General features: G+C 56.0%; 111 protein-coding genes, 3 tRNA genes and 7 pseudogenes (2 of these 121 only partly in view). 49 read left to right on the top strand and 72 right to left on the bottom strand.

Translation table 11 applies throughout. The annotated features are described in order from the left end of the window. Nucleotides 1-26, bottom strand: the beginning of a protein-coding gene (locus CWM54_RS07315; protein WP_100696595.1) for a helix-turn-helix domain-containing protein. The gene continues 577 nt to the left of window position 1, outside the view; the window shows 26 of its 603 coding nt (coding positions 1-26); it begins with the start codon at nt 24-26; its stop codon lies off the left edge, out of view. 43 nt (nt 27-69) lie between these two features. Between CWM54_RS07315 and CWM54_RS07310 the strand changes: the two genes are divergently transcribed. The 5 genes and pseudogenes from CWM54_RS07310 (at nt 70) to CWM54_RS07290 (ending at nt 4,246) form a co-directional block, all read left to right on the top strand. After that, complete coding sequence (locus tag CWM54_RS07310) at nt 70-765, top strand: B3/4 domain-containing protein (RefSeq protein ID WP_012967971.1); 696 nt, start codon at nt 70-72, stop codon at nt 763-765. A 56-nt stretch (nt 766-821) separates the two neighbouring features. Next, nucleotides 822-1,268, top strand: a pseudogene (locus CWM54_RS07305) (dihydrodipicolinate synthase family protein); the annotation flags it as partial. A 227-nt stretch (nt 1,269-1,495) separates the two neighbouring features. Beyond that, entirely contained in the window at nt 1,496-1,858 is a 363-nt protein-coding gene (locus tag CWM54_RS07300) for a TonB family protein (RefSeq protein ID WP_038422683.1), read from the top strand. A gap of 178 nt (nt 1,859-2,036) precedes the next feature. Next, the gene (locus tag CWM54_RS07295; RefSeq protein WP_100680477.1) at nt 2,037-3,074 is read left to right on the top strand and encodes a S66 peptidase family protein; all 1,038 of its coding nucleotides are present in this window, start codon (nt 2,037-2,039) and stop codon (nt 3,072-3,074) included. A gap of 236 nt (nt 3,075-3,310) precedes the next feature. Next, the gene (locus CWM54_RS07290; RefSeq protein WP_100680476.1) at nt 3,311-4,246 is read left to right on the top strand and encodes an ATP-grasp fold amidoligase family protein; all 936 of its coding nucleotides are present in this window, start codon (nt 3,311-3,313) and stop codon (nt 4,244-4,246) included. On the opposite strand, the gene ccrB is transcribed toward CWM54_RS07290, so the two are convergent. Together ccrB and CWM54_RS07280 are read right to left on the bottom strand one after the other, a co-directional pair. After that, the gene (gene ccrB, locus CWM54_RS07285) at nt 4,243-5,304 is read right to left on the bottom strand and encodes a HAMP domain-containing histidine kinase CrrB (RefSeq protein WP_088717235.1); all 1,062 of its coding nucleotides are present in this window, start codon (nt 5,302-5,304) and stop codon (nt 4,243-4,245) included. The genes CWM54_RS07290 and ccrB overlap by 4 nt on opposite strands. Further along, a complete protein-coding gene (locus tag CWM54_RS07280) occupies nt 5,301-6,005 on the bottom strand; it encodes a response regulator (RefSeq protein WP_100680474.1) in 705 nt (234 codons plus the stop codon). Before CWM54_RS07280 ends, ccrB begins: the two co-directional genes overlap by 4 nt. Before the next feature lie 282 nt (nt 6,006-6,287). Between CWM54_RS07280 and CWM54_RS07275 the strand changes: the two genes are divergently transcribed. The 4 genes from CWM54_RS07275 to CWM54_RS07255 all read left to right on the top strand — a co-directional run bounded on the left by CWM54_RS07275 (nt 6,288) and on the right by CWM54_RS07255 (nt 11,557). Beyond that, entirely contained in the window at nt 6,288-6,677 is a 390-nt protein-coding gene (locus tag CWM54_RS07275; RefSeq protein WP_100680473.1) for a transporter, read from the top strand. Nucleotides 6,678-6,906: 229 nt separating this feature from the next. After that, nucleotides 6,907-7,791: an ABC transporter six-transmembrane domain-containing protein gene (locus CWM54_RS07265; RefSeq protein ID WP_100680580.1), complete on the top strand. Its 885-nt coding sequence runs from the start codon at nt 6,907-6,909 to the stop codon at nt 7,789-7,791. 37 nt (nt 7,792-7,828) lie between these two features. Then, nucleotides 7,829-10,945, top strand: coding sequence for a multidrug efflux RND transporter permease subunit KexD (gene kexD / locus CWM54_RS07260; protein ID WP_061154310.1), 3,117 nt, complete (start codon nt 7,829-7,831; stop codon nt 10,943-10,945). A gap of 75 nt (nt 10,946-11,020) precedes the next feature. After that, nucleotides 11,021-11,557 (top strand): GNAT family N-acetyltransferase, encoded by a 537-nt coding sequence (locus CWM54_RS07255; protein WP_004151178.1) that lies wholly within the window; start codon nt 11,021-11,023, stop codon nt 11,555-11,557. Nucleotides 11,558-11,685: 128 nt separating this feature from the next. On the opposite strand, the pseudogene CWM54_RS29230 reads toward CWM54_RS07255, so the two are convergent. The 4 genes and pseudogenes from CWM54_RS29230 to budA all read right to left on the bottom strand — a co-directional run bounded on the left by CWM54_RS29230 (nt 11,686) and on the right by budA (nt 15,987). Further along, a pseudogene (locus CWM54_RS29230) lies at nt 11,686-12,327 on the bottom strand (hypothetical protein). Nucleotides 12,328-12,724: 397 nt separating this feature from the next. Continuing rightward, nucleotides 12,725-13,495, bottom strand: a complete 771-nt coding sequence (locus CWM54_RS07245) for a (S)-acetoin forming diacetyl reductase (RefSeq protein WP_008804546.1) — start codon at nt 13,493-13,495, stop codon at nt 12,725-12,727. 23 nt (nt 13,496-13,518) lie between these two features. Next, on the bottom strand, nt 13,519-15,198 hold the full coding sequence (gene alsS, locus CWM54_RS07240) for an acetolactate synthase AlsS (RefSeq protein ID WP_100696593.1): 1,680 nt from the start codon (nt 15,196-15,198) through the stop codon (nt 13,519-13,521). Between the two features lie 9 nt (nt 15,199-15,207). Continuing rightward, entirely contained in the window at nt 15,208-15,987 is a 780-nt protein-coding gene (budA, locus tag CWM54_RS07235) for an acetolactate decarboxylase (RefSeq protein ID WP_008804548.1), read from the bottom strand. 106 nt (nt 15,988-16,093) lie between these two features. Here budA and CWM54_RS07230 point away from each other — a divergent pair, with 106 nt between their 5' ends. Beyond that, the gene (locus tag CWM54_RS07230) at nt 16,094-16,966 is read left to right on the top strand and encodes a LysR family transcriptional regulator (RefSeq protein ID WP_004145376.1); all 873 of its coding nucleotides are present in this window, start codon (nt 16,094-16,096) and stop codon (nt 16,964-16,966) included. 19 nt (nt 16,967-16,985) lie between these two features. Here the strand turns inward: CWM54_RS07230 and CWM54_RS07225 are convergent, their stop codons facing one another. From CWM54_RS07225 to CWM54_RS07200, 6 genes are read right to left on the bottom strand one after another with little or no spacing between them, the layout of a single operon-like run. Then, entirely contained in the window at nt 16,986-17,756 is a 771-nt protein-coding gene (locus CWM54_RS07225) for a 3-hydroxybutyrate dehydrogenase (protein ID WP_074385615.1), read from the bottom strand. A 23-nt stretch (nt 17,757-17,779) separates the two neighbouring features. Beyond that, entirely contained in the window at nt 17,780-19,174 is a 1,395-nt protein-coding gene (locus CWM54_RS07220; protein ID WP_206053107.1) for a GntP family permease, read from the bottom strand. 44 nt (nt 19,175-19,218) lie between these two features. Then, nucleotides 19,219-20,142 carry a 3-hydroxyacyl-CoA dehydrogenase family protein gene (locus CWM54_RS07215; protein WP_100696589.1) on the bottom strand — a complete coding sequence of 308 codons (924 nt, stop codon included), beginning with the start codon at nt 20,140-20,142 and terminating at the stop codon, nt 19,219-19,221. Between the two features lie 11 nt (nt 20,143-20,153). Next, nucleotides 20,154-21,335 carry an acetyl-CoA C-acetyltransferase gene (locus CWM54_RS07210; protein WP_100696587.1) on the bottom strand — a complete coding sequence of 394 codons (1,182 nt, stop codon included), beginning with the start codon at nt 21,333-21,335 and terminating at the stop codon, nt 20,154-20,156. 9 nt (nt 21,336-21,344) lie between these two features. Next, the gene (locus CWM54_RS07205) at nt 21,345-22,001 is read right to left on the bottom strand and encodes a CoA transferase subunit B (protein ID WP_012541466.1); all 657 of its coding nucleotides are present in this window, start codon (nt 21,999-22,001) and stop codon (nt 21,345-21,347) included. A 1-nt stretch (nt 22,002) separates the two neighbouring features. Next, nucleotides 22,003-22,710 (bottom strand): CoA transferase subunit A, encoded by a 708-nt coding sequence (locus tag CWM54_RS07200; RefSeq protein ID WP_061154317.1) that lies wholly within the window; start codon nt 22,708-22,710, stop codon nt 22,003-22,005. Between the two features lie 140 nt (nt 22,711-22,850). Here CWM54_RS07200 and CWM54_RS07195 point away from each other — a divergent pair, with 140 nt between their 5' ends. Then, nucleotides 22,851-23,741 carry a LysR family transcriptional regulator gene (locus CWM54_RS07195; protein ID WP_012541468.1) on the top strand — a complete coding sequence of 297 codons (891 nt, stop codon included), beginning with the start codon at nt 22,851-22,853 and terminating at the stop codon, nt 23,739-23,741. Between the two features lie 47 nt (nt 23,742-23,788). Here the strand turns inward: CWM54_RS07195 and CWM54_RS07190 are convergent, their stop codons facing one another. Continuing rightward, nucleotides 23,789-23,929 carry a hypothetical protein gene (locus tag CWM54_RS07190; RefSeq protein ID WP_002908189.1) on the bottom strand — a complete coding sequence of 47 codons (141 nt, stop codon included), beginning with the start codon at nt 23,927-23,929 and terminating at the stop codon, nt 23,789-23,791. Nucleotides 23,930-24,219: 290 nt separating this feature from the next. On the opposite strand from CWM54_RS07190, the gene CWM54_RS07185 reads away from it, so the two are divergent. Further along, nucleotides 24,220-25,128 (top strand): DUF535 family protein, encoded by a 909-nt coding sequence (locus tag CWM54_RS07185; protein ID WP_100696585.1) that lies wholly within the window; start codon nt 24,220-24,222, stop codon nt 25,126-25,128. Between the two features lie 82 nt (nt 25,129-25,210). Here CWM54_RS07185 and CWM54_RS07180 read toward each other — a convergent pair whose 3' ends face one another. Beyond that, nucleotides 25,211-26,428, bottom strand: a complete 1,218-nt coding sequence (locus tag CWM54_RS07180; RefSeq protein ID WP_100696583.1) for an MFS transporter — start codon at nt 26,426-26,428, stop codon at nt 25,211-25,213. Between the two features lie 205 nt (nt 26,429-26,633). Then, complete coding sequence (locus tag CWM54_RS07175) at nt 26,634-27,110, bottom strand: winged helix-turn-helix transcriptional regulator (RefSeq protein WP_061154321.1); 477 nt, start codon at nt 27,108-27,110, stop codon at nt 26,634-26,636. Between the two features lie 60 nt (nt 27,111-27,170). On the opposite strand from CWM54_RS07175, the gene CWM54_RS07170 reads away from it, so the two are divergent. From CWM54_RS07170 to chrA, 4 genes are all read left to right on the top strand, one after another. After that, complete coding sequence (locus CWM54_RS07170; protein WP_004175772.1) at nt 27,171-27,419, top strand: tautomerase family protein; 249 nt, start codon at nt 27,171-27,173, stop codon at nt 27,417-27,419. Between the two features lie 186 nt (nt 27,420-27,605). Beyond that, nucleotides 27,606-28,799 (top strand): MFS transporter, encoded by a 1,194-nt coding sequence (locus CWM54_RS07165; RefSeq protein WP_227521610.1) that lies wholly within the window; start codon nt 27,606-27,608, stop codon nt 28,797-28,799. 128 nt (nt 28,800-28,927) lie between these two features. Then, nucleotides 28,928-29,887 carry a chromate resistance protein ChrB domain-containing protein gene (locus CWM54_RS07160; protein ID WP_100696579.1) on the top strand — a complete coding sequence of 320 codons (960 nt, stop codon included), beginning with the start codon at nt 28,928-28,930 and terminating at the stop codon, nt 29,885-29,887. After that, a complete protein-coding gene (chrA, locus tag CWM54_RS07155) occupies nt 29,856-31,223 on the top strand; it encodes a chromate efflux transporter (RefSeq protein WP_100696577.1) in 1,368 nt (455 codons plus the stop codon). The genes CWM54_RS07160 and chrA overlap by 32 nt, the downstream gene beginning before the upstream one ends. Before the next feature lie 90 nt (nt 31,224-31,313). On the opposite strand, the gene CWM54_RS07150 is transcribed toward chrA, so the two are convergent. The 11 genes from CWM54_RS07150 to CWM54_RS07100 form a co-directional block, all read right to left on the bottom strand. Continuing rightward, the gene (locus tag CWM54_RS07150) at nt 31,314-31,613 is read right to left on the bottom strand and encodes a hypothetical protein (protein WP_227521609.1); all 300 of its coding nucleotides are present in this window, start codon (nt 31,611-31,613) and stop codon (nt 31,314-31,316) included. 32 nt (nt 31,614-31,645) lie between these two features. Continuing rightward, nucleotides 31,646-32,071 carry a hypothetical protein gene (locus CWM54_RS07145; RefSeq protein WP_100696575.1) on the bottom strand — a complete coding sequence of 142 codons (426 nt, stop codon included), beginning with the start codon at nt 32,069-32,071 and terminating at the stop codon, nt 31,646-31,648. Between the two features lies 1 nt (nt 32,072). Continuing rightward, nucleotides 32,073-32,549, bottom strand: a complete 477-nt coding sequence (locus tag CWM54_RS07140) for a hypothetical protein (protein WP_100696573.1) — start codon at nt 32,547-32,549, stop codon at nt 32,073-32,075. A 348-nt stretch (nt 32,550-32,897) separates the two neighbouring features. Further along, nucleotides 32,898-34,319 carry an FAD-binding oxidoreductase gene (locus tag CWM54_RS07135; protein ID WP_100696571.1) on the bottom strand — a complete coding sequence of 474 codons (1,422 nt, stop codon included), beginning with the start codon at nt 34,317-34,319 and terminating at the stop codon, nt 32,898-32,900. 26 nt (nt 34,320-34,345) lie between these two features. Continuing rightward, nucleotides 34,346-35,161, bottom strand: coding sequence for an ABC transporter permease (locus tag CWM54_RS07130; RefSeq protein ID WP_100696569.1), 816 nt, complete (start codon nt 35,159-35,161; stop codon nt 34,346-34,348). Between the two features lies 1 nt (nt 35,162). After that, nucleotides 35,163-35,993: an ABC transporter ATP-binding protein gene (locus CWM54_RS07125; protein WP_004175785.1), complete on the bottom strand. Its 831-nt coding sequence runs from the start codon at nt 35,991-35,993 to the stop codon at nt 35,163-35,165. Continuing rightward, nucleotides 35,990-36,973: an ABC transporter substrate-binding protein gene (locus CWM54_RS07120; protein ID WP_100680457.1), complete on the bottom strand. Its 984-nt coding sequence runs from the start codon at nt 36,971-36,973 to the stop codon at nt 35,990-35,992. Before CWM54_RS07120 ends, CWM54_RS07125 begins: the two co-directional genes overlap by 4 nt. Beyond that, complete coding sequence (locus CWM54_RS07115; RefSeq protein WP_100680456.1) at nt 36,973-37,854, bottom strand: creatininase family protein; 882 nt, start codon at nt 37,852-37,854, stop codon at nt 36,973-36,975. Before CWM54_RS07115 ends, CWM54_RS07120 begins: the two co-directional genes overlap by 1 nt. Continuing rightward, complete coding sequence (locus tag CWM54_RS07110; RefSeq protein WP_074385632.1) at nt 37,851-38,330, bottom strand: RidA family protein; 480 nt, start codon at nt 38,328-38,330, stop codon at nt 37,851-37,853. The genes CWM54_RS07115 and CWM54_RS07110 overlap by 4 nt, the downstream gene beginning before the upstream one ends. Then, nucleotides 38,320-39,603, bottom strand: a complete 1,284-nt coding sequence (locus CWM54_RS07105) for an amidohydrolase family protein (RefSeq protein WP_100696567.1) — start codon at nt 39,601-39,603, stop codon at nt 38,320-38,322. The genes CWM54_RS07110 and CWM54_RS07105 overlap by 11 nt, the downstream gene beginning before the upstream one ends. An 11-nt stretch (nt 39,604-39,614) precedes the next feature. After that, a complete protein-coding gene (locus CWM54_RS07100; protein ID WP_100696565.1) occupies nt 39,615-40,583 on the bottom strand; it encodes a PDR/VanB family oxidoreductase in 969 nt (322 codons plus the stop codon). A 208-nt stretch (nt 40,584-40,791) separates the two neighbouring features. Here CWM54_RS07100 and CWM54_RS07090 point away from each other — a divergent pair, with 208 nt between their 5' ends. The 5 genes from CWM54_RS07090 to CWM54_RS07065 all read left to right on the top strand — a co-directional run bounded on the left by CWM54_RS07090 (nt 40,792) and on the right by CWM54_RS07065 (nt 47,255). After that, a complete protein-coding gene (locus tag CWM54_RS07090; protein ID WP_061154336.1) occupies nt 40,792-41,691 on the top strand; it encodes a LysR family transcriptional regulator in 900 nt (299 codons plus the stop codon). A gap of 296 nt (nt 41,692-41,987) precedes the next feature. Further along, on the top strand, nt 41,988-42,977 hold the full coding sequence (locus tag CWM54_RS07085) for an ABC transporter substrate-binding protein (protein WP_022065085.1): 990 nt from the start codon (nt 41,988-41,990) through the stop codon (nt 42,975-42,977). Between the two features lie 11 nt (nt 42,978-42,988). Then, nucleotides 42,989-44,407, top strand: coding sequence for an amidohydrolase family protein (locus tag CWM54_RS07080; protein WP_100696563.1), 1,419 nt, complete (start codon nt 42,989-42,991; stop codon nt 44,405-44,407). Between the two features lie 20 nt (nt 44,408-44,427). Continuing rightward, complete coding sequence (locus tag CWM54_RS07075) at nt 44,428-45,417, top strand: isopenicillin N synthase family dioxygenase (protein WP_100696561.1); 990 nt, start codon at nt 44,428-44,430, stop codon at nt 45,415-45,417. 785 nt (nt 45,418-46,202) lie between these two features. After that, complete coding sequence (locus CWM54_RS07065; RefSeq protein WP_100696557.1) at nt 46,203-47,255, top strand: restriction endonuclease; 1,053 nt, start codon at nt 46,203-46,205, stop codon at nt 47,253-47,255. 299 nt (nt 47,256-47,554) lie between these two features. On the opposite strand, the gene CWM54_RS07060 is transcribed toward CWM54_RS07065, so the two are convergent. The 3 genes and pseudogenes from CWM54_RS07060 to CWM54_RS07050 form a co-directional block, all read right to left on the bottom strand. Further along, entirely contained in the window at nt 47,555-49,294 is a 1,740-nt protein-coding gene (locus CWM54_RS07060) for an ATP-binding protein (RefSeq protein WP_038422666.1), read from the bottom strand. Nucleotide 49,295: 1 nt separating this feature from the next. Beyond that, a complete protein-coding gene (locus tag CWM54_RS07055; protein ID WP_064170300.1) occupies nt 49,296-50,381 on the bottom strand; it encodes an SIR2 family protein in 1,086 nt (361 codons plus the stop codon). Between the two features lie 496 nt (nt 50,382-50,877). Then, nucleotides 50,878-51,814, bottom strand: a pseudogene (locus CWM54_RS07050) (LysR family transcriptional regulator). 120 nt (nt 51,815-51,934) lie between these two features. On the opposite strand from CWM54_RS07050, the gene CWM54_RS07045 reads away from it, so the two are divergent. The 4 genes and pseudogenes from CWM54_RS07045 to CWM54_RS28020 all read left to right on the top strand — a co-directional run bounded on the left by CWM54_RS07045 (nt 51,935) and on the right by CWM54_RS28020 (nt 55,506). After that, nucleotides 51,935-53,467, top strand: coding sequence for an MFS transporter (locus tag CWM54_RS07045; RefSeq protein ID WP_100696553.1), 1,533 nt, complete (start codon nt 51,935-51,937; stop codon nt 53,465-53,467). Nucleotides 53,468-53,610: 143 nt separating this feature from the next. Continuing rightward, nucleotides 53,611-53,724: pseudogene (locus CWM54_RS29225) on the top strand (LuxR family transcriptional regulator); the annotation flags it as partial. 681 nt (nt 53,725-54,405) lie between these two features. Next, nucleotides 54,406-54,661 (top strand): annotated as a pseudogene (locus tag CWM54_RS29220) (transcriptional regulator). Between the two features lie 155 nt (nt 54,662-54,816). Continuing rightward, nucleotides 54,817-55,506: a hypothetical protein gene (locus CWM54_RS28020; RefSeq protein ID WP_133123742.1), complete on the top strand. Its 690-nt coding sequence runs from the start codon at nt 54,817-54,819 to the stop codon at nt 55,504-55,506. 114 nt (nt 55,507-55,620) lie between these two features. Here CWM54_RS28020 and CWM54_RS07035 read toward each other — a convergent pair whose 3' ends face one another. Together CWM54_RS07035 and CWM54_RS07030 are read right to left on the bottom strand one after the other, a co-directional pair. Next, nucleotides 55,621-56,817: an MFS transporter gene (locus CWM54_RS07035; RefSeq protein ID WP_061154344.1), complete on the bottom strand. Its 1,197-nt coding sequence runs from the start codon at nt 56,815-56,817 to the stop codon at nt 55,621-55,623. Nucleotides 56,818-56,980: 163 nt separating this feature from the next. Then, the gene (locus tag CWM54_RS07030) at nt 56,981-58,111 is read right to left on the bottom strand and encodes an alpha/beta hydrolase (protein WP_100680444.1); all 1,131 of its coding nucleotides are present in this window, start codon (nt 58,109-58,111) and stop codon (nt 56,981-56,983) included. A 173-nt stretch (nt 58,112-58,284) separates the two neighbouring features. On the opposite strand from CWM54_RS07030, the gene CWM54_RS07025 reads away from it, so the two are divergent. Next, complete coding sequence (locus tag CWM54_RS07025) at nt 58,285-59,211, top strand: LysR family transcriptional regulator (RefSeq protein WP_100696551.1); 927 nt, start codon at nt 58,285-58,287, stop codon at nt 59,209-59,211. 245 nt (nt 59,212-59,456) lie between these two features. Here the strand turns inward: CWM54_RS07025 and CWM54_RS07020 are convergent, their stop codons facing one another. From CWM54_RS07020 to CWM54_RS06965, 12 genes are all read right to left on the bottom strand, one after another. Next, entirely contained in the window at nt 59,457-59,945 is a 489-nt protein-coding gene (locus CWM54_RS07020; RefSeq protein ID WP_100696549.1) for a DinB family protein, read from the bottom strand. Between the two features lie 117 nt (nt 59,946-60,062). Further along, a complete protein-coding gene (locus CWM54_RS07015; protein ID WP_100696547.1) occupies nt 60,063-60,581 on the bottom strand; it encodes an anti-virulence regulator CigR family protein in 519 nt (172 codons plus the stop codon). Nucleotides 60,582-60,958: 377 nt separating this feature from the next. After that, nucleotides 60,959-61,930 carry an ABC transporter ATP-binding protein gene (locus CWM54_RS07010; protein WP_100630600.1) on the bottom strand — a complete coding sequence of 324 codons (972 nt, stop codon included), beginning with the start codon at nt 61,928-61,930 and terminating at the stop codon, nt 60,959-60,961. Beyond that, nucleotides 61,927-62,907, bottom strand: a complete 981-nt coding sequence (locus CWM54_RS07005; protein ID WP_100696545.1) for an ABC transporter ATP-binding protein — start codon at nt 62,905-62,907, stop codon at nt 61,927-61,929. Before CWM54_RS07005 ends, CWM54_RS07010 begins: the two co-directional genes overlap by 4 nt. Further along, a complete protein-coding gene (opp4C, locus tag CWM54_RS07000; RefSeq protein WP_100696543.1) occupies nt 62,904-63,854 on the bottom strand; it encodes an oligopeptide ABC transporter permease in 951 nt (316 codons plus the stop codon). Before opp4C ends, CWM54_RS07005 begins: the two co-directional genes overlap by 4 nt. Next, nucleotides 63,851-64,810, bottom strand: a complete 960-nt coding sequence (locus CWM54_RS06995) for an ABC transporter permease (RefSeq protein WP_008804589.1) — start codon at nt 64,808-64,810, stop codon at nt 63,851-63,853. Before CWM54_RS06995 ends, opp4C begins: the two co-directional genes overlap by 4 nt. A 45-nt stretch (nt 64,811-64,855) precedes the next feature. After that, the gene (locus tag CWM54_RS06990) at nt 64,856-66,559 is read right to left on the bottom strand and encodes an ABC transporter substrate-binding protein (RefSeq protein WP_100696541.1); all 1,704 of its coding nucleotides are present in this window, start codon (nt 66,557-66,559) and stop codon (nt 64,856-64,858) included. 148 nt (nt 66,560-66,707) lie between these two features. Next, nucleotides 66,708-67,751, bottom strand: coding sequence for a methionine ABC transporter ATP-binding protein (locus CWM54_RS06985; RefSeq protein WP_032733145.1), 1,044 nt, complete (start codon nt 67,749-67,751; stop codon nt 66,708-66,710). 52 nt (nt 67,752-67,803) lie between these two features. Beyond that, on the bottom strand, nt 67,804-68,580 hold the full coding sequence (locus CWM54_RS06980; protein WP_100696539.1) for a MetQ/NlpA family ABC transporter substrate-binding protein: 777 nt from the start codon (nt 68,578-68,580) through the stop codon (nt 67,804-67,806). Between the two features lie 31 nt (nt 68,581-68,611). Continuing rightward, nucleotides 68,612-69,286, bottom strand: coding sequence for a methionine ABC transporter permease (locus CWM54_RS06975; RefSeq protein WP_008804593.1), 675 nt, complete (start codon nt 69,284-69,286; stop codon nt 68,612-68,614). A 1-nt stretch (nt 69,287) separates the two neighbouring features. After that, a complete protein-coding gene (locus CWM54_RS06970; protein ID WP_100696537.1) occupies nt 69,288-70,514 on the bottom strand; it encodes an SfnB family sulfur acquisition oxidoreductase in 1,227 nt (408 codons plus the stop codon). Between the two features lie 303 nt (nt 70,515-70,817). Beyond that, a complete protein-coding gene (locus CWM54_RS06965) occupies nt 70,818-71,201 on the bottom strand; it encodes a VOC family protein (RefSeq protein ID WP_061154353.1) in 384 nt (127 codons plus the stop codon). 90 nt (nt 71,202-71,291) lie between these two features. Here CWM54_RS06965 and CWM54_RS06960 point away from each other — a divergent pair, with 90 nt between their 5' ends. Continuing rightward, nucleotides 71,292-72,062 (top strand): DeoR/GlpR family DNA-binding transcription regulator, encoded by a 771-nt coding sequence (locus tag CWM54_RS06960; RefSeq protein WP_061154354.1) that lies wholly within the window; start codon nt 71,292-71,294, stop codon nt 72,060-72,062. 4 nt (nt 72,063-72,066) lie between these two features. On the opposite strand, the gene CWM54_RS06955 is transcribed toward CWM54_RS06960, so the two are convergent. Next, nucleotides 72,067-72,696, bottom strand: a complete 630-nt coding sequence (locus CWM54_RS06955) for a LysE family translocator (protein ID WP_100696535.1) — start codon at nt 72,694-72,696, stop codon at nt 72,067-72,069. 249 nt (nt 72,697-72,945) lie between these two features. On the opposite strand from CWM54_RS06955, the gene CWM54_RS06950 reads away from it, so the two are divergent. Then, a complete protein-coding gene (locus tag CWM54_RS06950; protein WP_008804599.1) occupies nt 72,946-73,581 on the top strand; it encodes a carbonic anhydrase in 636 nt (211 codons plus the stop codon). A 36-nt stretch (nt 73,582-73,617) separates the two neighbouring features. Here CWM54_RS06950 and CWM54_RS06945 read toward each other — a convergent pair whose 3' ends face one another. The 4 genes and pseudogenes from CWM54_RS06945 to CWM54_RS06930 all read right to left on the bottom strand — a co-directional run bounded on the left by CWM54_RS06945 (nt 73,618) and on the right by CWM54_RS06930 (nt 76,276). Next, nucleotides 73,618-74,634 (bottom strand): zinc-dependent alcohol dehydrogenase family protein, encoded by a 1,017-nt coding sequence (locus tag CWM54_RS06945; protein WP_206053108.1) that lies wholly within the window; start codon nt 74,632-74,634, stop codon nt 73,618-73,620. Nucleotides 74,635-74,786: 152 nt separating this feature from the next. Beyond that, entirely contained in the window at nt 74,787-74,996 is a 210-nt protein-coding gene (locus CWM54_RS06940; RefSeq protein WP_004202908.1) for a YdgH/BhsA/McbA-like domain containing protein, read from the bottom strand. An 84-nt stretch (nt 74,997-75,080) separates the two neighbouring features. Continuing rightward, nucleotides 75,081-75,796: pseudogene (locus tag CWM54_RS06935) on the bottom strand (hypothetical protein). Nucleotides 75,797-75,841: 45 nt separating this feature from the next. Continuing rightward, a complete protein-coding gene (locus tag CWM54_RS06930) occupies nt 75,842-76,276 on the bottom strand; it encodes a winged helix-turn-helix domain-containing protein (protein ID WP_074385653.1) in 435 nt (144 codons plus the stop codon). A gap of 401 nt (nt 76,277-76,677) precedes the next feature. Here CWM54_RS06930 and CWM54_RS28435 point away from each other — a divergent pair, with 401 nt between their 5' ends. Beyond that, nucleotides 76,678-76,827: a hypothetical protein gene (locus tag CWM54_RS28435; RefSeq protein WP_012541503.1), complete on the top strand. Its 150-nt coding sequence runs from the start codon at nt 76,678-76,680 to the stop codon at nt 76,825-76,827. Between the two features lie 71 nt (nt 76,828-76,898). On the opposite strand, the gene CWM54_RS06925 is transcribed toward CWM54_RS28435, so the two are convergent. Both CWM54_RS06925 and CWM54_RS06920 read right to left on the bottom strand, forming a co-directional pair. Further along, complete coding sequence (locus tag CWM54_RS06925) at nt 76,899-77,735, bottom strand: MBL fold metallo-hydrolase (protein ID WP_100696533.1); 837 nt, start codon at nt 77,733-77,735, stop codon at nt 76,899-76,901. A gap of 7 nt (nt 77,736-77,742) precedes the next feature. Then, complete coding sequence (locus tag CWM54_RS06920; RefSeq protein WP_100696531.1) at nt 77,743-78,258, bottom strand: DUF4286 family protein; 516 nt, start codon at nt 78,256-78,258, stop codon at nt 77,743-77,745. Nucleotides 78,259-78,414: 156 nt separating this feature from the next. Here CWM54_RS06920 and CWM54_RS06915 point away from each other — a divergent pair, with 156 nt between their 5' ends. Next, nucleotides 78,415-79,299: a LysR substrate-binding domain-containing protein gene (locus CWM54_RS06915; RefSeq protein WP_100696529.1), complete on the top strand. Its 885-nt coding sequence runs from the start codon at nt 78,415-78,417 to the stop codon at nt 79,297-79,299. Here the strand turns inward: CWM54_RS06915 and CWM54_RS06910 are convergent. Beyond that, a complete protein-coding gene (locus tag CWM54_RS06910) occupies nt 79,296-80,222 on the bottom strand; it encodes an AraC family transcriptional regulator (RefSeq protein ID WP_100696527.1) in 927 nt (308 codons plus the stop codon). The genes CWM54_RS06915 and CWM54_RS06910 overlap by 4 nt on opposite strands. A gap of 98 nt (nt 80,223-80,320) precedes the next feature. On the opposite strand from CWM54_RS06910, the gene CWM54_RS06905 reads away from it, so the two are divergent. From CWM54_RS06905 to CWM54_RS29055, 3 genes and pseudogenes are all read left to right on the top strand, one after another. Next, nucleotides 80,321-81,073: an SDR family oxidoreductase gene (locus CWM54_RS06905; protein ID WP_100696525.1), complete on the top strand. Its 753-nt coding sequence runs from the start codon at nt 80,321-80,323 to the stop codon at nt 81,071-81,073. 905 nt (nt 81,074-81,978) lie between these two features. Next, nucleotides 81,979-82,134: pseudogene (locus tag CWM54_RS28430) on the top strand (hypothetical protein); the annotation flags it as partial. Nucleotides 82,135-82,146: 12 nt separating this feature from the next. Further along, nucleotides 82,147-82,788: a hypothetical protein gene (locus CWM54_RS29055; protein WP_061154363.1), complete on the top strand. Its 642-nt coding sequence runs from the start codon at nt 82,147-82,149 to the stop codon at nt 82,786-82,788. Nucleotides 82,789-83,669: 881 nt separating this feature from the next. On the opposite strand, the gene CWM54_RS06880 is transcribed toward CWM54_RS29055, so the two are convergent. From CWM54_RS06880 to CWM54_RS06870, 3 genes are all read right to left on the bottom strand, one after another. Further along, a tRNA-Val gene (locus CWM54_RS06880) sits at nt 83,670-83,746 on the bottom strand. 4 nt (nt 83,747-83,750) lie between these two features. Continuing rightward, nucleotides 83,751-83,827, bottom strand: a tRNA-Val gene (locus CWM54_RS06875). 4 nt (nt 83,828-83,831) lie between these two features. Continuing rightward, a tRNA-Val gene (locus CWM54_RS06870) sits at nt 83,832-83,908 on the bottom strand. Between the two features lie 254 nt (nt 83,909-84,162). On the opposite strand from CWM54_RS06870, the gene CWM54_RS06865 reads away from it, so the two are divergent. Further along, entirely contained in the window at nt 84,163-84,741 is a 579-nt protein-coding gene (locus tag CWM54_RS06865; protein WP_100696523.1) for a TIGR00730 family Rossman fold protein, read from the top strand. A gap of 140 nt (nt 84,742-84,881) precedes the next feature. On the opposite strand, the gene asr is transcribed toward CWM54_RS06865, so the two are convergent. Continuing rightward, nucleotides 84,882-85,403, bottom strand: coding sequence for an acid resistance repetitive basic protein Asr (gene asr, locus CWM54_RS06860; RefSeq protein ID WP_100696521.1), 522 nt, complete (start codon nt 85,401-85,403; stop codon nt 84,882-84,884). 177 nt (nt 85,404-85,580) lie between these two features. Continuing rightward, entirely contained in the window at nt 85,581-86,954 is a 1,374-nt protein-coding gene (mdtK, locus tag CWM54_RS06855) for an MdtK family multidrug efflux MATE transporter (RefSeq protein WP_032730541.1), read from the bottom strand. Nucleotides 86,955-87,183: 229 nt separating this feature from the next. Between mdtK and CWM54_RS06850 the strand changes: the two genes are divergently transcribed. Continuing rightward, a complete protein-coding gene (locus CWM54_RS06850; RefSeq protein WP_061154366.1) occupies nt 87,184-87,819 on the top strand; it encodes a riboflavin synthase in 636 nt (211 codons plus the stop codon). Nucleotides 87,820-87,854: 35 nt separating this feature from the next. Here the strand turns inward: CWM54_RS06850 and cfa are convergent, their stop codons facing one another. Next, nucleotides 87,855-89,003, bottom strand: a complete 1,149-nt coding sequence (cfa, locus tag CWM54_RS06845) for a cyclopropane fatty acyl phospholipid synthase (protein WP_100680419.1) — start codon at nt 89,001-89,003, stop codon at nt 87,855-87,857. Nucleotides 89,004-89,296: 293 nt separating this feature from the next. Next, nucleotides 89,297-90,478, bottom strand: a complete 1,182-nt coding sequence (punC, locus tag CWM54_RS06840) for a purine nucleoside transporter PunC (protein WP_100696519.1) — start codon at nt 90,476-90,478, stop codon at nt 89,297-89,299. 112 nt (nt 90,479-90,590) lie between these two features. Here punC and punR point away from each other — a divergent pair, with 112 nt between their 5' ends. After that, the gene (gene punR / locus CWM54_RS06835; RefSeq protein WP_100696517.1) at nt 90,591-91,502 is read left to right on the top strand and encodes a DNA-binding transcriptional activator PunR; all 912 of its coding nucleotides are present in this window, start codon (nt 90,591-90,593) and stop codon (nt 91,500-91,502) included. Between the two features lie 18 nt (nt 91,503-91,520). Here punR and purR read toward each other — a convergent pair whose 3' ends face one another. Then, on the bottom strand, nt 91,521-92,546 hold the full coding sequence (purR, locus tag CWM54_RS06830) for an HTH-type transcriptional repressor PurR (protein ID WP_061154370.1): 1,026 nt from the start codon (nt 92,544-92,546) through the stop codon (nt 91,521-91,523). Nucleotides 92,547-92,838: 292 nt separating this feature from the next. Between purR and CWM54_RS06825 the strand changes: the two genes are divergently transcribed. Both CWM54_RS06825 and CWM54_RS06820 read left to right on the top strand, forming a co-directional pair. Next, nucleotides 92,839-92,931: a YnhF family membrane protein gene (locus tag CWM54_RS06825; protein ID WP_197667062.1), complete on the top strand. Its 93-nt coding sequence runs from the start codon at nt 92,839-92,841 to the stop codon at nt 92,929-92,931. A 167-nt stretch (nt 92,932-93,098) separates the two neighbouring features. Then, a complete protein-coding gene (locus CWM54_RS06820; protein ID WP_100680414.1) occupies nt 93,099-94,265 on the top strand; it encodes an MFS transporter in 1,167 nt (388 codons plus the stop codon). 62 nt (nt 94,266-94,327) lie between these two features. Here the strand turns inward: CWM54_RS06820 and sodB are convergent, their stop codons facing one another. Then, the gene (sodB, locus tag CWM54_RS06815; protein ID WP_069334633.1) at nt 94,328-94,909 is read right to left on the bottom strand and encodes a superoxide dismutase [Fe]; all 582 of its coding nucleotides are present in this window, start codon (nt 94,907-94,909) and stop codon (nt 94,328-94,330) included. 484 nt (nt 94,910-95,393) lie between these two features. Between sodB and CWM54_RS06810 the strand changes: the two genes are divergently transcribed. Continuing rightward, on the top strand, nt 95,394-95,879 hold the full coding sequence (locus CWM54_RS06810; RefSeq protein ID WP_061154372.1) for a helix-turn-helix domain-containing protein: 486 nt from the start codon (nt 95,394-95,396) through the stop codon (nt 95,877-95,879). Here the strand turns inward: CWM54_RS06810 and CWM54_RS06805 are convergent. Then, complete coding sequence (locus CWM54_RS06805; RefSeq protein WP_012968037.1) at nt 95,834-96,706, bottom strand: C40 family peptidase; 873 nt, start codon at nt 96,704-96,706, stop codon at nt 95,834-95,836. The genes CWM54_RS06810 and CWM54_RS06805 overlap by 46 nt on opposite strands. 340 nt (nt 96,707-97,046) lie before the next feature. On the opposite strand from CWM54_RS06805, the gene CWM54_RS06800 reads away from it, so the two are divergent. After that, on the top strand, nt 97,047-97,394 hold the full coding sequence (locus tag CWM54_RS06800) for a Grx4 family monothiol glutaredoxin (RefSeq protein ID WP_061154373.1): 348 nt from the start codon (nt 97,047-97,049) through the stop codon (nt 97,392-97,394). Nucleotides 97,395-97,441: 47 nt separating this feature from the next. Here CWM54_RS06800 and rnt read toward each other — a convergent pair whose 3' ends face one another. From rnt to CWM54_RS06780, 4 genes are all read right to left on the bottom strand, one after another. Beyond that, a complete protein-coding gene (gene rnt / locus CWM54_RS06795; protein ID WP_008804623.1) occupies nt 97,442-98,089 on the bottom strand; it encodes a ribonuclease T in 648 nt (215 codons plus the stop codon). A 137-nt stretch (nt 98,090-98,226) separates the two neighbouring features. After that, entirely contained in the window at nt 98,227-98,634 is a 408-nt protein-coding gene (gene gloA / locus CWM54_RS06790) for a lactoylglutathione lyase (RefSeq protein WP_002907764.1), read from the bottom strand. A gap of 78 nt (nt 98,635-98,712) precedes the next feature. Next, nucleotides 98,713-99,810: an alkene reductase gene (locus CWM54_RS06785; protein ID WP_061154374.1), complete on the bottom strand. Its 1,098-nt coding sequence runs from the start codon at nt 99,808-99,810 to the stop codon at nt 98,713-98,715. Nucleotides 99,811-99,863: 53 nt separating this feature from the next. Next, a complete protein-coding gene (locus CWM54_RS06780; protein WP_008804625.1) occupies nt 99,864-100,463 on the bottom strand; it encodes a TetR/AcrR family transcriptional regulator in 600 nt (199 codons plus the stop codon). Between the two features lie 139 nt (nt 100,464-100,602). Between CWM54_RS06780 and CWM54_RS06775 the strand changes: the two genes are divergently transcribed. From CWM54_RS06775 to sodC, 3 genes are all read left to right on the top strand, one after another. After that, nucleotides 100,603-100,845: a DUF1289 domain-containing protein gene (locus CWM54_RS06775; protein WP_162677415.1), complete on the top strand. Its 243-nt coding sequence runs from the start codon at nt 100,603-100,605 to the stop codon at nt 100,843-100,845. Nucleotides 100,846-100,893: 48 nt separating this feature from the next. Beyond that, on the top strand, nt 100,894-101,790 hold the full coding sequence (locus CWM54_RS06770; RefSeq protein ID WP_100696515.1) for an aldo/keto reductase: 897 nt from the start codon (nt 100,894-100,896) through the stop codon (nt 101,788-101,790). Nucleotides 101,791-101,859: 69 nt separating this feature from the next. Then, nucleotides 101,860-102,381, top strand: coding sequence for a superoxide dismutase [Cu-Zn] SodC (gene sodC / locus CWM54_RS06765; RefSeq protein WP_061154377.1), 522 nt, complete (start codon nt 101,860-101,862; stop codon nt 102,379-102,381). On the opposite strand, the gene CWM54_RS06760 is transcribed toward sodC, so the two are convergent. Genes CWM54_RS06760 through CWM54_RS06750 form a run of 3 tightly spaced genes read right to left on the bottom strand, consistent with a single transcriptional unit; the run spans nt 102,374 to nt 105,541 of the window. Then, on the bottom strand, nt 102,374-104,398 hold the full coding sequence (locus CWM54_RS06760; RefSeq protein WP_100680411.1) for an FUSC family protein: 2,025 nt from the start codon (nt 104,396-104,398) through the stop codon (nt 102,374-102,376). The genes sodC and CWM54_RS06760 overlap by 8 nt on opposite strands. Then, nucleotides 104,398-105,294 (bottom strand): HlyD family secretion protein, encoded by an 897-nt coding sequence (locus CWM54_RS06755; protein ID WP_061154379.1) that lies wholly within the window; start codon nt 105,292-105,294, stop codon nt 104,398-104,400. Before CWM54_RS06755 ends, CWM54_RS06760 begins: the two co-directional genes overlap by 1 nt. Before the next feature lie 10 nt (nt 105,295-105,304). Further along, nucleotides 105,305-105,541 (bottom strand): DUF1656 domain-containing protein, encoded by a 237-nt coding sequence (locus CWM54_RS06750; RefSeq protein ID WP_004143834.1) that lies wholly within the window; start codon nt 105,539-105,541, stop codon nt 105,305-105,307. Between the two features lie 172 nt (nt 105,542-105,713). Between CWM54_RS06750 and slyA the strand changes: the two genes are divergently transcribed. Further along, a complete protein-coding gene (gene slyA, locus CWM54_RS06745) occupies nt 105,714-106,154 on the top strand; it encodes a transcriptional regulator SlyA (RefSeq protein WP_008804631.1) in 441 nt (146 codons plus the stop codon). A gap of 36 nt (nt 106,155-106,190) precedes the next feature. Here the strand turns inward: slyA and CWM54_RS06740 are convergent, their stop codons facing one another. Next, the gene (locus CWM54_RS06740; RefSeq protein WP_061154380.1) at nt 106,191-107,552 is read right to left on the bottom strand and encodes a GGDEF domain-containing protein; all 1,362 of its coding nucleotides are present in this window, start codon (nt 107,550-107,552) and stop codon (nt 106,191-106,193) included. Nucleotides 107,553-107,771: 219 nt separating this feature from the next. Then, on the bottom strand, nt 107,772-108,239 hold the full coding sequence (gene slyB / locus CWM54_RS06735) for an outer membrane lipoprotein SlyB (protein ID WP_008804633.1): 468 nt from the start codon (nt 108,237-108,239) through the stop codon (nt 107,772-107,774). A gap of 268 nt (nt 108,240-108,507) precedes the next feature. On the opposite strand from slyB, the gene anmK reads away from it, so the two are divergent. The 5 genes from anmK (at nt 108,508) to pdxY (ending at nt 113,082) form a co-directional block, all read left to right on the top strand. Beyond that, nucleotides 108,508-109,632, top strand: a complete 1,125-nt coding sequence (gene anmK, locus CWM54_RS06730; RefSeq protein ID WP_061154381.1) for an anhydro-N-acetylmuramic acid kinase — start codon at nt 108,508-108,510, stop codon at nt 109,630-109,632. A 92-nt stretch (nt 109,633-109,724) separates the two neighbouring features. Beyond that, nucleotides 109,725-110,048 (top strand): C-type lysozyme inhibitor, encoded by a 324-nt coding sequence (gene mliC, locus CWM54_RS06725; RefSeq protein ID WP_061154382.1) that lies wholly within the window; start codon nt 109,725-109,727, stop codon nt 110,046-110,048. A gap of 57 nt (nt 110,049-110,105) precedes the next feature. Next, nucleotides 110,106-110,762, top strand: coding sequence for a pyridoxamine 5'-phosphate oxidase (gene pdxH, locus CWM54_RS06720; protein WP_032731006.1), 657 nt, complete (start codon nt 110,106-110,108; stop codon nt 110,760-110,762). A gap of 124 nt (nt 110,763-110,886) precedes the next feature. Beyond that, entirely contained in the window at nt 110,887-112,161 is a 1,275-nt protein-coding gene (gene tyrS, locus CWM54_RS06715) for a tyrosine--tRNA ligase (protein ID WP_012968045.1), read from the top strand. Nucleotides 112,162-112,221: 60 nt separating this feature from the next. Continuing rightward, nucleotides 112,222-113,082 (top strand): pyridoxal kinase PdxY, encoded by an 861-nt coding sequence (pdxY, locus tag CWM54_RS06710; RefSeq protein WP_074385669.1) that lies wholly within the window; start codon nt 112,222-112,224, stop codon nt 113,080-113,082. A gap of 42 nt (nt 113,083-113,124) precedes the next feature. Here pdxY and gstA read toward each other — a convergent pair whose 3' ends face one another. Beyond that, a protein-coding gene (gene gstA / locus CWM54_RS06705) for a glutathione transferase GstA (RefSeq protein ID WP_061154384.1) crosses the window boundary here: on the bottom strand, nt 113,125-113,613 show its 3' portion. The gene runs 117 nt beyond the window's last position; the window shows 489 of its 606 coding nt (coding positions 118-606); its start codon lies off the right edge, out of view; its stop codon occupies nt 113,125-113,127.

Here is a 113,613-nt window from a genome sequence, read left to right as displayed (position 1 = left end):
GTCATTAAATTGACTTTTTTGGTCATCGGTCATTATCATAGAATAAATTAGTCATTAAAGGATTATCACGTGTTAACCGTCTCTCCGTCAATTGCCCCTGAAATTTATCGTATTGCCCCAGGTTTTCGGGCACTCAGTATCTGCGTAAAAGCTGCGCCAGTGCTTCATCCCGACGCTGGAGAAATCGCGCTGCGGGAAGCCTGTGAAGCCGTTCTGGCCGGCGAACCGGAATGGGCGGGATCTCATCTGGCAGCCTGGGCCGACGTTTTTCAAAAGTTTGGTGCTAAACCTAAACGCACCCCTTGCTCAGCTGATGCGTTACGTAAGCGCGTATTACGTGACGGAACGATGCCCGCGCTCGATCCCATCGTTGATCTTTATAACGCCGTGAGTCTCCGCTACGCCGTACCGGTTGGTGGGGAGAATATCTCTGCCTATCAGGGTTCACCACGTCTGGCTGTGGCAAACGGAACAGAGCCTTTTGATACCGTCAAAGAGGGTGAAACGGCCGTTGAATATCCTTCACAAGGAGAGGTTATCTGGTGTGATGACACCGGCGTGACCTGCCGCCGCTGGAACTGGCGACAGGGAATCAGAACCCGTCTGGGCGTGGACGCTCAGCAAATGTGGTTCATTCTGGAAAGCCTGCCGCAGATGCCGCTGGAAAAACTGCACGAAGCCGGGAAGATGCTGACCGACGGCCTGGAAAAAATGATGCCCGGCCTGTGGTTTGACGTTGCTCTCATCGAAGAACAACAGCAGTAATATCCTTCAGGAGAAACAGGTATGTTTAGCGGTTATCGGCGTTTCCATTAACCCCAATAGCCGCCAGCGGCGTGGATGAAAAGGGGTTCAGCCATATGCTTTCCCGCCGTACAGATGCTCGGGTTGATTCTATGGGCATCCTGGGGTCAACCGCACGCTACGCCTATCTGACCCGGGAGCAGCGCAAGCGCGTAGCCACTCTGGCAAAACAGCATGCCGGGGACATCCCGGTTATGGTCTGTGTGGGATCGGTCCGTATCGACGCCATTCTACATCTGGCTGATGATGCCCAGGCAGCTGGCGCGAATGTCCTGTTACTCCCGGCGGTCAGCTACCAGTCACTCCGTGACGACGAAGTCTTCTCACGCTTCGAGACCGTTACCCGGCACCTGTCTGTACCAGTGTGTATCTCTGAAAATCCGGGCACGACGCATTTTACCTTTACGGACGAACTCCATGGTCGTCTCTCATCACTTAAGGATGTTAGATCGGTCATGTTCCCTGACGAGCTGACAGCTGGCAAAGGAATCATTGATACACTCGCTCAGCTCCCACTAGTCCTGATAGTGAAACGACCTTGGGAAAGGATGTGGTACGAAGCGCCTGGTAAGAAGGTCAAAGGGATTGCCGCTGAAGACGCGGTATTCACTGATCATTTCATCTGGTAGCCTGTCACTCGCACCGTTGGTAACGTGAAGATTCATGGTTAATTTTGGAGTTCGGACGATTTATGCAAGCTATCAGACTATTCACCCTGATTCTGCCATTGTTCCTGGCACTCTGCGCCGGTATACCGGCCAGCGCCAGCACACCTTCAGGCAGCATTTCCTCTGCAAATGCAGCAATTACCACTCATGATAAGAACGGAAACCTCCTGCCGAATGCTCTGCGGATTCAGTATGATGTTGATTCAGATGGCAGAGTTCAGAATGTTAAGATACTGGAATCGACAACGACTCCGGAGTTTGAACATAAAATCATCGAGAAAATGATGAGTAAATGGCGCTTTGAAAAGGGGAAACCGGGAATAGCTAAAAGAGTAGTCGTCATGATCCAACCCAAATCAGCCGGCGGTCCCGCGAATAAGCAGTAAGCACTTTTGAGGATTAGTTGCCTGACGCATCATCTACGCCGGTAAAGTCCCTTGGGTGCCATGAGCAGACCTTTTAAAGGCTCATAGAAAAAACAAGCGGAGTGTTCGCCTGTTAATTTTACATCCTGGCTTTAATTATGGATTATGGAATTCTATATGTTCTGAAAAGGATTTATCCATGAGTGTCCTCTTTCCACCCAGGCTGGCTCCAGGAGATGTTATTGGTGTAACCGCTCCCTCTTCTGGCGTACCTGAACATCTGCATCCCAGACTGGAACTCGCCATAAAAAACCTAAAGAAAAGAGGTTACCAGGTCCGCGAAGGACGCTGCTTACGCTCGCAGCACAAAAATAAAAGCGCCACTAAATTTTCTCGCGTTGAAGAATTAATGTCTTATCTTACTGACCCAGATATAAAAGCTGTTATGCCACCTTGGGGCGGTGATCTGGCGATGGAATTACTTGATTTGATTGATTTTGATCTGTTGTCCCGGTCTAAACCAAAATGGTTTGTGGGCTTTTCAGATCTTAGTACACTTCATTTCCCACTGACGACGATATCGGGCTGGGCTACTTTGCATGGGCCGAACCTCATGGATCTTGGCGCTCAAAAGTTAGATGCCACCACTCAGGCCGTATGGGAAATTCTGGAATCGAATCGGGGAACTGTAATCAAACAGTACTCTTCAACAGCATTTCAAGCGGATGAAAATCAATGGGGAACAGCGTCAGACGGAGGTTTCAATCTGACCCAAAAAACACAGTGGAAACGCCTTGATGGTGTTACATCTTCTCTGACATTTAGCGGGAAACTGATCGGCGGCTGCCTCGAAATAATATCCAGGTTAGCAGGTACACCATTCGGGAATGTGCCCTTGTTCAAGGCGAGCAATAGCCCTCAAGGAATAATCCTCTATTTTGAAAATGTGGAAATGGCTCCCTGTGAATTTACACGCGCATTATTTAGCTTACGATTACAGAGTTGGTTTGATAACTTAAATGGTGTTCTTATCGGCAGAAGTGCTGCACCCGACGTAAGCGACCCGACTAAACATAATTATCTGGATGCCCTTAAAGCCGCTTTTGAGAATATTGCCGTGCCCGTACTGTATGATGTTGATATTGGCCACATACCTCCTCAAATATCCCTGGTCAATGGAGCCGATGCGACGGTATTTTTCGCTGAAAATGGTAGCTGGGTAACTCAGCAGTTGTAGATAAGGCAGTATTAATCACAAAGGCGGGCCTTGCTGTTCTTTTGCACTGAAGATCCGCTCTTAGTTCAGAGCGGATCTTCAGTGCAGTTAACTTTTCCGATTCGTGCAAGGCGCGGACAATGGTCCGGATTAATTTCTGTTAATAAAGAAGCAAGTCGGTCCATATACTCTCCATAATTTGCAAAAAATAAATCAACAAACCTCTGTCAGAATTTCCTTTCTGAACAGGAGGTGTTATGAACAAAATAAACTATCAAATCAAATACATTGAATATTTATTGAGAAAATGCAGAACAATTTTGACTAATGACATTTCATTTCATGCAGACAGGTTAAGAGAAATATCTGGCACATATCCGGATTTACTCAACCCTGTAACGCTTAATGAGAAAATTTGCCATCGCATTTTATTTATCCACAACCCATTTTATACATTGCTTGCTGATAAACTTCTGGTCAGGGAGTATGTTGAGAAACGGACTAACTTAATTAAGCTTATTCCTTTAGTAGGTGTTTATAACAGAGTTGATGATATTGATTTCGACAAACTGCCCTCAAAATTTGTTTTGAAATGCAATCATGATAGTGGTAGCGCGGTCATATGCACGGACAAAACGAATATTGATCCCGCTAAGATTAAAAGCAAATTAAAACTATCTCTTAAAAAGAATATGTATTATACGACCCGAGAATGGCAGTATAAAAACATACCACCCGTGATCCTATGCGAAATGTATCTGGATCTATTTTCCAGTAAACACCGGAATATAACTCCGGAAATGATAAGAATACATTGCTTTCACGGTGTGGCATGTTTTATCGAGGCCGACTTTACTGACAGCGATGGAAACGAATTCATTAACGTTTATGACAGAGCGTGGAATTTACAACCCTTTCAGATGGAATACCCAAACACGCCATTGCCGGTTGATGAACCAGAATCATTTCATAAATCCGTTATTGCCGCCCAGGACTTAGCAAAAGAAATAGACTACTGCCGCGTCGATCTTATGCTAAAAGGAGATGATATCTATTTCAGCGAAATAACATTAAGTCCCAAAAGAGGCAAACTTAAAATCACCCCATCAATTTGGGACGCAAAACTCGGCAGTATGTGGGATCTGTCTGTTGCTAAAACAGGTTCGATCGAGCCTGTGTATTCATGCCCTTAAACAGGCCATGAGAGTTTGAAAAGTGAGCCATTTTCTGGTGTTAAACTATAGCTAACGTCTCCGCCGTGGGCGCACATAATGGCTTTAACTACCGACAACCCTAAACCACAGCCCTCTGGATTAATATTTTTGGCGTATTCTCCTCGTTGAAAAGGCTGGAATAAGGACTTCTGGAGTTCTTCAGGAATTCCAGGTCCTTTGTCCTGAACGATAATAAAATTATCGTTTCCTGTAATACCATTTTTTATTAAAAGCGTTTGTGATGTGGAATATTTCAAGGCATTATCAAAAAGAACGGTGAGGCACTGAATAATGCGTAAGGGATCGCAAACGCAATACTGATGGTTAATCTCAGTGACAATTTTGAAATGCTTTTTATCAAAGTCCGGCCAAAAGGTATCAAGCGCATTTGAAATCGTGGCCTTGAGATCGACTTCACTCAGCATCAAGGAGTATCCTGCTCCTCCTGACGAACTCACGACGCGGAGATCCTCAATTAAGTTGGTCAGACCTTCAGTTTGTTTAAGAAGGTTTCTGAATAACGACGGTTCTGGTTCGAAAACGCCGTCAACCAGTCCCTGAAGCCTCCCACGTAAGATAGTCACCGGCGTCCGGAGTTCATGAGCAATTGCAGCATTCCATAAATTTCGCTGCGCATCCAGCGTCTGTAACTTTTCAGCCATCTCATTAAAGTCATTGACGAGCCTATTCATCTCTCCCAACTTAGAACTGCTGTTAAATGCTCTGGCACTAAGGTTTCCCTGAGAGATTTGTTTCAGGCTGTATGCGACGTCATTCAGTGGGTTGAATATTCTTGCAGACAGCTTTACGGTAAAGAAAAGTGCAACGACCAGACTGGTAATGGACGCCATCAGAATCCACATCCAGTCAAGGAATGTCATAGCATCTTCACTACCTTCGTTCATTCCACCCGGCAGGTAATAAATCAGGAAACTATAAAATAAGTAGGAACCGAGTATTGCAATGGCAATAATAACAAACGTTAACAACAACATATATGTCAAAATCTGACGGCTCAGAATTGTTTCTTTGTTCATTTTTTGTCACCCAACCGGTAGCCTAATCCTCGGATGCTTTCCGGAATGCCCCTCAATCCGGCATGTTCAAGCTTTTTCCGAAGTTTACTCATATGACTGTCTACAGTACGATCCAGCGTGTCTCCCTCAGGTAAACACGCATCGAGTAACTCTTCACGTGAACAGACTTTTCTCGGGTTTCTCGCCAGATAGGTTAAAAGTTTAAACTCAGTGGTGGTTAGTACTGGCGTGGAAACCTCACCTTGTGCAGTGATTTCAACGTAAAACTCATCAGGATAAATCGTTAAAAAAGGCGTTCTTAAAGGCCGTGAATGTGTAGACTCTGCAACCGGTCTGGTTCTGCGAAGCACTGCTTCAACCCTGGCAATAACCTCAGATGGATTGAAGGGTTTTATCACATAGTCGTCAGCCCCGAGCCGTAGCCCCATCAGTTTATCAACGTCTTGATCCAGTGCTGTCACCATGATGACCGGTACATTCGTTTCCTTTCTTAACGTGGTGAGAACATTCCAGCCATCGTACACGGGCAGGTGGATGTCCAATAGCAGGAGATCAGGCTTGTTCAGACGGGTAAGATTGATTGCCTGCTCACCGTCTTCGGCTCTTAAGGTTTTCATACCTGCCTTACGTAAATAGCCTGTCAGTATGGCAGCGATGTCATCATCGTCTTCTGCGACGATAATCAGATTGTTGTTGTTCATATTTTCTTCCACAGTGCTGATGACAACATGCATTTTACCCTGAAAGCACTTTTATCGTCATGCTTAAAGCTCTTTAACTCAATTACAAACATTAATTTTCAATTTGATGTCTTTTGACAGGTACTTTTTGGAAAAGTTCATCAAGAAATTTTCTTAAAATTTTACCAGACTCACTCTCCATATTCACTACACATTTTATAAATAATTAATCAACATCGCTAAGTGATAATCTACAACCAGGTTAAGTGGTGCATGCAATATGTACTTTGTCTAAGGAGTTTTATGGTGCTGACTAAATGTTTTTTCCGGCGCGAGAATTTGATGGCCTCACTTTTATTTTGCATCGTTTCATATGGGTTGCTATCTACCTGGCTTTACCTTGTGCATTCAATTAATGAAAAAGTAGAATCCACATTACCCTCATCTTTACTGATTCGTGTTTTGATAATCATTACAGCATTATCATTTATTATTCAGAAAAAACCTGGAGTTTTTAAAAACTTCATTGCAATAACATTCGGTCTGGTTTTACTGTTTATACACACCATCATTGTATTACATCTGCTTTTGAATACTTTTCCAGATATCTATGATTTTGTTTTTTATTATGAATTTTTTTTAATGCTTTTCTTTTGCGGACTACCTTTATGTTTATGTATAAGAATGGTTTGATATTATGCAATGTCAATATGATACATAACCTCAGGAGTGAGTACACATATCCTCCATAAAACATCCATTCACGATTGACATCATCACGTTACACTTAGCACATGGATTTATGACTGCTCTGTTCTGCTGTCTCGTTTCACTTAGCTGACATAATAAACCAACTGCAGAACCCTTTACACACAGATGTTTAATATAATTTATCATGATTTATAAAGGCAACGACAAACCTATGGCCCCCGGGGTTGCTATCTCACTTAAGAGACTTGCCTGGCGGCACAGAAAGAAATTGTGCATTACTTTCATGCTGGTTATTGCTGAAAACGTTGCATTCCTGCTCTACCCCGTTCTGGCGGGCATGGCGATAAATGCCATCCTGGGCGGACAGACGTCACATGCGGCCCTTTATGGCCTGATGGTTCTGTTCATGTGGTGCATGGGAGCCGCCAGACGTAGTGTCGATACGCGAACGTTTGCACGTATCTACGCAAGTCTTGCTGTGACTGTAGTATTATCCCAGCGAAAATATTCACTTAATCACTCGACTATTGCTGCGAGAGTCACTCTGTCCCGTGAATTTGTAGATTTCTTCGAGTTGCACCTGCCCGTATTGATCACCTCGATCATTTCCCTTTTCGGCGCAGCAATTATGCTGTTATGGATTGAATTCTGGACAGGTATAGTCTGTTTGATCATCGTGGCAATACTGATGTGTTTTGTCTCAAGCTATGCCAGCAAAAATGAGTCATTCTACAGACGGCTGAATAATCGCCTTGAGAAAGAGGTCGATTATGTTAATAAGGCGTCTTTTGGTGCTCTTAAGCGACATTATGACACACTTGCCCGTCTGCGCGTGGTGTTATCCGACAGAGAGGCATGGGGATATTTATCAATAGGCCTTCTGGTTTCTGCTCTCTTTTCCATGACCATTATCAGGATGAGCATGGAATCCGGAATTAATGCCGGACATATTTATTCCGTCATGACCTATATGTGGATGTTTGCAACAAGCCTGGATGACGCACCACAACTTCTTGAGAAATTTTCCCAGCTCAGGGATATCGGTAAACGGGTTTCGACTGACGATGAGACCTCTTTATCAGGAAAACCATGCTGAACTTTTACCCTTTGTATGTTGACTGGAAGTACACCTGATGCCGCACTTTTTCATTGAGCGCCCCATCTTCGCATGGGTTATTGCCCTGTTTATTGTTCTGACGGGACTGTTGTCCATACCTCGTTTACCGGTTGCGCAATACCCTGAAGTTGCGCCACCCGGTATTATCATTTCAGTGAGTTACCCTGGAGCCAGCCCGGAAGTGATGAACACATCCGTCGTGTCTCTGATCGAGCGTGAAATTGCGAGTGTTGACAATTTACTCTATTTTGAATCTTCCAGTGACACGACAGGGATGGCGTCAATTACGGTAACTTTCAAACCCGGCACCGACATCAAACTCGCCCAGATGGATCTGCAAAACAAAATTAAAATTGTGGAATCTCGCCTGCCGCAGTCGGTAAGACAGAATGGGATAAATGTTGAGGCAGCTAATTCCGGTTTTTTAATGATGGTGGGGTTAAAATCGCCAAACGGAGACTATCAGGAAGCTGACTTAAGCGATTATTTTGCAAGGAATGTTACTGATGAACTCCGTCGCGTACCCGGTGTAGGTAAAGTCCAGCTTTTTGGCGGAGAAAAGGCACTCCGCATATGGCTGGATCCGATGAAATTACACAGCTATGGGCTCTCTGTTACGGATGTATTAAGCGCCATCAGTCAACAAAACGTGATTGTTTCACCGGGCAGAACCGGAGATGAACCCGCGACGAGCAGCCAAGAGGTGACCTATCCAATAACGGTAAAAGGGCAGCTCTCTTCGGTTGAAGAATTTCGCAATATCACGATTAAATCACAGGTCTCAGCCGCCCGGGTGACACTGGCAGACGTTGCCCGCGTGGAATCCGGGTTGCAAAGTTACGCATTTGGCATCCGTGAAAATGGCGTGCCTGCAACGGCAGCCGCCATTCAGTTGTCTCCTGGCGCAAATGCGATTAGTACTGCGTCGGGTATCCGCGCGCGGTTAACAGAACTGTCCGGTGTGCTTCCCGAGGGAATGACATTCACCGTGCCTTTCGATACGGCTCCATTTGTAAAGCTATCGATATTGAAGGTAGTTGAGACATTTGTTGAAGCCATGGTTCTGGTCTTTTTCGTGATGCTGCTTTTCCTTCACAAGATACGCTGTACGCTTATTCCTGCGATTGTGGCACCCGTGGCGCTGCTCGGCACATTTACCGTAATGCTATTAAGCGGTTATTCCATCAATATTTTAACCATGTTTGGAATGATACTGGCCATCGGGATTATTGTTGACGATGCTATTGTTGTGGTGGAGAACGTCGAACGACTGATGGAAGACAAAAAAATGTCTCCACAGGATGCAACGCGAGAAGCGATGCGTGAAATTACGCCGGCAATCATTGGTATTACGCTGGTGCTCACTGCGGTGTTTATACCAATGGCCTTTGCCAGCGGTTCTGTGGGTATTATTTATCGACAGTTCAGCATTTCGATGGCGATATCCATTTTACTGTCGGCATTCCTGGCGCTGACGTTAACGCCTGCGCTTTGTGCAACCCTGCTCAAACCACATGGTATTCATCAGGGTAAAAGCAGCGCATTTTCAGCGTGGTTTAACGCTTACTTTCATCGCCTGACTTCGTTTTACGCCACTGGTCTGGGAATTGTACTGAAGCGTACTGGCCGTATGATGATGATCTACGCTGCATTATGTTTGGCATTGTTTGCCGGGCTGTCCACCTTACCATCATCATTTTTACCCGATGAAGATCAGGGTTATTTTATGTCCTCAATCCAGCTTCCTTCTGATGCCACGATGCAGCGGACGCTTAAGGTCGTCGATACATTTGAAGAGGAGATCGCCCATCGGCAGGCGGTAGAAAGTAACATTATGATCCTGGGATTTGGTTTCTCAGGGTCAGGCCAAAATTCGGCCATGGCATTCACCACCCTCAAGGACTGGAAACAACGCAAAGGAACCACGGCACAGGAAGAAGCTGACCATATTCAGTCCCAAATGGCAAACGTGCCGGACGCCGTAACAATGAGTCTGCTGCCTCCGGCCATTTCTGATATGGGAACCTCATCCGGGTTCACTTATTATTTACAGGACAGAGGGGGGAAAGGCTATCAGGCACTCAAAAAGGCGGCCGATGAGCTTATTGTACAGGCAAATCATAATCCTCACCTTGCCGATGTCTATATTGATGGACTTGGTGAGGGAACAAGCCTTTCCCTGCATATCGACAGGGAAAAAGCGGAGGCCATGGGGGTGTCGTTTGATGAAATAAATCAAACCATTTCCGTTGCAGCAGGTTCCAATTATGTTAATGACTATACCAATAATGGTCGGGTTCAACAGGTTATCGTCCAGGCGGACGCGCCATACCGGATGCAGCCCGAACAACTTTTGGCTTTGTCTGTCAAAAACCGTCTGGGGCAGATGCTTCCGTTATCCACTTTTGTGACGCTTTCGTGGAATGTTGCACCGCAGCAACTGATACGCTATCAGGGATATCCTGCCATACGCATAACCGGCAGTGCCGCACAGGGAAAATCGTCAGGTACCGCAATGGAGGCAATGGACAATCTGGCTAAGCACTTACCACCGGGGTTCGCCGGGGAGTGGGCGGGAAGTTCGTTACAGGAAAAAGAGTCTGCATCACAGCTTCCGGGTCTTATTGTGCTCTCGGTACTGGTGGTATTCATGGTGCTGGCTGCTCTATACGAAAGCTGGTCCATTCCCTTCTCGGTCATGCTCGTTGTTCCTCTGGGGCTGCTCGGCGCTGTGCTGGCCGTATCCGTTACGAATATGACGAATGACGTCTTTTTCAAAGTGGGTCTGATAACCCTGATTGGACTTTCCGCCAAGAATGCGATTCTGATTATCGAGTTCGCGAGACAATTGATGAAAGAAGGAAAGAGCCTTATTGACGCGACATTGACGGCTGCAAAGTTACGCTTACGGCCAATTCTGATGACTTCTCTGGCTTTCACATTAGGTGTTGTTCCGCTGATGCTTGCCAGTGGAGCCAGCGACAGCACGCAGCATGCGATTGGTACCGGTGTATTCGGCGGGATGATTAGCGGAACGCTACTGGCCATTTTCTTTGTTCCGGTATTTTTCGTGACGATCACACGATTTACAGGCATGCGAAAATACAGACTGGGGAATAGCCGGAACGGCTAATCTCTGCCCTGTGTTCCGGCCAGTTTAAAGCAGACTTCTTGCTGAACTGGCTGGCATTACATTATCAAGGACATTATGACCATCATTACCACTCAAAGATTAATCATTCGCCATTTTAAGGAAGAGGATGCGGCAGCTCTTTTCGATTACCTCTCTTCACCACGTACTCCTTGCTTTAAGGATGAAAAGTTACATTCACTCGCTGAGGCAGAGGTCGACGTGGCTAAACGAGCCTCTGACCCAACACAGTTTGCCGTTTGTCTAAATGAAACCGATACGTTAATCGGACATCTTTTTGCGGACAATAGCAACGAGCCAGACAGCAATACCTGGTCAGTAGGCTGGCATTTTAATCAACGTTTTGAACATCAGGGATATGCAAGCGAGTCAGTTGCTGCACTGTTTGATTATTTATTTAAAGTAAAAGGCGCCAGACGTTTGTATGCCTGGGTGGAAGATTATAATTACTCCTCTCAAAAACTATGCGAGCGACTACTTATGCGACGTGAAGGATGTTTTAAAGAATTTGTCTCCTTTGAAAACGAGGAGGGTAAGGCAAGGTATGACGACACATACATCTATGCGTTACTGCATAAAGAATGGACGAAGTAGAGGACGAAGAAAAATGTCCGCTCCTCGCTCATGGCGGACCTTTGGCTCAGTTAACAGTTCGCGCCGTGCCAGAAGCGGATCTCGCTTACTGCCAGGTATCAGTATTTACGGGAAGCAGATCAGCCAGGCTAGGGATATCTATTATTGAGTATTGAACTGAAATCGTATGTCTTGGATTTAAAATCGTTTGCGGGTGGGATATAGGCATTGAGCTTTTTACTGATGCTTGATACTCTCAGAGCACAAGCAGCGACCCAACACCATACTATAAAAGCCACAATAACGACGTATAGAGATTTCAAAATCTCTATACCATCACTCTGTGAAGAACTTCTGTATATCTCAGCACCGATATATAATAGCAACGATATTAACACAAAAGGTATTATCCACTTATGGAATTTATGAGGGTATATATTCCCGTTAGTAATTGTGTACATGCCCTGATAACGCAAGACTGCCTTCAAGGACGGAATCAATGACTGTGCATAATCGGAACTCAAGCATATGATTTTATAAGATAAATGCCAATCTCTATGCAGTCCGAACGACTGTAGGCGGAACTGCTGTTCCGCCTTTGCTAACGGATCGGAGATGGGTACAGAAGAGGTTCTAAGCCATTCGACTGCTTTTATCTACTCGGAGGATGAGCGTGAAAAAAAGTCTCTGCGATGAAACTGAATATACTTTTTTGTAATCGCTCCAATGATAGTAAGAATGACTGCGGAAACCACTTGGTTACTAAATAGGTCCTTTATTACCGATATCATAGCTTTTCTCCTGCTTATCTAATTTCTAAAAGAGATAATATTTTATTTTTTAAAAGCTAAAAAATTTGGTTCCTCAATTTTATAGCAACTACAGTTCCTTTCAAAAGATCTCAGTCTAAAGAATACTACTTTCTCCGGCAGCAACTCCATTACCTGTGGTTTAACACGTAGCATAAAGTCATCAATGGAGCTATCCCGTTCCCGAACTTCCGCTCCTCGCTCAAATCAGACCTTCATCCCAGTCAGATTGCCCACGTCGTGCCAGAAGCGTAAGTAAGAACGCCAGAAGCCCGCAAATATTGATGCTTCGTTTCCCCGGGATGCTTACACTTACACTCAAACCAAAAAAAGCCCCTGCGCGAAAGCAGGGGCAAGCCATGTCAGAGCTTATTTTTTATTAGTTAAATACCATCCCGCCGTCGATCAGCAATGACTGACCGGTCATGTAATCAGAATCCGGGCTGGCAAGATAGGAGACGCAGGCGGCGACATCTTCCGGCTCGGACAGACGACCGAGAGTGATGCGTTTGGCGAACTCGGCGGTACCGTAGCCCAGCGGTTTACCGGCGGCTTCGGACACCTGGCGGTCAATTTCGGCCCACATTGGCGTTTTGACAATCCCCGGGCAGTAGCCGTTGACCGTGATGCCCAGCGGCGCGAGGTCGCGAGCGGCGGTCTGGGTTAAGCCGCGTACCGCGAATTTGCTGGAGCTATACACTGCCAGCTCCGGGTTGCCGACGTGGCCGGCCTGGGAACAGGCGTTGATGATTTTCCCGCCGTGCCCCTCTTTCTTAAAGGCCTCGACCGCCGCCTGGATGCCCCAGATCACCCCTTTGACGTTGATGTTGTAGACTTTGTCGACAATCTCCGGGGTGATGGACTCGATCGGCGTGGACGGCGCCACACCGGCGTTATTGACGATGACGTCGAAGCCGCCCAGCGTTTTGCGCGCCTGTTCGACGGCGGCAAACACCTGATCGCGGTCGGAGACATCCACTTTCACCGCCACGGCGTGTCCGCCGGCCTGGTTGATTTCGGAGGCGACCGCTTTGGCGGTGGCATCGTTATAATCGGCAATGGCCACGGCAAATCCATCCTTCACCAGACGAAGGGCGATAGCTTTACCAATCCCCTGGCCAGCGCCGGTAACAAGTGCGACTTTTTTCATTTTCCTTTCCTTATTGTGATGACTTACAGAATCTGACTCAGATGCAGCTGGCCCATCAGCAGCGGGTTATCGCGATAATCCACCGGGATGGCCACCACCGCCGGGCCGTCGACGTCCATCGCGGCGCGCAGGGTCGGCTCCAGCGCCTCGGCGCTTTCCACGGCAAACCCTTTGGCGCCGAAGGACTCGGCATAGGCTTTAAAATCTATCGGCCCGAACTCGACGCCGGACAGGCGCTGATATTTTTTCTCTTCCTGGATGGCCACCATGTTGTAGCCGTTATCGACCCAGATCAGGTGCAGCACGTTGGCTTTCAGGCGGACGGCGGTCTCCAGCTCCATGCTCGACTGCAGGAAGCCGCCGTCGCCGGAGACGGAGACCACTTTGCGCTCAGGATTGACCAGCCAGGCGCCGATGGCCCAGGGCAGGGCGACGCCCATGGTCTGCTGGCCGTTGGAGATCATCACCTGGCGGGCGCGGAAGCTGTACAGGTAGCGGGCGATCCAGATATGGAAGCTGCCCATGTCCACGGTCAGCGTGACGTCGCTGTTGACGATATCCTGCATGGCGCGAACGATGCGCAGCGGATGCAGGGCAAACTGATTCAGCTGCGCGCCGCGGCGGTCCAGCAGCTCGCGCTGGTGCTGGCGGTCGCGGAGGATCTCCGCCGCCTGCGGGGAGAGCACCAGCCGGTGATCGATATTTTGCGCCAGCTTGTTGAGGGTGCCGGCGATATCGCCCACCAGCTCGACATTCGGGGTATAGTTGCGCTCTTCATAGGCGGGCAGCACGTCGATATGCACCAGCGTCGCGTTGCCGCTGTTCCACATCGCCGGTTCATATTCCACCGGGCTGTAGCCTATGCAGATCACCAGGTCGGCGAGCTGCAGCAGACGGTCCCCGGCCTGGTTGTTAAACAGCCCGACCCGACCGGCGAAGCGAGAGAAGTTATCCTGATTCACCGCCCCGGCGGCCTGATAGGTGCTGGTGACCGGAATATGGCTGGCCTCCAGCAAACGGCGCAGCGCCGTACTGTTTTCCGGCTGGCTGGCCATCAGGCCGAGCAGGAAGATCGGGTTCTTCGCCTGAGCGATAAGCTTCGCCACCTGGTCGATGGCGTCATCCGGCGCGGCGCCCATCTGCGGTGCCCGGCTGGCTGGCAGCACTTTACCGCTGACCGGACCATCGACCACATCCTGCGGCAGGCTGACGAACGCGCTGCCCGGGCGACCCTGCTCGGCGGCACGGAAGGCGTTGGAGACCACTTCCGCCAGCGCATCCGGCGCCGTCACCTCGACGGCGTATTTGGTGACCGGGCTGAACATCGCCACCGTATCCATACTCTGATGGACCTGCTTCGCCTTATCGGCGCGTTTCACCGCGCCGCCCAGGGCCACCACCGGGTCACCTTCGCTGTTGGCGGTGGCCATGCCGGTGATCAGATTGGAACAACCCGGACCGGAGGTGACCAGCGCCACGCCCGCTTTGCCGGTAATGCGTCCGACCGCGGCGGCCATAAACGCGGCGTTGGCTTCGTGGCGTACCGGAATAATGCGAATCGAGGAATCCAGCAGTGAGTCGAACACCTTGTCGATTTTGGCGCCGGGGATGCCGAAGATCTGACGTACGCCCTGAGCTTCCAGTTGGCTGACGACGAGATCGGCGCCGTGCGCCCACTGGCGTACCGGATACTGTTTGTCCATGTGAACCCCTTAACTTTCTACGGAACGGATGGCGGCATCGAGATTATCGGGATGCAGATTGGCCTGCAGGAACGCGCTGTCGGCGGGCAGGTCGATCATCAGCTTGTGAATTTCGCCGAAGGTCAACACCCCGTGATCGAGCTGGTAATCCAGCAGGTGACCGCCGCCTTTGCGGTCATCGGTAATAAAGTGCTCGTGATACCCGGCGACGTTGATCCCCTGCATATGCTGCGGGGTACGGAAGCCGACCAGCACCCCTTCGCGCTGGTTAAAGCGGAACACCGGCTGATCGTCGAGGACGTCGGTCATCGCCCGGTACGGCGGCGTCTGGCGCGGCACGGTGCGGGTATGGGCATGGCGGAAATGGCCGTCGATGCGCAGGGCGCAGAACAGGTTGTCAGAGGGAATTTGCTGGTCAATAACGTCGTGCAGTTGCTGGCGGCTCACCGGATGGTCAAAGGTTTTCCGGTACTGCGGCTGGAACCAGGTCATCACCGCGAACGGCGTTTTCTGCTCCGGCTGGGCTTTGCGCGCGCTACCGTCGGCGCGCAGCTGATAAACCTGACTGCTGAAGGCGATCAGCTCCCCGTCCAGCTCATTAAAGGTACCGAGGCCGAAATCGCCGTGTTTCAGCAGGTCCGCGATGGTGGTGCTGCCTTCGTAAACCCCGCTCAGCAGGGCACTCATTAGCGATGTCTGATAGAGCACGCTCTCCGGATGCTGCGCGGAAAACGCCCGTAGGGTTTCGCACAGACTCTCTTCGCAGGTGCATTCAGCAGAGTGATTCATATACCACTTCCTCGTTCAACAAATATAAGAAAGGTTAAATAAATGTTGACCCGATTCAGCTCACAGTTCCAATATAGAAACCATGCTGGTTTGAGACGTTTTCGATATGGAACTTCGTTATCTTCGTTATTTTGTCGCCGTCGCCAGGACGCGGCACTTCACCCAGGCCGCCAAGGAGCTGGGTATTTCACAACCTCCGTTAAGTCAGCAAATTCAGCGGCTTGAGCGAGAGGTGGGGACCCCGCTGTTTCGGCGTTTAACCCGTGGGGTGGAGCTGACGGAAGCGGGAGAGTCGTTCTATGAGGATGCCCGCCAGATCCTCGCCATGAGCGATGCGGCGCTGGAGAAGGCCAAGGGCATTGCGCGCGGGATGAACGGCAGCCTGTCGCTAGGCATTACCAGTTCTGATGCTTTCCATCCGCAAATCTTCACGTTGCTGCATCGTTTTCAGCTCGACCACCCCGGGGTGACCCTGCACCAGATGGAAGACAATATGGCCAATCTGATGACCGCCCTGAGCGAGGCCGAGCTGGATATCGCCTTCGTCCGTCTGCCGTGCGAGAGCAGTAAAGCCTTTAATCTGCGGATTATTGATGAGGAGCCGATGGTCATCGCGTTGCCGCGCGATAACCCGCTGGCGACGCAGCCGACCCTGGCTCTGGAGCAGCTGCGCGACGTGGCGCCGATCCTCTTCCCGCGGGAGGTGGCCCCCGGTCTGTATGAGCTGGTGTACAACAGCTGCCTGCGCGCCGGAATCGACATGGAGCGTGCCTGGCAGTCGTCGCAGATTTCGTCGTCGCTGAGCATGGTCAATGCCGGGTTCGGCTTCGCGCTGGTCCCGCAGTCGATGACCTGCATTCAGCAGCCGAACGTCAGCTATCACCCGCTCAGCGGGGCGCCGCTGAAGACCGACATCGCCATCGCCTGGCGGCGCTTTGAGCGCTCGCGCACGGTGAAACGCTTTCTGGCGATGTTCTGATCTTTGCGGCGCCAGCGGCTTACTGCGCCACCCAGCCGCCATCCATGTTCCACGCGGCGCCGCGCACCTGGGCGGCGGCGTCGCTGCACAGAAACAGCGCCATTTCGCCCAGCTGCTGCGGGGTGACAAACTCCCCGGAGGGCTGTTTTTCCGCCAGCAACTGGGCGCTGGCCTGCTCCGGGTCGACCCCCTCGGCGATGCGCTTATCGATCTGCTGCTGCACCAGCGGGGTCAGCACCCAGCCCGGGCAGATGGCGTTGCAGGTGATGCCGCTGCGCGCGGTTTCCAGGGCCACGGTTTTGGTCAGCCCGACCACCGCGTGCTTGGCGGCGACGTAGGCCGATTTCTCTTTCGACGCCACCAGACCATGCACTGAGGCAATGTTGATGATGCGCCCCCAGTTGCGCTGGCGCATGCCCGGCAGCGCCAGGCGGGTGGTGTGGAAGACGCTGGAGAGGTTAATCGCGATAATATCGTTCCATTTGTCCACCGGAAACTGATCCACCGGGGCGACGTGCTGGATGCCGGCGTTATTGATCACGATATCGACGCCACCGAAGGTGCTTTCGGCATAGTGCATCATCGCCTCGATCTGCCCGACGTCGCGCAGGTCGGCGTCGTGATAGCCGGGGATCTTGCCAAGCGCGGCGACTTCAGCGCGGGCGTGGCTGCTGTCGCCGAAGCCATTGAGTACCACCTGCGCGCCCGCCTGAGCCAGCACTTTGGCGATCCCTAAACCGATGCCGCTGGTGGAGCCGGTGACCAGCGCCGTTTTACCGTGCAAATTCATTTTATTACTCCTTCAATCTGGTATCAGACAATGCCGGTCACATAGAACGTGGCAATGACAAACAGTACCGCGAGGCTTTTGATCACCGTGATGGCGAAAATGCCGCCGTAGGCCTGGCGATGGCTCAGGCCGGTGATCGCCAGCAGGGTGATCACCGCCCCGTTATGCGGCAGGGTGTCCATGCCGCCGCTGGCCATGGCGGCGACGCGGTGCAGGACCTCGAGCGGAATATTGGCGGCGTGGGCGGCGGCGACAAAGGTCTCGGACATCGCCGCCAGCGCGATGCTCATCCCCCCGGAGGCCGAGCCGGTGATCCCGGCCAGCACTGTGACGCTGATCGCCTCGTTTAACAGCGGATTGGGAATGGCCGCGAGGGCTTTCGACAGCACCAGGAAACCCGGCAGGGCGGCGATAACCGCGCCGAATCCGTACTCAGAGGCGGTGTTCATCGCCGCGAGAATAGCGCCGCCGACCGCCGTTCGGCTCCCCTCCGCCAGCCGGCCACGGATATTGCGATAGCCGCAGACCAGCACCAGCACAATGCCGGAGAGCAGCGCCGCCTGCACCGCCCAGATAGCGGTGATTTTCCCTACTTCGGTGACGACAGGCTTCGCCAGACCCGGCAGGGTGAGCTCATGGCTGGCGCCGTACCACTGCGGGATCCAGTGGGTAAACAGCAGATTCAGTACCCCCACTAACAGCAACGGGGCGATAGCGATCAGCGGATGCGGCAGATCGATGTCATCCGGAGTCTCCGGCTCATTTTGCAGGTCGGTCCCATAGCCTTCGCCGCGGGCCTGCGCTTTGCGGCGCTGACGCTCCAGCCACAGCAAACCGAAGATGATAATGAACAGCGAGCCGATAAGCCCCAGCCAGGGGGCCGCCCAGGCGTTGGTGCCGAAGAAGCTGGTAGGAATAATATTCTGGATCTGCGGCGTGCCGGGCAGGGCGTCCATAGTAAACGAGAATGCCCCGAGGGCGACGGTGGCCGGGATCAGCCGTTTGGGGATCCCGCTCTGGCGAAACAGTTCGGCGGCAAAGGGGTAGACGGCAAAGGCCACCACAAACAGCGACACCCCGCCGTAGGTCAGCAGGGCGCACACCAGCACGATCACCGGGATCGCGTGGCGGCGTCCGAGGATGCGGATGGCGGCGGCGACAATCGACCGCGAGAATCCCGACAGCTCAATCAGCTTGCCGAACATGGCGCCCAGCAGAAACACCGGGAAATAGAGCTTCACAAAGCCGACCATTTTTTCCATAAACAGGCCGGTAAAGGCCGGGCCGACCGCGCCCGGGTCGGTGACCAGCACCGCGCCGAGGGCGGCGATCGGCGCAAAGAGGATCACGCTGTATCCACGGTAGGCCGCCAGCATCAGTAACGCCAGTGCGGCCAGGGCAATTATCACACTCATCACGACGTCTCACTCTCATTGTTATTGTAGGGGTACAGAACGCGATACTAGGGCTTCAGGGCATAGCGAAGCTGATGTTCCCGGCGCGACTGGATGCGCTGTTGCCGCGCCTCATCCCAGCGGTAAAAGCCTTGCCCGCTGCGGGCGCCGGTGTTGCCTTGCGCCACCTTCTCCGCCACCAGCGACATCATCTCCGTCCCGCTGGCCAGCTCCGGTAGCAGGTGCTGGCAGATATCCTGGACCGTCGCCAGCCCGGTCATGTCCGCTGCCTCCAGCGGGCCGACCATCGCATAGCGGCGGCCCAGCGAGGCGCGCATCACCTGGTCCACCACCTCGGCAGAGGCAATGCCGCTGTGGACGATATGCAGTGCTTCGCGCAGCAGGGCGAACTGCAGCCGGTTGCCGACAAAGCCCGGCGCGGCGCGATTGAGCACCACCGCTTCCAGCGCGCAGGCGGCGCAAAAGTCGCTCACCTGGCGCGCCAGATGGGGCAGCGTGGCGCTCCCGGGCACCACTTCCACCAGCGGGATCAGGTGCGGCGGATGCCAGAAGTGGGCGATCAGCAGCCGTTCAGGGTGGCGCATGCCCTGCGCCAGCGAGTCCGGCGGCAGGCCGCTGGTGTTGCTGGCGATAATCGCCTCGTCGGCGATCAGCGTTTCCAGTTCGGCATACAGGGCGTGCTTCAGTGGTAGCCGCTCGGGGATCGCTTCTATCAGCAGCGTGGTATCGGCCAGGGCATTCAGCGCCGGGGTGGGGGTCAGACGGGCCAGCACAGCGTCGCGGTCGGCGGGATCCTGCTGGCCGCAGGCCTCCAGCTCGCGCAGGATGGCGCTGGCCACCGCCGGAACCTCGGCGAGACGCTGCGGATCGGTGTCATACAGGCGGACGGCGTGACCGTGACGGGCGAAATGACAGGCGATACCGACGCCCATCAGTCCCGCGCCGAGTACCGCCAGGCGTGGTGTAAACATAGTGGCTCCTGTTAACGTTGAAGGGTCATGGCGATGCCCTGGCCGCCGCCGACGCACAGGGTTGCCAGCCCTTTGCTGGCGCCCCGGCGCTGCATCTCATGCACCAGGCTGACGAGGATCCGGCAGCCGGAGGCGCCGATGGGATGGCCAAGGGCGATGGCGCCGCCGTTGACGTTGACCTTCTCGCTATCCCACTCAAGCAACTGACCGACGGCCAGCGCCTGGACGGCAAAAGCCTCGTTAGCTTCGATAAGATCCACCTCGTCCAGCGTCCAGCCGGCGCGCTGCAGCGCTTTGCGGCAGGCGCTCACCGGGCCGATGCCCATCACCGATGGGTCGACCCCGGCGACCGCCGAGCTGACGATGCGCGCCAGCACCGGTAGCCCGAGCGCGTGCGCTTTATCTACGCGCATCAGCAGGACCGCCGCGGCGCCGTCGTTCAGCGACGAGGCATTCCCGGCAGTGACGCTGCCGTCAGCGGGACGAAACGCCGGGCGCAGCTGGGCCAGCTGCTGCTCGCTGGTCTCCGGGCGTGGTTGCTCATCGTCAGTCACCATTCGCGGCGGCTTTTTGCCCTGCGGGACGCTGACCGGGACGATCTCCTCGCGAAAACGCCCGGCGGCGATGGCGGCCGCCGCTTTGCGCTGGGACCCGGCGGCAAAGGCATCCTGGCGCTCGCGGCTGATGTCGAAGGCATCGGCCAGATTCTCGGCGGTAATGCCCATGTGGTAGTCGTTAAAGGCGTCCCACAGGCCGTCCAGAATCATGCTGTCCTGCAGGCTGGCGTGGCCGAAACGCAGGCCATCGCGGGCGCCGTGCATCAGATAGGGGGCATTGCTCATGCTCTCCTGGCCGCCGGCGATGACGATCTCGGCGTCGCCGCAGCGGATCGCCTGCACCGCCTGCTGAACCGCTTTCAGCCCGGAGCCGCACACCAGATTGACGGTGACCGCCGGGGTGTCCACCGGCAGGCCGGCCCGCAGCGCGGTCTGCCGCGCCGGGTTCTGCCCGCAGCCGGCGGTGAGCACCTGGCCGAAAATCAGTTCGTCGACCGCCGCGGCGGGCAACGGGCAGCGTTCAAGCAGGCTGCGTACCACCGCGGCGCCGAGGTCGACGGCGGAAAGAGGGGCGAAGGCACCGCGAAAGCTGCCGACCGGGGTGCGTACTGCAGCAACAATGGCAATATCGGTCATGGTCTCTCCTTAGCTGAAGCGCATTTCGCGCACATCATCGGCCACGATCAGCCGTCCCGCCGTTTTACGCATCACCTCGTCGGGGCTCACCCCAGGGGCCACTTCGCGCAGGACAAACGCGCCGTCGACAATATCCAGCAGGGCCAGGTCAGTGAGCACCCGGCGAATACAGCCCACGCCGGTGAGCGGCAGAGTGCATTGCGGCAGCAGTTTGGATTCGCCGTTTTTTGAGGCGTGGGTCATCACCACGATGATATTCTGCGCGCCGGCCACCAGGTCCATGGCACCGCCCATCCCCTTGACCATTTTTCCTGGGATCATCCATGAGGCGATGTTGCCGGCGACGTCGACCTCAAAGGCGCCAAGAACGGTCAGGTCGACGTGACCGCCGCGGATCATGGCGAACGACTGAGCGGAGTCGAAGATGGCCGCCCCGGTTTGCGCGGTGACGGTCTGCTTGCCGGCGTTAATCATGTCGGCGTCGATCGTGGCTTCGTCGGGAAATTCGCCCATCCCCAACAGGCCGTTCTCCGACTGGAGCATCACCTCAATACCGGCGGGAATGTAATTGGCCACCAGCGTCGGGATACCGATCCCGAGGTTGACGTAGTCGCCGTCGCGCAGCTCCTGGGCGACGCGCATCGCCATTTGTTCACGGGTCAGCATCTCAGTGCCCTCCGGCGCGCAGGGTGCGCTGTTCAATACGTTTTTCAAATTGCCCGACGATCAGCCGGTCGACATAGATCCCCGGGGTGTGGATGGCGGAGGGCGGCAGTTCGCCCGGCGGCACAATCTCTTCCACCTCCACCACCGTAATACGCCCGGCGGTGGCCATCAGCGGGTTGAAATTCTGCGCGGTATGGCGATAAACCACATTGCCGTACCAGTCGGCTTTCCAGCCTTTGACCAGCGCGAAATCGCCGCGGATCGCCTCTTCAAGGATGTAGTGCCTGCCGTCGAACTGGCGAACCTCTTTGCCTTCGGCGACCGGGGTGCCATAGCCGGTGGCGGTGTAAAAACCGGGGATCCCGGCGCCGCCGGCGCGAATTTTTTCGGCCAGCGTTCCCTGCGGGGTGAGCTCAACCGCCAGCTCGCCGCTCAGCACCAGCTGTTCAAACAGCGCGTTTTCCCCGACGTAAGAGGCCACCACCTTGCTGACCTGGCGCGACGCCAGCAGCATGCCGAGACCGAAGCCGTCGACGCCGCAGTTATTGGAGACCACCGTCAGCCCCTGCACCTGGCGACGCTGCACCTCGGCGATCAAGTTCTCGGGAATGCCGCACAGGCCGAAGCCGCCGGCGAGCAGCGTCATGCCGTCCGTTAACCCTTCCAGCGCCGCTTCATAGCTGGCGACGCGTTTATCCAGTCCTGCCATCTTGTCTCTCCTGCCTTGCGATAGCCTTATCATTGGCGCTGGAGACTGATTTGATAATTTTGAATTTGTGACCCACTCATTTGGAATTTTAATTAATTTCCTGTTAACTAATTTTTTTCAATTAGTTAACAGGAAGAAAAATGAGAATGAGTGTCAAACAGTTACGCGCGTTTTTAGCGGTAGCTCACACTCTGAATTTCGCCCACGCCAGCGAAAGGCTCAATTTGTCGCAGCCAGCCCTCAGTTTGACCATCAAAGGGTTGGAGGAGGCGCTGGGCGGCGCGCTGCTGCAGCGCAGCACCCGCAAAGTGACCCTTACTCAGGAGGGGGAACTCTTTCTGCCGATGGCCCGTCAGTTGCTGGCCGACTGGGATAACGTCGAGGAGGCCATGCGTCAGAGCTTTACCCTGCAGCGGGGTAAAATTTCGGTGGCCGCGATGCCGTCGTTTGCCGCCAACGTCCTGCCGGAGGCGCTGAAGGCCTTTCGCGACCGCTATGCCGGCGTGAACGTCACGGTGCATGACGTGATTAATGAGCAGGTGATCGAGATGGTGCGCGAGGGGCGAGTGGAGATGGGCATTGCCTTCGAGCCATCGCCCACCCACAACCTGCTGTTTACTCCGCTGGCGGTGGACCGCTTCGTGGCGATCGTTCCCCGACAATCCCCGCTGGCGAAGAAAAAGCAGCTCACCTGGCAGGAGCTGTTGACCCTCGATTTTATTACCCTGCAGCGTCCCTCGGCGGTACGCTTGATGCTGGAGGAGGCGCTGGCGCGCAGCGGTCGCCAGCTGGACGTGGCGCTGGAGAGTCACCAGTTGGTGACGGTGGGAAGAATGGTGGCCAGCGGCCTGGGGGGCAGCGCGGTACCGGCGCTGTGTAAAACGCAGATGACCTCCCTGGGGGCCGTCTGCATCCCGCTCAGCGATCCGCCGATTGAGAAGTGCGTCGGCGCGATCCATGCCGGGCATATGCCTCTGTCAAAGGCGGCGCAGGCGCTGCTGGATACGCTGAAAGGGTTCTTGCCGACCTGAGCAGGCGGGAAGGGCAAAAAAAACCGGCCTGCTGGCCGGTTTGACAATCAGATTTTGCAGGCGTCGCCGCAATCGTCATCGGCAACGATCGCCTGCGCTTTTTTGTCCGCTTCTTCCAGACGCTCCGCGTTGCGTTCTTCTGCTTCATCCAGGCCGCTGAAGACCAGGTTGTCGAGATCAATTTCCATAAGTTACCTATCGTTGCTGGTTTTTAATCAGCGTCAAGTATAGGGCAAAACCGCCAGCGGATGTAGCCGCTCTCCGCGCCGAACGCACAGAGCGTTAAGTCGCTGAGCGCCAGGCTTCCCCTACCATAAATAACCGTTGACAGACTGGCGTTGGCTTTATTAATCACCAGGCAGAATGATTTCCTGTGTATATATTAAATGAAAGGACAACGAAGGAGTAATTAAGCGTTGACGAAAAGCTTTTATGTTAATATGCCCGCGATTATGGATGAATCTATGGATCTTAATCAATGGAACATACTGTTGCAGGCGCCATCAAAGAATGGCGTAAACATAATAAAGTGATCGGTCAGGTCAAAATAAACTATAAAAAATTTTTACGAAAATGCAGAGAGCTCTCGCTCGCAGGAGGTAAATACAGAGAATATCAAGAACTTTGTGCAAAATATCAGTGCGCGCGGTTGACCGCCGTGACCAAAGGGCTGGTGCCTTTCGAGGATAAACCGTTTAAAGCGTATCTCAATAAACGGCTGTCAAAACGACGCAAGCTGGATATTGCCCACGGTTCACTGAATTTTATTGAGAAAACGTTTCACCCTGATGTCCTGCCGCAGCTGTACAATGTGGCGGATTTTGGTCGCGCGATGTTCTCTATTCCTTTGAAAAATGGCGATAATCTTGACGTTAAGCTGTTGGCGTCGCCGTTTCAGGAGGAGGGGGAGTTGATGCTGCAGCTGTTTCTCGGTGACCGGCGTGTCTATAGCGTCTGTTTTTCCTGTACCGACGATGGCCGCGCCTATATTGGCGGCATCCAGGGCGGGAAAGATATCACCAATGACGAAGTGAAGGTGCTGACTAAAGAGCTGCATGGCACGCGGCCGAAAAATATCATCATGAGCGTGCTGTATGGTTTCCTGCGTTATTTCAGCATCACCACGGTCTACGCGATCGATTCAGATTACCACGTGAAAAGCGATCTGGTGAAAGCCAGTTATTCATCGCTGTGGCTGGAAATGGGCGGTGAGAAACAGGCTCGCGGCTGGTATAAATTACCGGCGCAAGAGATCAAAAAAAGTATTGAAGAGGTGAAAAGTAAGCACCGCAGCCAGTTTATTAAGCGCGAAGGTGTCAAAGAGTTGATTCAGCTCGATATGGCGAACGCCCTGCAGCACATTACGTTGCGAGCACGGGTGAATTAACGCCTCTCATACGCCAGCCGGGCTGCAGGGGGCTGCTGTCCGGCTGGCGATTTCCTCTCTCCCCAGGTGGCTGTGCCGTAGGTTACTGCCCGCTCTCGCCGATTGGCGGTGACGCGGAGGCGGTGAGCAGCGGAGCGCTGCGCCACCATACCATCAGGGCGACAATCGCGATAACGCTCAGCACGCCGAAGGCGGTGGCATAGGAGTAGTGCCCGGCGATAGACCCGGTTAACGCCGGACTCATTGCCGCCCCGGCGCCCTGCATCAGCATCACCACGCTCTGTCCAGCGTTAACGTGCCCACTGCCGCGCAGCAACGAGACGATAAAGCTGGGCACCGCCACCCCCAAAATCCCTGCCGCCAGGCCATCAAGAATTTGCACCGGGACCATCATCGCCGGGGCGTCGCTGGACGCCGCCAGCGCCGCGCGGATAGGCATGATCAGCAGCGCCAGCAGGATGCATCGCCAGTAACCGTATTTGTCGATGCTGCCGGCGACCCGGATGGCCACCGGGATCATCACCACCTGCGAAATAATCACCGTGGCGGCAGCAAACAGTCCGGGATTGAGGTGTCCGGGCGCGGCGGCGATCCGCATGCTCAGCATCGGCAACAGCGCGGCATTGGCGAGATGGAACAGCATCAGGGTCACGCCGGCGATCAGCAGCGGCGTATGGCGGAACAGGATGGCAAACCCCGGCAGGGAGGGCGTGGATGCCGCTTCGATGCCGCGGGCGGCGTCATCGTCGATATCGCCGCCGCGGATCGCCAGCAGGGCGACCAGGGTAAGCAGCGTGGTACAGGCCATCAGAATGAAAATGCCGCCGATGCCCCAGTACCAGGCGATAGCCCCGGCCATTAGCGCGGTGAAGAAATTTCCCGCGTGGTTGAAGGCTTCGTTTTTCCCCATCTGGGCGCTAAAGCCGCGCTGTCTGGCAAGACCGAGGGTAATCCCGGCGATCAGCGGTCCGACAAAGGCCGCGCAGATACCGCTGGCGACTTGCGAGAGGGCGACCACGCTGGTCTTCTGACTAAACCAGAGCAGCAGGGTGGTGAAGGTGATCGCCAGGCAGACTCCGGCCAGCAGCAAGCGCTTATGCCGCGAGCTGTCGGTGATGAAGCCGGCGGGCAGGGTCGCCAGCAGGCCGGCGATACCGCCGACGGACATCAGCAGGCCAATGTCCTCCGCCTGCCAGTGACGCTGGGTGAGAAAGATCCCCAGAAACGGGCCGAGGCCGTCGCGCACGTCGGCAATAAAAAAGCTGGTCAGACATAAAGCCCGCAGAGAACGAAGCGACATTTTCTACCTTTAGCATGCGCGATCTGCGCGTCGGAATGGCCGGGTCGTGGTTACCGGATGCCTTCATCCTTTATCGCACAGTTCGATGAAACAAAAATGTCCCGCGCTCGTCGGGTACCGTGGCTATGCAACATACCCGCTTGCGGCGGCTTTCGCCAGAGGCGTACGAAAGTTCTGTAGCGGCGCAACCGCGACCTTGTCAGGGTCACGCCTCAGGAGGATCAACCTCCCCGGCTTTGACGATCTGCAGGGCGGCGGGGCTCGCCACGGTGCCGCTGGCAGTAATAAACCCCGGATGGACGGCCTCGCCGCTGGCGCTGTCCACCAATGCAATATGCGGCGCGCTGTGCAGCACGTGCTGGTGGCCCCATTCCATCAGGGCGAACAGCACCAGCGCCAGGCTACGGCTTTTATCGGTCAGAACATATTCATACCGTTCGCGGGAGCCGGCTTCCCGGTAAGGCACTTTGCTGAGCAATCCCGTTTCGGTCATGGTTTTTAACCGGGTGGTGAGCGTCTGGCGGGTGATATGGGTGTGCGACAGCATCGTTTCAAAGCGCGTCACGCCGTAAAACGCTTCGCGGAGGATCAACAGCACCCAACGGTCGCCGAGGATTTTCGCCCCTTCCGCCAGGCCGCACAGCGCCGGGTCGAGGTAGGGCAGTGATTTATTTTTTGACATCGCGAGATTGACCTTCTACTCTGAGTTTTAATTTTAGACCTAGATGCTAAGGAGAATAGCGTGCCATTTGTTAACGTGCAAACCATTAAAGGGATCATGACCGCGGAACAGAAAAGTGAGCTGCTGCGACGGATGACCGATCTGCTGGTGGAGATTGAGGGGCAGGGCGATCCGCAGTTCCGCCAGTCCGTCTGGATCCGCATTGACGAACATGACCCGGAGCAGTGGAGTCTGGGGGGCGTCCAGCCGACGGCCGCGATGATCGCGGCGAAATTTGCCGCCGCGCGGCGCGACGGATCCCCGGAATAAAACGGGCGGCGAAGCCCGGCCCGGCGATCTGACGCAGAAGAGGGGCCAGATCGCCGGGTGATATTGCGATTCGCTATGGTGCAAAAGCGCATTTTGCGGCTAAGGTAACGGTCAGGGAACCCAACAAACAGGGCGCGATGCCAGACGGCCAGCCTGGCGCCACTCTCAAACCGGTGAAAACAACGGATGTCTACAGAACACATGCTGCCGCTGGCGGTGCAGAACAAAAATATCCTTCGCCTGGCTGCCGCTCAGGCGCTGGCCGGCGCCAACTCGGTGGTCTTCTACGCCACCGGCGCGATTGTGGGTAACGCGATTGCCCCCAGCCCGTCGCTGGCCACGCTGCCGATCACCCTGTTTGTGCTGGGGATGGCGGCCTCCATTCTGCCTTTCGGCGCGCTGGCGCGAACGCGGGGCCGCAAAGCGGCGTTCAGGCTTGGCACCGGCGCCGGGATGGTGACCGGACTGGCGGCCGCCCTGGCGGTAGTGCTGAATTCTTTTCTGCTGTTTTGTCTCGCCGCGATGCTCGGCGGCGCCTATGCCGCCGTGGCGCTCAGTTTTCGTTTTGCCGCCACCGACGGCGTCGCCCCGGCGCGCCGGGCTCGCGCGCTGTCGCTGGTGATGGGCGGCGGTGTGGCCGCCGGGATCATTGGCCCGATGCTGGTCACCGGCACCATGCACCTTTGGCCGGCACATACCTTCGCCGTCACCTTCCTCGCTCAGGCGCTGGTTGCAGTGCTGGCCGCCTTTCTGTTGAGAGGGGTGACGCCGGCGGAGCCCACCGCGGCCAGCGTGCGCGGAGGGCGACCGCTGCGCGAGATTGTCCGCCAGCCGGGTTTTGCCACCACGGTATTCAGCGGCGCGGTGGCCTATATGGTGATGAATTTTCTGATGACCGCCGCGCCGCTCTCCATGCATATGCACGGCCTTTCCCAGCAGGCCGCTAACCTCGGGATCCAGTGGCATGTGATGGCGATGTACGGCCCGGGATTTTTCACCGGCCGGCTGATCCAGCGCTTCGGCGCAGTGCGAATGGCGGCGGCGGGATTGCTGATCACCGCCGCGTCGGTGGCGGTCGGCCTGAGCGGTCTCGGCGTGTATCATTACTGGCTGTCGCTGATTTTGCTCGGCATCGGCTGGAACTTTGGCTTCACCGGGGCTTCGGCGAAAATCATCGATTTCCACCGCCCGGAAGAGAAGACCCAGGTTCAGTCGCTCAACGATTTTCTGGTCTTCGGCGTGATGATTGTGGGGTCGTTTTCGTCCGGGGTTCTGCTCAACGCCTTCGGCTGGAGCGCCGTGCTGTGGGGCTCCCTGGTACCGGTTGGGGTGGCGTTGTTGACCCTGCTGCTGCGCCCCCTATCCCCACCCCGCGCTTAGCGCCTGGCCTGCCGCTACGCAGGCCGTCTTTTGCTTTTTTCAGCTATGCATTGCTGAAATTCATCTAACCCCGCGCGCGTAAAAACGTCACAGACGCTACATGCTGTAGTAATCTCTACAACATGACAATGCATCTCTTGATCCTTAACCTGACGACGTCTCAAGCCACGCTGCGCATGCGTGTCTGGCGAACCCTGAAGCAGAGCGGGGCGGCGGTCCTGCGTGACGGGGTCTATCTGCTGCCCGACGTGCGCCAGGGCTATGACACTTTCCTCAGCACCTGCCAGGCGATCCGCGCGGAAGGGGGGACCGGGTATGTTTTCACGATTGAGGCGGCGGAAGAAGAGGCGCTCAGGCCGCTATTCGATCGCCGCGAACAGTACGACGCGCTGTTGCAGGATCTGCAGGCGCTGCAGGGGACGTTATCCGCCGACGAACTGGCGGCTCAGCTCAAACAGCTGCGTAAAATTCAGCGTGACTATCGACGGATCGAGGCCATTGATTTCTTTTCGGGGGCCGCCCGGGAGCAAGCCGCTGAGCGACTGGCCACTATCGAGCAGGCGATTAATCAGCGGCTATCGCCGAACGAGCCGCAGTCGGTAGCGGGCGAACTGAGCCTGCTGGACAGAGGCGCCTTTCGCGGCCGGCTGTGGGCCACCCGCCGACGCCCGTGGGTCGATCGTCTGGCCAGCGCCTGGCTTATCCGGCGCTTTATTGACGACGAGGCGCGGTTCCTGTGGCTGGCCGCGCCCGAGACCTGTCCGGCGACGGCGGTCGGTTTTGATTTTGACGGCGCGCCATTCAGCCATGTTGGCACGCTGGTGACCTTCGAAGTGCTGGTCCGGCGCTTTGCGCTGGAGGCGGTGATCCCCGACAGTCTGGGGCGGTTGATCCACTTTCTGGACGTCGGTGGGGTACCGACCCCGGAGGCGGCGGGCGTGGAGAGTGTTCTTGCAGGGCTGCGGGAAACCATTACGGACGATGACCAACTGCTGGCGACAGCTTGCTCGCTGTTCGACGGCTTACTGAGGTCCTGTGAAATGAGGTCTGGCAATCATGAGCAAAACGGTCGTTCTTCCGCAGACTGACAGTCCTTCCATCGTCGCTTCCGTCTCCTTCTGGCAGGCATTTCGCTTTTGGCTCAAGCTTGGCTTCATCAGCTTCGGCGGGCCTGCCGGGCAGATCGCCATGATGCACCAGGAGCTGGTGGATAACCGACGCTGGATATCGGAAGGGCGATTCCTGCATGCGCTCAATTTTTGTATGGTACTGCCCGGCCCGGAGGCCCAGCAGCTGGCGACCTATATCGGCTGGCTGATGCATAAAACCTGGGGAGGCGTCATCGCCGGGGTGCTGTTTATTTTGCCCTCGCTGGTGTTACTCATCGCGCTGGCGTGGATCTACCTCGTCTGGGGAGATGTCGCGGTGGTGGCGGGGATTTTTTATGGCATCAAACCCGCCGTGGCGGCGATAGTATTGCAGGCGGCGCACCGCATCGGCTCGCGGGCGCTGAAAAATGGTGCCTACTGGGCTATCGCCGCCGCTGCCTTTGTCGCTATTTTTGCGCTGAACGTTCCTTTTCCGCTGATCGTCCTCGCCGCGGCGATAGTGGGTTTTATCGGCGGACGGTTGGCGCCGGCGATATTCGGCAAAGCGGACGCCCACCGTGCGCAGAGTCACCCTGGCGGAGCCGCCATCATTGATGACACGACGCCGATCCCGGCCCATGCCATTTTCAGCTGGCGGCGTACCTCTCAGGTGCTGATCGCCGGGATGCTGCTGTGGCTGGTGCCGATGGCCGCCCTGACGCTAATGCTGGGCTGGGCGCATCCGCTGACCCAGATGAGCTGGTTCTTTACCAAAGCCGCGCTGATGACCTTTGGCGGGGCATATGCCGTCTTACCTTATGTTTACCAGGGGGCGGTGACCCACTATGGCTGGCTGACGGCAGGGCAGATGATGGACGGCCTCGCCCTTGGGGAATCGACCCCCGGACCGTTGATCATGGTGGTGACCTTTGTCGGGTTTGTCGGCGGCTACACCAAAGCGGTGTTGGGCGTCGATGATGTGTTGCTGGGGGGCATCGCGGCGGCGTGCCTGGTGACATGGTTTACTTTTTTACCCTCGTTTATCTTTATTCTCGCCGGCGGGCCGTTTATTGAAACGACCCATAATAAGGTGGGATTTACCGCGCCGTTGACCGCCATCACTGCCGCGGTGGTGGGCGTTATCCTGAATCTGGCGCTGTTTTTTATCTGGCATAGCGTCTGGGGGCCATCCGGTTTCGACCCGTGGTCCGCAGCCATTGCTCTGGGCGCCGCCGGGCTGCTGTTTCGCTATAAGTGGAAGCTGACCTGGGTACTAGCCGCCGCCGCCGCGGTGGGGCTTATCGTCCATATGGTGGGACTGTCCGGCGCAGGATAAGGTCGGCGTTGGGCTGAGAGAAACGTGGCCAGATGGGGGATTGGGGAGGGAGGCCAGTGCCTGAGCAGGCCCTGGCCGGATGGGTGGCAATTATTTATCTACGGGAGGCTCCTCCGCGAGATGCAGTTGACAATATTGCTCAACGCCCGCCTTCAGCATGTTAATAATCACCAGCAGCGTGGGTAAGTAAGGCACCAGTTTAACTAACAGCGAACTGATGGGTTCATCAATCAGCGCCAGCAGGGTATCCACTTTCTTTTTCCAGGTGGTGTTATATTCCACACAAAAATTTTTAATATCGGTTGGCTGCGCTGTACTGGCAATCTTTTCGAGTTCCTCGATGGCGTTGAGGGCCGCTTTTATTTTCTCAATGTCGATTTGTTGAGTCATACTAGCCTCGCGGTAATCGGAAAATTAACTCATTATTTAAATGGATTAAATAACAGCCACGGTAAGGTGTCATCGTACAGCGCTTTCACTGGCACCACGGATAAGTGGAAATGTTTATCGTGCGGGCTGACGCCATGGTAATCCCGCCATACCCAAGGCTGAACAGAAGCGCTAATGATCCGTTTGTTCCAGATAATATATTTAATTCGTTTGTCTTTGCTGGCGACCAACGCATCGACAATCGCCTGAGCATCACATTTATTTTGAGGATCGTGGGTAATATCGATAGCCGTTACCACACCAATATTTCCATCTATCACCTGCGGATTATGATCCGAGTTGGTGTGGGCATGATGTTCATCACCAATGGTGCCATCGCTGTCCTTGTTGCGATGCGGAGCATATTGATTAATCTGATCTCTGAGTATCAGCAGACTCTTTGCGACACGCCATACCATGTTATTTACCCTCCGGATTGAAACAGGGGTTTGAGCTGACCGGCTCTGCGCCATGAACCACGTCCTGATGAACCGGAGAAGGGGGGGCAGGATCGGCTACTGGATCCGCTTTCTCGCTGCTGACTTGTTGCTTTTTCAGGTTTTTCACTTGCAACAGATAATTAAGAATGACGTTCCAGAACGCCGATCCGCCGCTTGCCATCAGGCCAATACATAATGTCATTAGGTCCGGATGTTTAATGGCCGAGAAACTGCCGGCGACGAAAGGTTGGGTCAAAAACGCCGTCAGAATACCGGCAACCACCGCTAATATCTGCAGGGCAGATTTGCGTCGTCCTTCGATGACCGGATCCTGATTTTCCAGATTAAGCCAGGGAAAATACCCTTTGATTATTTCTACCAGTCTTTCCGAGGCGATACTGATGGCGATCAGCATCGTAATGATGTTTTCAAGTTGCGAAGAAATGGCATCGCTCATATTATCCTCACTATTGCTGTGTTGAATAAAAATAATTTACAACGTTTTTATCATGTGCTTAATTCATAGGGGAAAATTCATGTCGACTCATTTTACGGTCATTTTTGTCGGGCGCGTAATAAACAATCCGCCAAAGCGTGTTCGGAATAGCTATTTAATCCGGCACGAAAACTGAACCGCGGAATTAACCCGCGATAATAAATTTATCGTCGCTTTTTTGATGAGTATAACGGAGGAAACAGAGACGCCACTCATTCATATGAATGAGTGGCGTAAAAAAACTCGCCGCGCGGACAGGAGGAAGAGAAGCGGGCCAGCGACCGGTTAGCGCGCCCCGGAATGGGTCGCTCAGGTCGTGGGGGTTTCGCGGGTGGCCAGTGCCAGCGGGTTGCTGTCCAGCTCCAGCTGGTCGCGCAGCGCCCAGCCGCGCAGCTTGCCGGGGTTAAGCAATCCCGCTGGGTCGAGAGACTGTTTCACCGCCACGACGTCGGGGCGAATTACGCCCTGTTTGCCGTCCTCAACCTGCAGCACGTGGGGATTGTTAATCTTGACGTCGTTGTCGCGAAATATCTGCATGATGGCGTTGAGCCGCGCGGGCGTGGTATAGCGTACCAGCTGCAGACCGCTGGCGGTGACGTTGCCCTCGATATCGCGCAGGAATTCAATATGGGAAATCACCTCCCCGGCGAAGTGCTGCTCCATCTGTAAAATTTGCTGCGGATAGCGCAGCGGATCAAACGCCGTCTGGAGATAAGTCAGCGTATTGTCCACCTTGAGCGCATGCAGGGTGGTGTGGTTCCAGCAGTATTCCATTAACGAGGCGTTTTGCGTCCGGGCCTCGTCGCTGGCCTGACGAATGGCGTTGCTCCCGCGATGGCGCTGTAACAGGCTGGCGCAGAGTCCTTCGCTCTCCTCGGCGATCAGGCTGATAACCGCATGCTGCCCGATGCGGTAACGATCGTTGAGGTGGCTAAAGTAGTCGGCGATCGGCGTGGCCAGCAGCGCGACCTGACGTTTCACCAGCCCCGGCGAGCGGACGCAGGCGTTGGCATAGTTCAGCGCATCAGTGAAATCGTCAAACACGTCCAGGCGTTCTATCCACTGGTGCACGGGCGCCAGCGCCAGCTCAACCTCCAGAATGATGCCGTTGGTGCCGTAGGCATGATGCAGCAGCAGCGCTTCGGGAGCCGGGACGGTCAGTACGCGGGGGACCGGCTCGACGGTCATCACTTTGACGCTGAGCACATTGCCGGGCGCCGCCAGCGGCCCATAGTTGATGGAGCCGATGCCGCCGAACCCGCCACCGTAGAGGCCGCCCAGGCTCGCCAGTCGGTAGGTCGACGGCATGCAGCGCAGCTCCCATCCCGTTGGGCGGGCGGCGGTTTCGATGTCTGCCAGACGAATGCCGGCCTGGGCGCGTACCGTGCCGTTGCCGAGGGCGACGATCTGGTTGAGTCCGGTCATATCGACCAGCAGCCCGCCTTCGAGGGGGACCAGTTGGCCATAGTTGCCGGTGGCGCTGCCGCGCAGGGTCAGCGGCAGCTGGTGCTGCGCGCAGGCGGCGACCAGCTGGCGCAGCTCCTCTTCGTCGCGTGGGCGAACCACCGCGTCCGCCTGTTTCCCCGCCAGTTGCTCAGTGAGTACCGGACTGAACCAGTGAAAATCGCGGGAAAGCCGTTTGATCTTCGCCGGCTGTAAGGTCCACTCCAGCGTCGGGAGTGCCTGCTGGATCGCCGCGACCGCGTGTTGACGCTGCTCATCAGTCATCATTTTTCTTCCTGTTCGTCAGCAAAACATTAATGAGATTGCACGGCTTCGCTTTCATGCCAGGCGCTGAGCGCCCGGCGCGAAACCCAGGACATCACGCCAAACAGCGCGATCCCGGCGAGAGAGATCAGCAGCAGCGCGGCAAACATCAGCGGAATATCCAGCTGGTAGCCAGCCTGCAGGATCTGATAGGCCAGACCGGTATTGGTCCCGCCGGTCCCGGCGACAAACTCCGCCACCACCGCGCCAATCAGCGACAGCCCACTGGAAATACGCAGCGCGCCGAAGAAATAGGGCAGCGCCGAGGGGATACGCAACCGCACCAGCGTTTGCCAGCGGCTGGCGTGATTGAGGCGAAAGTAGCTCAGCAGGCCGGGGGAGACGCTGCGCAGTCCCTGAGTGGTATTGGAGATGATGGGAAACACCGCCATCAGGGTGGCGCACACCACCAGCGAGAGCGTGGCATCCTTTACCCAGATGATGATCAGCGGGGCGATGGCGACAATCGGCGTCACCTGCAAAAACACGATATACGGAAACAGGGCGGTTTCCACAAAGCGGTTCTGCACCAGGATAAACGCCACCGCGGCGCCAATGACAATCGACAGCAGAAACGAGATCAGGGTGATCTTGAGGGTGAACAGCAGCGCCAGCAGCAGCGGCGTGAGATGCGTCCACAGGCTTTCCAGCATCACCAGCGGCGACGGCACCAGAAAGGCCGGGATGCGGAAATAGCTCACCGCGCCCTGCCACAGGAGCACCACCGCCACCGCGACGAGGGTCGGATAGAGAATTTTGAGAAAACGCGGATGCTGGACCCACGGCGTTGAGATTGTGTTTTTCATATTATGACTCCATGCCGGACTGGCTGGCCTGCAACAGACTGTCCTGCAGCTGACGGGCATACAGGGAAAAGGCCGGACTGACGCGGAACGCCTCGCTGCGCGGGAACGGCTCCCGGATGGCGATATCTTCGACCACCCGTCCGGGACGGGCCGCCATCATGATCACCCGCTGTGAGAGAAACACCGCTTCGTGGATCGAGTGGGTGACGAACACCACCGTCAGGTTCTGCTCCTGCCAGAGACGCAGCAGGTCGCTGTCGAGTTTGTTACGCGTAATTTCATCGAGTGCGCCGAAGGGCTCATCCATCAGCAGCAGCTTTGGCCGGGTGACCAGGCCGCGGGCGATGGAGACGCGCATTTGCATGCCGCCGGAGAGTTCGCGCGGCAGGACGTCGGCGAATTTGCCCAGCCCCACCAGCTCAAGGACTTCACTCACCCGGGTATTACCTTCCGCGCGCGGCACGCCGGCCAGATCCAGCGGCAACCTGACGTTATTGCGCACGCTGCTCCACGGCATCAGGGTGGCTTCCTGGAAGACGAACGAGAGCGGATGCTGGGCTTTCTCCCGGCTATCGCGCCGCCACAGCATCAGCTTGCCGTCGCTGGGCTCCACCAGGCCGGCGACCATCTTCAGCAGCGTACTCTTCCCGCAGCCGGACGGGCCGAGCAGGGTAATAAACTCCCCCTGATTGATGGTCAGGTTAACGGGCAGCAGCGCCCGGGTACCGTTGCTGTAGATCTTCTCCGCCGACAGCACCTCGATGGCCGGGGTGGCAGAGGCGGGCGTAAAGCGGGTGTCGCTCATCACGGTCAGTTTCGGGGCGGTATTCATGGCATCACTCCGGCGTCTTTGACCATCTCCAGGGTGTAAGTCTGCTCAAACGGCACCTTGCTGGCGTCGATCAGTTTGTTTTTCACCAGCATGTCCCAGGTTTTCTTCAGCCGCGGCTCGGTGATGATGCCGATGCCGCCGGTCTTAGCATCGCCGCCGGTCACCAGCTGGTACTGCTTCATCTGGGCAATACCAAAGGCGATCTGCTCGGCGCCCATTTGCGGATTTGCTTTACCGATCAGGCTGTTGCCGGGGGCGGGATCCTGCAGGTAGCTTTTCCAGCCCTCCATTGAGGCTTTGACGAAGGCCGCCACCGCAGCCGGACGTTTGCGGATGGTGTCCGCCATACAGATAATCGAGTTGCCGTAGGGCGGGTAGCCCCAGTCGCTGAGCGGATAGACATAGAACGGCTGCCCGCCTTTGGCGACGGAGAACGGCTCGGAGGTCACGTAGCCCTGCTGCACCAGATTTTTATCGGCGAGGAACGGCTGGACGTTAAAGGTATAGGGGCGCACTTTGCTGCCAGCCAGACCCAGCTCGCTCTTCGCCCACGGCCAGAAAGAGGTATAGGCCTCGGTGGCGAGCAGGAAGGTTTTGTCTTTAAGCTCCGCCGGGTTCTCCACTTTGTCATGGGTGATAAACACCGTCGGCGAGTGCTGGAACACGGTAGCGACGGTCACCGCATGCACCCCGGCCTGCCAGGTCTCCAGCGCCTGACCATTGTCGCCAAGGGTACAATCCGCCTGACCGGCCGCCATCAACTGCATGACGTTGATCTGCGGGCCGCCCATTTTAATCTCGACGTCGAGACCGGCGTGCTGATACAGCCCGGTGGCCTGGGCCTGGTAAAACCCGCCGTGCTCAGCCTGGGCATACCAGTTGGTGAGAAACGTAAACTTCTCCGCCGCGAAGCCGGAGGCTGAGGTGGCGAGGGCGGCCACGGTCAGCAGGGTAAAAACGGGCGTCGATCTGGTATTCATCATGGCTCCTTGGATTCAGCAGCGAAAGAGGGGGGGAGGGACTGAACAAAGCCGTGCCAGTGCTGTTTGCCCCAGGTCGGTTCGCGACGTTCGACCCAGGCCATGCGGTGGATCTCGATGATCGCTTGCGCCCAGCTGGCGGCGAGGGAGTCGAGAAGCCCTTCGCCTTGCTCCCGCGTCGCCGGGGTCGGGTCGCCAATCACCCCGCTGGGGCCAAAGTCATAGGACGCCCACGCGGCCGCCGGACGGCCTTTCGACAGGGTCGGGCAGGGGAATTCGGGGGGGAAATTAGCGACGGCACGTTCCATATGGACGCACTCCGGCGCCAACGCCAGCATCAGCGCCGTTTCGCTATGCCCGGCGTGCATCGCCATCCGTTGTTCATGCGGGCTGAGAAACTGTTTTTCGCAGTTGGGCACGTTGAACACGTCGTGGGAGATGGCGATGAAATCCCCGTGGCGCAGGCGCATTTCCCGGCTGGCTATCTGCAGGATCTGCGGCTGGCCGCCGTGGCCGTTGATCATCAGCAGCTTGCGAAAACCGGCCCGATAGAGGGATTCGGCGATCTCCAGCACGGTATGCAGCAGCGTATCGCCGCTGAGGGTCAGGGTGCCGGGAAAATGCAGATGTTCCTCGGACTTACCGTAGGTGATCGGCGGGATGGCGTAGGCCGGGATCGCTGCCGGCAGCCGGGCAAGGGCATGGCCCGCCACGCCGGAAGATATCACGCTGTCCACCGAGCAGGGCAGATGCGGGCCGTGCTGTTCGATCGCCCCGGTGGGGAGGACGATAACCGTGTTGCTTTTATCCGGCAGGGCGGCAACGTCCGTCCAGCTCAGAAAAGGGAGAAAGCGCGCTGCAGGAATGTAACCGTTAATCATCGCGGAGCCTCGGAGTTAAATGACGGGGGTAACCAGACGGTTGCTTCGACTTCAATCAATACCGTGGCGTCGGGCAGCATTTCGCTGACCTGGACCACGGTGGAAACGGGCGGTTGGTCGGGATAAAACAGCTTCCTGACCCGGCTGTAATAGGGAAAATGGTCAAGGTTGCGAAAGTACTGCACCAGCTTGATAACGTCGCTCATCTGCCCTCCGGCGGACTCCACGGTGCGGCGGATGCTTTCCAGTACGTACCAGCTCTGGGCGAGGATCGGGCCCTGTTTCGCATCGGTCGAAAATTCGCCGGTCGCCCCCAGCAGCTCTCGCACCGACTCAGGCACATCCTGAAAGCCGTTGACGATGGTGCCGGTCAGGGGATTGACCGGAATAATGCCGGAGAGAAAAATAAAATCACCGGCTCTGCGCCAGGCGGCATACCGCGCCAGCGGCGCCCCCGCGCCTGCTTCAAGACTCATATGCCATCTCCTCTTGCCACACGCGCCGGTGGGTTAACCTGCCGTGGTTAACCACCAGACGGGCGGCGCTGTTTAAAGGCCAGGTAAAACGGTCGCTACCCGGGAAAATCACCACGCTGGCCGCCGCGCCGATGGCAAAGGGCGCCGCGTCTGCCGGCGAACCGGTTAACGCCGCGCGATCGCAGATCAGCCGCGACTGCCGGTCGAACAGGTCGCTGAGCTGGGCGCTGAACAGGCCGCAGGCCAGGGTGTCCAGCGGGTCATAGCTCCCCGCCGGGCAGAAGGCATCCTGTACGTTGTCGCAGCCGAGCAGGGTGGCCACGCCGGCGGCCTGCGCCTCGTGCAGCAGGGTGATCCCCCGCTGGCGCGGCGTGCGACCGAACGTCGCATCCTGCAGCAGCAGGTTGGTCATCGGCAGAGCGATAAGGGTGACCCCGTGCGCCGCCAGCTGGCGCAGGATCGGCGCCGCCTGTTCGTCGCTGCCGGCGGCCAGCGCGCAGCCATGGCTGCAGCAGATATGCCCGGGAAAAGGGTGGCGGGAGAGACGGTCCGCCAGCCAGGTCAGCCCCTGAGACACTTCGCTGAGCTCCTCATCAATATGCAAATCCAGATCCAGCTCCCAGCGGGCCGCGCTACGCAGCAGGTTTGCCATGGCGGCGGCGTCCCAGTTGGAGGAGTGGATGAAGCCGCCCAGCAGGCAGCCCTCCCCGCTGGTGGCGACCGTTCGGGCAATGGCCCCGGCGTCCGCCGGATCGCGAAACAGGGTCAGCGGGACCAGCGCCACCCGCTCCAGGGTGATGCCGACGGTGTCGAGGCGGGCGAGCTCCTGCCAGGCGTCCGGTGCGTCGGCGGTAAACCAGTCGATATGGCTACGCAAATGGGTCACACCATTTGCTGCCGCCCGGGCCAGCGCGGCGGACGCCCGACGTTGAATATCCGCCCTGGTCCAGTGCTGGCGATCCTCGTGCATGGCGTGGATCGCCGCCAGCAGCCCGGCCTGCGCCGGACGGCAGCGTTCAATGGTAAAGGTCTTGTCCAGATGGGCATGAGGTTCCACCAGGCCGGGGAGCGTCAGGGCCCCCGCCAGGTCCCACAGGCCGGGAGTCGGCTGGTCGGTCGGGGTCAATGCGGCAATCCGGCCGTCACGAAAGGTCAGGTCCGCCAGCAGCGGTTCGCCGTTGGCCCGCGTCGGCCAGCCGTCGGGCAGCGCCCAGGCCGGGAGTCGGGCGCGGCTGATCCCGGCGAGCGGCGCGGAAGAGGAGGGGGACGTCATCGTCAGTCTCCTCACAGGTCCAAAACCAGAACCGGCGATTTCGCCCGCGAACAGCAGAGCGTGATCTGGTCGTTGCCAGCTTTCTCTTCCGCCGTCAGCACGCTGTCCCGGTGTTCGGGGATCCCGTCGAGGACCCCGGTAATACAGGAGCCGCACATTCCCTGTTCGCAGGAGAGCATCACCTCCACGCCGGCGTGCTGTAATACCTGAGCAATGGTTTGATCCGCGGCGACCTGCAGGCGCTGCCCGCTGGAGGCCAGCTCAATATAAAACGCATTTTTTGCCGCAGTATTATTTTCCGCCGCGGGAGTAAAACGCTCGAATACGAATTGCGACGGTGACCAGCGATATTCCTCCATGACCGACTGCAGTCGCTGAATAAAACCCTCCGGGCCGCAGGCGACCACTGTGGTTTCAGGATCGGGCGTGGTTAAGCAGGCGGGGATCCGCTGGCGAAACGACGCGCCTTCCTCGCTACAGTGGATCGCCACCGTGCCGCCCGCAGCCAGCTGGGTCAGGCGCGGGGAGAAGGCCGTCTGGCGTGAGCTGGCGACATAATAATGCAGCTCCAGCGCCCCCTTTCTGGCGGCAATCGCTTCAGCCATCGCCAGCAAAGGCGTGATGCCGATACCGCCGGCAAACAGCAGGTAGCGCCCGGCCTGCGGCAGGGGAAAATGGTTGCGCGGCGGCGAAATGGAGAGCCGATCGCCGGCTTTGAGCTGCTGGTGCATATAGCGTGAGCCGCCGGTGGAGGTCTCAGCCAGCCTGACGCAAACTTCATAGTCTTTGCCGCGGTCAGGCATGCCGCACAGGGAATACTGACGGGGGCCAATGCCGGGAATAAAAATATCGATATGCGCCCCGGCAGAGTAGGCCGGTAATATTTCCCCGGCCGCCGCCTGCAATATTACGGATAGATTTCCCTGTCCGTTGGGGCGTATTTCCCCGACCGAGACCGAAATAAGATCGTGGCTGTGCATTACCGTTTACTCTCCCTCATTCCGCTGTCTGCAGGGCGGCCAGGGTCGGCGAAGAGATAACTCCCCCTTCGCGGTAAACTGTCCGGCGTGCAAGAAAATGGGTGAAACGATCGTTTCTCCGCTATGAATGCTACGGTATTGTGATAAAACTGTTGCGTCCAGAGCTTTGATTCGCACAACCCGTTGCAAAAAAGAGAGCACCCAAACCATGTTTGCCTTCTCCCGATTTCTGCTCTATTTCACCGAAGTGGCCCGTCAGGGATCGTTTCGTAAAGCGTCAGAGGCGTTGCATGTGTCGGCGTCTTCCATCGACCGTCAGATTTTGCGCGTGGAACAGGAGCTGGCGATGCCGCTCTTCGAGCGCCATCCCACCGGGCTGCGGCTGACCGCCGCCGGGGAGCTGCTCCTGCACGCGGCCAATAACTGGAAAAAGGACTTTACCCGGGTCTGCGAACAGCTGGATGACCTGCGCGGGTTGCGGCGGGGGCATGTGCGTATCGCTACCATCGATGCCATTAACCGGCATTTTTTTTCGACGATGCTCAAAGAGGTGCATAAACATTATCCCAACATCTCTTTTACATTGACCACCATGAACAATATCCACATTCAGCAGGCGCTGATCTCTGGCGAGGCGGATTTCGGCATCATGCTCAATCCCCAGACCTCCCGCGAACTGCAGGTGCGGGCGTTTGCCGAGATGAATATGGGGATCGTGGTGCCGACCGGCCATCCGCTGGCCAGCCGCAGTGCCGTGCGCTTTAGTCAGTGCATCGACTACCCGTTTATCCTGCCGTCCGCCCCGTTGATGATCAGCGAGCCGGTGGAGGCGCTGGTGAACATCAGCGGCAACGAGGTGAAGGAGGTGGCGGTGTCGAACAACATTCACATGATCCGCACCCTGATCAAAGAGCAGATGGGCATCGGCATCCTGTGCCGGCTGGATATTCTCGATGAGATCGAGTCCGGCCAGCTGGCGTTTGTACCGCTAACCGATCCGCAGCTTAAGCCTTTCACGCTGGCGCTGTGCGTCTCGCCCGCCCGCCAGCTTTCCCTCGCCGCCTCGATGATGTTGAACCAGCTGGAGATGCTCTTCAGTCAGCTGTGAGAGACCGGGCAGGCACTAAAATCATTCATTAACGCACCATGATGGTGCGTTCTTTGTGTGCATGAATCAAAGGTTGCATGCCCAAGGGCGGCGGTGCAGGCGATTTCTCGCGGCCGCTCGCGGGGCAATCAAATCTGGCATTGTTTTTGTATAGCTGAGTGTGAGTAGAAGCGGTCAGTACGGGTTATCCATACGGGACATTGCTCAGTCACCATGTCGCGGTTCAATGTTGACCGGGATGGGAGGCTGAGCCGTGGTTTGCTCGCCCCTCTCCCGGCATGAAGAGGAGAGGGATAATGAAAAGTCGTGCACGCCTTCCCCGGGGCTTTCGCTGGCTGGGCCTGATGGCTCTCGGCGGTGTCTCGCTGGCCGTTCAGGCCGAGGAGAAAATCGTTCTGCTGACCTCCTGGTACGCTCAGGCGGAGCAGGGGGGTTATTATCAGGCTCAGGCCACTGGGCTGTACAAAAAATATGGTCTCGACGTCGAGATCCGTTCCGGTGGCCCCCAGGTCAACGGCATGCAGTTGCTGTTGTCGAAGCGAGCCGATGTGATCATCGGCTACGATCTGCAGCTGCTGGAAGGCATTCAGCGCGGCTTCCAGGCAAAAGCCATTGCCGCGCCCTTTCAGTACGATCCCCAGGGGCTGCTGACCCATGCCGATGTCACCTCCCTGCAGGGGCTGAAAGACAAAACCCTTCTGGTCTCCAGCTCCGGTCAGGCGACGTGGTGGCCGTGGCTGAAGGCGCAATACCAGCTGAGCGATGCGCAGGTTCGCCCCTATACCTTCAATATTCAACCCTTTGTCGTCGATGACGCTGTCGCCCAGCAGGCCTATGTCAGCTCCGAGGTGTTCCAGGTGCAGAAGGCCGGGGTGAAGGCGAACTTCTTCCTCTTTTCCGAACACGGCTATCCCCCCTACGGCGGCATTCTCATCGCCCGCCCGGATACCATCGCCGAGCGTAAAGCGGCGATGGCGAAGTTCGTCCGCGCCTCAATGGAGGGCTGGGTGAGCTATCTCAAGGATCCGGCGCCGGGAAATGCGCTGATTAAGCAGGACAATCCGAAAATGACCGACGATCTGCTCGCCTGGGGCGTGACCCAGATCCGTGAGCATCACCTGATCGACGGCGGGGATGCCGCCAGCCAGGGCTGGGGGACGATGACCGACGCGCGCTGGCAGAAGACCCGCGATTTTATGGTCAGTACCGGTCTGCTGGCGGCGGCCACCGACTGGAAACAGGCCTACACCACCGAATTTGTTCAGGCCATGCAGGTCAAACCCTGAGGAGCGACGACATGTCATTAATGATTAAAAATGCCCATGCCATCCTCAGCGGTCTGCCCGGAGAGGCGGCGCGGCTGGCCGGGCCGGATATTCGCATCCGCGACGGCAAGATTGCCGCCATCGGCAGCCTGACCCCGCTGCCGGAAGAGCGACTGATTGATGCCCGCGACTGCGTGATCTATCCGGCGTGGGTGAACACGCACCATCATCTTTTTCAGTCGCTGCTGAAGGGCGAGCCGCAGGGGCTGAACCAGAGTCTGACGGCCTGGCTGAGCGCCACGCCGTACCGCTTTCGCGCGGCTTTCGATGAACATACCTTTCGTCTGGCGGTGCGCATTGGTCTGGTGGAGCTTCTGCGCTCGGGCTGCGCCAGCGTGGCGGATCACAACTACCTGTACTGGCCGGATATGCCCTTCGATACCTCGGAGATTGTCTTCAGCGAAGGGGAGGCGCTGGGGATGCGTATCGTCCTGTGCCGGGGTGGGGCGACCCAGGGCCGGGCGGTGGAGCAGGATCTGCCGGTGGCGCTGCGTCCGGAAACCTTCGACGGCTATATGGCGGATGTCGAACGGCTGGTCAGTCGCTATCACGACCCCCGGCCCGATTCTCTGCGCCGGGTGGTGATGGCGCCCACTACCGTCCTGCACTCCGCGCCGGGCGCCCAGCTGCGGGAGATGGCGAAGCTGGCCCGCCAGCTGGGGATCCGGCTGCACAGCCATTTATCGGAAACCGTCGATTATCTCGACGCCGCGCGGCAGAAATTCGCCATGACACCGGTGCAGTTCTGCGCGGAGCACGACTGGCTGGGAAATGACGTGTGGTTTGCCCATCTGGTGAAGCTGCTGCCGGAGGAGATTGCCCTGCTGGGCCGCACCGGAACCGGCATTGCCCACTGCCCGCAAAGCAACGGCCGACTGGGCAGCGGCATCGCCGATCTGCTGGCGCTGGAGCAGGCCGGGGTCCCGGTCTCGCTGGGGGTGGACGGCGCCGCCTCGAATGAAGCGGCGGATATGCAAAGCGAAGCCCATGCCGCATGGCTGCTACAGCGCGCGCGCAAAGGGATGCTGGCGCAGCCGCGCTACGCCGGGGGCACCTTTGAGGGCGGGGCCGATGCGGCCACGGTGGAGGATGTGGTGCGCTGGGGCAGCGCCGGCGGCGCGCAGATCCTTGGCTTAGCGCAGACCGGCACCCTGCAGGTCGGGATGCAGGCGGACCTCGCCATTTACCGGCTGGACGATCCGCGCTACTTCGGCCTGCATGATATGGCCATTGGGCCGGTGGCCTGCGGTGGGCGTGCCGCGCTGAAGGCGCTGCTGCTTAATGGCCGGCCCATCGTGGAAGATGACGCCATTCCAGGTCTCGATCTTGACGCGATGCGCCACGACGCGCTGACGGCAGTCCGTACCCTCCAACAGCGCGCCGCTGTTTAACTGATAACAGGATAATGACGATGACCTCAACCACTCAGAATCAACGCTACGCCTTACAGGAACTGGAAAAAGAGGCGCTGATGGGCGCCCAGGGCGAAGAGACCTTCGCCCGCGAAGTGCGCTGTATCGACCTGTCGAACTTTGCCGAAAGAAAAAATGAAATTGCCGAACAACTGTGGGAGGCGGCGGTGGAGATCGGCTTCTTCCAGGTCAGCCATCACGGTATTCCGCTGGCGGATATCCGCCAGGCGTTCAGCATGACCGAGGCGTTTTTCGACCTGCCCGACGAGGTGAAGCGCCAGTATCCGCTGGCCGGCAACGCCGGCTGGGAAAGCAAAGCGCAGGTTCGGCCATCGACCCGCACGCCGGATCAAAAAGAGTCGTATCAGATCACCCGGCCGCTAATGGCCGGGCGCTGGCCCAGCGATCGGGAGTTGCCAGCATTCCAGCAGACGATGCTCGGGTTTGAATCGCAGTGCTGGCAGTTGGGGATGAAGATCCTCTCCTGCTTTGCTTTGAAGCTCGGTTTTCCAGAATCGTTTTTCACCACCGCGCACGATCCGCAGCGTGACACCTATCAGAGCACATTGCGTATGCTGCATTACTATGCGACCGAGCAGTCGCAGCAGGGGATGTGGCGGGCCGGCGCGCACACCGATTTTGACTGCCTGACGCTGCTGTTCCAGCGCCCCGGCCAGGGCGGCCTGCAGGTTTGTCCCGGTAAAGACCGTGAAAGCCAGCAGTGGACCAGCATTGAGCCGCGGGAAGAGGTGATCACCTGCAATATCGGCGATATGCTGATGCGCTGGAGCGACGACCAGCTGCCGTCTAACTTCCACCGGGTGAGAAACCCGCTGCCGCATGAATATCAGGGGCCGCGCTACAGCCTGGCGTTTTTCTGCCAGGCCAATAAAGATGTCGAGATCCTCGGGCCGCAGAGAAAGTACCCGCCCATCAGCGCCGAGGATTATCTGCAGCAGCGGATCCAGGCCAATTTCGCCAAAGGGTAAGATGCTCCCTTGAATGATATACCTGCCGCCGGCTTTCGCTGGCCCTGCGGCAGGATATCTGGCGCTGAGCTTTTCAGCTACCGTGTTAAGTTGCCTGGTGTCGTTGAAATAACTGAAGAACATCCCCCTAAGCGTCAGCAGCAAGCTACCTTGGTTAAGGCCCTGGAAATCACGCCCTTTATGTCGTAAACGCCGTAAAGCCAGCTCACCGGGGGTAAAGGGATTACCTTAACTTCTTTATAGCTGTTAGTGGGTTAAGGCTAACCAGGGCAGGGGGCAGAATTTATAGTTCGGTAACCGGCTACGCCGGGCTTTCGGCGCCATTTGACTCCACAGACACATGTAACCTCATCGGCACCCTCATGCCGCTTACGCGGTATTCAGAAGCTTCCCGATGCTGTAGGTTTTAACGTCTGCTTTGTGCCAGGAGCAGACATTTTATAGTTATGAGCAAATAATAATGTGATCTCGGCACTAACAAATTAGACTCTGTTATTGCTAAAAATCAATAATGTTAATACGATAAGTTTACCCAAACAGAATGATGGTTTTCTATAAAATGGGTGGGGTTTCAAGATATGCCGGAGGAAATGGTGAGGGAATGATTAATGCCTTGCTTAGCATTTTTAGCTTGATAAATCATGTAATAATAAATAGGATGAAGTGCTGTATTGCAAATTAGGAAAGCTTATGATAAGGATATTTTTTTTGCATTTACAATACAGCTCCATATGAAACATTAATAACTATTAAGGTATATGTTTATATTAATCCCTGATATCTAGATGAAGTTATTAAAAATGAACAAATTAAAACCAACATGGCAGTTATTCGAAGAGCTCGTTTGTCGCATTCTGAAAGTAAACAACTTTCAGATAAAAAGAAATAGTTGCAGAGGGGACAATGGATTTGATCTGCTTGCTGATTTTGGACAAGAAAGATGGGCTATTGAAGTTAAGTTCTACCGTACAGCGCGAGCTCAGCCTTCACTTATTGATGCAGCTGCAACTCGCATTTCGAGTAATGGCATAGCTGCAGGTGTAAACAAAGGGATGTTAGTCGTTTCTTGCTTTCTCACACCTGAGTTGCGAGAGGTTCTTGAAAATAAATTTAGTATTACTTTTGTAGACCAGGCTGACTTAAGAATTTGGTGCAGTTCTCATCCTGAACTAGCGGAGTCATTGGATGCACTACTAGAAGTCAATCTAAATGAAGCTCTAACAACGCACCTTTCTCGTAAAGAGAGTAACTTTATCATTAGGGATAAGGCTCTTCATAAGAGTAACCGAATTGAAAGACATAAAAATCAAGGCACAGAACTTTGCCTTGAACTACAGAGTATAAAAAAAGGGAAAGCATCTTGGCATCAATATGAAAAAAAATGTGAGGAAATCCTTAGGTATCTTTTTCCTAATGACCTCCATGGCTGGCATTCACAAAAAAGAACCGATGACGGTCTGAACCGTTATGATTATGTATGTCGTATTAGACCCACTACTGAATTTTGGAAGTTTGTTATTGAACACCTTGATAGCCGTTATGTTCTTTTTGAGTTTAAAAACTATGCAGGGAAAATAAAGCAAGGCCAGATACTCACCACGGAAAAATATCTTTTGGAAAAAGGACTCAGGCGTATGGCAATTATTATGACAAGGACAGGAGCAGAGGCACATGCAATAGCTATGACTCAAGGAGCTATGCGAGAACAAGGTAAACTTATGCTCATAATAAACGATGAAAAAGTATGTGAAATGCTTCATATGAAGGAACGTGGGGAAGATCCAACTGACTGCCTTTTCGAAATTGCCGATAACTTTTTACTGACACTCCCTCGTTAATCCATGGTAAATAAAATGGTAAAAATTTAAAAGTTGAATCACCACAGATTTAATTTATCATTCGGAATACTATGTAAATGTTAGAAATGGACTTCAAGCGGATGTTATGAACATCCGCTTCTCGCTGATAGCAGCCTTCAAATATTGCACTAAACTGCTGACCGTATAATTAATTAATTAACAAAAGAGCTGTCAGAGTTTTATGTTATTCAAATTGCTCTGAATGTACGACTCCATCCAAAGACGGACTTAAACAAATCTAGCCTGTGAAAGCCCCTCGTCCGCGGGGCTATTTCCGGTTATAACCTTGTTCTATTTTGTCGACGCATGTTTTCTACTGCCAGTGCAAAGTCTGTATTGGTAACGTTTTCCTGCCAACGAGACCAAAAATCTATTGTTGCACTTAACGGCTTTTGTGTTGGAGGATCAATTTTAATTCTACTTGGTAGGAGCACTGAATCACCGACAACCATAGCTTCTCCAACATCCATGATAGGGAGTGCCTCTAAAAGGCTTTCCAAGCTTTCGGGTAGTAATTTACGCACTGTCGTTTGGTCATCTGCATTCGTTAAACGCAAAGAAATGATGTTGTTACACTGGCTGAGAATCGTGGCACTTACATCTGAAGGTCTTTGGCTTACAATCATCAATGCAACGCCATATTTACGTCCTTCTTTAGCAATTTTTTCAAATGCTTCAACCGCTCTTCGTTCAACTGGGTTACCTTCTTTTCTTGGTAAGTATAGATGCGCCTCATCACAGACAAAGGCAACTGGTCTACGACTCTTCGGATCAGTCCAGAATTGAACCTGATAGATGATACGTGCAACCAACCCGATTATTACTGGCAATATATCGGCCGGAACCTCTGAAAAGTCGATTACTTTTATGCTTTGTTTTTGCTCACCATACTCCATCAGTTTTTCAGCGATCATGCTCAACGAATCATATAGGTTGTATTTATCAGGACTATTAAAGAGGAAACCATAGCGTCGGTCGTTTAAGCGGCTTGCCATACGAACTAGCAGCCTAGAGAATTCGCCGTTGAAAGGGCCATTTTTAGGACCTCTTGAGCCATCGACCTTCTCTTCGTTTAAATATTTTAGCTTCCCGATGACATTACTCAGAGAATATGGAATTGGACTGTCGAGTGTAAAAGACTGCAGCAGGTCGGTTCTACCATTCGTTTGAAGGAAATCTTTCTTTTGCTCGGTAATTGCATCTTGAACAACCACAACTTGGTTGTGTGCACTGAATTCACTTCGATCAACGAATAATGACTGAATCTCTTCTGAATTGAGCAACCAATAGGGTAGGAATAGTAGAGAATCATCCTCTACATCAACCTCATCCGGCCCTGGTATTCTCAATTGTTTTGCATAGGAAAGTTCTTTATATTCACCGTGCAAATCGAATACCACGAGGTTTGAAGATGGTAGTCGTGAACTTCTTTCAAGAATTGATGCAACCGTCCACGATTTACCTGAACCTGTGCTACCAAGTAGAGCAGCATGTCGCTGAAATAATTTATTTCCATCAACATAAGCGCGTGCATTTTCATTGAGTTTGTAAGAACCTAATTCAAGCGAGTTCTGTCCATTGCCACATTCAGAAATTACACGCATGAATTCTTCTAGATGGGCATCTTTAAGAATGTAACAGGTCGTGTCGATTTCAGGAACGTGGTCTAGAGATCTCGAAAACTTATATTTTTGATCGATGGCATCCCATTTAGCCCCACCCATTAACGTAATCTTGACTGTGTTGACTACGCTATCTTCAAAAGCGTCTATCTCGTCAGCATCATCTTCTTGCACCTCTAGAGTAAGAGTCTGAGCAACTACTGCTTTGATTACCTTATCAATCATGCCAATGAGCCAACATTCTGTTGCTCCGCTTAGTTGCACTGTTACAAGCTGCCCAACTCTGGCCTTACGCAGGTCCTTGTCACTGTTTACCAGAATAGTTACTTTTCTTGTGTCTACTTCACGAATATTACCAAGTATGTAGCTGTCATCATTAAAAGTAAAAAGAGCCATATTACCCACCTAAGAACTCGTTAGTGAAAGCGTCAAAACGCCATAATTCCTTGTCATCTACATGCAGCCAGTTTTCAAACTTTGAATTGTAGATTCTACTTTTATCTGAAGTTGTCTGTTTGCAGATAAGCCACATATTTGGGCATTTATCTAACCATTCCTCGATCCTTGGGTTTGAATCCCTCGTGATCACCAACGCACGGCACTGATCTTGTTCAAGTTTTTGTCTAAATACGTTATTTACCAGTTGTGAATCGTTAAAGCCAAATCCTAAGAACAGAAAACAAGTATGGTTCCCAACTGCGTTGTCATATTCAGCTAACTGTGCTCTATCTTTATGTAATCGCTGATATTTGGCTGTACCCGGAGTGATCATCGCCCGTACGACGCCTTCAGGTTTGTTGAGAATCCAACTATTACACTCAATAAGGTGAGCTTCCCATTCAAATGTATTTAATGACCCATGTGGTTTGTGTAGTCGGACATGTTTGCATTCAACGATTCTTGTTGATTGTCTCGGCTTACCTAAACCTTTATGTATAGATTGAACTGTTTTTTTTGCTTCATTCCAGTCATAACGCTGAAGGAATCCTCCATAAAATCCTGTAATATACGGAATCTTGTGTCGAACAAAGGCGTACTCAGCTAATAAATCGTAATTGGGGGTTGCGACGTGAAGTTGCTTATCGGCCTGTGGCAGAGTCTCAACGAGCTTTTTCAGTAGTGATCCAGCAGGCCAATCGCGTAACCCTGAAATGATTTGGTGGGCGTGAACGTTATCATGATACGCAACAAAGCTTGCAGTTAGTTCGACTATTCGAGTGGTCAGAGTCTCATCCTTGATGAAGTCCATAGCGGATTCAAAATCATGGCTACCCTCATCGAGAACGGAGACAACTTGCTTCCATTGTTGTGCCTGAGTATCTGTCATACCACTGGTCAGCTCGGCTCGGAGGTGACGTTCTAGGGCTGGCATCCCAAAATTTAGATCAAGTGCACATGAAGTTCCTGTACCAAATAAAACAAACGGCTTCTCAGTAAAAAACTCTGCAATCGCTTGATATGCAGACTCCTTCGTCAACTCCATGTCTCTCCCCCACTTAAAACATCTAATTTCAGTGCTTACCACCTAACATCTGCAGCATTAGTACTTTATGCTCTTACTTTATGGCTTCAAGCTTTTATTGCAGAGCAATTATCAAGAATTCTTATTTGTAGAGTTATATCAAGTTTCTGTTAATTGCAGGATTTTCTCCACGTAAACCTGCTTTAGATCATCATTGAGAAAAATGGATGTTATCGCAGCAAGGAAGTCTCTTGCATAGAGTTGGACCCACAGTCAAACCTGTTCCACACTAAAGAATTCATCGTGATGTAATATGCTTCCGTTAATTGCGAGGAGAATTGTGGATGTCCGCTCCTCGCTCGCAGCGGACCTTCAACTCAGGAAACCGTTCACCCAGATGAACTGGTGTGAAAGGTAAAGCGGAGGGCCATGTGCTGCAAATCAAGATTCAGCGGTGCAGACTTTTCTGACCTTAGGGGAAGGGGGCGGCACACTCTGCTTCAGTGGGGGTAGCTAATCACCACAAATTGTTAGACACAAGGGATAGGGGTCGCCGATGCGGGTGACAAGGGGATCTCTGCCGCAGCCATAAAATCGATGAAACAGCGTATTCTCGGTGACAGGTAGCGGCTGGCTGGCCACAGGACCGAGAAATGCCCATCCTTGACGCAACAGCCGGGCAACATCTCCTGCAGTTGTCCCTCATTGATGGCCTCGCGCACGACAAAATCAGGCACATAAGCGATGCCCATCCCCGCCGCGCTTAAGCGAATGGCGGCCTCAATGTTATTGACCGTCATCACGGCCGTGGCCCTGAAATCTCCCGTCAGCCGCATATCGCGCAGTTCCCAGGGCTGGATCAGCCCCGTCGAGGGGAAGCGGAAAAAAATGCACTTGTGCGCCGCTAATTCCGCTGGCGAGCCGGGGACGCCGTATTCCGCCAGATAGGCCGGACTGGCGCAGAGCACAAAACGAAAGCCACCCAGCTTTCTGGCGATCAAGCGGGAGTCCGCTAATTCACCGCTGCGGATAGCGACATCAAATCCTTCATCGATCAGATTGACCAGCCGGTCACTAAAGTCGAGATCCAGTTCAACCTGCGGATAAAGACGGGTAAAGGCGGCGAGGGCGGGGAGCAGCAGGCGGTAGCCGATGACGGGCAGTGAAATCCTCAGTTTGCCGGTGGGCTGTGAGAGACTGCTCGTCAGCTCTGACTCGGCCTCCTGGATCTGCTCCAGGATACTCTGGCAGCGGGACAGAAACGCGGCCCCCTCCGCCGTCAGGCTGACATTTCTGGTGTTGCGGTTGAACAGCCGGACCCCCAGTTTATGCTCAAGCCGGGCGACATTCTTACCCACCGCCGAGGCAGATATGCCCAGCAACCTGGCGGCCTGAACAAAGCTTAGCGTTTCGGCGGTGCGGACAAAGGACGTCAGCGAGGTGAGGCTGTCCATCGATTATAAACCTTATGTCTCTTAAGAAGATATTTTCAGTCTATTTATCGGCAATAACATCCGCAATAGGATGGCGGCAGTTTATTTATTCCTTCCTTGCCACCTTATGAGGGCCGCCAGATGTCACGTACCGCCAGAACACCTTCCCGATACGCCAGCGCCCTGGCCGCGCTTTCTGTCTTTATGGCGGCCTTGCTGCTGCCGTTAAGTTTTACCGGCGGCGTCATGACCACCCCCGCGATACAGCAGTCGCTGGGCGGCTCTCCCGCTGCGCTGTCGTGGCTGACCAATGGCTTTATGTTGACCTTCGGCAGCTTTTTGCTGGCCGCAGGGGTGACGGCGGATGCCATCGACAGAAAACGCATCTTCATTGCCGGCGCTGCGCTGTTTTGCCTGAGCAGCCTGCTGTTTTGCCTGACACACGATCTCTTGCTGTCAGGCATGCTGAGGTCACTGCAAGGCCTGGCCGCGGCGATGATTTTAGCCAGCGGCAGTGCGGCGCTGGCCCAGCTGTATGACGGCGCTCAGCGGACCCGGGCATTCAGTATCCTGGGCACGGTGTTCGGCGCCGGCCTGGCGTTTGGCCCGCTGATGATCGGCTTCATGACCGACGCGGTGGGCTGGCGCGGCGTATACGCCCTGTTTGCGCTGCTTTCGGCAGGGGTGCTGCTTATCGGACTGGCGTATCTGCCCGCGGCAGAAAAAAGCGAGCCGCGGAAACCCGACAACCTCGGTTTAACCCTGTTTACGCTGGCCCTGATGTTGTTTACCTCATCGCTCATGGTCATTCCGGCCTGCGGTTTTTTATCGCTGCCGACGTTGACCTTGTTCATCGCGTCGGCGGGGCTGTTCGTGGCGTTTGTCGCGCGCTGCCAGAGGGTGAACAACCCGGTGCTGGACATCTCCCTGCTACGCCATCCGCGTTTTGTCGGCGTGCTGTTACTGCCTGTCGCCACCTGCTGTTGCTACGTTGTCCTGCTGATTATTGTTCCACTGCATTTTATGGGCGGAGAGGGGATGAGTGAGTCGCAGAGCGCGCTGTATCTGATGGCGTTAACCACGCCGATGCTGGTTTTTCCTTCCGTTGCAGCCCTGCTCACCCGCTGGTTTTCCCCCGGGATGGTGTCCACGGGAGGACTGATGATGGCCTCCGTCGGGTTGCTGTTGCTGGGAGAGGCTTTTCACAGCCAGCATCTCCCGCGGCTGGTGCTGGCGCTGATCCTCTGTGGGACGGGGGCAGCGCTTCCCTGGGGGCTGATGGACGGCCTGGCGATTTCCGCTGTGCCGGTGGCGAAAGCCGGTATGGCGGCAGGCCTGTTCAACACCGTTCGTGTTGCCGGCGAGGGGATCGCCCTGGCGGTCGTTTCGGCGGTATTAACGGCAAGCAATACCCTGACGCTGCAGAGTCGCGTTCACGGGTATGCGCCCGAGGTGATTGACCGCGCCGCAGGCTGGCTGGGGGCCGGCAATATGCCGCAGGCGGCTGTGCTTTTGCCTGACCTTTCCCTCCGGCTACTACGTGAGAGTTATGACTTTGCCTATACGTTGCTGTTTAGCGCGCTGGCGATCGTCACCCTGCTGTGCGCCCTGATGGTCTGGCGGACGCTATGCCGGAAGGGGAGCGCTTTCCAAACCCGCAACAGCGAATCCTGAACCCCCTTGATAACGCATTGGCGTCATGCTTCCCGGTCTGCTTAGCGAACCGGGACTGTCATTGTTTCGCTGGCGGAACTATGCTGATTAGGGCGGCGCATGCGCCGCTCCGGCCGCGGAAACAGTGACTCACAGGTGTCGTTATGGCGATTGATCCGGAACTGATTTACATCGAGATCCTGGAAACGGTGCTGATGGCCACCCTGGATCCTGATTTGTGGAAATCGGCGTTGCAGAAACTGGCGTTACTGACCGGCCATCAGTACGCGGCATTTCTGTTTTACGACAAAGGCAATGCGCATCTGTTGACCGATTCATTCCTGCTCGAGGAGAAGGTCTTTACCGCCTATCGGGATGTATTTCTGGCTATCGATCCCGCCGAAAAAATATTGACCGCGTTACCGGTCGGGCAAATATATCGGGACCGCGAGTATTTGGGCGATAAGTTTATTGCCGGCAGCGTCTATTACAATGAATTTCATCACCCCAACGACCTGAATAATCTCACCAGCGTCAAGCTGTGTACCATCAATGGCTATGCCACCTATCTGTCACTGATGACGGCCAATACGGCGGCTTATCCGCAGCCGGTGCAGTTTGAGCTGTTCAGGCGCCTGATCCCGGCGTTAAAAACCGCCTGCCAGCTTCACGCCCGGTTTGAACAGCTGCGGGACACCATTAAATACCAGAGCGCGGTGATGGACAACGGGATCTACCCGGTATGGCTGGTGGATCATGGCGGTAAAATTCTCTACGCCAGCGCGCATGCCGAACGCTACCTGCGCGCCAACGCCCGCCTCTCCTGGTATAGCGGGGGCGATACGCTGTGCCTCGATACCGACAGTAAAAAGCTGAAACGCGCCATCGAGCAGGCCACCCGGACGGCAGAGCCGCCGAAGGCAGGGCTGTGCTATACCGCCGGGCGTCAGCCGAAACCGATCCTCGTGATCCCGGCGGCCCGTCTTGCCGGGGTCGCCTGTGTGATTATTCCCGAGCCGTTTCTCACCGGCAGCGCCTTGATGGAGCTGTTTAACGTTAAGCCTGCCGAGAATGCGGTGGCGGAGCTGCTGGTGCGGGGCATGACGCCGGATGAATGCGCCTTACATCTGGGCGTATCCATCGCCACGATCAGAACCCACCTCAGCGCCCTGTACCGGAAAACCCATACTCGTCATCAGGCTGAACTTCTGCTGATCCTCCGCGCGATTCACGGCTGATTTATTTCATCCACTCATTCATATGAATGAGTGAGTCTGTTATTGCCGCCATTATAATCCTCATAAAACGAATGAAGGATTTAATCGCTCCCTGAGCGGTCAGTCCGTATATCTAATTCCTGCTGGATGGGAGTGGTTAATATGTTTTTCTTTCGTGTGATAGCCATCGTGATTTTATTCCCCGCGTTAATATCCTGCACAACGCAAAAAGCACTAAACGAAACCGGGAAGGAGATTGATAAAGGCCATTATGGTGTCGCGACATGGTATGTCGCGACCTTGCCGATTGTCATGCTTTATGACGTATTTACTCTCGGCGGTACCAGCGATCCGCAAACGGGATATAATACGGTCGCCAGCGTCGCGAATAAACAACCGGTGACTCAATTATCCCACAGTTCATCAGGTTCGCGATCTCAAACCACAACTCAAAGCGCGGCTGGCGGTTCAGTCTCGACCGTCGCCACGCCCCAAAACGCCGCCCTGAGAACGGCGTCTTCGCAAGGGCAGCCATCGGTTTCTTCATCAGTTAAATCCTATCCTCCGGCCGATAATTGCCTTACCCGTGACTCGACGTCGAATTCATTGGCTGACTTCTGGATTAATCATTGTGGCTTTGCTGTTACCGTGATGTGGTTTGATGCGAATGATTGCCGTACAGGGTGTATGGATGGCGTAGGGGCGAATTCACGCCAGACAATAACAAAAGGAAGGGCGGGAAGCGCTTATACTTCAGTGGCTTGTCCTAAACCTTCTACACCAAAAGGACCCGATGGCATTCATCAATGGGCCAATGAAGGGTATCATCAATGTACTTCCTGAACCGTGGATAGCCAGGCCAGAGACATCCTGGCCTGGCTATCCAGGTCTGCCGAGCGGGCGTCAACATTAGCAGGAGCAGCGCCTGCTCACGTCGCTCACTATCAACAGCATGACTCAGCCAGCAGAGCATCGCGCCGTCTGGATCGCCATCAGCGCGGCCACGACCAGCATCCCGGCGCTCAGGCAAAAGGTGCTCTCATAGCCCAGATGATCAAATAAAATACCGCCGACCGTTGAGCCAATGGCAATGGAAAACTGCACTGTCGCGACCATCAGCCCCCCGCCTGATTCGGTATCCGCTTTGGTGGCATGGGCGACCCAACTCCACCAACCTACCGGTGCCGCCGTGGAGAGTACGCCCCACAGGGCCAGCAGAATCGATACCGCGACAACGTTTGTCGCCAGCGGGATCAGCAGCAACGCAATCAGGGCCATCAGTAGTGGAATAATCATTAACGTTTTATAGAGCTGGTTTTTAATCATCAGCCCTATAGCCGTGGTCCCCGCCAGTCCGGAAATACCGATCACTAATAATATTAGCGAGATGGTCCTGGCATCGACCTGAGCGATCAGTTCGAGGTACGGCCGAATATAAGTGAATAAGGTAAACTGCCCCATGAAAAAAATACCGGCCGCGCCCATGCCGATCGCCACGGAACGATCGCCCAGCAGTCTTCCCAGACCTGAACCGCTGGCGGCCTGATGCGATCCCGCTTTCATTGAGGGAAGGCTTATCCACTGCCAGATGAAGGTCACTATCGCGATGGGCACCAGGCTCAGAAAGGCACCGCGCCAGCTGGTGACTGACGCCAGATAGCTGCCAAGCGGTGCAGCCACGACGGTGGCAAGCGCATTGCCGCCATTAAAAACGGCCAGAGCGCGCGGAACCTGACTAATATGGACCAGCCTGACCGCCGTGGCGACAGACATTGACCAGAAGCCGCCAATGACCACCCCAATCAGTGCGCGCCCCAGCATGTAGATACTAAAATTCGGCGCCATTGCCACGATTAAAGCAGAAATCCCCATCAACGCGGTCAGCAGTAACAGCAGATATTTGCGGTTCATTTTTCCAGCCAGCTTGCGAATAAGCAGGCTGGTTAAGACCGCAAATATTCCCGAGATCGTCATTCCCTGACCCGCGGTGCCTTCGGTGATCCCCAAATCCAGAGCGATGGGGGAGAGCAGACTCACCGGCATAAATTCTGAAGCGATTAGCGTAAATACGCAGAGTGTGATAGCAAATACTCCCGTCCAGTTGGAGGAAGGGCGTTTTTCATCAGCATAAGCTGAATGATTTCTGAGATTCATAATGGGGTTTATTACACCTTAACGTTTACGACAGGCGTCGCTACCTTCTTTATCGGCAGCGAATTCAATACGGGTTGGATTATAAAAACCAAAATTAGGCATATTGACTCCTGTGCGCCGGGTTAGTCCCGGCGCAGAGATTAAAATGGAGGTCAATTTAAAATTATTTCAGGCTGGCTTTAAAGAAGCGGTCCAGTTTATCAAACGGAATTTTCCCGCTTTGATTGTCATATAAGTCCACGTGGTTAGCACCCGGAACAATGACCAGTTCTTTGGGTTGAGCCGCTTCCTGGTAGGCGGTTTCCGCAAAGTAACGCGAATGCGCTTTCTCACCGGTAATAATCAGCACTGGCCGTGGCGAGATTTCCTTAATATGATCCAGCTGCGCGAAATTCATAAACGGCATCGGGGTTGTCACTGACCATGACCCGGCGGAGTTAACCGACCGCGGGTTATACCCACGCTGGGTGCGATAATAATCGAAGAACTCACGAGTAATGGGATCGGCATCTGCTTTCAGCGTTGCTGGCAGGATAGTTTTATCCCGGACTACGTTACCCGCTTTATCAAAGCTGACATTGTGGCTCTCATAAGCAGGCACGCCATTCTCGGCGTCTTTCCAGCGCTGCAAGCTCATGTTTTCCAGTACTTTGCTACGCTGTTCCGGGGTATAGCTGTCCTGGAAGCCTTTACCCCACAGGCGCGACATATCATACATCACCGAGGTGGCGACGGCCTTGATACGTTTATCCATGGCTGCCGCGCTGAGGTTCAGCCCGCCGTAGCCGCAGACGCCCAGCAGGCCAATGCGATTCCGATCAACGATATCCAGCAGACCCAGATAGTCGACGGCCGCCATGATATCTTCCGTGTTGATATCGGGAGAGGCGATATTACGCGGTTCGCCGCTGCTCTCGCCGGTATAGGAAGGGTCAAAAGCCAGGGTGACAAAACCACGCTGGGCCATTTCCTGAGCATAGAGACCGGATGACTGCTCCTTAACGGCACCGAATGCCCCACTGACCGCCAGGGCAGGAAGCTTACCGGCCGGGTGATTTTTCGGCACATAGACGTCGGCGACAAGGGTAATGCCGTAGCGGTTTTTAAACGTGACTTTTTGATGGTCGACGGCGCGGCTCAGTGGGAAGGTTTTATCCCAGGTCTGAATGAGCTTAACATCCGCGTCGCCTTTCATGGGCAGCGTCAGGTCTGCAAAGGCGGCATTTGAGCCAAACAGCATCGCCATCCCTATGATCAATCCCGTATGTCGCGTTCGATGAGAAAAAGCAGCCATAAATACTCCTGAAGGGTGTGAAGTGCAGACCAGGATGTCCCGCTCTGTGTGAGTGTTGATGGCGCTTATAGTAGAGAACTAAAGCCGTTCTGATTAGCGGGTAAAACCGCACTTCATTAATGCATCTATGTTATAAATAAAACCATTGAGACCGACCAGACACAGGAGCCAGGGTGGATATTTTTCGTCGTGAGGATCTGCACCATCTCTATCTTTTTTATCATGTGGCGAAAGAGGGGGGATTTACCCGCGCCGCGGCCAGACTGGGCCTCGCACAGTCGAGCATCAGCCGCAGCATCACCATGCTGGAGAAAAGTATTAATCTGCAGTTACTGGTAAGAAGTACCCGTAAGGTCGCGCTCACCCCGGCCGGGGAAAAACTGCTGCGTTCGCTCGATCAGGGTTTCGGTCAGCTGGAGAATGGCTGGATACTACTGAATCAGCTCAGGGAGAAACCTGCCGGAACCGTGCGCATTAACGGCAGCAGGCAGGCTATCGAACAGCTGTTGCTACCGCGATTGCAGTCGTTGCGCGATGCTTACCCGGATATTGCACTGGAACTCATTGAAAATAATACCTTTGTGGACATTGTGAAGGAGCGATACGATGCCGGGGTCCGCTACGGCAGTATGGTCAACGAGGATATGGTCTCCGTGCGTATTGGCGCCGATGTGCCGATGCGGGTTGTCGGTAGCCCCGATTTCCTCCGCCAGCATGGGACCCCCACGCATCCCCGCGAACTCGAAAAGTATCCCTGCATTGGCTATCGCATGTCGGATGGTTCACCGTGGGGATGGGAGCTGCATGATGGCGATCGGTTGTACCGACATAATCCCGCCGGAGGGTGGGTATTCAGCGATGCCGGCACCGTCATTAAAGCCGCGACGCGGGGCGTGGGGCTGGCCTATGAAGCGGCGGATCTGATGCAGGACGAACTGGCAAGCGGTCGGCTGATACCGGTTCTGGAGAATTACAGTCATACCTTCCCGGGGTTTCATATCTATTATCCGCACCGCAATGTGTCCAGTGCGCTGCGAGTGATTATCGACATCCTGAGGGACTATCCCGGGGCGGACAGCCGCGCTAACGGACCCGGCTGATCCCTCGCTGGCCATTTTCTATCAGGCTCATGGTTACGTTGACGGGCTCATTCCTCTGGGGAGACTGGACGAGTCTGACGCATTACCTCTGCAGCCTTTATCATACCCGGCACGATTCGAATTAGCCGCGGAAGCATCCTTTGGGAGTGATTAGCAAGACGTCATGGCGACGAGCAGGACTGCGTCATTCGCCATGAGGCCGTTCCCCTGCGCCACTTGCGCAGAGGGACATCACGTGACGAGACTCAGGCATGATGGTCGCGCAGGAAAACCGTCAGCACCTCTTTCGGCGGCACGCCGCCGCATTCGCCAATCATCCAGCCCACCGCCCCGCGGTGATAGGCGCCGTGAAAGAGCATGTGGTTCAGCATCTCCAACGCGGTCATATTGCCGTCACCACCGTCGACAAATTTGAAGGCGATACGTTCGTGGAAATCGGCGGGGGTCATGGCGCTGACGTACTGAATGTACTCATCCGTACAGGCGGTCATGGCCGTTTCCAGCTCATCAACGGTTGGCGTCTCGGGGGTATTCAGCGCGGTGTAACCGTGCGGCCTGCCGCGCAGGTTCGCCCGGAAAATCATGTCAACGACATGGATATGGTTCATCAGCCTGATGGTCAGGTGACGTTTTTCGCCATATATCGTACCGTCAATTGCGCGGATCGCCTGTAAGGTGGCAAGGTCAATCCAGCGCTTGTATTTCAACAGCGTCACTACTGTGTCTTTGTCCATAGTCCGTCCCGGGTTGGTTGAGCCATTATCTTAGCGATTATGCCAGTGAGTTGTCATTATCCACCGCCAGGCACAAAAAAGCCTCGCCGGGGCGAGGCTTTTCAATAAGCAGATGATTTAGTCAAACACACCGTTAATCACGGCGGTGACGATGGCGGTGCTCAGGGCGACCAGCACCAGGTCATCGCCGACCGCGCGCCATTCATAGCCAGGATAATAGGGCAGGTCGTTAATCATGGAAGCCGGCAGGGCCTTTTTCGCGATACCCGGAGGGAGCGGTTTGCCGCGGGCAACATTTTTGGCGATACCCGGCGGCAGCGCCTGATAGCCGACCAGACCGTAGTTCACGGCAAGGGAGCGCGCCCGTGAAAAGCTGATATCGCTGTCGACATGGTCGGGTTTACCGTAGTTTTTACGGTTGCCATGATCGTCAGTGGACTGACCTTTATTCTGGCCTTTATTACTATGGTCGCCATTATTGCCATTATTGCCGTTATTGCCATGGTTACCACTGTTCCCGTGATTACCACCGCCATTACCGTTGCCGTTACCCGGGTTGGCATAGACTGGCGCGGCCAGCACGGCAAGAGAAATAACCGCCGCCAGTGCTGTTTTGAGAGTGCGACGCTTAAGCATGATGTTGTTTCCTGAATGGGGAGTACACGCTTAAAACATAAGAGAAAGCTATACCCCTGGCAATCTCATCATTTCTTATTTTTTGCCGGTTTTTAATCACCGGCGGGGAAGATAAAGGGAAAGGGATAGCGGGACGCGGATAAGCAATTCCATTGCTGCGTTTTGACAGACGGGCGACCGCGCCTCGCTAAATGTGTTGCCGACAGGATCGCTCCCGGGCGTAGAGAAAAAAATGCCCGAAGCCATCGGGCAAAAATGAACAAAAATATTACGCTTCATTCATAACGCGTCTCACAAGACGGGGCGGATAGTAAATCCTGGCGCTGCCGTACACAATCGGACGGTTGTTTAGAAATAAATAACCCCATCGACTGTGCTCAGGACGCGACCCAATGGCAGGCGACCCGATGGCCCGGGGCCACCTCGCGCAGCGCCGGAGCCTCTCTCCGGCAATGTTCGCTGACCTGCGGGCAGCGGGATGAAAAGCGGCAGCCGGCGGGCGGATTGGCCGGATCCGGGATCTCGCCTTGCACCAGCGCCTGCGGTTCACTGTGCGGATCGAGGGTGGGCACCGCGGCCAGCAGGGCGCGGGTATAGGGATGGAGGGGGCGGCTGAACAGCGCATCGCGGCTGGCGCTTTCCACCAGCTGTCCCAGATACATTACCGCCACATCGTCACATAAATGCTCCACCACCCCGAGGTCGTGGGAGATAAACAGGAACGTGACACCGCGGTCGTCGCGCAGGTCGGAAAACAAATTGATGATCTGCGCCTGAATCGACACATCGAGGGCCGAGATGGGCTCATCGGCGACGATAAAATCCGGGTTGAGGATCAGCGCCCGGGCAATACCGATCCGCTGTCGCTGGCCGCCAGAGAACTGATGCGGGAAGCGGGCATAGTGCTCCGGTGCCAGGCCGCAGATCTTCATCACGGCGATCACCCGGTCATACAGCTCATCGCGGGTGCACAGCTTGTGCTGTAGCATGGCTTCGCCAATCGCGTCGCCAATACGCAGCCGCGGGTTCAGCGAGCTATAGGGGTCCTGAAACACCAGCTGCATTCTGGGCCGGATGGCGCGCAGGGCAGGCGCGGTCAGGTCGGCCAGCTCCTGACCGTGAAATTTCACGCTGCCAGCACTCTTCTCATACAGGCCAAGCAGGGTCCGGCCGACGGTGGTTTTACCACTGCCGGACTCGCCCACCAGGCCAAAAATGGTGCCCGGACGGATGTTAAAGCTGACGCCGTCCACCGCGCGAAGCTCGCCGGTCTGCTGGCCAAACAGGCCGTCGCGCAGCGGAAAATATTTTTTCAATCCATCCACTTCAATAACATAGCGTTCGCTCATGCTGTCGCCTCCGCAAATTCGCTGTAAAAGCAGGCGGCCCGCTGGCGCTCACCGAGCAGCGGCGGAATCGCCTCCCGGCAGCGCGCCGTCGCCCGCTCGCAGCGCCCGGCAAAGGCGCAACCCGCCGGCAGGGCGGCCAGATCCGGCACCTGGCCGGGAATAGAGTACAGCCGCCGACGCCGCTCACCCGGCACCGGGCGGGAGGCGATCAGCCCACGCGTGTAAGGATGTTGCGGATGCCGTAGCACCTCTGCGGTGGCGCCCTGTTCCACGATCCGTCCGGCATACATCACCACTACCTGCTCGGCCATCTGCGCGATCACTCCAAGATCGTGGGTAATCAGCATCATCGCCATCTGGCTGGCCCGCGCCCGGTCGCGCAGCAGGCGCAGGATTTGCGCCTGCACGGTGACGTCCAGCGCGGTGGTCGGTTCGTCGGCAATCAGCAGTTTGGGCTGACAGCTTAGCGCCATGGCGATCATTACCCGCTGCAGCATGCCGCCGGAAAGCTGGTGAGGATAGCGGGTCATCAGGCTGTCGCCGCGCGCCAGGCCGACCTCGCTTAACAGCTGGATGGCCTGCTGCCAGGCGGCTTTCGGCGTGGCGCCGAGGTGGCGGATCAGCGGTTCGCACAGCTGCTCCCCGATGGTCAACACCGGGTTCAGGGCCGACATCGGTTCCTGAAAGATCATGGCCAGTTGGTGGCCGCGCAGGTCGGCCATCTGTCTGGCTTTCAGCCGCAGCAGATCGCGGTCCGCGAAGCGGATCTCGCCGCCGTCGATGCGCGCCGCCTGCGGTGGCAGGAGACCCATCAGCGCCATGGCGGTGACGCTTTTGCCGCAGCCGGATTCGCCCACCACGCCAACGGTTTGTCCGGCCTGAATGGTGAAAGAGACCTCCTGCACCGCGCACACGCGGGTGCGTTCGCCGGCGAAAGAGACGGAGAGATGATTAAAGGAGACTAACGGCGTGGTCATTTCAGCCTCGGTTTCATATTGGGATCCATGGCGTCGCGCAGGCCGTCGCCCAGCACGTTGATGGCGATCACGGTGATAAAGATGGCGATGCCCGGCGGCATCCACAGCCAGGGGCGGCGCTGGAAATCGATCAGGCTATTGGCAGCATCCATCATATTGCCCCATGACGGCGTCGGCGGTACCACGCCGAGGCCGAGATAGCTCAGCGCGGATTCACTGAGAATGGCGTTGGCGACGGCCATGGTCGCCATCACCACCAGAATCGGAATGGTATTCGGCAGCAGGTGGCCAAACAGCCGGCGACGCGCCGACAGGCCCAGCACCTGGGTGGCCAGCATAAAATCGCGTTCGCGCAGGGAGAGACATTGTCCGCGCACCAGCCGCGCCAGTCGGGGCCACTCCAGCAGGCTGAGCATCACCACCACCATATAAATGCGCGAGTCCGGCGAAAAATCGAGCTCAGAAAGCATCGCCCCGGCGACGATCAACAGCGGTAACCCGGGGATAGTCATCACCAGGTCGGCCACCCGCATGATCAGTTTGTCGGTTAACCCGCCGACATAACCCGAGAGGGCGCCGAGCAGGTAGCCGAGGCACACCGACATCACCATGGTCAGCAGGCCGATAATCAGCGAGATGCGCCCGGCCAGCAACAGGCGGGTGTAGACATCGCGACCGAGGAAATCGGTCCCCAGCCAGTGTTCCGCCCCGGGCGGCTGGTTGATGCTCAGGGCATCGGTGGCATCATCTCTCCACGGCGACCAGACGGGCCCCAGCACGCACCACACCGCCATTACCGCCAGCAGGATCAGGCAGAACATGGCCAGCCGGTTACGGCGCAGCTGTCGCCACCCCTGGCGCCAGGGAGAGGGGGTAATGTGCGCCAGTGCCGGGATAGCCGCCTGCCGTTGGCGGCGACGGGAAGCAAAGTAAGACAGGATCATCATGACCTCACCCGAATACGCGGATCGGCCCAGGCGTACAGCACGTCGGCGAGCAAATTACCAACGATCGTCAGCACCGCCAGAAACAGGGTAAACCCCATCAGCACCGGATAGTCGCGGGCGGCCAGCGAGTCGATATGGATGTGTCCCGCCCCCGGCCAGTTGAACACCTTTTCGGTAATGATTGCCCCGGAGAACAGCCCCGGCAGCTCGAAGCCAAGCAGGGTGATAATCGGCAGCAGGGCGTTGCGCAGGGCATGTTTAAGGATCACCGTGCGCTCCTGCAATCCCTTGGCGCGGGCGGTACGGATAAAATCCATTTTCACCACGTCGAGCATACTGGCGCGCACATAGCGCGTCAGGCTGCCCGCCTGCAGCATCACCAGCGCCAGCACCGGCAGCGCCAGGTGGGCGGCCACTTGCAGCACATACTGCCAGCCGCTCTCGTCGCTGCCGGTATTGGTCATCCCGCCTACCGGTAGCCAGTGGAGATCGACGGCGAACCATTTAATCAGCAGCAGGCAGAGGAAAAAGGTGGGGAACGACATGGCGGCAAACACCGCGACGCTCACCAGATGATCAAACCAGGAGCCGGGTCGCAGGGCAGAAACCACGCCGACCGCCAGGCCAATGCCCCAGTAAAAGACCAGCGCGACGCTGGCCAGCAGAAAAGAGTTCCAGATGTACTGGTTGAGCAACTGGCTGACCGGGATCTGATACTGCAGTGAAAAGCCTAAATCACCGCGCAGCAGCTGTCCCAGCCAGTGGAGGTAGCGGGTGAACAGCGGTTGGTCGAGGCCGTAGATCGCCTTCAGCTCTGCGGCGCGGGCGGCGGTCAGGGTGATATTGCCATCGATAAAGTCGCCGGGGGTTTTGGCAAACAGCATAAAAATAATGAAGGAGGCCAGCAGCAGCATCGGCAGCGTTTGCAGCAAGCGCCTCAGGATGAAATTTTTCATGACGGTCTCACATCAGCCGCCGGTTAACCCGGCGGCCAGGGGGATTTACTTGACGATTTTTACATCCGGCAGGCTGCCGGTCAGGCCGTTGTAGATATCCGGCTTAAAGCCGCTGACGCGGGCGCTGCTGGCGGAAAGAATGTTGCGATAGCCAAGCAGGATCACCGGCGGATCGTCGGCCAGCACTTTATACAGCTGGTGGTAGATCGGCTTGCGCTGTTCAATGTCGAGCACCGCGTTGCCGGCGTTAATCAGCTTATCGACTTCCGCGTTATGGTAGCCGGACTCTTTAGCTTCGCTGCTGTAAAAATCCCATACCCCGTCGTGCGGGTCGTTGAGGGTGCTGGTGCTAAAGGAGGCCAGATCGTAATTTCCGGCTTTACGCTGCGCCATCAGGGCATTGAAATCCACCACCTGCGGCTTCAGCAGTACGCCAATCTGCCGCCAGTTCTCCTTGGCGATGGGGATCAGAGCGTCGTTGAGCACCTTCTTGCTCACCAGCAGGGTCAGCTCCAGGCGCTGGCCGTCTTTGGCGCGGATACCGTCGGCGCCAGGCTTCCAGCCGGCCTCATCCAGCAGCTTTTTGGCCTGTGCCGGATCGTAAGGGTAAGGGTTGACGCCTTCAGCGTTAAAAGCCCAGGAGATCGGGGCGATCGGCTCGATGGCGACTTTGCCGTACCCCTGATAGACCACGTCGATCAGCTTCTGCCGATCCAGACCGTAAATCAGCGCCTGGCGCACGCGCTTATCCTGCAGCGCCGGGCGATGCACGTTGAACTCCACCTGGCTGTAGTCGCTGGAGCCGTAAAGATTAATGTTGGCGAAGCCGAGCATTTTCAGCTGCTCAATATCGTCGGGGCGTGAGGTAAAGGCGTCATAGTCGGTCTCTCCGGTCTGGAACAGCTGGAAGTTGGTCGACGGATTGGTCACGCGGTAGATAAAGCGCGGTGTTGGCGGCGTTCCGCGGTAAAAATGGCTATTGGCATGGAAGCGTATTTCCTGACCGGGAATGTATTTGTCGTACACGTAAGGGCCGTTGCCCAGCGGCTTGCCGTGCAGTGAACGCAGATAGTCGAGATTTCCCCGCTGATATCCTTTGCCGTACCAGGCTTTCGACAGCACCGGCCCGCCAATTTTGGCCAGCGTGGTGGCGCCTGGCTGCGTGGTGGTCACCTGCAGGATGAGCGGGTCGATGACCTTCAGGCCGCTGACGCTGTCAGCTTTGCCGGCTTTGTAGTCCGCGCCGCCGGCGATATTGGCCAGGGTGATGTCGGTATCGCCATCATATTTGGGGTCAAGCAGGACCGTCAGGGTAAAGGCGACATCTTCCGCCGTCAGCGGTGAACCGTCGCTGAAGGTCAGGCCAGGGCGCAATTTGATGGTGTAGACTTTACTGTCCGGGCTGACCGTCCAGCTCTCCGCCAGTCCCGGGACCAGCTTACCCTGACTGTCCCAGTCGATCAGGCGTGAAAAAATCACGTTAGTCACGTTCTCATCCCAGCCGTTGACGAAAAAGTAGGGGTTAAAGATCCCCTGCGGCTCGGAGATCCCGGCCACCACCGTATCTTTCCGCAGTTTGGCGCTGGCCGGGATCTGGCTGGCGTCGGTGGCCGGGGTGATACCTTCTTTCAGGATCCCTTCCGCATGGGCAACAGAAGAAAATGCTACCACGCCGCCGAGCAGGGCCACTTTTAGCGCCAGGGCGAAGCGGGTTTTTCGGGTTTTTAATCCTTGTTGTAATCTGGACAAAAGTGCTACCTCATCAAATAATTGCGTGGTTATTTACAATTCATGACGAAAGATAAGAGGCGCACTTCCCCCTGTCTAACACTGAAACGCTATGATTTATAACTAATTATCCTTAGCAAAGGATCGGGAATATAATCCCATTCGATGGCTAAGAAGCAGTGGTTTCCGCTGTCTGATGATGGTGGGTCAGAATGCTGTCTGCGACCCAGCCATCCTGCGCCAACGCGCTGGCGGCCAGCGGCCCGCTCAGCCGGACCTGCAGTTGGCCGATCACCCGGCCCTGAATGCGCTCGCAGTTGCTGTACAGCAGTCGGGCGTCGCCTCCCAGCAGACTGGCGATATGCTGCAGATTGGGTTCGCGACCACTGCTGCCGTCAAAACGTAAGGTCACGATCTGCTCGCCGTCGCGCAGCGCTGGCCCGGCCTCCGGGCGATCGGGGTGCTGCAGGCCGAGCATGGCGCGCGTCACCGGGTGCTGCGGGTTGCCAAACACGCGCCAGACATCGCCCTGCTCGACAATGCGCCCGCCCTCGAGCACGCTGACCCGATCGCAGAGGGTGCGAATGACCTCCATTTCGTGGGTGATCAGCACGATTGTCAGGCCCAGGCGCTGGTTAATCTCCTTGAGCAGGGTTAGCACCGACAGGGTGTTTTCCGGATCCAGCGCCGAGGTTGCCTCATCGCACAGCAGAATTTCCGGCTGAGTGACCAGCGCCCGGGCGATGCCGGTCCGCTGTTTCTGGCCGCCGGAAAGACGGGCAGGGTAGCTGTCGCGCAGCGCGCTGAGGCCCACCAGCTCAAGCATCTCGCTGACCCGACGCTGGCGTTCGCCGGCCGGGACGCCAGCCATCTTCAGCGGCAAGGCGATGTTCTGCGCCACGGTTTTGGTGGCCATCAGGTTAAAGTGCTGAAAAATCATCGCCACCCGCCGACGCAGATCGCGCAGCTGGCGCGTGGAATAGCGCACGGTTGACTCGCCGTGGATGAACATCTCGCCGCTGTCGGCATTTTCCAGACGATTAAACAGGCGCAGTAGGGTGGATTTTCCGGCGCCGCTGCGGCCGATGATGCCGAAAATTTCACCCTGACGGATGGTCAGGTCAATGTCCTGTAGCGCCTGCACGCCGTTAGGATAGGCTTTGCTGATACCAGCAAACTCAATATGGGTCGGTGGGGCGGGGATATGCGTCATGATGATGCGCTCCGTTAGCCCGGGCAGCGGCTGACGCCGCTGCCCGCGGTGATTAGAATCCAGGTAAAATTTTGCCCTGATAACGCGTCAGAATGAACTGACGAACCGCGTCCGAATGCAGCGCTTGCGCCAGCTTCTGAATGCCCGGGTCCTGAATGTTGTCCGGGCGCGCCACCAGATATTCGACGTACAGATCGCTGCCTTTTTCCACCAGCAACGCTTTATCGGTGTCGATACCGGCCTCCAGCGCATAGTTGGCAAAGATAAAGGCCAGGTCGACCTGCTTCACCGCGCGCGCCAGCATGGCGCCCTCCAGCTCGCGGATCTTAAAGTGATGCGGGTTGCTGGTAATGTCCTTCGTTGCCGATTGCGGGTTGTGCGGATCCTTGAGGGTAATCAGTCCGGCGTTGCTTAACATCACCAGCGCGCGGCCGGTGTTCACCGGATCGTTAGGGATGGCGATCGTGGCGCCGTCAGGCACCGCGGCGAGGGTCTTGTATTTGCTGGAGTAGGCGCCGAAGGGCTCGATATGCACTCCCACCACCGGTACAAGGTTGGTGTGGCGGGTCTGGTTGTAGTTATCGAGAAACGGCCGGTACTGGTAGTAGTTGGCGTCGAGGTGTTTCTCCGCCAGCTGCTGGTTAGGCTGAATAAAATCGTTAAACACTTTGACCTGTAAATCGACGCCCTCCTTTGCCAGCGCCGGCTTCACAAATTCAAGGATTTCCGCATGCGGCACCGGCGTGGCGCCGACGATCAGCGTCTCGTTAGCCAGCGCTGCGGTGGAGAAGAGGGCCAGCAGTCCGGCGGCAATAATGGATTTTTTCATGATAAGGGTTTCCTGAGCAGAGAAGGGTAAGTTATTTGCGGCTGACGTAGCGCACCAGGCGGTCGCCGCTCATTTGCAGAAGCTGTACCAGCGCGATCAGCATCAGGACGGTGACCACCATCACGTCAGTCTGAAAGCGCTGATAACCAAAACGAATGGCCAGATCGCCCAGCCCGCCGCCGCCGATCACCCCTGCCATCGAGGTGTAGTCGACCAGCAAAATGGCCGTCACGGTCACGGCGGCAATCAGCCCGGCCCGCGACTCCGGCAGCAGCGTGTGCCAGATAAGCTGCCAGGTGCTGCCGCCCATCGACCAGCTGGCCTCCACCAGGCCGTGCTCCACTTCGCGCAGGGCGGTTTCCACCAGCCGGGCGAAGAACGGGGCGCAGCCGGCGACCAGTGGCGGAATGGTTCCTTCCACCCCCAGCGAGGTGCCGGTCAGCAACGTGGTCACCGGGATCATCACGATGAGTAAAATGATGAACGGCAGGGATCGCAGCACGTTGACGCACAATGACAGCAGGCGGTAAAGGCGCGGGGCGTACAGCAAACGCGGCTCGCCGGTGAGATAGAGCACGATCCCCAGCGGAAGCCCCAGCAGTACCGTCCATCCCAGCGACCAGGCCAGCATGGTAAGGGTATCGAGGGCGGCCTGGGCCACATCGTTCCAGTCGATTTCCGCGAAAAACGCCAGCAGACTCGTCATATCAGTTCCAGTCATGTCGTTGCGGGCGAATGCCGTTCAGCACCCAGTTGCCAAGCAGCTGATACTTCCAGCGAACCGGGTCGTGCAGGGTGTGCACCCGGGCATTACGCCAGTGGCGGTCGAGGTTGAGCGACTCACCGGTGGCGCGAGTACCCCCCAGCTCGAACAGGCGGCTGGCGGCCTCCAGCGCCACTTCGGTGGTCCAGATTTTGGCGCGGGCGACGGCCAGCGACGCCTCGGCGACATGTTCCTCGCTGAGGTCATTTTTATAGCGGTCGAGCACCCGTCCCGCCCGCTCCAGCAGCGCGTCGGCTGCGGCAAGGCGGCTGTCCAGTTGACCGATATGGTAGATAGTCAGCGGATCGTCGCTCGCCCGCTCCACACCGGCGTCGATCCACGGCCGGGCGCTGTGGCGCACGAACGCCACGGTATCGTCCAGCGCCGCGCGGGCGATCCCGGCATCTATCGCCGCGGTGGTCAGCTGGGCAAACGGGCCGGCAAGGGTCGGGCTGGCGTAGGACTTCCACGTTGGGAAAAGGTGGAAAGGATTAACCGGAAGATTATCGGCCAGCACAGTGCCGCTGGCGGTGGTGCGCTGACCGAGGCACGCCCAGTCATTAACTACCGTCAGCCCCGGACTGTTCTGCGGCACAAAGGCGAGCTGGGCGCGGTCGTCGGCGTCCAGCGCCAGAATGCCAATCCAGTGGGCGTACAGCGAGCCAGTGCAGTAGCCTTTACGGCCATTGATCCGCAGACCGTCTGCGCCCTCCTCGATACGGGTACGAATATCAAGGACCGTTTTCCCCCCGGTTTCCGACAGGGCATTGGCGAAGCGATAGCCCTGTAATACCTGGGCGAAAAAGAACGCCTGTTGGTCGTCGCTGCCCTGCAGACGAATATCCTCCAGCAGGCAGTAGTGGTTCTGGGGGATCTGGCCTAACGACGGATCCGCCGCAGAGAGAATGGCGATAACCTGCGCGAGGGTCGCGGCCGAGACCTCGGCGCCGCCAAAGCGGCGCGGCACCGTGATACCCCACAGACCGCTGTTGGAATAGGTGTTGACGATCTCCGCCGGGACAATGCCCGTGCGGTCGCGCTCGGCGGCGCCGGGTTTGAGCACGGCGGCGATCTCATGGGCGATGGCGAGGGCTTCCGCATCGCTGGCAATAATATGCGCCTGCGGCGTGGACTGGGTGTAAGGCTGTGCGGGTGAACTGGCTGACATCATCTTCTCTCTTATTCAGTGAATAGCTTATGCACAAATTAGATAAATAAATAATTCATAATGCCTGTGGGTTATATGTATGGGTAAGCAAAACACGTGCCAGCGAGAGAGGAAGGCGCAGTCGTGATAGGAAGCGGGTTGGCTATGTCAGCTGATGGAGCGGACTGCTGCAAATGCAGCGCCGTTTTGCGCCGGCTGTTGCAAAGGCAACAGGAGGGTGAACGACCGCCGGGCGTGAAGGAAGGAACAAGGCGGTCAGTTCAAAGCGGACGTCAGCGGTGCGTCGTCGCAAGGGCGGTCTGCCGATCAGGCGACGATTTCAATCAGGTTGCCATCGGGATCGGCGATCACAGCCTCATAATAGCCGTCGCCGGTGGTGCGCGGCGGTGAAACCAGAATTCCGGCGGTCTCGGCGCGTTGGGCGAGGGCATCGACCTGTTCCGCCCCGCCCACCGAGAGGGCCAGATGTACCCAGCCGGTATGGTTGTTATCCGCGCTGGCCGGCTGCAGGCCAGGCTTGGTCATCAGCTCGATCACCACCTCGTCGTCGATGGTGACAAAATAGGAGGCAAAGCCGGGGTTGGTCTGGCTAAGGTATTTTTCATTGATGCTGGCGGCAAAGAACTCGACCCAGAAGCGGGCCTGGACGTCGAGCTGTTGGGTCCACAGGGCGAAATGGGCAATTTTCATGGTAAACCTCCGGGCAGGAACATTGACAATCAAAGCAGCGCAGACGATCATGCTTGCTGTTGCTCGTTTTTGATAATTTAAGGAGTTATCGTGCTCGATTATGCTGCTTTTCCCCAACAGCGACAAGCGTTGATTTGCCAGATCCTGCAGGAAAACGGCAGAGTGGTGTGCGCGGAGCTGGCGGCGCGGCTTCAGGTGTCGGAGCACACCATCCGCCGCGATCTGCATGAGCTCAGTCGCGAGGGGTTCTGTAAAAAGGTGTATGGCGGGGCGGTGCTGAGCCTGCCGGAGGCCGGGGACTACAGTGAACGGAAAGATAAAAATCGAGCAACAAAACTCAGGATCGCGCAACAGTGTGCCAGGCTGGTGAAGCCCGGCGGTACCCTTTTCATTGATACCGGGACCACCAATCTGGCGATGGCCGAGGCGCTACCCGCCGAGCTGGCGCTGACGGTAGTAACGAACTCCCCGGAGATCGCCGCGGTACTGGTGAAAAAACCGTTGTATGACGTGGTGATCCTGGGGGGGCAGGTGCAGCGGGCGAGCGGCGGCTGCGTCGGCGCCGCGGCGGTGGCTCAGGTGCAGGGCATGTTATTCGACCAGGGGTTTATCGGCGGCTGCGCGATGGCGCCAGAGTCGGGCCTGACCGGTTTTGACTACGCCGACTGCGAGTTCAAGAAAGCGGTGATTAAGCAGTGCAGCGAAATTATCATCGGCCTGACCTCGGATAAAATTCCGGCGGTGGCGCGGTTTGTGGTCGCCGCGAGCAGCGATATCGATGTGCTGGTGGTCGAAGAGAATATCAGTCGTGAATATCGCGTTGCCTTTCAGCAGCACGATATTCGCATCCATACCGTGTAGCCCGCTAGCGTGTGAGAGAGGTGGCGATAAGCCGCAGGCCCAGCGCCCCCAGCACCGTCGCGGTGGTGATGTCGATCCGCCGCTTCAGCCGCAGGTAGACGCGCCGCGGGCGATCGGCAGACAGCACCAGCGCCACCAGCGAATACCAGCTGACGTCAATCAGAAAGCTCATCAGCGGCACGATGTAGTAAAAGGCGGTGGGGATCTGCGCTGGCAGCAGGACGGTAAAAATTGAGGCGAACACCAGCGCGGTTTTGGGATTGCTCAGCTGGGTATACAGCCCATCGCGGAAGGTCTTCAGCAGCGAATGGTTGCCAGCCATGCCGCTGGCGGAAAAGTCCATCGGCTGCGCCGACCCGCGGAAAATTTTATAACCAAGCCACAGCAGATAGATCCCGCCCGCCACCTTCAGGCCAATAAACAGCTCCGGCACCGCGGTGAGTACCTTCTGCAGGCCCAGCATTGCCATAATGGAAAAAATGGCGGCGCCGGCGCCGGTACCGAGGGCGGTCACCAGACCGTGCACGCGCGAGCGAGCGACGGCATTGCGCGCGACAAAGATAAAGCTTGGGCCGGGACTGATCACGCCCATGATCAGCACCGCGGCAATGGCCATCAGGCTGGATAAGAACATAGCGACTCCTGTGATGTCCGCCGCCGGCAGGCGGTCGGTACCGTGTGGACGGTTGGGCTAAACAGAGTAGCAAACTGGTTCAGGAAAGCACGTCAAAAAGGTGTAGATAAGGCAGGGCGGCGCGGGCGGTGGCGGCGCGCGTTTTCTGCGCAACTGTTTGAATAACGATTCCCATTCTTGTCATCAATGGTAAACTGAATAACTGTGATCTTTGTCATACCGTAATAACTACAGAGAAGAGACACTGCTATGCAACATATCATTGAGGGCTTCCTCAACTTCCAGAAAGAGATCTTCCCCCAGCGTAAAGAGCTCTTCCGTAGCCTGGCCTCCAGCCAGAATCCCAAAGCGCTTTTCATCTCCTGTTCAGACAGCCGTCTGGTGCCTGAACTGGTAACCCAGCAGGAGCCGGGACAGCTCTTTGTCATTCGTAACGCCGGGAATATCGTGCCATCTTTCGGGCCGGAGCCAGGTGGCGTTTCTGCTACCATCGAATATGCCGTCGTTGCGCTGGGCGTGACGGATATCGTGATCTGCGGCCACTCCAACTGCGGCGCGATGAAAGCGATCGCCACCTGCCAGTGCCTTGAGCCGATGCCGGCGGTGTCCCACTGGCTGCGCTATGCTGATGCCGCGAAAGCAGTGGTTGAAAAGAAAACCTGGGCCAGCGAAACCGATAAAGTCAACGGCATGGTGCAGGAAAACGTCATCGCTCAGCTGAACAACATCAAAACCCATCCGTCGGTGGCGGTCGGTCTGCGCGACCATACCCTGCGCCTGCACGGCTGGTTCTACGACATTGAAAGCGGCGACATTCAGGCGCTGGATAAAAACACGAAATCCTTTGTTTCGCTGTCGGAAAATCCGGACGTCTTCTTCGAATAACGCCGTTCCCAGGGCACGGAGGCCCTGTTCATCCCCTCACCACTCCACGCAAATTTTGCCAAAATGGGCGCCGCTTTGCAGATAGCGAAAGGCATCCGGTAAGGCTGTAAAATCAAACACTTTATCGATAACCGGCCGCGACGCCTGCAGGTTCAGGGCGTTGACGTAGTCCTGTTGTTGCCGTCTATTACCTACCACCAGCCCCTGCAGCCGGGCCTGTTTACTCATCAGCAGATGGGTGGGCACATGACCTTCGAAGCCGGTCAGAACGCCGATCAGGGCGATGTGTCCGCCGACACTGACCGCCTCGAACGACTGCCCCAGCGTGCTCGGACCGCCCAGCTCCAGAATGAGATCGGCCCCGCGATGGCCGGTGATATCCTGCACCGCGGCGCCCCATTCCGGGGTGGTTCGGTAATTGATGAGATGATCGGCCCCCAGCGTGCGAGCACGAGCGAGCTTTTCATCTGACGACGAGGTGACGATCACCTGCGCGCCCATACTTTTCGCCAGCTGCAGGGCGGTTATCGACACGCCGCCGGTGCCAAGCGTCAGCACCGTATCGCCCGCTTTTAACCGTCCTTCGACAACCAGCGCGCGCCAGGCGGTAAGACCGGAAGTGGTGATGGTTGCCGCTTCCCTGAAACTCCACCCCTCAGGTGCATGGGTAAAATGGCTGGCCGGCCTGACGACATACTGGCAGGCGAACCCCTCCGCGCCATCGCCCGGGGTCTGACTGAAGTCGCTCACCTGTGGACCGGGGCGGCCATCCAGCCACTGCGGGAAAAAGCCAGCGACCACCCGGTCACCCGGCTGAAATTCGTTCACCCCGGCGCCAACCGCTTCCACCACGCCGGCGCCATCCGCCATCAGGATCCGCCGATCGGCGGTGGGAATAACGCCCGTTGCGACCAGCAAATCATGGTAGTTCAGCGAGGTGGCGTGCAGCGCCACCCGGATCTCGCCTGCGGCGGGCGCGCCGGGGTCAGCAAGATCGACAAGCTGCAGGTTCTCAAGCGAACCGGGTTTTTTGACTGTCCAGGCTTTCATCATCAGGCTCTCTTTTCTGGAGGATACAGTCAGTATTGGTCCGGAATGGGGAGAGCGCCACAGCCTGTCTGTCGGGACATCACTGAAAGGGAAAAGGGGAAAAAATAAAGCGCCGTTAAAAACGGCGCTTTATTTATTGCTAACGGCTAAAAGGATTATTTGCTCAGCTCAGCCGTCATATGGACACGATTGTTAAACTGGGCGCTGGTGATTTTATAGGATGCACCCTGTTCCGCGGCCTGGGCGGCGATTTTTGCTTCAGCACGGTCCAGTGTGGAAGCGGTAGCGCTGACGCTCTGGGCGAAGCTGACAGAAGAGAACAGAGACAGTGCAGCAACAGCAACGAAAGTTTTGATGGATTTCATGGTCGTATTCCTTAATCTGGTGTCTGATAAAGGGCTTGTCGCCCTGATGTGATAAAGAATACGCTTGACTCCTGTAGGTTAAAATCAAAACATTTTGCGAATCTTGTTCAAATAATATGAATTATTTTCCGCCGCGTGCAACGCGGCCTGCCGCTGTCGGGCAGGTTTTGCCCCTGGCGTATAACTGGCAAGGTCGGGTGAGAGCGGGTTAAACGTTGGCCCGGTGGTCATAAAATGGTGAAAATGGGTATGGCTGACCAGATGAAAATTCACCTTAATCCGTTCCAGTCCGTTATAGACTCGCTTGCGATTGATCCCCAGCGTGGTCGCCAGTTGATTCACCGACTGTCCCTTTATGGTGGCGGCGATCATGCGCATTTCCAGCCGGTTGAGGGGGGCTCGTTGACGGGAAGAGGTACTCTGACGCTGATGACGCGGCACCAGAGGCCAGCGACGATCGGCCAGCCTGCGCAAAAGGCGGCCAACCTCTGGAACGCTTTCCCGCTGGCTAACCCACAGGAGGGTATCCGCGAAAAAGGCGCGTCCGCGCCTCACGTTGCCGGCCGAGGTAAAGCCGATCACCAGACTCTGATAACGCAGGGCTAATTCAGCGGCGGCCTGATAATCGTGAAAGTTTTCCAGCGATAAAATAATCACATCCAGCCCAGCCGGATCGGGAAAATGGCTAAGTGGCAGCGAATGAATAATGTTCAGCCCGGGCAGGGTCTCCTGAATATCTCTGAAACACTGGGCGAGGCCGATATTAAAAAAACATTATTGCTGTGAATTAAAATATTCAACGGATAAACCCTGTTACAAACGATGTAAACGGCGCGGAGAGGGGGTTAGCTGCGTACCAGAAGTTTATTCATATCAGCAGGCGAGGTATTAATATAATTCATCATGCCCGGTGGTTTGAATGAGTAAATTTCGGCTACGACCGCATTATTAATATAATATCCTGCGCACTTGACCCGAATAATTAATGCGCTTTCAACGCCAGCCTGGCTAAGACGAGCTTTTAACGTCTGAATAACCTGCCATAATCGCTGCGCAGACGGGCGAAGATTATTTTTTTCCCAGACGTTAATCATCAACTCTTCATCGCTGACCACCCGTTCTCTGCCATGCGCCAACAGATATTCCAGTAAACAGGCCATGGTACTGCGTAGCTGAACTTGCGTTCGCGTCCCTCGCAGCGCGATAATTTCCCGATGATGCAGGCAGTAGAAAATATTATCTGCTAACTTATAGCCAAGCAGTTTATAGCCCTTAGTCATCTACCACTCCCTGACAAATCCAGTTATTGCCGGTGCAGAGTACCTGCCTGCTGCTGACTGACCAAGTGAATTTTATCTGTTAGAATAATCAAAACAAATAACCATATTCGTATACATAACTAGAATAAAAATCTGAAAAATGATTATTGCTCTGCAGGATTGTATGGTATAGGAAAAGTCTTAAACAAACGTCAGGCGCTGGTAAGCGGTTGAATATATAGGTGTCAGGAAAAACTAAATGCACTTATATTGATCTAGATCAATTTTGCTCATTTCAGGAGACTTTCACCATTTACATACTAAAACAAAGATTGAAATAACTTCCGTTACGCGATGATAAGCTGATTCTGAACTTATGGAACTACCCAGGGAATTGTTCATTATTTTTCAGGAGCGTTTTTATGGTCATTGCAACTCGTAAGCCTCTGTGTAACAAACGCTGGTCGGCCAGCCCGGCCTCCCAGGATCTTCAGTTGACTCAGCTACGCCACCCGTGGGTCGCCACCAAAGCCAGCTGCAAAAGCAAAAAAGCCTGGAAAAGCCGCAGTTAGCGGCCTGCCCACCCCCCTGACATAAAGCCCTGCTTGTTCCTGCGGACAAGCAGGGCTTACCTCTGCGACTTTTACACCGACTGCAACAGATAACCAGAAGGCGTCTCCACCACCCTGGCAAAGCCGGGCAGACCAAGATGCATGCCGGCGATCAGCCATTGTTCGCTGGCGGCCAGGCGCAGCAGGCTTTCCCGGGTTCGCCGGGCCTGTTCAGGATCGACGTCGAAGGCGACCGACACCGACGGCCGGGTGGTCTGAATGGTCGGGAAATGGACAATATCCCCCCAGATGAGCAGCGAGGTATCGCCCGTCTCGAGACGATACCCGGTATGGCCGGGCGTATGGCCGGGCAGAGGGCACGGGTGGATCCCGGCGACCGTCTCCTCACCATCAACTTCGCGAATTTGCGCCGCGCAGATTGCCAGTACGCGGTGGACGAGCAGCACGTTGCGCCGGCCGCGATCGCTGGCGTTGTCCAGTGTGGATGCCGCCAGCCAGTAAGCGCGTTCCCGCGAAGGCAGGAACACCGTGGCGTTGGGATACGCCGGGGCGCCGGTTGCCGTCAGCAACCCGCCGATGTGATCCGGGTGCGCGTGGGTGAGGAGGATGGTGTCAATCTCCTCAGGGCGTACGCCGAGCAGCGCCAGAGTGGCGATAAGCGCACCGCCGACGCCATTGACTCCCCCGGTGCCGGTATCCACCAGTACGGTGTGCCCGCGTCCGCGGATAAGATAGGCGCCGATCGCAATGGCCTCCGGTGAGGCTAACCCGGCGTTCCGCTGCAGGCGCTCCGCCTCCTCAGGCGTGATACCCGAGAGTAAGGACAGTGGCGCCGACATCTGACCATCACTGACGGCGGTCACCGTCAGATCGCCTGCGGTCAACGTATAAAAGGGAGCTGGTGTCATGGCGACCTCACGCGCGTTGCGCCGGGTTACGTAACCGGGCGGTGATGGGTTGATAGATAAAGACGGCGGCAGCCGTGGCCAGGTGATGCAGGTCGTCACGCGGGACGATGGCGGCATACCGGGTTTGTTGCGTCGCCAGGCCGCCAGGCAGCAGGACGATTGCCGGAGAAATGGGTAGCGTCTGAGGCGTATCGCTCAGCAGTAGCACCTCATCAGACCGGACCTCCCGCACGCCGCTATCTGCAACATAGAGGTGGCGGTGCCAGTCGGTGATCGCCGATTGCCAGCGGGCAAAATGGCCGCCACCGTTGCGGCGGTAGGCGTCGCTGTCGATGACGGTAGCATCGTGGATATCGTGCAGCGCCAGGTAGCGGGGGCAGCCCTCGCTGAGGGCGCGGAAGCGCTGAGAGGCGTAAAAACCGGGCACAGAGACCAGCGCCGGCAGTTTTTCCTGATTGTAAAAGGTATTCCACGCTGTTTCGCTTTGGGGATCGGTGTAGGCGCATTCGACGACATAGAGCATAGTGACCTCGATGGACAGATGATTGAGCGCGCAAAGCGCTTTAGTGAGTTTTCATCATCCTATCGGCTAAAAATGGCGCTGAAAAACGATGTTAATTCAATAGTCAGTGATATTCTGTCACTGACTTTCGGTGAGCCTGCACAAGGAGCATTGGCTATGCGTCGTAAAATCCCCAGCAGCGCTGCGCTACTGGCTTTTGAGGCCGCTGCCCGTCACGGCAACTTTGCCCGCGCGGCGGCGGAGCTCGCGTTAACGGAAGGGGCCATCAGCCGGCAGATTGCCCGTCTGGAAGCGCTCCTCGACAGCAAACTCTTCGACAGGACGGGGAGCCGGGTGCGGCTCAACCCGGCAGGCGCCCGCTATGCCCGCCAGGTCCGCGAGATCCTCGCCCGTCTGGAGCGGGACACCCACGACGTCAGCGGGATGCCCTCCGATGGACATAGTCTGGAGATCGCCGTGCTTCCTACCTTTGCCAGCCGCTGGTTAATCCCCCGGCTTGGACGCTTTGCAGCGCAGTATCCGCATATTGTGGTCAATATTGCCGCCCGCAGCGATCCCTTCATCCTCCCGGGCAGCGGTTTTGATGCCGCCATCCATTTTGATCACCCGGCGTGGACTGGCATGGATGTGACGTTTTTGTTCGAGGAGTACCTGCTGCCGGTCTGTCATGCGGCGCTGCTGACGAATGACGATCTCCCCGGGCAACTGAACCGATTGCCGCGCATTCACCGGCGGCAGAACCCTGACGCCTGGCTGCACTATGCCCGGGAATGCGGGCTGGCGCTGGATAATCCGGCGCAGGGGCCGCGCTACGATCTGCATGAGATGGCCATCGCCGCGGTACTGAGCCAGCAGGGGGTGGCGCTGGTGCCGAAGATGTATGTGGAAAGCGAGCTGCGCGCCGGGACGCTGGTTGCCCCGTGGCCGGGCTCCCCGACGCTGGCCAAGCGCTTCTGCCTGATCAAACCCGGTGGCGGGGAGGGGGAGCCGGCGCTGCAGGTGTTTGAGCGCTGGCTGCAGACGGAGATTGCAGCCTGTTAAGTCAGGGCTGGCCCGGGGGGAGGCTGCGTCGCCCGCTGGCGGGCATATTTCCCCGGCGATATCCCGGTATAGCGGGTAAAGGCTACGCTGAACGCGCTGGCCGAGCCATAGCCGATGCGCTCGGCGATATCCGCAATGCTGATGCCCGTCTCGCCCAGCCACTGCATGGCCAGGGTCATTCGCCAGCCTAACAGATAGCCCATCGGGGTCATCCCGGTCAGGTCGGTAAAGCGTTCAAATAACGTCGAGCGAGACAGCGCGCAGTCGGCGGCCAGGGCGTTGACCGTCCAGCGTCTGGCGGGGGCCCGATGCAGCAGGCGGATTGCCTGGGCGACCCGCGGGTCGCTCAGCCCGCGCATCAGACCGGGGGTCGCGAGCGTGCCGGAGGAACGGATGGCCTCGATAAAAAGCAGCTCAACCATCCGCGCCAGAACGAAAGATTTGCCCGCGCGATCCGCCTGCGCTTCCTCTTTCAACAGCCCGACAAAGGTGGCCAGCCGCGGTTGATTGCGGACCACCACAAAGGCTGGTAACAGCGAGGCCAGCAGGCTGGCGTTCGTCGAACCGGAAGCGCAATGACCAATCAGCGCCTGCATCTGCGCAGGCTTGTCGAGGGCTCCCAGCCGAAAGTGTCCCTCCGCCAGTTGCACCGGGATGGTCTCCAGCGCTGGTGAAGGGGGCGGGGTCAGGCTGGTTAGCGCGAAGCGGTACGCCGCCGGGATCAGAATAAAATCCCCGGCGCGCAGGATCTGCGGCTCATGCTGGTCAATTTCCAGCCGACAACCTCCTTCCAGCACGACGCCATAAAATGACAACCCCTGGTCCGAGCGTATCACTCGCCAGTCTCCCGCCCCCTCAACGGTTTTGGTCAGCACCGCTCTGAGGTTTAGCATGGCAATGACCTCCGCCAGCGGATCGCTCATTTCCGGACTCCTGCTAAAGAATGATGGATTATTGACCCTATATCGTCCGACTCGGTCTGTCTATGATCAAAAGGAAGAAGCCATTCGGAGACAGAGATATGCAAACGATAATGATCACCGGCTGTTCATCGGGTTTTGGCCTGGAGACGGCGCGTTATTTTCTCGAGCAAGGCTGGAAGGTTATTGCCACGATGCGCGCTCCGCAGGAAGGTGTGTTGCCCGCCAGCGACCGCCTGCGGCTGGTACGTCTTGACGTCACTTCGGCGCAGAGTATCGCAGAGGCCATTGCCGACGCCGGAGAGATTGATGTGCTGGTTAACAACGCCGGGGTGGGGATGCTTAATGCCCTGGAGGGCGCGTCGCGCGAGGCGATAGCAGACCTGTTTGCCACCAATACCCTGGGAACGATTGCCATGACCCAGGCGGTGATCCCCCGGTTCAGAGCGCGCCGAAGCGGGACGATCGTTAATATTACCTCGGCGGTCACCCTGCAACCGATGCCCCTGCTGGCGGTCTACACCGCGAGTAAGGCGGCGGTGAATGCCTTCACGGAGTCGCTGGCGCTGGAGCTTCGGCCCTTCAGTATCCGTGTCGGGCTGATCCTGCCGGGACGCGCTCCCCAGACCCGCTTCGGGGAAAACGCCCGCCGGACGATGGGGCAGCTCCCGGAGAGCTATGCGGCGCTCGGCCAGCAGATCCTCGACAGCATGCAGGATAACGCCAGCGTGACGCAGGCGACCGATGTCGCTCAGGCCGTCTGGCGAATGGTGCACGATCCTGATGCCCCTTCGCGGCTGCCGGCAGGGGAAGATGCCCTGGCGATGGCGCAGGCCAGTCTTAGCCGTGTCTGAAGGCAATATGCGGTTCTTGTCTGGCAGGCGGTAGGTGCGCAAGCTGCCGCTGTGCTTTATGGCCGGGGGAATATTATCCCTGTCAGTATCGGCTGGATAATATTAGCGGGTAATACGAAATAACGGTCGGGCGGCGCTTACTGATGTCAATCAGGATACCAATGTCTTTCATGGCGCGTTTTCGCCGCCTATTCTGGATATGTGCGAACCGTCCGCCATATTATGACATGATCAATGGCTCAGGTCTTTTATATGTAATTTGTCAATGTGATTCGGGCGTTAATCTTAAAAAGTTAGTCTGGCCCGGTCGGGGCTGGACTTTCTTTATTCTACTGTGGCATGGTTTCCTCCCTGTTGTACCGCGCGCTCGCTTTTTTACGCCAGGGAATAGTTTTCAGTATGGAATATTGTTGTTGCGAAGCCACCGCTTCCGCCCTGCGTCCAGACGGCTTCATTCTCTCGTCTGACAAAATATTGGCAGTTTATTTGTTTTATTCTGCTTATCGTCTTTTTCAGCATTACGCAGTCACTCCCGATCTGAACCGAGATGCCGCTGAATTCAAACTGAACGTACTCCGGCAGTACGCGGATACGAACGGGATTTTCTTGCACATTTATTGCTGAGTGACTGCTATTCCGGGCGTTAAATAAAAGAACACCGTTCTGCATTACTCAGTGCGCTTTGGGTTCTTTTAGGAGGACAGCGAGGGCGGTAGCGTGCGTAAAACCGGCGGGGGGACAGGGCCGCCACGGTGCGGGAGGGCGGAGGGTAACGAATGAAGGACGTTGTGATGGATGTTAATGCCAGAAAAGATGGAGTGAAGCGATGAGGAATAGGCTGATAAACGATGCATCCAGTTCGGTAAAGCAACTGCCGGGGCAGCCACGCTACTGGATGGACGTTCACCGGGGTGCACAATATCGACAGCTTGCTGAATCAGCAGATATTGCCGGTGCTGAGTCAGCAACTGTTACCCCATATGGCGGCAGGACAGAAGCCGCAGCACCTGACGTTGGGCTGGGATGAGGAAGAGGGGATCGTCATGGCATTTGATGAATAGAGGATAACTATTGTGGACAGTGCTAAAGAGATCGCCAGAGATATGCTGGAGGCTATTAATGTTGATGGTTCGGGATTCTGGGGGGCTGTGGCGAAAGGATTTATCACGTTCCCGGTGAGTCTTGGTTACCTGGGATATGACTTTATTGACACTGAACATCGCAGAGAAAACCTGGATGATAAATTCAGGCTGGCCCGGTTGATTAAAAAGGGGGGATTCAACCGTGGTATTATCGAGCAAGTCATCAGTGTTTCACTTGAGGGTTTTATTTCCAGAATTATTATAGAAAAAACAGCAGCTATTGTGAAAAATATTTCAGGCTCATTTGCGGGGAAGATGGTATTCACTGAAATGACCGGGGTAAAATTAGGCGAAGCTATAGCCTCCAGAGGAGTGTCCGCTTTTTTTGCAGGAAGTCTTGCCGGGTTATTATTATCTATTGGTGCTGAAACATCCAGAGCAATATACACGTCCCGATATCTGAAGCGCAGAAATCCGGTACTGCATGATAAACTGCAAAGTCTGGGAGATCTGGATCTTCTGTATTTTCTTGTTGAGGATATTGTAAAACCTTTCGAAACAGCGTGTATGGTCGGTGACAAGAATCCAGCAGAATTTAACAAAATATGTGAATATTTCTTTGGTGGATTATGAATATAAAACGAACATTACTCATCATACTTTCCCGTGTTATCAGGGGGGCAGGTATGGGATTAGGTGCTTCAGGTATCGCGCTGGCTGGTTGGTTCTTTTTTTTCTCAGTAAATGAATATAAATTTCTCTGGGGTTTACTTTCAGTTGTGGAATTCCTGGTTGGGTATCTGATATATCGATTTGCATATGCATATATTTATGATGAATGGAATAATTATCATTAAAAAATTAAACGCGTGGTCTGTTGACCGATTTTTGATGCTCATGACTGTGGAGTAAAAATATGAGTCTGATGGGTACCCTTTCAAATACTTGAAATGTCGTTTTGCCAGCTTTAATTTTGTCTGAATCTAAGGAACGAGACCCTGTGCAATTTGTGAACGGGCTTCATAACGTAAAATTCGGGCCACACTGAGTGAAATATCAGGTTAGAGGCCGAAACTCATGCAGCATTGTTTTCCGTTATGATAGTAGTGAAAGTGCCATTTTTGCTTCCTGATTTGCTGTAACCATCCATATCGGTCAGCGAGTCATTTGCGGGAGTAGCAGCCATTACGAATGGCCGTGTCAGTTAATGGCATAATCGTCACCTTAGTTTTGTCTGCAGTATTCTGTAACGTCAACGCCTGAATTTTTGAAGCCTGAAATGTTTTCCTGTCAGGAAGAATAAAAAATGCCTTGTTGCAATGACACATTCCCCACCGTTTGTGGACTAAAGCGCCATTTCGAGGTGCTCAAAAATGTCCCTAAAAGGGGTGGCTTCCCCCTGGACTAGTGTGGAATATGCAAGGAAAAATCTTTGCCAATACACAACATTTTAAGTCAGCAATACAATCGGGGATTAGGTGATAAAATTCAGGAGTTACAGAGAAATAACAGCTTGGTGCGTCTGAATGGACTCGAACCATCGACCCCCACCATGTCAAGGTGGTGCTCTAACCAACTGAGCTACAGACGCATTATGGTGCGTTTAATTGGACTCGAACCAACGACCCCCACCATGTCAAGGTGGTGCTCTAACCAACTGAGCTATAAACGCATTATGGTGCGTTCGATTGGACTCGAACCAACGACCCCCACCATGTCAAGGTGGTGCTCTAACCAACTGAGCTACGAACGCAATGTTGTGGTGACAACGGGGACGCATATTAGCGGCAGGGAGAGGATGTGGCAAGAGGTAAACGTCACTTTTCTTGCACATTGCATGCGATTGCGGAACTTTTACCCATTCCGGATATATTTTACTGAACCACAAGGATATTTCTTCGCCAGCGAGCGTCACTGCTCTCTTTTTTCAGCCAGTCTAACCCTGCGCGGGAGGGTTGCCGTTGTGTTAAATTATCGGCCACCAGAAGAGAGGGAGTCATAACGAAGATGAAATCGATTGGTATTTTTTGCGGTTCTTCAGCTGGCGAACATCCGCTGTATCTCGAAACCGCCTGTCTGGTCGGACTTACGCTGGCGCAGCAAGGGCTAGCGCTTGTCTATGGCGGCGGCAAAGTCGGTCTGATGGGGGCGGTCGCCGATGCGGCGCTGGAGGCCGGAGGCGTGGTGATCGGTGTGATGCCGCGCGGCCTGGTGGAGCGGGAAATTGCCCACCGTGGCTTGACGGAGCTGCATGTGGTCGAGGATATGCACGAGCGGAAAACCAAAATGGCGGCACTGGCTGACGGCTTTATTGCCCTACCGGGCGGGGCGGGGACGCTTGAAGAGATTTTCGAACAGTGGACCTGGGCGCAGCTGGGGATCCATGAAAAACCGTGCGCGTTCCTGAATATCAAGGGTTATTACGATCCGCTTCAGGCGATGGTCGACAACATGGTGAGGGAAGGGTTTATGCACCCGCGCTACGCGGAGATGCTGCCGTTTGCTACCTCGGCAGACGAGATTATCGCCGGTTTTCGCGACTATACGCCGCCGGCCCGTAAATGGGTTCAGCAGCCCGCTATTTAAACATCAAGCGAAGGGTAAACAGCGCGCAGACGATGAGCAGTAACAACAGCAATTCGAAGCGATAGCGTTGCAGCATGATGTCCTCCTGAAAAAAAACCGGCGCTGTTCAGCGCCGGTTTATCACCTTAACGCCCTGACCATTATGCCGCTGGTTTAACCGCCGGTTTAGCAGCGTGGTGCGCCGCTTTATGGTGTTTCTTCGCAGCCTGTGCTTTCTGCGCTACTGCCGGTTTCGCAGCGGCTTTATGGTGTTTCTTCGCAGCCTGTGCTTTCTGCGCTACTGCCGGTTTCGCAGCGGCTTTATGGTGTTTCTTCGCAGCCTGGGCTTTTTGCTCAGCAGCCGGTTTTGCAGCGGCTTTATGGTGCTTCTTCGCCGCCTGCGCTTTTTGCTCAGCAGCCGGTTTTGCAGCGGCTTTATGGTGCTTCTTCGCCGCCTGCGCTTTTTGCTCAGCAGCCGGTTTTGCAGCGGCTTTGTGGTGTTTCTTAGCGGCCTGCGCTTTCTGCTCGGCTGCCGGTTTTGCAGCGGCTTTGTGATGTTTCTTATGGTGTACGGTGGTGTGGCTGGCAGCTGCAGCCGGGGTGGTGCTGGCGGCATCGGCAGCGAAAGCAACTGATGACAGACCCATAGCAGCGGCAACGACCAGAGCTAATACTTTTTTCATTCTGAAATCCTCGAATTGGTTTCTTGAGTAACCCCACTGCGGGGCTGTTGGCAACACTATATTCGTCTCGGGGAGTGCCATCAGTGAGTCTTTGGTGTCGGGGAGTAACGGAATGTACAACGCGGTCGCAATGCCGGAGAACGAAAAAGCCCGCCGGAGGGGCGGGCTTTGAAGGGATTAGCGCGCGGCGCGCTGTAAGATGATGCTGGAGGGCTGGCGCTGGAGAAAACGCATCCGCAGCATCATCATGATGGCGGCGGAGGTCAGGCCGATGATAAATCCACACCAGAAACCGGCGGGCCCCATGCGTGGTACAACCATATCGGTCAACGCCAGCAGATAGCCGCTCGGCAAACCCAGCACCCAGTACGCGGTAAAAGTAATAAAAAAGATAGACCTCGTATCTTTATAGCCGCGCAGAATGCCGCTGCCGATCACCTGGATGGAGTCGGAGATCTGATAGATAGCCGCCAGCAGCATCAGGTGCGAGGCCAGCAGCACCACCTCGGGATTATCGTTATACAGCAGGGCAATCTGTTCACGCATCAGCACGGTAAAGATAGCAGTAAATACCGCCAGGCAGACGCCCACGCCCACGCCGGTGCGGGCCGAAACCTGGGCATCGATCGTTGAACCTTGTCCGAGACGGAAGCCGACGCGAATGGTGACCGCCGCCGCCAGCGATAGCGGCAGAACGAACATCAATGAGCTGAAGTTAAGCGCGATCTGGTGCCCGGCGACGTCAATGATCCCCAGCGGGGAGACCAGCAGCGCGACGACGGCAAACAGCGTGACTTCAAAGAACAGCGCCAGAGCAATGGGCAGCCCCAGTTGCACCAGTCGTAACAGGACGGCGAAATCGGGACGGCTGAAGCGCTCGGCGCAGCGGATATCCCGCATCGAACGCGCCCGGCGCACCCACCACAGCATACTGGCGAACATCACCCAGTAAACCGAAGCCGTCGCTACGCCGCAGCCGACGCCGCCCAGCTCGGGCATGCCGAAATGACCATAGATAAAGATATAGTTCACCGGAATATTGACCAGTAAGCCGATAAAGCCCATGACCATCCCGGGCTTGGTTTTCGCCAGCCCTTCACACTGGTTACGGGCAACCTGGAAGAACAGATAGCCCGGCGCCCCCCACAGCAACGCGCGCAGATAGCCAACCGCCTTCTCTGCCAACAGTGGGTCGATATTATGCATGGAGCTGATGATATAGCCGGCGTTCCACAGCACGACCATGATCAGCACCGAGACAAAGCCGGCCAGCCAGAAGCCCTGACGTACCTGCTGTGCAATGCGATCCCGCCGTCCGGAGCCGTTAAGCTGCGCCACCACCGGGGTCAGCGCCAGCAGCAGCCCATGGCCAAAGAGGATCGCCGGCAGCCAGATGGAGGTCCCGATGGCCACGGCGGCCATATCCGTGGCGCTGTAGCCACCCGCCATCACGGTATCGACAAAACCCATCGCCGTCTGCGCCACCTGCGCAAGGATGACGGGTATAGCCAGAGCTAATAACTGACGCGCTTCAACGAAATACTTCTGCACGTGAACACCTTTGTTTTGTTGTTATTTTGAGACTAAAAAAGCCGCCGTAACTGGCAGCAAGGGGATAAAAATGAGGAATTTCCAGTCTATTGTAGCGAGGATTAGCCATTAAGCCAGTGAAAAAAGAGTCGAGGCACGAAGCGCGCTGGCAACCGCTTTGCCCTCCTGTTATTGTTCCCGATAGCGAAAACGGTAATGATACCGTCATGATTTTCAACAGGAGCCTAACATGTTTACTGGTATTGTTCAGGGAACCGCGAAAGTGGTCTCCATTGATGATAAACCCAATTTTCGCACCCACGTGGTGGAGCTACCGGCACATATGCTGGAGGGGCTGGAAACCGGCGCCTCGGTAGCCAATAACGGCTGTTGCCTGACGGTGACCGAAATAAACGGCGCGCACATTAGCTTCGATTTGATGAAAGAGACGCTGCGTATTACCAACCTCGGCGATATTCAGCTCGGGGATGAAGTGAACGTCGAGCGGGCGGCGAAATTCAGTGATGAAATCGGCGGGCATCTGATGTCCGGCCATATTATGACCACCGCGGAAATCGTGAAGATCCTCACTTCCGAAAATAACCGTCAGATCTGGTTTAAAGTGCAGGATCCGACGCTGATGAAATATATCCTCTATAAAGGATTCATCGGTATTGATGGTATCAGCCTGACGGTGGGTGAGGTGACGGCAACCCGTTTCTGCGTGCATCTCATCCCGGAAACGCTGCAGCGGACCACGCTGGGCGCGAAAAAGCTGGGCGACCGCGTCAATATTGAGATTGACCCGCAGACTCAGGCGGTTGTCGATACGGTTGAACGCGTGCTGGCCGCGAAAGACGCTGCATCTAAGGTGAATGAAGCCTGAAAAAAATCCCCCGCCGGTGTGCGGGGGAGATTTTGTTAGCGGGCGATGCGCAGTCCATGTTCAATACCGCGCGAGAACACCACCTGCCAGAGCTGAATGTCACGGGCGCGGAAGGCGCCGGCGCAGGCGTTCAGGTAATAGCTGAACATCCGTTTGAAACGTTCAGAATAGTTATCGGCAATTTCTGGCCAGCTGGCGAGAAAGCGCTCATACCAGGCCATCAGGGTGGTGTCATAATCGGCGCCGAAGTTATGCCAGTCTTCCATCACAAAGTGCTTCTCGCTGGCATCGGCGATCTGCCGTACCGACGGCAGACAGCCGTTGGGGAAGATATATTTATCGATCCACGGATCGACGTTATGGTCGGTGACTTTGGAACCGATGGTGTGCAGTAAGAAACGACCATTAGGTTTCAAATTACGATCCGCGACCTCAAAGTAGGTGGCGTAATTTTTCGGTCCCACGTGCTCGAACATACCGACGGAGACGATGCGGTCAAAGCTGTCGTGCAGATCGCGATAGTCCTGGAGCCGAATCTCCACGTCAAGGTCAGCGCAGCGCGCCTGGGCCATCTTTTGCTGCTCGGCGGAGATGGTCACGCCGACAACGCTGACCTGGTAATGTCGCGCCATATACTCGGCGAGCCCGCCCCATCCGCAGCCGATATCCAGTACCCGCATCCCCGGCTCAAGCTCCAGCTTGCGGCAGATGAGATCCAGTTTATCCTGCTGCGCCGCTTCGAGGGTTTGCGCCTCTTTCCAGTAACCGCAGGAATATTGCATGTAGGGGTCAAGCATCCGACTGAAGAGATCGTTGCCGAGGTCATAATGCTCTTTGCCAACAATCCAGGCGCGTTTTTTACTTTGCAGATTGAACAGGCGAGCGCCTGCGATGCGGAGTGTGTCTTTGAAATGGTGAGGGAGCTGTTTTTCCAGCCCGGCGCGAAGCACTTTATGGAAGAAAATATCCAGACGCTCGCAGTCCCACCAGCCGTCCATATAGCTTTCGCCTAACCCCAGCGACCCCTCCTGCAAGACACGTTTAAAGAAAAGAGGATTTTTAATTCGCAGGTCTGACGGCGCGGAACCATTGATGTTAATTCCCGCACGGCCCAATAATTCAGCTGCAATCCGGTACCAGTCATCATTTGGTACACTTACTTCTTCTATACACGATGAACTCATAGCTTCTCCATCACGCCCAAGTGATCAGAACCTTAAAACAGCGTAGACGCTTTTTTGGCTTTGTGAGAAATCTCACGGATAATCCGTGAAGTCGCTATCCGACGTAGAACAGAGGAAGGGAGATAACCCTTGCCGAAAGGCCTTCCATGGTGAAACGGAGGCATCCTGCATCCGTTAATCTGTAACTATTTTCTATTTATGTGAACCCGGATCCAGTATAGGACGCTAAGTACTGGCTTTCAATAAAAATTTCTTAGCATGCTAATGACTGGTCCGGGCTCTGGCGATAAGCGTTACGCGTGGGAAGAGTGGGGAGTCAGCTCCGGCGTTTGCTGCAGGCGATAACCTATTGCGGCTAAGCCAATCGAGACCAGCATCACGCTGGTGGTGGTCAGCAGCGGCGTGGCGATCAGCGCCGACACCAGCAGACTGGTCAGGAAGCACAATCCCAGCTGCAGTGTGTTCTGCAGCGCCGCCGCGCGGCCCGTTGCCTGCGGGAAGGGCTTCAGCGCCTGGGCGACCACGATGGGGTAGATCCCGCCGTTGACTACCGCCATCATGCAGAACGGGATCATTACCGCCACCAGCGAGGCCTGCGTCTGCAGGCCGACCAGCCAGGTGGTGGCGACGCTGACGGCAAAGACCACCAGCAGCCACGGCAGCATCTGTTGTCCGGACCATTTTTGCAGCAGCGCGCGACAACCATAGCCGCCCACCAGAAAGGCGATAGTCTGCGGGATATAACTCAGGCCGATAGCGGTTGGGCCATAGCCCATTTCGTGCAGGATAAAAGGTGAACCGGTGAGCCAGGCGAAGAAGCTGGCGGAGCAGGCGGCGTAGATCAGGACGTTACCGCTGTATTCCCGTGAACGCAGCAGCGAGAGAAAGGTGATCTTCTGCTGTGCCACGGCCACCGGCTTCCCGGCTGCCTTCAGGCGCAGGGCAGGCAGCATCAGCAGCAGAGTAATGGCAAACAGGGTGGCGAAGATGGCTTGCCACTCGAAGTGTACCAGCAGCCAGCTGCCCAGCAGCGGGGCCAGCGCCGGCGATAATCCCACCAGCGGCATAATGGTGGCGAAGATGCGGTTCGTGCGCTGGGCAGGATAGTAATCGGTGACCATCGCCTGCCAGGTAACGGCCGCGGCACAGACGCCAATCGCCTGCAAAAAGCGCAGCGCCAGCATCAGGGTGGCATTGTGCACCCACAGCATCCCCAGACAGCCGGCCGCGAAAATTGCCAGGCCGCTCAACAGCACCGGTTTGCGCCCATAGCGGTCCGACAGCGGCCCCCAGAACAGCTGCCCCAGCGCGAAGCCGGCGAGGAACAGGCTCAGGCTGGCGCTGATGGAGGCGGCGGAGGTATTGAGATCCTGCTGCATGGCGGCAAACGCCGGCAGGTACATATCGGTGGCCAGAAAGCCCAGCACGCTCAGGCCGGCCAGCCAGACTAAAAATCCTTTCCCAGGTTGTGGCATAACGTTCTCATTTTTGGAGTACAGGTACGATGCCGCAGAGTGTAGGGAGTGCATTGTGGCTTGTGAAACGCTAATATTTGTCACATGCATTCAAAAATTTTGCAGGCAGAAAATGTGGTCTGAATACTCTCTGGAAGTGGTTGATGCCGTGGCTCGCAACGGCAGCTTCAGCGCGGCCGCTCAGGAGCTGCACCGGGTGCCCTCCGCCGTCAGCTATACCGTGCGTCAGCTTGAAGAGTGGCTGGCCGTTCCCTTGTTTGAGCGTCGCCATCGTGATGTGGAGCTGACGCCCGCCGGGGTCTGGTTCTTACAGGAAGGGCGCTCTGTTATCAAAAAAATGCAGATCACCCGCCAGCAGTGCCAGCAAATCGCCAACGGCTGGCGCGGACAGCTGTCGATCGCGGTGGATGATATTGTGAAACCTGCGCGCATGCGCCAGATGATCGTGGATTTCTATCGCCATTTTCCCGACGTCGAGCTTATCGTTTTCCAGGAAGTGTTCAACGGTGTATGGGATGCGCTGGCCGACGGCCGCGTAGAGCTGGCGATTGGCGCAACGCGCGCTATTCCGGTCGGTGGCCGCTATGCGTTCCGCGATATGGGGATGCTGAGCTGGGACTGCGTGGTGGCGAGCGAACACCCGCTGGCGAAGATGGAGGGTCCCCTGAGTGACGATGTCCTGCGTAACTGGCCGTCGCTGGTGCGGGAGGATACGTCACGTTCACTGCCCAAACGAACAACCTGGCTGCTGGATAACCAGAAGAGGGTGGTGGTCCCAGACTGGGAATCATCGGCCACCTGTCTGTCGGCGGGCCTCTGCGTCGGCATGGTGCCGAGCCATTTTGCCCGACCATGGATAGATAGCGGCGAGTGGACCGCGCTGGCGCTGGAGAATCCGTTCCCGGATGCCGCCTGCTGTCTGACGTGGCAGCAGAGTGATGCCTCACCGGCGCTGAACTGGATGCTGGACTATCTGGGGGACAGCGAGACGCTGAATCGGGAATGGCTGCGGGCGCCGGAATAATCTGCGCCCGCAAACGTCTTAGCGGCGATAATCGACAAACGGGCCATCCGCGACGGAGCGGCGTTCGACCAGACGAGGATGCACTTCGATAGACTGCGACTCTTCGCGCTTATTAACAATACGATCCAACAGCATGTTAAATGCGGCTTCGCCCAGGGAATCTTTCGGCTGATGAATGGTGGTTAACGCCGGGCTGAAATAGCGGGCGTTGCGCACATTATCATAACCGATCAGCGAAATGTCCTGCGGCACCCGCAGCCCCATTTCATCTGCCGCGCAGATAGCGCCCATCGCCATGATATCGCCGCCGCAGAAGACCGCGGTTGGACGGTGCTGCTGGCTTAAGATCTGCTGCATAGCGCGGTAGCCGGACTCAGGCTCGAAGTCGCCCTGCACAATCCAGTTTTCCGGAATGGCGATATGCGCCTCTTTCATTGCCTGCATAAAGCCAGCCAGGCGGCCTGCGCCGGTGTTGCGCTCCAGCGGACCCGGGATCACGCCGATTTCGCGGTGGCCGCGTTCAATCAGGTAGCGTCCGGCGATATAGCCGCCCTGGAAGGCGTTATCGATCACCGCATCGGTAAAGTCGGCTTTTGCTTCGCCCCAGTCCATTACCACCATCGGGATATGGCGGTACTCTTCCAGCATGCTCAATACCGAATCCGGATACTCGGAACACATCACCAGCAGTCCATCGACGCGTTTTTGCGCCATCATCGACAGATAGGCGCGCTGTTTTTCCGGATCATTCCATGCGTTGCCGAGGATCAGGGTGTAGCCCTTCTGGAAGCAGCTCTTTTCAACGGACTCAATAATTTCAGCGAAATAGGCGGCTTCGCTACTGGTCGCCAGCAGACCAATCGATTTTGTATGATTGACTTTCAGGCTGCGGGCCACGGCGCTAGGCGAGTAGTGCAGCTCTTTGATCGCCGCCCACACCGCATTGCGCGTCTCTTCGGCAACGAAACGGGTTTTGTTAATTACATGTGATACAGTTGTAGTGGAAACGTTTGCGCGCTTCGCTACATCTTTAATAGTTGCCATTACATCTCACTCCATGCCTTGACCTGATCGCCTGATCATCGATACGTAAACGTTTGCCTACACACACCCTGAATACAATTTTCAACATTGCATCACGTCGGGAAAACGACACAGAACGACAGGAAGGGGTCAATGGCCGATACGCTTTTAAATTAGCGTGGGATTTTGTCCGATCTTGGGGCAAAGTGGAAGAGCAAAAATGTGCATCGCCCTAAATCCCGGAAGATTTTTGCGATTTTTTGTGCAAAAATGAGCAAGCTCACTTTTGGTGTGGGGATAACAAGAGGGAAAAATGATGGATACCAATTTAAAGTTTTCGCTGATCACCACGGTTATTGCCCTCGGCGTGATCGTTACTTTCAGCCTGACCGCCATACTGCACTAATGTTTCAGTGAGGGAGGAGCGTGGCCTCCTCCCCGTATCCCGCCATTATTATCAATTCTGCAAAAATCTTTTGTCATTTCGTTCACTTTTGTTTTTTTGTGATTGATGTCATGCTTTTGGCTTCTGATGTTACGCCGTCCTTCCTGACGGTCTGATGGAGTCATTGAATGAAAATCAACTTTCCTTTACTTGCGCTGGCGATCGGCGCCTTTGGCATCGGGACCACGGAGTTTTCCCCGATGGGATTGCTGCCGGTGATTGCGAAAGGTGTGGACGTCTCAATCCCAGTGGCGGGAATGCTGATCAGTGCGTATGCCATCGGCGTCATGGTCGGCGCGCCGTTGATGACCCTGCTGTTGTCACATCGCGCGCGGCGCAATGCGCTGATTTTTCTGATGGGGATCTTCACTGTTGGCAACCTGTTGTCATCCATTGCGCCGGATTACACCACGCTGCTGCTGTCGCGCATTATTACCAGCCTCAACCACGGTGCTTTCTTTGGCCTGGGGTCGGTGGTCGCGGCCAGCGTCGTGCCAAAGCATAAGCAGGCCAGCGCGGTAGCCACGATGTTTATGGGGCTCACCATCGCCAACATCGGCGGTGTACCGGCAGCCACCTGGCTTGGCGAAACCATCGGCTGGCGGATGTCCTTCCTGGCCACCGCGGGGTTAGGCCTGCTGGCGATGGTCAGCCTGTGGTTCTCTTTGCCGAAGGGTAGCGCGGGTGAACGCCCTGATGTCAAAAAAGAGCTTTCAGTCCTGCTACGCCCGCAGGTACTCTCCGCCTTGCTGACTACCGTGCTGGGTGCTGGGGCAATGTTTACGCTGTATACCTATATTTCGCCAGTGCTCAATACGCTGACCCACGCTTCATCGCTGTTTATTACCGCGATGCTGGTGCTGATTGGCGTTGGCTTTTCGCTGGGCAACTATCTGGGCGGCAAATTCGCAGACCGGTCGGTCTCTGGCACGCTGAAAGGCTTTCTGTTACTGCTGATGGTAATCATGCTGGCGATCCCGCTGCTGGCGCAATCTCAGGCCGGGGCGGCCATCAGCATGATTGTCTGGGGCGCAGCAACCTTTGCGGTGGTTCCGCCGCTGCAGATGCGGGTCATGCGCGTGGCGCATGAAGCGCCGGGGCTCTCTTCTTCGGTGAATATCGGGGCGTTCAACCTGGGCAACGCGCTGGGCGCCGCCGCCGGCGGGGCGGTGATCTCTGGCGGACTGGGCTATGCGTTTGTGCCGGTGATGGGGGCGATTATCGCCGGTCTGGCGCTGCTGCTGGTCTGGTTTAGCGGACGAGCACAGCCGGAAGAGGCCTTTGCCAGCCAGTAACGCGAGTGTAGGGAAGGGCTAAAAAAAACCGCAGCCGGGGAGACCCTGCTGCGGTTTGTCGTTTATGCCGCCAGGTTAGCCGCAACAAACTTCCAGTTAACCAGCGCCCAGAAGTGGTCCAGATAGCTTGGACGGGCGTTGCGGTAGTCGATGTAGTAGGCGTGTTCCCAGACGTCAACGGTCAGCAGCGGCTTCGCGTCGGTGGTCAGCGGGGTTCCTGCGTTGCTGGTGGAGACGATAGCCAGGCTGCCGTCGGCATTTTTGACCAGCCAGGTCCAGCCCGCGCCGAAGTTTTTCGCTGCGGCATCGGTAAATTTGGCTTTAAAATCCGCAAAGCTGCCGAAGGATTTGGCAATCGCGGCCGCTAACTCGCCTTCCGGTTCGCCGCCGGCGTTAGGCGCCAGGCAGTTCCAGTAGAAGGTGTGGTTCCAGACCTGCGCTGCGTTGTTGAATATGCCGCCTTCAGAAGTGCGGACGATCTCTTCGAGGGATTTGCCTTCGAACGCAGTGCCTTTGATCAGGTTGTTGAGGTTAGTGACATACGCCTGGTGGTGTTTACCGTAGTGATATTCCAGGGTTTCTGCGGAAATGTGCGGCGCCAGGGCGTCTTTTGCATATGGTAATGCAGGTAATTCAAACGACATTGCTACTCTCCTTATAACTTTTTGTTTTAGCTCACATTGACAAGATGAGGCTTTCGCCTGAATCGTGTTCTGGCCACCCGACGCTGTCGCGTCACGGGCTGTTATTGTATTGAGAATGTTAACATTTGCCGCACGCAGTGAAAAGCCTTACAACGATAAAGGCTATTACTGCAGGCGCAACTGATGAAGGCTTAACCGTTTTCTGCGGGACGAGGCGTCAAACCGCTCGCCGATGTTGCAAAAATGTATAAGGAGACGCTGTCCGCGCTTTTCTGAATCTCGCGGGGAAGGGTTAACTGCGTCTGCTTTTCCTCTGACGATCGCTGCCATGCATCCTCGTTGAGGATAAATATGCCTTTAAAATCAGATTATTAATAAAAATATGCACCCAGGCAATCGCCGCTATGCCAATAATTCATTGTCTATTTTGCTATTTGTATGACAAATATGACCACCGACATGAATTTCCCACAGGATGGCTACGATGGCAAAAACAGGTGAGGTGGTGAGTCCGAAGATGATCCCGGTTGTGCAGGGGATCGTTGACTGGATCGAAGCCCATATTTTAGACACCCTGCCGGTAAGTACGATTGCGAAAAAGTCCGGTTATTCGCACTGGTATTTCCAGCGGCAGTTCGCCATGGTGACCGGCTGCACGTTGGCGAGCTACGTCAGTCGGCGAAAAATGACCATTGCGGCAATCTATTTAACGCAGACGCAAGCATCGATGCAGAGTATTTCTCAGTGTCTGGGATACGACGGACAGGCCGCTTTCTGCCGGACCTTTCACCGCCACTTTGGCATGTCGCCCACCCGCTATCGTCGGGAAGCGCCGGGCGAGGAGATGAATATGCAGTATCCCCTGACGGTAGGGGGGAAAGACGCGCAGGTGAGGCGGTCTGCCGCCGTAGCGGCAGACCAGGATCAGCGAATGGTTTTCGGCGTCATGACGCGACGAGCGCCAACATAATGGCGAACCCAGTAATCCTCGCTCAGGGAGGTGATTTGTATATCACGACCTGTGCGTGGTGACTGAATAAATTTCCCGTTGCCGACGTAGACGCCAACGTGGTCGGCGGTGCCGCGTCCACGGGTGCGGAAGAAGACCAAATCGCCGCTCTGCAGTTCATCACGATCCACCGGACGCGCATCGCGCAGGTGGTACATTTCGTTAGCCGTTCGCGGGATGTGAATCTTGACCAGGTCCTTATAGGCGTAATAAACCAGTCCGCTGCAGTCAAAGCCGGTACGCGGCGAGGTGCCGCCCCAGCGATAGGGTTTACCCAACTGGCCCATCAATTTGTTCATGGCGGTACTTTGCGCTTTCTGCACCCGGACTTTATGGGCGTCGGCGATCGTTAAATTGGCATCGCTGGCCTCAGGTTTACAGCGTTTTTTATAGCCCTTACGCACCACGCATTTGCTTTTGACGCTGTTCAGCGCCAGGGTCGGCTCGGCACTGGCGGCGACCGTTTTCGCGCACTGCTTTTTATAACCTTTACGCAGCACGCATTTTTTCGTCGCGCCGGCGGCCTGACGATGAAGTGCGGTTTGGCTTGCTGCGGTAGTGCGGGAAGGGAGCCGGGTGCTCGAGGACTTTTTACTGGTGGTTTTAGCGGTGGTTTTACTTTTTTGACTGGTTGCTTTTTTCTTGCGCTCTGAGCCACTTTTCGCGGGCAACGCCTTTGGCGAAGCGGAGGCGTGCGTATGCCCTGACGCCTGAGCCAGTGGCGTGAATGAGATAGACGTGAACAGTAATGCACAGAGCGATATCGCGATTTTGTTTAGCCGCGCCACTGAGCAATCCCCTGATTAATTACAGACATGTACAAATGCCTGACGATGAATGACAAACCGGAATGATTCTAAAGCATAAAAACCCGGAAAGTTAATATTCTTTTGTATCAAAAATGTCGATTGGTTAACGATTGCAAGAAAACGCGTCAGACATTGACCGCCTCGCACAGAAAATGCGCAATGAGCGCCCGCCTGCGACGGCAAAATGATATTTTTAAGGCAACTTCGCGCAACAGAAGATAAAATATGAATAGTGAAAAAAATGTTATTATCCGTCCTGCCTACAGGACGCTACAATGACAAGTTACTGCCGTAGAAAGAAGTTTAAGGAAGCACGACAATGAGCTCGACTTTAGAAAAGATCCAACACCAAATCGCTGAAAACCCGATCCTGTTGTACATGAAAGGGTCGCCGAAGCTGCCAAGCTGCGGTTTCTCTGCCCAGGCCGTTCAGGCGCTGTCCGCCTGCGGCGAACGTTTTGCTTATGTTGATATCCTGCAGAACCCGGATATCCGCGCCGAGCTGCCTAAATACGCCAACTGGCCGACTTTCCCGCAGCTGTGGGTAGACGGTGAACTGGTGGGCGGCTGCGATATCGTTATCGAAATGTACCAGCGCGGTGAACTGCAGCAGCTGATCAAAGAGACGGCGGCGAAGTACCACACCGACGAGCCGAAAGCGGAGTAATTCCCGCCATCAGTAAAAAAGCGACTTCCTGGAAGTCGCTTTTTTTATCACTCCGGCGTCGCCACGGGCAGCGGCCAGCCGCCCAGACGCTTCCAGCGGTTCACAATCTCACAAAACAGCTGCGCCGTCTGCTCGGTATCGTACAGTGCGGAGTGGGCCTGCGCGCCGTCGAACGCCATGCCGGCGGCGATACAGGCTTTGGACAGCACCGTCTGGCCCAGCGCCAGCCCGCTCAGCGCGGCGGTGTCGAAGGTAACAAACGGATGGAACGGGTTGCGTTTTAGCCCCGCGCGTTCGGCGGCGGTCATGGTGAAGCTGTGATCAAAGGTGGCATTGTGCGCCACCATGATGGCCCGGCTGCAGTCGCTCTCTTTCATCCCTTTGCGTACCATTTTGAAGATGGCATGCAGGGCATCGTATTCGCTGACGGCGCCGCGCTCCGGGTCGTGCGGGTTAATTCCGTTAAAGGCCAGCGCTTCGGGCTGCAGATTGGCGCCCTCGAAAGGTTCAACATGGAAATGCAGCGTTTCATCGGGCATCAGCCAGCCCTGCTCATCCATCTTCAACGTAATGGCGGCGATCTCCAGCAGGGCATCGGTTTTGGCATTAAATCCTGCGGTTTCAACATCAATCACCACCGGATAAAAACCGCGGAAACGGTCGCACAGACCATTCAGTTGAGCATTCTCGGACATCAGATTCTCTTAGCTGGAAAAAAGTAGCGCGCATTATGGCAAATTTTGCCGCGGCTTGCAGCAGGCAGGGGTGAAAACAACGGGCGCCTCAGCGCCCGGGCGAGCCATGGCATTAAAGATGCCAGGGTGGTGAAGCGTTAGTTGCCCAGACCTTTGCCGGCATCTTTCTCTTCAATCAGCTCGATTTTGTAACCGTCCGGATCTTCCACGAAGGCGATGACGGTAGTGCCGCCTTTTACCGGGCCGGCTTCACGGGTGACGTTGCCCCCGTTCTGGCGGATCCGCTCGCAGGCTTCGGCGGCGTTGTCGACGCTCAGCGCGATATGACCGTAGGCCGTACCCAGCTCATAGCTGTCCACGCCCCAGTTGTAGGTCAGTTCGATCACCGCGGTTTCGCTTTCTTCGCCGTAGCCGACAAAGGCGAGGGAGTACTTGTACTCCGGGTTTTCGCTGGTGCGCAGCAGCTTCATGCCCAACACGTTGGTATAGAAGTCGATAGAACGTTGCAGGTCGCCAACGCGCAGCATGGTGTGGAGTAAGCGCATAATGTCCCCTATGCAGTTTGTTTGATACATCAGAGCGTTGAGTATAGCGGCGATATGTCGCCGCTATCAATGGAGGGATTACAGAGTAGGGTAATCGGTATAACCTTCCGCGCCGCCGCCGTAATAGGTTTCCGGGCGCTGCGGGTTGAGCGCTGCTTTTTTCTGCAGGCGGGCCACCAGATCCGGGTTGGCGATATAATCGCGGCCAAAGGCCACGGCATCAATCAGCCCTTTATTGATAAGATCGTTGGCTTTTTCTACCGTGTAGGCGCCCGCGCCAATGATCACGCCCGGGAAGCGGTCGCGAACTTTCTGACGGAAGGCTTCACTGTACGGCTTGCCGCCCGCCCAGTCCGGCTCGGACATGTGCAGATAGGCGATACCGCGTTTTGCCAGCTCGCTAATCAGATACAGCGCGTCTTCTTCTTCGTTCGGGCCGTTATCCACATTCTGGAAGCTGCCAATCGGCGACACGCGGATGCCGATCCGGTCAGCGCTCCACTCTTTGCTCACGGCGTCGACCACTTCCAGTACCAGACGGGCGCGGTTCTCCACGCTGCCGCCGTACTGGTCGGTACGCTGGTTCGCCGACGGCGAGAGGAACTGGTGCAGCAGATAGCCGTGGGCCGAGTGCAGCTCGACCAGATCGAAGCCAGCGTCACGGGCATTGCCGACCGCCTGACGGAAATCGTCGACGATCCCCGGGATCTCTTCGGTTTCCAGGGCACGCGGCATCGAGGTGTCGGCGCGAATAGCGTGGCCGTTTTCATCGCGCAGGGAGGTGCGAGTACCGGCGCTCAGCGCGGAAGGCGCTACCGGCGCGGCGCCGCCAGGTTGCAGGCTGCTATGGGAAATACGCCCGGTGTGCCACAGCTGGACGGCGATACGGCCATTTTCCGCATGAACACCGGCGGTGATTTTCTGCCAGGCGGCAATCTGCTCCGGGCTGTGCAGGCCCGGCGCGCCGGCATAGCCTTTGGCCTGGGCAGAAATCTGCGTCGCTTCGGTGATGATCAGGCCGGAGCTGGCGCGCTGGCGGTAGTATTCGCCCATCAGCGGGGTAGGGATATCGCCCGGCTCGATGCTGCGCAGACGCGTCAACGGCGCCATAAATACGCGATTAGGGACGGTGACCGCACCGACTTTCAGCGGGCTGAATAATTTTGCTTCCGACATAGTGACTCCTGAGTAGACCGGTCGTCTAGTAACTGATGAAATAAAAACGCCTGTTATACCGCAGGCGCCGCAATAATCTGTTTGGCGTGGGCAAGGGCGCTTTCCAGCGGCCTTGCGCTACGCGTAATTTTGGCCTGCAGGTTGGCCCCGAGCCACAGGGAATACAGCACCTGCGACAGGGTCATGGCCTCGCCGTCAAACGCCAGACTGCCTTCCTGACGTCCTTTCTCCAGCGCGTCGCCCAGCAGGGCGATAATCTGACTGGCACCATGGTCCATGGCGGTACGCATATCTTCCGACAGGTCGCAGACCTCTGCTGACAACTTGACGGTAAGACATCCGCTAATAATCCCCTGCTGGCAGAACTGATTCAGCGTGTGCTGATAATAAGCCAGCAGGCGGTCGCGATAGTTGCCGTCGCCATGATCGAAGTGGTCGACCAGGCGCTGCAGATATCCGGTGTAGTGATGTTCAAGCAGCGCGACGCCGAAGGCTTCTTTAGAGCGGAAGTAATGGTAAAAAGAGCCCTTGGGCACTTCCGCCGTCTTCAGAAGTTCGCTCAAGCCCATTCCGGTAAAACCGCGATGCATGCAGAGCTGCTCGCCGGTGACCAGGATATGTTCTCGGGTATCGCATTCGCTGTGTCTGTTCATGCAGCACACTGTAATAGACCGATTGGTCTATTGCAAGTCTCAGCGGAAAAATGTTAGCTGGCGCAGCACACCGTGAACAATATTTGCGTCCGTGCGGGGAAACGTCTTCAATGAAAGGAGACGAGGGGACAGGAGGCGTGTGGTGGCAGAGCAGTTAGAGTTTTTCCCGGTGCAGAGCCCGTGCCGGGGAATATGTCAGACCGACGAGCGCGGCTATTGTCGCGGCTGTTTCCGCAGCCGTGAGGAACGCTTCGACTGGCAAAAAATGAGCGATGCGCAGAAACAAGAGGTTTTGCGTCTTTGCCGTCAACGCCTGCTGCGCAAATTACGCGCGAACAGGCCAGATCCGGCAGAAGAACCGCAGCAACCCTCACTGTTTTAAACCAAAAAGTACGTATACTCAGTACACTTTTTTATTGAGGAAGCGGTTATGGTTCAGCGTATTGCTATGGCTCCCCAGGGGCCGGAATTTTCGCGTTTTGTGATGGGCTACTGGCGTTTGATGGACTGGAAAATGTCGCCAGGCGAGCTGGTCAGCTTTATTGAACAGCATCTCGATTTAGGCGTAACCACTGTCGACCACGCCGATATCTATGGCGATTATCAGTGTGAGGCTGCCTTTGGCGAAGCGCTGAAGCTGGCGCCGCATCTGCGTAGTCGGATGGAAATTGTCAGCAAATGCGGCATCGCCACCCGGGCGCGGGCTGAAAACACCATCGGCCACTATATCACCGACCGCGACCACATCGTGCTGAGCGCTGAGCAATCGCTGCGTAATCTGGCGACGGACCATCTCGATCTGCTGCTGATCCATCGGCCGGATCCGCTAATGAATGCCGATGAAGTGGCTGAGGCGTTCCTCGCGCTGCATCACAGCGGAAAAGTGCGCCACTTTGGCGTATCGAACTTTACCCCAGCCCAGTTCACTCTTCTGCAGTCGCGCCTGCCGTTTACCCTGGCCACCAATCAGGTCGAAATCTCGCCGGTGCATCAGCCGCTGTTGCTCGACGGCACGCTCGATCAGCTGCAGCAACTGCGTATTCGTCCGATGGCGTGGTCCTGCCTTGGTGGCGGGCGCCTGTTCAATGAAGAGGGCTTCCAGCCGCTGCGCGATGAGCTGGCGCAGGTAGCGCATGAGCTCAATGCCGACAGCATCGAGCAGGTGGTCTATGCCTGGATACTGCGTCTGCCGTCGCAGCCGCTGCCGATTATCGGCTCGGGCAAAATCGAGCGCGTGCGTTCCGCGATTGTGGCCGAAAAACTCAGCATGACTCGTCAGCAGTGGTTCCGTATCCGCAAAGCCGCGCTCGGTTACGACGTACCGTAACGGGCATTTCGCCTCCGGAAAGGCGTTCCTGGTTTACACTTAACAGGGAGACAGCCATCCGGAGGTGTTATGCAACGATGTATTCTCGCGATCTTATCCCTCGCATTTTGCGCTGGCGCACAGGCCGTCAGTGAAGATGTTCAACTTAATCTCGTGACCGCCCAGGGCGTCGGGCAGTCCATCGGCAGTGTAAAAATCACCGAAACCGATCGCGGCCTCGAATTCGCCCCCGATCTGCGGGCATTACCGCCGGGCAAGCACGGTTTTCATATCCATGCCGAAGGCAGCTGCCAGCCCGCGATGAAAGAGGGCAAAGCCGTGGCCGCCGGGGCGGCGGGCGGACATTATGATCCGCAACATACCGGCAAACACGAAGGGCCGCTGGGCACCGGGCATCTTGGCGATCTGCCTCTGCTGGTGGTCAACGACGCGGGTGTGGCCAACCAGCCAATTATTGCCCCGCGTCTGAAAACGCTGGCGGAGGTGAAGGGGAAAGCGCTGATGGTCCACGTGGGCGGTGATAATATGGCCGACAACCCACAGCCGCTGGGCGGCGGCGGCGAGCGGTTTGCCTGCGGGGTGATTAAGTAGTCTTTTCGCCAATCGTGCCGGCGATCGGGGCCTGTTCCAGCTGTGACAGGGCGCAATACAGTCGCCAGATTGCGGCGGCCAGCTCCCGGGCCGCCGGCTGATGATGATGGTTCAGGACGTCGCAGATCCGCAGTAGCTCCTGCAGGGTGGAGGCCAGCGGGCGCTGCTGCACGCCGCGTTCGCTCATCACATCGCGCAGCAAATTGATGCACAGGTCGCGCACCTGAGCGAGGGGATCGGAGCGGGTTTCCCATTCCCGAAGCTGCCAGACAACGTGCGAACAGTTGAGCAACACCACCCCCCAACGTAGTAGCCAGCGCCGTGCCAGGGCATCTTTACTCTGACTGAGCTGGCTGACATGGTGGTACACCAGCGATTCAAATTCATGTTCGCTGTGCTGGGGATGACGGCTGAGCTGATCGACAAAGTGACGCCGTAACGCTCTGATATGGCGCCGTCCTTTGCGGGCGTCTGAGCCCGGACTCAGCACCGCAAAAGCCAGCCAGGCAAAACCCACGCCGACAATCTTGCTTAAGTTATCGTTGAAAAAGGCCGCATAGTCGTACACCGGCGGATTGGTGACGGAGATAAACGAGCCCATAAACACGATAAGCTGCCCCCACAGGCCGGCATATTTGGGCCACTGTAGTTTCAGCAACTGCATGGTGGTCAGGAGCGGGAACAGAAATAGCAGAAACTGCCACAGGTCAGTTATCTGCACCATCAGGCCAAACTTCACCACAAAGCTGAACAGAGAAAGCAACACCAGGGTCTGCATCAGCAACGTCAGCGAGCGAAACGGCGAGGCCGAGACCGAATAGAGCACACAGCAGATGGAGGCCAGGGTCAGGGCGGCCGCGCAGCTGGTCCACTGGGTGCTGATCCCCCATGCGCCAATTGCCACCAGCGCACAAAAAGTACGGATGCCGTTGAGCAGCGCCTCCGTCTGGTCGGTGTGGCGGGCCAGGGCTGGTGCCGAAGGTACGTTGAACTCAGCGATCGCCGACGCATTCTCCACGCGGCGGATCCAGCGACTGCTTTCCAGATAAATGCGACAGAAATAGCGCAGCCGTGCCCAGAAGGCGATATGGCGATAATCGGCATCCGGCGGCGGCGCCAGAGGTGCCAGAATGCGGGCGACGTGATAGCTGTCGGCATGGGGAGTGGCGAGTTCAGCGAGCAACGATTCCAGCACCTGACGAGTGTTCGCTGGCGCGTCCGGCCAGTTCAGCAGCATGCGTCGCAGACTGGAAATGACGCTGGTCATTCGGAGCTGCTGATGCAGCAGGTAATTCAGCAGGGGGTTCTGCCGGCGGAAGCGGTAGTGGCTCCAGAAGGCCTGGATCCGCAGCAGGTTCATGGTGAGGATCTGGCCAATCACACTTTCGTGGGCGGTGCGAATGGCATCCGTCGTCTCCGGCACCCACAGCAGGCTTGCGTGTTCCAGCAGCCGGGCGTGCATGGTTTTCAGGGCCGTCAACAGGTTGCTGCCGTCAGAGGTGCTTGGCAGGATCATCATCATCAGCCCGCCGCAGAGGATCCCGACGATGACTTCGCAGACGCGCGACTGGGCGATCACCCAAAGTTCGTAGCTGTCGCTGATGTTAATCACCGGAAACGCGATGATAGCGCAGGTATAGCCCGCAAGCTGAAAGGCGTAGGCCACGTTGTTGGTGAACAGGGCACAGGCCCAGGTGCACAGCGCCAGCCAGCCGGAGATGCTGAACAGGAACAGCCAGGGATCGTTCAGCGTATGGCCCGCCAGCAGCAAAGCAGCGCAGGCGCCGAGCAGGCTGCCGGCGATGCGGCCAAAGCTTTTACTGATCACGCCGCCGACGGTGGGAAAGCTGACCACTGCCGCGGAGGTCATCGCCCAGTACGGCTCATCGAGATCCAGCGCGTAGGCGATGCTTAACGCGAGACACATCGCGATGCCGTTACGCAACGCGTATCGCCACTGCGGGCGGGTGGCTTTAACCCATGGCAGTGCGCGCCACGACAGGGCTTGCAGATTCATTATTGTCTGCCGACCGAGACAGTGCAGGTGGTGCCGGAGACCAGTGTGACGTCCGCCGGCAGCTCGTCAAAGGCAATCCGCACTGGAACGCGCTGGGCGAGACGTACCCAGGGGATATTCGGTTTGATATTGGCCACCAGTCCATTCCCCTGCTCAACGCTTTGATCGACAATCGCCCGGCCGATGCTGGCGACATGCCCGTGCAGCGTCTGCTGGTTACTGTAGAGAATAATCTGCGCCGGATCGCCGATACGGATATGGCGCAGTTTGGTTTCTTCAAAGTAGCCCAACACGTAAAACGAGTGGCTGTCTACCAGGGCAAAGACCGGGTGGCCGGTAGTGGCGTAATCGCCGACGCGAGTGGAGAGGTTGGTCACCCAGCCGTCCACTGGCGCTTTGACCGTCGTTTGGCTTAACTGCCATTGCGCATGTTTCAGCATCGCCTCGGTGACGCCCAGTCCCGCTCTGGCGGCCGCCAGGTTGGTGGTGGCCGTGTTCAGTGCGGTATTAACGTTTTCAAGATCTTCAGCCGAGATCGCATTCTGCGACAGGTTGCGGCGACGGCGCGCATCGCTGGCGGCCTTCGTTTGCTCAGCCTGCGCTTTCGCCACTTCGGCTTGCGCTTTCGCCAGCTGCGCCTGGGCGTTCAGCACGGCAATACGGTAAGGCGTGTCGTCGATAGTGAACAGAACATCTCCGGCGTTGACCCGTTGGTTATCCGTCACGTTCAACTGCAGAATGCTACCTGAGACCTGAGGGGTGATCCCGACCTGCTCTGCACGCACTTTGCCGTCGCGGGTCCAGGGTGACTGGGTGTAGTAATTCCATAACAGCCATGCGGCAATCAGGGCGATGGCCGCAACCAACAGCGTTGACAAATATTTTAGTTTTTTCATAGCAGGGAGATCACCAGGCAATCAGTAACACCAGGGCCAGACAGACCGAGAGCGCGAACAGGGAGAGATCCATCAGCAGGGGATGCCAGATGTCGCCGGCATACATCCAGTCTCGCAGCTGACGATGTAAAAACAACCAGATAAAAAAACCCAATAAGACGGCTTTGAACAGCGGAGGGAAATAGACGGACGCGCCGAACACCAGGTCCTGCAGCGGCAATCCGGATGTGTTAAGACTCAGTTTCACAAGCAAAAATCCTTTGCCATTACAGGGGTAACCTCAGGGCGTGCTACGCTATAACAGTGTAAATCATTGTTTTGGTTTTTGTTGAATCAAGTAATTCATTTGTTTTGATAATTCAAATGCTGCACACTATTCTAAAATCAGTATAATAACTTAGCAAGCTAATTATAAGGAGATGAAATTGGAATCGCCACTTGGTTCTGATCTGGCACGTTTAGTCCGCGTTTGGCGCGCGCTAATCGACCATCGCCTGAAACCTCTGGAGTTAACGCAGACCCACTGGGTCACGCTGCATAACATCCACCAGCTGCCGCCTGAGCAGTCGCAGATCCAGCTGGCGAAAGCCATCGGTATTGAACAGCCGTCGCTGGTGCGCACGCTCGATCAGCTGGAGGAGAAAGGGCTTATTTCTCGCCAGACCTGTTCAAGCGACCGGCGGGCCAAGCGCATCAAGCTGACTGAAAAAGCTGAACCGCTGATCAATGAGATGGAAGAGGTGATAGGCAAGACCCGCGATGAAATCCTGTCGGGGGTGTCAAAGCAGGAAGTGGAAACGTTGCTCCACTTAATTCGTAAACTTGAACAAAATATCCTCGATCTCCAGGCAAAAGATTAATTTTTTAGCGGCCCGGGTTGCCCCGGGCCGTTTTTTTTAGTCGCCAGGGTGACGCCAGACCACCACCCGATTACGCCCGCTGTTTTTCGCTTCATACATGGCCGCATCCGCACGCTCCACGCAGGCTTCTGCGCTCACGCTTCTATCGCGCGTCGTATACAACCCCATACTGATGGTCATTCGCTCCGGCAGATGGTTTTGCTCAGCGTTGACTGCCAGGCGGATGCGCTCGGCGATCGCCAGGGCGTCTTTCTCGGCGGTGTTGACCAGCAGCAGGGCAAACTCCTCACCGCCAATGCGGGCGGCGGCGTCATCCACGCGCGAATGGCTCTCCAGTACCGAGGCGGCAAACTGGATCACTTTGTCGCCGGCGACGTGACCGTAGTTATCATTGATGCGTTTGAAATGGTCGAGGTCGCTGATGATCACCGACAGCGGATGCTGGGCGCTTACCTTCGCCAGCTGCTGGTTCAGGGTATCGTAGAAGAAGCTGCGGTTGTAAAGCCGGGTCAACGGGTCGCGAATCGAGTTCTGGTACGAGTTGACATACTTATGGTTAGACTCCCGATAGAGGACAAAGACATCGACCAGCAGCACCAGAATCAGGAACAAGGTGCAAAGTGTCTCGAAAAAACGCGCCTGGTACCAGGTCTGATCGAGTTCCCCGGCGGTGGAGACTAGCTGGAAGAGGGTGTAAAGATAAGCGCTGCAAAAAAAAGCGCCGCTAAACCAGAAAATATTGCGTAATTTACTCAGGCTAATTAATAAAATAAGCGTGATAAACCAGATAGCCATCAGCAGCCAGCCGATAATACTTTGCCACAGCGGCGTGAAGGTATGACTAAGATCGTCGATAAAATTGATGCTCAGCCACGGCGAGTGGCTGGAGTACATCCACGATAAACAAATAATTGTTAATGTAAAAACGATACACGCCGCGAATGTAATTACGTGTGCTTTCAGCGAGTGCATGATGCGCTGGCGGAAGTAATATAAAACAATAGATGACGTGAATAATACAGCCATCATTATATTGCGGAAGAAATAATAGATAACGGCGTCATTTTGATTAATGACCGGAGTCGGATTGCAGGTAAGCCAGTCCGGATAGCTGCTGAGGGTGCCCAGCATCAGCAGCGCTGAACAGGCAAAGCCGAAAGCAACAGGCGTAAGGTACAGGCGGCGCTTACTGCTCCAGTATTTCATGCCCATAAAGCAGGCAATAGTGATATGAAAGACCATCAGAAAACTGGTCAGCAGAGGAAATAATATTGATGAGGTAGTGCTGAAACTGGTGTGAAAGAAACCGGTCAGTCCGGCTATGCCGAATCCGGCCAGCAAGCAAATAAAAATATAAATGATAAGACGTTTAGCAACATGATTGACATGTTTGAGCATAGGCAAGATCCCAGAGAGAAAAGCAACCGCGACCTTCAGTCGACAGAATATTATGACAATTTGAGAGTAGTGGGGGCGGTAAGATAAGATATTGCGCAGGCGCAATGATTGATGAAATACTTAAATTAATATATCTGATTGCTAATGCGAATCTATTACGGTGGAATAACCGCGGCTGAAAAATACGATGCGGCGCAACGGGCCGCATCGTAAGGGGTGTTATCGAGGAGAGACGGTGACCTGGCTGCCGCTGCCGGCAATGGCGACGCGCTGACCCACAGAGAACGGCGTGCTGCCCTGTTTCTGCACCACCAGAATGGTGTTGCCATCATCCTTACGGATTTCCAGCTCTACGCCCTGGGTTTTGTTCATTGCACCCTGAACGCCCTGGCCCGCGACGCCGCCCGCGACCGCACCAGCCGCGGTGGCAAGAGAGCGTCCGGTACCGCCGCCGATGGTGTTGCCAAGGAACCCGCCGAGTACCGCACCGCCAATGGCGCCGATGGCATTGCTGTCGTCGCCGCTCTGGATCTGCACGGCGCGCGTATGCACAATCGTACCGTAAGTTACGCTCTGCACCTGTTTGGCTTCAGATGCGGAATAAACGTCGCCGGACAGGCCGCTGCTGCTCACGCAGCCTGCGAGCGTAAAACCAATCATCGATACAGCCAAAACACGTAAAATCATTTATGAATCTCCTGTTCACCGAAGGTGTTCAATTGAACGTCCATACGGTTAATTATATGGCATTTAGTCGTCGGCGGGCATAGCTTCCGCCCTGACTATACAAAAAATAATAATAAATATTGCTTCAACCTAAACTAAACGCCGGTTCTTTACGGTGTTCTCTGAAATGTCGCTCTATTGTTAAAAAGTATTATAACAACATAGCATTAGCGGACGCTTTATGGTGGAGTGAGGCCTATACGAGGGTCATGGAATGAAGGAAAAACGTATGAGATCGGGTCGTTTTATTGGCGTTATGTCCGGTACCAGCCTTGATGGTATCGATGTCGTGTTGGCCGCCATCGACGAAAATATCGTGGCGCAGCAGGCCAGTCTCACCTGGCCCATCCCACACGCAATAAAAGAAGAGATCCTCGCGATTTGTCAGGGCCAGTCGTTGACCCTCTCACAACTGGGGCGTCTGGATACTCGTCTGGGGCGGCTGTTTGCCGATGCCGTACTGGCGCTGATGCGCCAGGAGAATCTCAAGCCCACCGATGTCATCGCTATCGGCTGCCATGGACAGACCGTATGGCATGAACCGCAGGGCGACGCGCCGCACACACTGCAAATTGGCGACAACAACCAGATCGCCGCGCATACCGGAGTCACGGTGGTGGGGGATTTTCGCCGGCGTGATATGGCGCTTGGCGGGCAGGGGGCGCCGCTGGTTCCGGCATTTCATCACGCGCTGCTGGCGCACCCCGTTGAGCGGCGGATGGTGCTGAATATCGGCGGGATCGCCAACGTATCGCTGCTGGTGCCAGGGCAGCCGGTGCGCGGTTATGATACCGGGCCGGGAAATATGTTGCTGGATGCCTGGATCTGGCGTCAGCAGGGTAAACCGTATGATAAGGACGCCCAGTGGGCCAGCGAAGGCAGAGTGCTGCTGCCGCTGCTGCAGGATATGCTAAGCGATCCGTGGTTTGCTTTACCGGCGCCGAAAAGCACCGGTCGTGAATATTTCAATTACGGTTGGCTGGAAAAACATCTGGCCCGCTATCCGGGGCTGCGTGGGCAGGATGTGCAGGCCACGCTGGCGGAATTAACCGCTGTGACCATCAGTGAGCAGGTATTGTTAAGCGGCGGCTGCGAGCGTTTGTTAGTGTGCGGCGGCGGCGCGCGTAACCCCTTGTTAATGGCGCGCCTGGCGGCACTGCTGCCGGGAACTGAAGTCTCCACCACTGATGAGGCGGGGATCAGCGGCGACGATATGGAAGCGCTGGCCTTTGCCTGGCTGGCCTGGCGCACGCTCGCGGGTCTGCCGGGTAATCTGCCCTCAGTGACCGGCGCCAGCGAAGCCACGGTGCTGGGCGCCATTTTCCCGGCTAACCCGCCGCAGAATCGGAGTTAACTGAAATCTTAAACACGGCGCGACCGGTAAACTGAATAAGTTAAGCGGAGGGCGGAGTGCCCTCCGTGACCGGGAAAGTCGAAGGCAAACGAATGAAAAAAATTCTTATCGCAGTTGTACCTTTTATGCTGGCGGGCTGTAGCTACTACAACCAGTTTGTCGAGCGGATGCAGACGGACACGCTGGAGTATCAATGCGACCAGAAACCATTAACGGTCCATCGCAATAACACCCGCCAGCAGGTTAGCTTTATCTATGATAATCAGCAGCTGAACCTGACTGAGGGGCTGTCGGCTTCGGGGGCGCGCTACACCGACGGCGTCTATGTCTTCTGGTCGAAAGGCGATACCGCCACCGTTTATAAACGCGATCGCATCATCCTCGATAACTGTCAGCTGCAGACGGCCAAACGTTGAGATTTCTGTCGGGGGGGCGCACAATAACGCCACCTTATGACTACATCCTCAATGGCCATGTCTGATAACGACGAACTCCAGCAAATCGCGCACTTGCGCCGTGAATACACCCGTGGCGGTTTGCGTCGCCACGATCTTCCTGCTGAACCCCTGCCGCTGTTTGAACGCTGGCTGCGTCAGGCCTGTGACGCGAAACTCGCAGACCCGACCGCGATGGTGGTTGCTACCGTTGATGAGCGCGGCCAACCTTACCAGCGTATTGTGCTGCTGAAGCATTACGATGAAAAAGGGCTGGTGTTTTATACCAACCTTGGCAGCCGCAAAGCCCATCAGATTGAAAAAAATCCCCAGGTGAGCCTGCTGTTTCCGTGGCATATGCTGGAGCGCCAGGTGATGGTGATCGGCAAAGCGGAGCGCCTGTCGACGCTGGAAGTGGTCAAATATTTCCACAGCCGCCCGCGCGATAGCCAAATCGGCGCCTGGGTTTCCCAGCAGTCCAGTCGTATTTCCGCCCGCGGGATTCTGGAGAGCAAATTCCTCGAGCTGAAGCAGAAATTCCAGCAGGGGGAAGTGCCGCTGCCGAGTTTCTGGGGCGGATTCCGCGTCAGCGTCGAGCAGATGGAGTTCTGGCAGGGGGGCGAACATCGGCTGCATGACCGCTTTTTATACCAGCGTGATAATGGCGCCTGGAAAATAGACCGCCTGGCACCGTAAACGCCGAAATTAGTTATCGAAGCGCTGGCGCTGAAAGGGCCGGCGCTTTATTCTATGTACTTTTCGCATCTGGCGAAAAGTCGTGTACCGGCAGAGGTGCAGTCGTTTATACATGGAGAATTTGATGGCAAGCAGTAACTTGATTAAACAATTGCAAGAGCGGGGGCTGGTAGCCCAGGTGACGGACGAGGAAGCGTTAGCAGAGCGACTGGCGCAAGGCCCGATCGCGCTCTATTGCGGCTTCGATCCTACCGCTGACAGCTTGCATTTGGGGCATCTTGTTCCATTGTTATGCCTGAAACGCTTCCAGCAGGCAGGTCATAAACCTGTGGCGCTGGTGGGCGGCGCAACCGGTCTGATTGGCGACCCAAGCTTTAAAGCCGCTGAGCGTAAGCTAAATACCGAGGATACCGTGCAGGAGTGGGTGGATAAAATCCGCAAACAGGTGGCCCCGTTCCTTGATTTTGACTGCGGCGACAATTCGGCGATTGCGGCGAACAACTATGACTGGTTTGGCAGCATGAACGTGCTGACCTTCCTGCGCGATATCGGCAAACACTTCTCTGTTAACCAGATGATTAACAAAGAAGCAGTGAAGCAGCGCCTGAATCGTGACGATCAGGGTATCTCCTTTACCGAGTTCTCCTACAACCTGCTGCAAGGGTACGACTTCGCCTGCCTGAACAAGCTGCACGGCGTGGCGCTGCAGATCGGCGGTTCCGACCAGTGGGGCAACATCACCTCCGGTATCGATTTGACCCGTCGCCTGCACCAGAACCAGGTGTTTGGCCTGACGGTTCCGCTGATCACCAAGGCAGACGGCACCAAATTCGGTAAAACCGAAGGCGGCGCCGTGTGGCTGGATCCGAAGAAAACCAGTCCGTACAAATTCTACCAGTTCTGGATCAACACCGCGGACGCTGATGTCTATCGCTTCCTCAAGTTCTTCACCTTTATGGACATGGCTGAGATCAATGCCCTGGAAGAAGAAGACAAAAACAGCGGTAAAGCGCCGCGCGCCCAGTACGTGCTGGCAGAGCAGGTGACGCGCCTGGTCCACGGCGAAGAAGGCCTGGAAGCGGCGAAGCGCATTACCGAAAGCCTGTTCAACGGTAATCTGAGCGACCTGAGCGAAGCAGATTTCGAACAGCTGGCGCAGGATGGCGTGCCGATGATCGAAATGGAAAAAGGCGCGGATCTCCTGCAGGCGCTGGTTGATTCCGAGCTGCAGCCGTCCCGCGGTCAGGCGCGTAAAACCGTTGCCTCGAACGCGGTGACTATCAACGGTGAAAAACAGGCCGACCCGGAATATGTATTCAGCGACAGCGACCGTCTGTTCGGCCGCTACACCTTACTGCGTCGCGGTAAAAAGAATTACTGCCTGGTCTGCTGGAAATAAAAAATAAAACCAGGGCGTGGGAAACCACGCCCTTTTTCTTTTTAGGGTTGTGGTAAGAAAATGAAGAACATCCTCGCCATTCAGTCTCACGTTGTGTTTGGCCACGCCGGCAACAGTGCCGCCGAGTTTCCGATGCGCCGTCTGGGCGCCAATGTCTGGCCCCTGAATACCGTTCAATTCTCCAACCATACGCAGTACGGTAAATGGACAGGTTGCGTGATGCCACCTTCACACCTGACGGAAATCGTCCAGGGCATCGCCGACATCGATAAGCTGCAGACCTGCGATGCGGTACTGAGTGGCTATCTCGGTTCCGCTGAACAGGGCGAGCATATCCTTGGTATCGTGCGTCAGGTGAAAGCGGCCAATCCGGCGGCGAAGTACTTTTGTGACCCGGTGATGGGCCATCCGGAGAAAGGGTGCATCGTCGCGCCCGGCGTGGCGGAATTCCACGTGCGCTATGCGCTGCCGGCCAGCGATATTATTGCGCCGAATCTGGTTGAACTGGAGATCCTGTGCGGTCATCCGGTCGCCAGCGTCAGCGAGGCGGTAGCTGCCGCGCGGGAGCTGATTGTCCAGGGGCCGGAGGTGGTATTGGTTAAACATCTCTCCCGCGCCGGTCTGAGCATGGATCGTTTTGAGATGCTGCTGGTGACGGCAGATGAAGCCTGGCATATCAGCCGGCCGCTGGTGGATTTTGGCCTGCGTCAGCCGGTCGGCGTCGGTGATGTGACCAGTGGACTGCTGCTGGTGAAACTGCTGCAGGGTGCCAGCCTGCGTGATGCGCTTGAGCACGTCACCGCCGCGGTGTACGAGATCATGCTCACCACTAAAAACATGCAAGAGTATGAACTGCAGGTGGTGGCGGCGCAGGATCGCATTGCCGTACCGGAGCACTGCTTCAGCGCCACCCGGCTGTAACTTCCCGGGCCTGCCCGACGGTCCGCCGGGCAGGTTCAGGCCTTATTTTAAGCCTTCTGCCGCCAGTGCGTCAGCCACCGCTGGACGCGCTGCCACCTGCGCCATCCAGCTGCCGATATGACCATAGGCAGCCATATCCAGTTTTATGCCATAGCCCCAGCGCAGCACGGTGAACAGATAGCCATCGGCGATAGTGAAGCGATGGCCGGTCAGCCACTGTTTATCTTCCAGCGACGCATCAACATACTGCAGTTTCTTCTCGAGCAACGCCCGCGCGACAGGCTTATAGTCCTCCGGGGTATCCTGGCGGAACAGTGGGGTAAAGCCTTTATGCAGCTCGGTGGCCACGTAGTTCAGCCACTCCAGGGTCTGGTAGCGGGCGATGGAGCCCACTGGCGCCAGCAGATGGCGGTCCGGCACCTGATCTGCGATGTACTGCATAATAGCCACGCCCTCAGTCAGCAGGATGTCATCATCCAGCAGTAACGCCGGCACCTGACCTTTCGGGTTGATCAGCAGATAGTCATCCCC

This window comes from Klebsiella sp. D-Nf1 (assembly GCF_002810515.1).
GTDB classification, from domain to species: Bacteria; Pseudomonadota; Gammaproteobacteria; order Enterobacterales; family Enterobacteriaceae; genus Klebsiella; species Klebsiella variicola.
This window is presented reverse-complemented; position numbering and strand designations above follow the sequence as displayed.

Coding starts and splice junctions, on each gene's coding strand:
- CWM54_RS07300 (WP_038422683.1), top strand. CDS start 1,496: ATGCAAGCTATCAGACTATTCACCCTGATTCTGCCATTGTTCCTGGCA.
- CWM54_RS07295 (WP_100680477.1), top strand. CDS start 2,037: ATGAGTGTCCTCTTTCCACCCAGGCTGGCTCCAGGAGATGTTATTGGT.
- CWM54_RS07290 (WP_100680476.1), top strand. CDS start 3,311: ATGAACAAAATAAACTATCAAATCAAATACATTGAATATTTATTGAGA.
- ccrB (WP_088717235.1), bottom strand. CDS start 5,304: ATGAACAAAGAAACAATTCTGAGCCGTCAGATTTTGACATATATGTTG.
- CWM54_RS07280 (WP_100680474.1), bottom strand. CDS start 6,005: ATGAACAACAACAATCTGATTATCGTCGCAGAAGACGATGATGACATC.
- CWM54_RS07275 (WP_100680473.1), top strand. CDS start 6,288: ATGGTGCTGACTAAATGTTTTTTCCGGCGCGAGAATTTGATGGCCTCA.
- CWM54_RS07265 (WP_100680580.1), top strand. CDS start 6,907: ATGGCCCCCGGGGTTGCTATCTCACTTAAGAGACTTGCCTGGCGGCAC.
- kexD (WP_061154310.1), top strand. CDS start 7,829: ATGCCGCACTTTTTCATTGAGCGCCCCATCTTCGCATGGGTTATTGCC.
- CWM54_RS07255 (WP_004151178.1), top strand. CDS start 11,021: ATGACCATCATTACCACTCAAAGATTAATCATTCGCCATTTTAAGGAA.
- CWM54_RS07245 (WP_008804546.1), bottom strand. CDS start 13,495: ATGAAAAAAGTCGCACTTGTTACCGGCGCTGGCCAGGGGATTGGTAAA.
- alsS (WP_100696593.1), bottom strand. CDS start 15,198: ATGGACAAACAGTATCCGGTACGCCAGTGGGCGCACGGCGCCGATCTC.
- budA (WP_008804548.1), bottom strand. CDS start 15,987: ATGAATCACTCTGCTGAATGCACCTGCGAAGAGAGTCTGTGCGAAACC.
- CWM54_RS07230 (WP_004145376.1), top strand. CDS start 16,094: ATGGAACTTCGTTATCTTCGTTATTTTGTCGCCGTCGCCAGGACGCGG.
- CWM54_RS07225 (WP_074385615.1), bottom strand. CDS start 17,756: ATGAATTTGCACGGTAAAACGGCGCTGGTCACCGGCTCCACCAGCGGC.
- CWM54_RS07215 (WP_100696589.1), bottom strand. CDS start 20,142: ATGTTTACACCACGCCTGGCGGTACTCGGCGCGGGACTGATGGGCGTC.
- CWM54_RS07210 (WP_100696587.1), bottom strand. CDS start 21,335: ATGACCGATATTGCCATTGTTGCTGCAGTACGCACCCCGGTCGGCAGC.
- CWM54_RS07205 (WP_012541466.1), bottom strand. CDS start 22,001: ATGCTGACCCGTGAACAAATGGCGATGCGCGTCGCCCAGGAGCTGCGC.
- CWM54_RS07200 (WP_061154317.1), bottom strand. CDS start 22,710: ATGGCAGGACTGGATAAACGCGTCGCCAGCTATGAAGCGGCGCTGGAA.
- CWM54_RS07195 (WP_012541468.1), top strand. CDS start 22,851: ATGAGAATGAGTGTCAAACAGTTACGCGCGTTTTTAGCGGTAGCTCAC.
- CWM54_RS07190 (WP_002908189.1), bottom strand. CDS start 23,929: ATGGAAATTGATCTCGACAACCTGGTCTTCAGCGGCCTGGATGAAGCA.
- CWM54_RS07185 (WP_100696585.1), top strand. CDS start 24,220: ATGGAACATACTGTTGCAGGCGCCATCAAAGAATGGCGTAAACATAAT.
- CWM54_RS07180 (WP_100696583.1), bottom strand. CDS start 26,428: ATGTCGCTTCGTTCTCTGCGGGCTTTATGTCTGACCAGCTTTTTTATT.
- CWM54_RS07175 (WP_061154321.1), bottom strand. CDS start 27,110: ATGTCAAAAAATAAATCACTGCCCTACCTCGACCCGGCGCTGTGCGGC.
- CWM54_RS07165 (WP_227521610.1), top strand. CDS start 27,606: ATGTCTACAGAACACATGCTGCCGCTGGCGGTGCAGAACAAAAATATC.
- CWM54_RS07160 (WP_100696579.1), top strand. CDS start 28,928: ATGCATCTCTTGATCCTTAACCTGACGACGTCTCAAGCCACGCTGCGC.
- chrA (WP_100696577.1), top strand. CDS start 29,856: ATGAGCAAAACGGTCGTTCTTCCGCAGACTGACAGTCCTTCCATCGTC.
- CWM54_RS07150 (WP_227521609.1), bottom strand. CDS start 31,613: ATGACTCAACAAATCGACATTGAGAAAATAAAAGCGGCCCTCAACGCC.
- CWM54_RS07145 (WP_100696575.1), bottom strand. CDS start 32,071: ATGGTATGGCGTGTCGCAAAGAGTCTGCTGATACTCAGAGATCAGATT.
- CWM54_RS07140 (WP_100696573.1), bottom strand. CDS start 32,549: ATGAGCGATGCCATTTCTTCGCAACTTGAAAACATCATTACGATGCTG.
- CWM54_RS07135 (WP_100696571.1), bottom strand. CDS start 34,319: ATGATGACTGATGAGCAGCGTCAACACGCGGTCGCGGCGATCCAGCAG.
- CWM54_RS07130 (WP_100696569.1), bottom strand. CDS start 35,161: ATGAAAAACACAATCTCAACGCCGTGGGTCCAGCATCCGCGTTTTCTC.
- CWM54_RS07125 (WP_004175785.1), bottom strand. CDS start 35,993: ATGAATACCGCCCCGAAACTGACCGTGATGAGCGACACCCGCTTTACG.
- CWM54_RS07120 (WP_100680457.1), bottom strand. CDS start 36,973: ATGAATACCAGATCGACGCCCGTTTTTACCCTGCTGACCGTGGCCGCC.
- CWM54_RS07115 (WP_100680456.1), bottom strand. CDS start 37,854: ATGATTAACGGTTACATTCCTGCAGCGCGCTTTCTCCCTTTTCTGAGC.
- CWM54_RS07110 (WP_074385632.1), bottom strand. CDS start 38,330: ATGAGTCTTGAAGCAGGCGCGGGGGCGCCGCTGGCGCGGTATGCCGCC.
- CWM54_RS07105 (WP_100696567.1), bottom strand. CDS start 39,603: ATGACGTCCCCCTCCTCTTCCGCGCCGCTCGCCGGGATCAGCCGCGCC.
- CWM54_RS07100 (WP_100696565.1), bottom strand. CDS start 40,583: ATGCACAGCCACGATCTTATTTCGGTCTCGGTCGGGGAAATACGCCCC.
- CWM54_RS07090 (WP_061154336.1), top strand. CDS start 40,792: ATGTTTGCCTTCTCCCGATTTCTGCTCTATTTCACCGAAGTGGCCCGT.
- CWM54_RS07085 (WP_022065085.1), top strand. CDS start 41,988: ATGAAAAGTCGTGCACGCCTTCCCCGGGGCTTTCGCTGGCTGGGCCTG.
- CWM54_RS07080 (WP_100696563.1), top strand. CDS start 42,989: ATGTCATTAATGATTAAAAATGCCCATGCCATCCTCAGCGGTCTGCCC.
- CWM54_RS07075 (WP_100696561.1), top strand. CDS start 44,428: ATGACCTCAACCACTCAGAATCAACGCTACGCCTTACAGGAACTGGAA.
- CWM54_RS07065 (WP_100696557.1), top strand. CDS start 46,203: ATGAAGTTATTAAAAATGAACAAATTAAAACCAACATGGCAGTTATTC.
- CWM54_RS07060 (WP_038422666.1), bottom strand. CDS start 49,294: ATGGCTCTTTTTACTTTTAATGATGACAGCTACATACTTGGTAATATT.
- CWM54_RS07055 (WP_064170300.1), bottom strand. CDS start 50,381: ATGGAGTTGACGAAGGAGTCTGCATATCAAGCGATTGCAGAGTTTTTT.
- CWM54_RS07045 (WP_100696553.1), top strand. CDS start 51,935: ATGTCACGTACCGCCAGAACACCTTCCCGATACGCCAGCGCCCTGGCC.
- CWM54_RS07035 (WP_061154344.1), bottom strand. CDS start 56,817: ATGAATCTCAGAAATCATTCAGCTTATGCTGATGAAAAACGCCCTTCC.
- CWM54_RS07030 (WP_100680444.1), bottom strand. CDS start 58,111: ATGGCTGCTTTTTCTCATCGAACGCGACATACGGGATTGATCATAGGG.
- CWM54_RS07020 (WP_100696549.1), bottom strand. CDS start 59,945: ATGGACAAAGACACAGTAGTGACGCTGTTGAAATACAAGCGCTGGATT.
- CWM54_RS07015 (WP_100696547.1), bottom strand. CDS start 60,581: ATGCTTAAGCGTCGCACTCTCAAAACAGCACTGGCGGCGGTTATTTCT.
- CWM54_RS07010 (WP_100630600.1), bottom strand. CDS start 61,930: ATGAGCGAACGCTATGTTATTGAAGTGGATGGATTGAAAAAATATTTT.
- CWM54_RS07005 (WP_100696545.1), bottom strand. CDS start 62,907: ATGACCACGCCGTTAGTCTCCTTTAATCATCTCTCCGTCTCTTTCGCC.
- opp4C (WP_100696543.1), bottom strand. CDS start 63,854: ATGATGATCCTGTCTTACTTTGCTTCCCGTCGCCGCCAACGGCAGGCG.
- CWM54_RS06995 (WP_008804589.1), bottom strand. CDS start 64,810: ATGAAAAATTTCATCCTGAGGCGCTTGCTGCAAACGCTGCCGATGCTG.
- CWM54_RS06985 (WP_032733145.1), bottom strand. CDS start 67,751: ATGACGCATATCCCCGCCCCACCGACCCATATTGAGTTTGCTGGTATC.
- CWM54_RS06980 (WP_100696539.1), bottom strand. CDS start 68,580: ATGAAAAAATCCATTATTGCCGCCGGACTGCTGGCCCTCTTCTCCACC.
- CWM54_RS06975 (WP_008804593.1), bottom strand. CDS start 69,286: ATGACGAGTCTGCTGGCGTTTTTCGCGGAAATCGACTGGAACGATGTG.
- CWM54_RS06970 (WP_100696537.1), bottom strand. CDS start 70,514: ATGATGTCAGCCAGTTCACCCGCACAGCCTTACACCCAGTCCACGCCG.
- CWM54_RS06965 (WP_061154353.1), bottom strand. CDS start 71,201: ATGAAAATTGCCCATTTCGCCCTGTGGACCCAACAGCTCGACGTCCAG.
- CWM54_RS06955 (WP_100696535.1), bottom strand. CDS start 72,696: ATGTTCTTATCCAGCCTGATGGCCATTGCCGCGGTGCTGATCATGGGC.
- CWM54_RS06950 (WP_008804599.1), top strand. CDS start 72,946: ATGCAACATATCATTGAGGGCTTCCTCAACTTCCAGAAAGAGATCTTC.
- CWM54_RS06945 (WP_206053108.1), bottom strand. CDS start 74,634: ATGATGAAAGCCTGGACAGTCAAAAAACCCGGTTCGCTTGAGAACCTG.
- CWM54_RS06940 (WP_004202908.1), bottom strand. CDS start 74,996: ATGAAATCCATCAAAACTTTCGTTGCTGTTGCTGCACTGTCTCTGTTC.
- CWM54_RS06930 (WP_074385653.1), bottom strand. CDS start 76,276: ATGACTAAGGGCTATAAACTGCTTGGCTATAAGTTAGCAGATAATATT.
- CWM54_RS28435 (WP_012541503.1), top strand. CDS start 76,678: ATGGTCATTGCAACTCGTAAGCCTCTGTGTAACAAACGCTGGTCGGCC.
- CWM54_RS06925 (WP_100696533.1), bottom strand. CDS start 77,735: ATGACACCAGCTCCCTTTTATACGTTGACCGCAGGCGATCTGACGGTG.
- CWM54_RS06920 (WP_100696531.1), bottom strand. CDS start 78,258: ATGCTCTATGTCGTCGAATGCGCCTACACCGATCCCCAAAGCGAAACA.
- CWM54_RS06915 (WP_100696529.1), top strand. CDS start 78,415: ATGCGTCGTAAAATCCCCAGCAGCGCTGCGCTACTGGCTTTTGAGGCC.
- CWM54_RS06910 (WP_100696527.1), bottom strand. CDS start 80,222: ATGAGCGATCCGCTGGCGGAGGTCATTGCCATGCTAAACCTCAGAGCG.
- CWM54_RS06905 (WP_100696525.1), top strand. CDS start 80,321: ATGCAAACGATAATGATCACCGGCTGTTCATCGGGTTTTGGCCTGGAG.
- CWM54_RS06865 (WP_100696523.1), top strand. CDS start 84,163: ATGAAATCGATTGGTATTTTTTGCGGTTCTTCAGCTGGCGAACATCCG.
- asr (WP_100696521.1), bottom strand. CDS start 85,403: ATGAAAAAAGTATTAGCTCTGGTCGTTGCCGCTGCTATGGGTCTGTCA.
- CWM54_RS06850 (WP_061154366.1), top strand. CDS start 87,184: ATGTTTACTGGTATTGTTCAGGGAACCGCGAAAGTGGTCTCCATTGAT.
- cfa (WP_100680419.1), bottom strand. CDS start 89,003: ATGAGTTCATCGTGTATAGAAGAAGTAAGTGTACCAAATGATGACTGG.
- punC (WP_100696519.1), bottom strand. CDS start 90,478: ATGCCACAACCTGGGAAAGGATTTTTAGTCTGGCTGGCCGGCCTGAGC.
- punR (WP_100696517.1), top strand. CDS start 90,591: ATGTGGTCTGAATACTCTCTGGAAGTGGTTGATGCCGTGGCTCGCAAC.
- purR (WP_061154370.1), bottom strand. CDS start 92,546: ATGGCAACTATTAAAGATGTAGCGAAGCGCGCAAACGTTTCCACTACA.
- CWM54_RS06825 (WP_197667062.1), top strand. CDS start 92,839: ATGATGGATACCAATTTAAAGTTTTCGCTGATCACCACGGTTATTGCC.
- CWM54_RS06820 (WP_100680414.1), top strand. CDS start 93,099: ATGAAAATCAACTTTCCTTTACTTGCGCTGGCGATCGGCGCCTTTGGC.
- sodB (WP_069334633.1), bottom strand. CDS start 94,909: ATGTCGTTTGAATTACCTGCATTACCATATGCAAAAGACGCCCTGGCG.
- CWM54_RS06810 (WP_061154372.1), top strand. CDS start 95,394: ATGGCAAAAACAGGTGAGGTGGTGAGTCCGAAGATGATCCCGGTTGTG.
- CWM54_RS06800 (WP_061154373.1), top strand. CDS start 97,047: ATGAGCTCGACTTTAGAAAAGATCCAACACCAAATCGCTGAAAACCCG.
- rnt (WP_008804623.1), bottom strand. CDS start 98,089: ATGTCCGAGAATGCTCAACTGAATGGTCTGTGCGACCGTTTCCGCGGT.
- gloA (WP_002907764.1), bottom strand. CDS start 98,634: ATGCGCTTACTCCACACCATGCTGCGCGTTGGCGACCTGCAACGTTCT.
- CWM54_RS06785 (WP_061154374.1), bottom strand. CDS start 99,810: ATGTCGGAAGCAAAATTATTCAGCCCGCTGAAAGTCGGTGCGGTCACC.
- CWM54_RS06780 (WP_008804625.1), bottom strand. CDS start 100,463: ATGAACAGACACAGCGAATGCGATACCCGAGAACATATCCTGGTCACC.
- CWM54_RS06770 (WP_100696515.1), top strand. CDS start 100,894: ATGGTTCAGCGTATTGCTATGGCTCCCCAGGGGCCGGAATTTTCGCGT.
- sodC (WP_061154377.1), top strand. CDS start 101,860: ATGCAACGATGTATTCTCGCGATCTTATCCCTCGCATTTTGCGCTGGC.
- CWM54_RS06760 (WP_100680411.1), bottom strand. CDS start 104,398: ATGAATCTGCAAGCCCTGTCGTGGCGCGCACTGCCATGGGTTAAAGCC.
- CWM54_RS06755 (WP_061154379.1), bottom strand. CDS start 105,294: ATGAAAAAACTAAAATATTTGTCAACGCTGTTGGTTGCGGCCATCGCC.
- slyA (WP_008804631.1), top strand. CDS start 105,714: ATGAAATTGGAATCGCCACTTGGTTCTGATCTGGCACGTTTAGTCCGC.
- CWM54_RS06740 (WP_061154380.1), bottom strand. CDS start 107,552: ATGCTCAAACATGTCAATCATGTTGCTAAACGTCTTATCATTTATATT.
- slyB (WP_008804633.1), bottom strand. CDS start 108,239: ATGATTTTACGTGTTTTGGCTGTATCGATGATTGGTTTTACGCTCGCA.
- anmK (WP_061154381.1), top strand. CDS start 108,508: ATGAGATCGGGTCGTTTTATTGGCGTTATGTCCGGTACCAGCCTTGAT.
- mliC (WP_061154382.1), top strand. CDS start 109,725: ATGAAAAAAATTCTTATCGCAGTTGTACCTTTTATGCTGGCGGGCTGT.
- pdxH (WP_032731006.1), top strand. CDS start 110,106: ATGTCTGATAACGACGAACTCCAGCAAATCGCGCACTTGCGCCGTGAA.
- tyrS (WP_012968045.1), top strand. CDS start 110,887: ATGGCAAGCAGTAACTTGATTAAACAATTGCAAGAGCGGGGGCTGGTA.
- pdxY (WP_074385669.1), top strand. CDS start 112,222: ATGAAGAACATCCTCGCCATTCAGTCTCACGTTGTGTTTGGCCACGCC.